The sequence below is a fragment of the Pseudarthrobacter sp. RHLT3-21 genome (genome assembly GCF_059383495.1).
Map to the genome: position 1 here is coordinate 1 of NZ_JBWZCI010000013.1, position 102,226 is coordinate 102,226.

General features: G+C 66.1%; 79 protein-coding genes and 1 tRNA gene. 51 read left to right on the plus strand and 29 right to left on the minus strand.

Annotated elements, in window-relative coordinates; all coding sequences use genetic code 11:
- The first annotated feature begins 242 nt into the window (after positions 1-242).
- The 7 genes from AC50YA_RS14385 to AC50YA_RS14415 all read left to right on the plus strand — a co-directional run bounded on the left by AC50YA_RS14385 (position 243) and on the right by AC50YA_RS14415 (position 3,120).
- Positions 243-854 (plus strand): recombinase family protein, encoded by a 612-nt coding sequence (locus AC50YA_RS14385; protein WP_494982944.1) that lies wholly within the window; start codon positions 243-245, stop codon positions 852-854.
- Between the two features lie 208 nt (positions 855-1,062).
- Positions 1,063-1,293, plus strand: coding sequence for a hypothetical protein (locus tag AC50YA_RS14390; protein ID WP_494982945.1), 231 nt, complete (start codon positions 1,063-1,065; stop codon positions 1,291-1,293).
- 4 nt (positions 1,294-1,297) lie between these two features.
- Positions 1,298-1,588, plus strand: a complete 291-nt coding sequence (locus tag AC50YA_RS14395; RefSeq protein WP_494982946.1) for a TnsB C-terminal domain-containing protein — start codon at positions 1,298-1,300, stop codon at positions 1,586-1,588.
- A complete protein-coding gene (locus AC50YA_RS14400) occupies positions 1,533-1,862 on the plus strand; it encodes a TnsB C-terminal domain-containing protein (RefSeq protein ID WP_494982947.1) in 330 nt (109 codons plus the stop codon). The genes AC50YA_RS14395 and AC50YA_RS14400 overlap by 56 nt, the downstream gene beginning before the upstream one ends.
- A 32-nt stretch (positions 1,863-1,894) precedes the next feature.
- Positions 1,895-2,122, plus strand: coding sequence for a Mu transposase C-terminal domain-containing protein (locus tag AC50YA_RS14405; protein ID WP_494982948.1), 228 nt, complete (start codon positions 1,895-1,897; stop codon positions 2,120-2,122).
- A gap of 187 nt (positions 2,123-2,309) precedes the next feature.
- On the plus strand, positions 2,310-2,693 hold the full coding sequence (locus tag AC50YA_RS14410) for an AAA family ATPase (RefSeq protein ID WP_494982949.1): 384 nt from the start codon (positions 2,310-2,312) through the stop codon (positions 2,691-2,693).
- Between the two features lie 43 nt (positions 2,694-2,736).
- Positions 2,737-3,120, plus strand: coding sequence for a TniB family NTP-binding protein (locus tag AC50YA_RS14415; RefSeq protein WP_494983017.1), 384 nt, complete (start codon positions 2,737-2,739; stop codon positions 3,118-3,120).
- 280 nt (positions 3,121-3,400) lie between these two features.
- On the opposite strand, the gene AC50YA_RS14420 is transcribed toward AC50YA_RS14415, so the two are convergent.
- On the minus strand, positions 3,401-4,027 hold the full coding sequence (locus AC50YA_RS14420) for a TetR/AcrR family transcriptional regulator (protein WP_494982950.1): 627 nt from the start codon (positions 4,025-4,027) through the stop codon (positions 3,401-3,403).
- Positions 4,028-4,176: 149 nt separating this feature from the next.
- Here AC50YA_RS14420 and AC50YA_RS14425 point away from each other — a divergent pair.
- The 9 genes from AC50YA_RS14425 (at position 4,177) to sufU (ending at position 16,262) form a co-directional block, all read left to right on the plus strand.
- Positions 4,177-4,248 (plus strand) — tRNA-Gln (locus AC50YA_RS14425).
- Between the two features lie 109 nt (positions 4,249-4,357).
- A complete protein-coding gene (glmU, locus tag AC50YA_RS14430) occupies positions 4,358-5,839 on the plus strand; it encodes a bifunctional UDP-N-acetylglucosamine diphosphorylase/glucosamine-1-phosphate N-acetyltransferase GlmU (protein WP_494982951.1) in 1,482 nt (493 codons plus the stop codon).
- Positions 5,839-6,819, plus strand: a complete 981-nt coding sequence (locus AC50YA_RS14435; RefSeq protein WP_056348072.1) for a ribose-phosphate diphosphokinase — start codon at positions 5,839-5,841, stop codon at positions 6,817-6,819. Before glmU ends, AC50YA_RS14435 begins: the two co-directional genes overlap by 1 nt.
- Before the next feature lie 295 nt (positions 6,820-7,114).
- On the plus strand, positions 7,115-7,699 hold the full coding sequence (locus AC50YA_RS14440; RefSeq protein WP_494982952.1) for a 50S ribosomal protein L25/general stress protein Ctc: 585 nt from the start codon (positions 7,115-7,117) through the stop codon (positions 7,697-7,699).
- Between the two features lie 80 nt (positions 7,700-7,779).
- Positions 7,780-8,370 (plus strand): aminoacyl-tRNA hydrolase, encoded by a 591-nt coding sequence (gene pth / locus AC50YA_RS14445; protein ID WP_494982953.1) that lies wholly within the window; start codon positions 7,780-7,782, stop codon positions 8,368-8,370.
- 118 nt (positions 8,371-8,488) lie between these two features.
- Positions 8,489-11,227: a LuxR C-terminal-related transcriptional regulator gene (locus tag AC50YA_RS14450; RefSeq protein WP_494982954.1), complete on the plus strand. Its 2,739-nt coding sequence runs from the start codon at positions 8,489-8,491 to the stop codon at positions 11,225-11,227.
- Positions 11,228-11,249: 22 nt separating this feature from the next.
- On the plus strand, positions 11,250-13,931 hold the full coding sequence (locus AC50YA_RS14455; protein ID WP_494982955.1) for a helix-turn-helix transcriptional regulator: 2,682 nt from the start codon (positions 11,250-11,252) through the stop codon (positions 13,929-13,931).
- A gap of 531 nt (positions 13,932-14,462) precedes the next feature.
- The gene (locus AC50YA_RS14460; protein WP_494982956.1) at positions 14,463-15,788 is read left to right on the plus strand and encodes a SufS family cysteine desulfurase; all 1,326 of its coding nucleotides are present in this window, start codon (positions 14,463-14,465) and stop codon (positions 15,786-15,788) included.
- Between the two features lie 24 nt (positions 15,789-15,812).
- Positions 15,813-16,262, plus strand: coding sequence for a Fe-S cluster assembly sulfur transfer protein SufU (sufU, locus tag AC50YA_RS14465; RefSeq protein ID WP_494982957.1), 450 nt, complete (start codon positions 15,813-15,815; stop codon positions 16,260-16,262).
- Positions 16,263-16,279: 17 nt separating this feature from the next.
- Here the strand turns inward: sufU and nhaA are convergent, their stop codons facing one another.
- From nhaA to AC50YA_RS14485, 4 genes are all read right to left on the minus strand, one after another.
- Positions 16,280-17,593 (minus strand): Na+/H+ antiporter NhaA, encoded by a 1,314-nt coding sequence (gene nhaA, locus AC50YA_RS14470; RefSeq protein WP_494982958.1) that lies wholly within the window; start codon positions 17,591-17,593, stop codon positions 16,280-16,282.
- A 71-nt stretch (positions 17,594-17,664) separates the two neighbouring features.
- Positions 17,665-17,886, minus strand: a complete 222-nt coding sequence (locus AC50YA_RS14475; RefSeq protein ID WP_494982959.1) for an SCO4848 family membrane protein — start codon at positions 17,884-17,886, stop codon at positions 17,665-17,667.
- Positions 17,887-17,889: 3 nt separating this feature from the next.
- Complete coding sequence (locus AC50YA_RS14480) at positions 17,890-18,387, minus strand: DUF2505 domain-containing protein (RefSeq protein ID WP_185262984.1); 498 nt, start codon at positions 18,385-18,387, stop codon at positions 17,890-17,892.
- A 48-nt stretch (positions 18,388-18,435) separates the two neighbouring features.
- Positions 18,436-19,989 carry an SDR family oxidoreductase gene (locus AC50YA_RS14485; RefSeq protein ID WP_494982960.1) on the minus strand — a complete coding sequence of 518 codons (1,554 nt, stop codon included), beginning with the start codon at positions 19,987-19,989 and terminating at the stop codon, positions 18,436-18,438.
- 180 nt (positions 19,990-20,169) lie between these two features.
- On the opposite strand from AC50YA_RS14485, the gene mfd reads away from it, so the two are divergent.
- Positions 20,170-23,865 carry a transcription-repair coupling factor gene (gene mfd / locus AC50YA_RS14490; protein WP_494982961.1) on the plus strand — a complete coding sequence of 1,232 codons (3,696 nt, stop codon included), beginning with the start codon at positions 20,170-20,172 and terminating at the stop codon, positions 23,863-23,865.
- A 6-nt stretch (positions 23,866-23,871) separates the two neighbouring features.
- A complete protein-coding gene (locus AC50YA_RS14495; protein WP_494982962.1) occupies positions 23,872-24,693 on the plus strand; it encodes a metal-dependent hydrolase in 822 nt (273 codons plus the stop codon).
- Positions 24,694-24,778: 85 nt separating this feature from the next.
- Here the strand turns inward: AC50YA_RS14495 and AC50YA_RS14500 are convergent, their stop codons facing one another.
- From AC50YA_RS14500 to nirB, 6 genes are all read right to left on the minus strand, one after another.
- Positions 24,779-25,024, minus strand: coding sequence for a hypothetical protein (locus AC50YA_RS14500; protein WP_494982963.1), 246 nt, complete (start codon positions 25,022-25,024; stop codon positions 24,779-24,781).
- Positions 25,025-25,076: 52 nt separating this feature from the next.
- Positions 25,077-25,802, minus strand: a complete 726-nt coding sequence (gene deoC / locus AC50YA_RS14505; RefSeq protein ID WP_494982964.1) for a deoxyribose-phosphate aldolase — start codon at positions 25,800-25,802, stop codon at positions 25,077-25,079.
- Between the two features lie 101 nt (positions 25,803-25,903).
- A complete protein-coding gene (locus AC50YA_RS14510; RefSeq protein WP_494982965.1) occupies positions 25,904-26,821 on the minus strand; it encodes an FAD-dependent oxidoreductase in 918 nt (305 codons plus the stop codon).
- Between the two features lie 146 nt (positions 26,822-26,967).
- Positions 26,968-28,122 (minus strand): uroporphyrinogen-III synthase, encoded by a 1,155-nt coding sequence (locus AC50YA_RS14515; RefSeq protein WP_494982966.1) that lies wholly within the window; start codon positions 28,120-28,122, stop codon positions 26,968-26,970.
- Positions 28,123-28,136: 14 nt separating this feature from the next.
- The gene (cobA, locus tag AC50YA_RS14520) at positions 28,137-29,171 is read right to left on the minus strand and encodes a uroporphyrinogen-III C-methyltransferase (protein ID WP_494982967.1); all 1,035 of its coding nucleotides are present in this window, start codon (positions 29,169-29,171) and stop codon (positions 28,137-28,139) included.
- A 2-nt stretch (positions 29,172-29,173) separates the two neighbouring features.
- On the minus strand, positions 29,174-31,819 hold the full coding sequence (nirB, locus tag AC50YA_RS14525; protein WP_494982968.1) for a nitrite reductase large subunit NirB: 2,646 nt from the start codon (positions 31,817-31,819) through the stop codon (positions 29,174-29,176).
- 263 nt (positions 31,820-32,082) lie between these two features.
- On the opposite strand from nirB, the gene nirD reads away from it, so the two are divergent.
- The gene (gene nirD / locus AC50YA_RS14530; RefSeq protein ID WP_494982969.1) at positions 32,083-32,445 is read left to right on the plus strand and encodes a nitrite reductase small subunit NirD; all 363 of its coding nucleotides are present in this window, start codon (positions 32,083-32,085) and stop codon (positions 32,443-32,445) included.
- A gap of 130 nt (positions 32,446-32,575) precedes the next feature.
- Here nirD and AC50YA_RS14535 read toward each other — a convergent pair whose 3' ends face one another.
- Positions 32,576-34,345: a phospho-sugar mutase gene (locus tag AC50YA_RS14535; protein ID WP_494982970.1), complete on the minus strand. Its 1,770-nt coding sequence runs from the start codon at positions 34,343-34,345 to the stop codon at positions 32,576-32,578.
- Positions 34,346-34,457: 112 nt separating this feature from the next.
- Here AC50YA_RS14535 and AC50YA_RS14540 point away from each other — a divergent pair, with 112 nt between their 5' ends.
- Complete coding sequence (locus AC50YA_RS14540; RefSeq protein ID WP_494982971.1) at positions 34,458-34,943, plus strand: RrF2 family transcriptional regulator; 486 nt, start codon at positions 34,458-34,460, stop codon at positions 34,941-34,943.
- Between the two features lie 77 nt (positions 34,944-35,020).
- Here AC50YA_RS14540 and AC50YA_RS14545 read toward each other — a convergent pair whose 3' ends face one another.
- Entirely contained in the window at positions 35,021-35,839 is an 819-nt protein-coding gene (locus AC50YA_RS14545; RefSeq protein WP_494982972.1) for a purine-nucleoside phosphorylase, read from the minus strand.
- 128 nt (positions 35,840-35,967) lie between these two features.
- Between AC50YA_RS14545 and AC50YA_RS14550 the strand changes: the two genes are divergently transcribed.
- Together AC50YA_RS14550 and AC50YA_RS14555 are read left to right on the plus strand one after the other, a co-directional pair.
- Positions 35,968-37,383: an NAD(P)H-quinone dehydrogenase gene (locus tag AC50YA_RS14550; RefSeq protein WP_494982973.1), complete on the plus strand. Its 1,416-nt coding sequence runs from the start codon at positions 35,968-35,970 to the stop codon at positions 37,381-37,383.
- A gap of 52 nt (positions 37,384-37,435) precedes the next feature.
- Positions 37,436-37,621 carry a PspC domain-containing protein gene (locus AC50YA_RS14555; protein WP_494982974.1) on the plus strand — a complete coding sequence of 62 codons (186 nt, stop codon included), beginning with the start codon at positions 37,436-37,438 and terminating at the stop codon, positions 37,619-37,621.
- A gap of 31 nt (positions 37,622-37,652) precedes the next feature.
- Here AC50YA_RS14555 and AC50YA_RS14560 read toward each other — a convergent pair whose 3' ends face one another.
- From AC50YA_RS14560 to AC50YA_RS14570, 3 genes are read right to left on the minus strand one after another with little or no spacing between them, the layout of a single operon-like run.
- On the minus strand, positions 37,653-39,215 hold the full coding sequence (locus AC50YA_RS14560) for an FAD-dependent oxidoreductase (RefSeq protein ID WP_494982975.1): 1,563 nt from the start codon (positions 39,213-39,215) through the stop codon (positions 37,653-37,655).
- A complete protein-coding gene (locus AC50YA_RS14565) occupies positions 39,212-41,452 on the minus strand; it encodes a molybdopterin oxidoreductase family protein (protein ID WP_494982976.1) in 2,241 nt (746 codons plus the stop codon). Before AC50YA_RS14565 ends, AC50YA_RS14560 begins: the two co-directional genes overlap by 4 nt.
- A 1-nt stretch (position 41,453) precedes the next feature.
- Complete coding sequence (locus tag AC50YA_RS14570; protein ID WP_494982977.1) at positions 41,454-42,926, minus strand: MFS transporter; 1,473 nt, start codon at positions 42,924-42,926, stop codon at positions 41,454-41,456.
- 270 nt (positions 42,927-43,196) lie between these two features.
- On the opposite strand from AC50YA_RS14570, the gene AC50YA_RS14575 reads away from it, so the two are divergent.
- Positions 43,197-44,609 carry an MFS transporter gene (locus tag AC50YA_RS14575; RefSeq protein WP_494982978.1) on the plus strand — a complete coding sequence of 471 codons (1,413 nt, stop codon included), beginning with the start codon at positions 43,197-43,199 and terminating at the stop codon, positions 44,607-44,609.
- Positions 44,610-44,761: 152 nt separating this feature from the next.
- Here AC50YA_RS14575 and AC50YA_RS14580 read toward each other — a convergent pair whose 3' ends face one another.
- From AC50YA_RS14580 to AC50YA_RS14605, 6 genes are all read right to left on the minus strand, one after another.
- Positions 44,762-45,493: a glutamine amidotransferase gene (locus AC50YA_RS14580; protein WP_494982979.1), complete on the minus strand. Its 732-nt coding sequence runs from the start codon at positions 45,491-45,493 to the stop codon at positions 44,762-44,764.
- A 132-nt stretch (positions 45,494-45,625) separates the two neighbouring features.
- Positions 45,626-46,066, minus strand: coding sequence for a YybH family protein (locus AC50YA_RS14585; protein WP_494982980.1), 441 nt, complete (start codon positions 46,064-46,066; stop codon positions 45,626-45,628).
- A 19-nt stretch (positions 46,067-46,085) separates the two neighbouring features.
- Positions 46,086-47,906, minus strand: a complete 1,821-nt coding sequence (locus AC50YA_RS14590; protein ID WP_494982981.1) for an acetyl/propionyl/methylcrotonyl-CoA carboxylase subunit alpha — start codon at positions 47,904-47,906, stop codon at positions 46,086-46,088.
- Positions 47,907-48,035: 129 nt separating this feature from the next.
- On the minus strand, positions 48,036-48,722 hold the full coding sequence (locus AC50YA_RS14595) for a Maf family protein (RefSeq protein ID WP_494982982.1): 687 nt from the start codon (positions 48,720-48,722) through the stop codon (positions 48,036-48,038).
- Between the two features lie 9 nt (positions 48,723-48,731).
- Positions 48,732-51,257: an MMPL family transporter gene (locus tag AC50YA_RS14600; protein WP_494982983.1), complete on the minus strand. Its 2,526-nt coding sequence runs from the start codon at positions 51,255-51,257 to the stop codon at positions 48,732-48,734.
- A gap of 1 nt (position 51,258) precedes the next feature.
- The gene (locus tag AC50YA_RS14605) at positions 51,259-51,948 is read right to left on the minus strand and encodes a TetR/AcrR family transcriptional regulator (RefSeq protein WP_494982984.1); all 690 of its coding nucleotides are present in this window, start codon (positions 51,946-51,948) and stop codon (positions 51,259-51,261) included.
- Positions 51,949-52,108: 160 nt separating this feature from the next.
- Here AC50YA_RS14605 and AC50YA_RS14610 point away from each other — a divergent pair, with 160 nt between their 5' ends.
- Positions 52,109-52,693 carry a hypothetical protein gene (locus AC50YA_RS14610; protein WP_494982985.1) on the plus strand — a complete coding sequence of 195 codons (585 nt, stop codon included), beginning with the start codon at positions 52,109-52,111 and terminating at the stop codon, positions 52,691-52,693.
- Positions 52,694-52,788: 95 nt separating this feature from the next.
- Here the strand turns inward: AC50YA_RS14610 and AC50YA_RS14615 are convergent, their stop codons facing one another.
- From AC50YA_RS14615 to AC50YA_RS14630, 4 genes are all read right to left on the minus strand, one after another.
- On the minus strand, positions 52,789-54,258 hold the full coding sequence (locus AC50YA_RS14615; protein ID WP_494982986.1) for a dicarboxylate/amino acid:cation symporter: 1,470 nt from the start codon (positions 54,256-54,258) through the stop codon (positions 52,789-52,791).
- Between the two features lie 412 nt (positions 54,259-54,670).
- Positions 54,671-56,356 (minus strand): DUF885 domain-containing protein, encoded by a 1,686-nt coding sequence (locus AC50YA_RS14620; RefSeq protein WP_494982987.1) that lies wholly within the window; start codon positions 56,354-56,356, stop codon positions 54,671-54,673.
- A gap of 9 nt (positions 56,357-56,365) precedes the next feature.
- Positions 56,366-56,575 (minus strand): acyl-CoA carboxylase subunit epsilon, encoded by a 210-nt coding sequence (locus tag AC50YA_RS14625; RefSeq protein ID WP_494982988.1) that lies wholly within the window; start codon positions 56,573-56,575, stop codon positions 56,366-56,368.
- A 122-nt stretch (positions 56,576-56,697) separates the two neighbouring features.
- Positions 56,698-58,281 carry an acyl-CoA carboxylase subunit beta gene (locus AC50YA_RS14630; RefSeq protein WP_494982989.1) on the minus strand — a complete coding sequence of 528 codons (1,584 nt, stop codon included), beginning with the start codon at positions 58,279-58,281 and terminating at the stop codon, positions 56,698-56,700.
- 235 nt (positions 58,282-58,516) lie between these two features.
- Between AC50YA_RS14630 and AC50YA_RS14635 the strand changes: the two genes are divergently transcribed.
- The 20 genes from AC50YA_RS14635 to AC50YA_RS14730 all read left to right on the plus strand — a co-directional run bounded on the left by AC50YA_RS14635 (position 58,517) and on the right by AC50YA_RS14730 (position 90,088).
- Positions 58,517-59,434, plus strand: coding sequence for an SDR family oxidoreductase (locus AC50YA_RS14635; protein ID WP_494982990.1), 918 nt, complete (start codon positions 58,517-58,519; stop codon positions 59,432-59,434).
- Between the two features lie 67 nt (positions 59,435-59,501).
- A complete protein-coding gene (locus tag AC50YA_RS14640; RefSeq protein WP_494982991.1) occupies positions 59,502-60,410 on the plus strand; it encodes a biotin--[acetyl-CoA-carboxylase] ligase in 909 nt (302 codons plus the stop codon).
- Positions 60,403-61,002 (plus strand): PH domain-containing protein, encoded by a 600-nt coding sequence (locus AC50YA_RS14645; RefSeq protein ID WP_494982992.1) that lies wholly within the window; start codon positions 60,403-60,405, stop codon positions 61,000-61,002. The genes AC50YA_RS14640 and AC50YA_RS14645 overlap by 8 nt, the downstream gene beginning before the upstream one ends.
- Positions 60,992-62,116 (plus strand): adenylate/guanylate cyclase domain-containing protein, encoded by a 1,125-nt coding sequence (locus tag AC50YA_RS14650; RefSeq protein ID WP_494982993.1) that lies wholly within the window; start codon positions 60,992-60,994, stop codon positions 62,114-62,116. Before AC50YA_RS14645 ends, AC50YA_RS14650 begins: the two co-directional genes overlap by 11 nt.
- Before the next feature lie 121 nt (positions 62,117-62,237).
- Positions 62,238-68,411 (plus strand): Ig-like domain-containing protein, encoded by a 6,174-nt coding sequence (locus AC50YA_RS14655; protein WP_494982994.1) that lies wholly within the window; start codon positions 62,238-62,240, stop codon positions 68,409-68,411.
- Between the two features lie 64 nt (positions 68,412-68,475).
- Positions 68,476-69,447, plus strand: coding sequence for an AAA family ATPase (locus AC50YA_RS14660; RefSeq protein ID WP_494982995.1), 972 nt, complete (start codon positions 68,476-68,478; stop codon positions 69,445-69,447).
- Between the two features lie 53 nt (positions 69,448-69,500).
- Positions 69,501-70,832, plus strand: a complete 1,332-nt coding sequence (locus tag AC50YA_RS14665) for a DUF58 domain-containing protein (RefSeq protein WP_494982996.1) — start codon at positions 69,501-69,503, stop codon at positions 70,830-70,832.
- Positions 70,829-73,435, plus strand: a complete 2,607-nt coding sequence (locus tag AC50YA_RS14670) for a transglutaminase TgpA family protein (protein ID WP_494982997.1) — start codon at positions 70,829-70,831, stop codon at positions 73,433-73,435. The genes AC50YA_RS14665 and AC50YA_RS14670 overlap by 4 nt, the downstream gene beginning before the upstream one ends.
- A gap of 218 nt (positions 73,436-73,653) precedes the next feature.
- Positions 73,654-74,976 (plus strand): RDD family protein, encoded by a 1,323-nt coding sequence (locus AC50YA_RS14675; RefSeq protein ID WP_494982998.1) that lies wholly within the window; start codon positions 73,654-73,656, stop codon positions 74,974-74,976.
- Entirely contained in the window at positions 74,973-75,875 is a 903-nt protein-coding gene (locus tag AC50YA_RS14680; RefSeq protein WP_494982999.1) for a PP2C family protein-serine/threonine phosphatase, read from the plus strand. The genes AC50YA_RS14675 and AC50YA_RS14680 overlap by 4 nt, the downstream gene beginning before the upstream one ends.
- Position 75,876: 1 nt before the next feature.
- Positions 75,877-77,634: an FHA domain-containing protein gene (locus AC50YA_RS14685; protein ID WP_494983000.1), complete on the plus strand. Its 1,758-nt coding sequence runs from the start codon at positions 75,877-75,879 to the stop codon at positions 77,632-77,634.
- On the plus strand, positions 77,631-79,445 hold the full coding sequence (locus AC50YA_RS14690; RefSeq protein ID WP_494983001.1) for a protein kinase domain-containing protein: 1,815 nt from the start codon (positions 77,631-77,633) through the stop codon (positions 79,443-79,445). Before AC50YA_RS14685 ends, AC50YA_RS14690 begins: the two co-directional genes overlap by 4 nt.
- Positions 79,446-79,506: 61 nt before the next feature.
- Complete coding sequence (locus AC50YA_RS14695) at positions 79,507-80,211, plus strand: hypothetical protein (protein ID WP_426987062.1); 705 nt, start codon at positions 79,507-79,509, stop codon at positions 80,209-80,211.
- Entirely contained in the window at positions 80,208-84,653 is a 4,446-nt protein-coding gene (locus AC50YA_RS14700; protein WP_494983002.1) for a type VII secretion EssC family protein, read from the plus strand. Before AC50YA_RS14695 ends, AC50YA_RS14700 begins: the two co-directional genes overlap by 4 nt.
- Before the next feature lie 123 nt (positions 84,654-84,776).
- Positions 84,777-85,343 carry a hypothetical protein gene (locus AC50YA_RS14705; RefSeq protein ID WP_494983003.1) on the plus strand — a complete coding sequence of 189 codons (567 nt, stop codon included), beginning with the start codon at positions 84,777-84,779 and terminating at the stop codon, positions 85,341-85,343.
- 258 nt (positions 85,344-85,601) lie between these two features.
- Positions 85,602-85,865: a WXG100 family type VII secretion target gene (locus AC50YA_RS14710; protein WP_111908407.1), complete on the plus strand. Its 264-nt coding sequence runs from the start codon at positions 85,602-85,604 to the stop codon at positions 85,863-85,865.
- Positions 85,866-85,993: 128 nt separating this feature from the next.
- Complete coding sequence (gene ligA, locus AC50YA_RS14715) at positions 85,994-88,312, plus strand: NAD-dependent DNA ligase LigA (RefSeq protein WP_494983004.1); 2,319 nt, start codon at positions 85,994-85,996, stop codon at positions 88,310-88,312.
- Positions 88,309-89,127, plus strand: a complete 819-nt coding sequence (locus AC50YA_RS14720) for an inositol monophosphatase family protein (protein WP_494983005.1) — start codon at positions 88,309-88,311, stop codon at positions 89,125-89,127. Before ligA ends, AC50YA_RS14720 begins: the two co-directional genes overlap by 4 nt.
- A gap of 26 nt (positions 89,128-89,153) precedes the next feature.
- Positions 89,154-89,666: a GNAT family N-acetyltransferase gene (locus AC50YA_RS14725; RefSeq protein WP_494983006.1), complete on the plus strand. Its 513-nt coding sequence runs from the start codon at positions 89,154-89,156 to the stop codon at positions 89,664-89,666.
- A gap of 38 nt (positions 89,667-89,704) precedes the next feature.
- The gene (locus tag AC50YA_RS14730) at positions 89,705-90,088 is read left to right on the plus strand and encodes a RidA family protein (protein WP_494983007.1); all 384 of its coding nucleotides are present in this window, start codon (positions 89,705-89,707) and stop codon (positions 90,086-90,088) included.
- Between the two features lie 183 nt (positions 90,089-90,271).
- On the opposite strand, the gene AC50YA_RS14735 is transcribed toward AC50YA_RS14730, so the two are convergent.
- A complete protein-coding gene (locus AC50YA_RS14735; RefSeq protein ID WP_494983008.1) occupies positions 90,272-90,934 on the minus strand; it encodes a response regulator in 663 nt (220 codons plus the stop codon).
- Positions 90,927-92,663 carry a sensor histidine kinase gene (locus tag AC50YA_RS14740; protein WP_494983009.1) on the minus strand — a complete coding sequence of 579 codons (1,737 nt, stop codon included), beginning with the start codon at positions 92,661-92,663 and terminating at the stop codon, positions 90,927-90,929. The genes AC50YA_RS14735 and AC50YA_RS14740 overlap by 8 nt, the downstream gene beginning before the upstream one ends.
- A gap of 224 nt (positions 92,664-92,887) precedes the next feature.
- Between AC50YA_RS14740 and AC50YA_RS14745 the strand changes: the two genes are divergently transcribed.
- The 5 genes from AC50YA_RS14745 to AC50YA_RS14765 all read left to right on the plus strand — a co-directional run bounded on the left by AC50YA_RS14745 (position 92,888) and on the right by AC50YA_RS14765 (position 98,750).
- Positions 92,888-94,375, plus strand: coding sequence for a CitMHS family transporter (locus AC50YA_RS14745; RefSeq protein ID WP_494983010.1), 1,488 nt, complete (start codon positions 92,888-92,890; stop codon positions 94,373-94,375).
- Between the two features lie 145 nt (positions 94,376-94,520).
- Positions 94,521-94,817 carry an Asp-tRNA(Asn)/Glu-tRNA(Gln) amidotransferase subunit GatC gene (gene gatC / locus AC50YA_RS14750; RefSeq protein WP_141940678.1) on the plus strand — a complete coding sequence of 99 codons (297 nt, stop codon included), beginning with the start codon at positions 94,521-94,523 and terminating at the stop codon, positions 94,815-94,817.
- Positions 94,818-94,820: 3 nt separating this feature from the next.
- Entirely contained in the window at positions 94,821-96,404 is a 1,584-nt protein-coding gene (gene gatA / locus AC50YA_RS14755) for an Asp-tRNA(Asn)/Glu-tRNA(Gln) amidotransferase subunit GatA (protein WP_494983011.1), read from the plus strand.
- Positions 96,404-97,912: an Asp-tRNA(Asn)/Glu-tRNA(Gln) amidotransferase subunit GatB gene (gene gatB / locus AC50YA_RS14760; protein ID WP_494983012.1), complete on the plus strand. Its 1,509-nt coding sequence runs from the start codon at positions 96,404-96,406 to the stop codon at positions 97,910-97,912. The genes gatA and gatB overlap by 1 nt, the downstream gene beginning before the upstream one ends.
- Positions 97,913-98,114: 202 nt before the next feature.
- Entirely contained in the window at positions 98,115-98,750 is a 636-nt protein-coding gene (locus AC50YA_RS14765) for a hypothetical protein (protein ID WP_494983013.1), read from the plus strand.
- A gap of 54 nt (positions 98,751-98,804) precedes the next feature.
- Here the strand turns inward: AC50YA_RS14765 and AC50YA_RS14770 are convergent, their stop codons facing one another.
- Positions 98,805-99,716, minus strand: a complete 912-nt coding sequence (locus tag AC50YA_RS14770; RefSeq protein ID WP_494983014.1) for a LysR family transcriptional regulator — start codon at positions 99,714-99,716, stop codon at positions 98,805-98,807.
- Between the two features lie 135 nt (positions 99,717-99,851).
- Between AC50YA_RS14770 and tdh the strand changes: the two genes are divergently transcribed.
- The gene (gene tdh, locus AC50YA_RS14775; RefSeq protein WP_494983015.1) at positions 99,852-100,898 is read left to right on the plus strand and encodes an L-threonine 3-dehydrogenase; all 1,047 of its coding nucleotides are present in this window, start codon (positions 99,852-99,854) and stop codon (positions 100,896-100,898) included.
- Between the two features lie 8 nt (positions 100,899-100,906).
- Entirely contained in the window at positions 100,907-102,103 is a 1,197-nt protein-coding gene (locus AC50YA_RS14780) for a glycine C-acetyltransferase (protein WP_494983016.1), read from the plus strand.
- The last annotated feature ends 123 nt before the right edge of the window (positions 102,104-102,226 follow it).

Below are 102,226 nucleotides of genomic sequence, written 5' to 3' on the forward strand. Positions count from 1 at the left end.
CTACGAATCCCGGCTCGCGACGTGGAACGAGTGGCAGCCGCTGTCCGTAGCCGCGCACGGCAGCCAGGGCTGATCCATGCACCACGACCATCAGGTTCCTCGGATCGTCGTTCGTTTCTGCTACAAACCAGCCAACTCTTTCCAAGGATTCCGTGCGGCCCCAATTTTTGTAGCGAAACCCAGTGCCGGTTTCTACGTACCGTTTCTTCCCCTGGTTGATGGGTATTGGTACATTTGCGCGAATGGGACATCTATTGGGCTACGCCCGGGTATCGACAGGGGACCAGGACGCGGCCCTGCAGCAGGACGCATTGAGGGCGGCCGGCTGCTACCGCATCTTCACCGACACGGCCTCCGGTTCCTTGCAGTCCCGCCCCGAACTGGCCAGGGTGCTGGATCAGTTGCGGCCCGGGGACACCCTGGTGGTGTGGCGGCTGGACCGCCTCGGCCGCTCCATCAGGCACCTGATCGACCAGATGGCTGTGCTGGAGGACCGCGGCATCGGGTTCCGGTCCCTGCAGGAAACCATTGACACCACCTCCTCCGGAGGTCGTTTGGTCTTCCATGTCTTCGCCGCCCTGGCGGAGTTCGAGCGGGATCTGATCCGTGAGCGGACCAACGCCGGGTTGGAGGCGGCCCGGGCCCGCGGCCGCACCGGCGGACGCCCCTCCCTGCTGACCAAGGAGAAACTCGACACCGCCCGGCGCCTGTACGCGCAAAAGGACATGACAGTGGCGAAGATTGGCGAAGTCCTCGGCGTCAGCCGCACCACCGTCTACCGGGCACTGCACCGCGAACCCACGGCCGCCCCACCGCCCCGGCGCAATCCGGCAGCCACCAAGACCACGGCGTAGCCATGGGTGCGGGCAGTGAATCGTCCACCGGCGATGCTGCCCTCACACCGGTGCACAAGGGCCCAGCGCGTTCGGCCGTTGTGCGCCAACACTTCGAGGACGGGATCCCCTTACAGAGGCTGGCCGCGAAGCACGCGCTGGGGGTGCGGACCCTGCAGCGCTGCTCGCGGCCTATAGGCGCGATGGCGCCGCCGGCCTTGATCCGGCGGTGCCGCCCCGCCGCGGCCGCCGTGCCCCGGCGGAACTCGTCGCGCTGATCGAAGGCCTGGCCCTGTTGGCGCCGCCGCCAACCGCGGCCTCCATCGCCTACAAGGCCAACAGGGTGGCGGCCGAGCACGGCTGGCCCGCCGTCTCCTACAGCACGGTCCGCTCGATCACGGCCGGCCTGGACCCTGGTACTGACGCGCCAGGGGTCCGCGGCCTATCGGGACAAGTATGAACTGGTGTGGCGGCGGGCCGAACGGCCCAAGGCGGTGTGGCAGGCAGACCACACCGAGCTGGACATCCTCATCCTGGACGCGAACCTGAAACCGGCCCGGCCCTGGTTGACCACCATCCTGGATGACCATTCCCGCGCCATCTGCGGGTACATGGTTTTTCTGGGCGCCCCGTCGGCCATGGATACGGCCCTGGCCCTGCGGCAGGGGATCTGGCCCAAGAAACGGGCCCAACTGGCCGATGTGCGGGATACCGGATGTCCTCTACGTCGACCTCGGATCGGACTTCACCAGTGACCACCTGGCCCAGACGGGCAAGGACCTGCACTTCGAGATCATCTCCTCGGCCGTCGCCCGGCCCCAGGGCCGGGGCAAGATCGAGCGGTTCTTCGGCACCGTCAATACCGAACTGCTTGCCGAACTGCCCGGGCACCTGGTCCGCGGACACCGGCCACCGGCGCCGGTGCTGATGATGCCGGAACTGGATGGGGCGTTCCGTCATTTCATCACCGATGTCTACCACCAGCGCGAACATCCGGAAACCAGGGCCACCCTCACCGGCCCTGGCTAGATGAGGGATGGCTGCCCCGGCTGCCGGCCTCGATGGATGAACTGAACCTGCTGCTGTTGACCGTGGCCAAACCCCGGGTCGTCCGCCGGGACGGCGTGCACTTCCAGGGGCTCCGATACGTCTCGCCCCTGCTGGCCGCCTACGTCGGTGAGCATGTCATCGTCCGCTCCGACCGCAGGACATTGCCGAGATCCGCGTCTTTTACAGAAACCAGTACATCTGCAAGGCCGTCTATCCCAACCACGAAACCTCCACCCTGAGCCTCAAGGACATCCAGGCCGCACGGGCGTCCCGCCGCCGGGAACTGCGCGGGCAGATCAACGAGCGCATCGCCGTCGTCGCCCGGCACCTGCCTGACCTGGCCTCCACCGCCCCGGCCACACCTGCAGCCCCGGCAGAACAAGTGAAGAAGGCCCAAAAACTGCGCACCTATCTGGAGGATGGCTTATGACACCACAAAGTTTCATAGCCACCAAGGAGCACCGGCGATTCGTCGAGTTCGCCGACGCCGTGCGCCGCCAGCACACCATCGGCATCTGCTTCGGCCAGGCCGGAATCGGCAAGACCCTCTCCGCCAGGCGCTACTCCGGCTGGGCTAAGGCCGAGAACCTCCTTGAACAATGGGGCCCGCGTGACGATTCCGATGCAAAGGTCCATGCCGCCCTGGCCAGGAAGCGCACCGTCTTCTACACCCCCAGCGTGCTCACGACCCCCAGACAGGTCAAGGAACTCGGGCTCCTCACCCAGCGCACGTCCATCTGCATCGACGAACACCTGATCACGACCGGCGCACGGAAGGGGCCCATCCAGGATAGAAAAAGAGAACGTTGAGCTGATCATCATCGACGAATCAGAACGGCTCAGCGCCACGGCACTGGAACTTCTCCGTGACAGGTACGACCGCACCAACATTGCCCTGGTCCTCATCGGCATTCCCGGCGTCGACAAGCCGTTCAGCCGCTACCCCCAGCTCTACAGCCGGGTCGGATTCGCTCACGAATACCGCCCACTCGGAAAGGAAGAGCTGGATTTCGCCCTGCAACGCCGATGGCACAAACTCGGGCACGACCTCAATCCGGACGACTTCACCGACGCCCCGGCGATCGCCGCCATCGCCCGGATCACCCGCGGCAACTTCCGTCTCATCGACAGGCTCTTCACCCAGGTCGAACGCATCATGAAGATCAACGAACTGGGCACTATCACCGACGACGTCATCGAAGCGGCCCGGTCCGCCCTCGTCATCGGCATCAGCTAAAACCGCCAAACGAACCTGCGAAAACGCCGCTAAACGAAGTTAACAGTCACAGCGGTGCGGGGGTCCTTCGCGTAGGAGCGCATCGCGACGCATCGTGGCGTGAAGGTCGCCCAGCGACCGCGGCGTCACCTATGCGTTGAAGCGGCGTCCCGAGGGACCCCGAAGCGAGCTTGCGAGCTTTGGGAAGGGACTTCCGCGCTAAGCGACGGCGGAGGGCCGCTGCGCTGCGGACGCAACCACGGAGCATCCAGCGTAGGTGACCACGGAGACCGCGACCGGACTAGGCCTCGGACTTCAGCTCGGGGTCTTTTTGGAGGCCGGTGAGGCCGTTCCAGGCGAGGTTGACCAGGTGCGCGGCCACGGTGTGTTTGTCGGGCTGCCGGCTGTCCTGCCACCACTGGCCGGTCATTGCCACCATGCCCACGAGCATCTGGGCGTACATGGCTCCGTCCTGGGCGCTGAAGCCGCGGCGGTGGAATTCGTCGGACAGGATGTGTTCCACACGGGCAGTGACCTGGGATAGCAGGGTGGAGAAGGCGCCTTCGGGCTGCGACGGCGGAGCGTCCCGCATCAGGATCCGGAAGCCCTCCGCCCGGTCCTCGATGTACGTGAGGAGGGCCAGTGCGGCGCGTTCCACCAGGACCCGTGGCTTGCCTTCTTCGGTCAGGGCCGCGGTGATCGCGTCCAGCAGGATGTGGAACTCGAAGTCCACCACCTGCGTGTACAGGCCTTCCTTGGAGCCGAAATGTTCGTAGATCACGGGCTTGGACACGCCGGCGCAGGCCGCGATTTCCTCAATGGTGGTCCCGTCGAGCCCGCGCGCGGCAAAAAGGCCACGGCCGACGTCGACCAGCTGGCTGCGCCGCTGCACGCCTGTCATCCGTGTCCGGGGTGGGTTGTTGCTCACATTTCCATCATGCCCTAGCGCCGCTGAAAGAGTTGGAACCGGTGACGGTGCAGGGGCCAGGATGCCGTGATTCCTGCCAATGTCGCGGGCTGCCCTGAAGCCATGGCAAAATAAATACTTGTGCCTTGGCCTTTGCGCCTGTGGCATGGTCCGCCCTGGTGTAATGGCAGCACCCCGGCCTTTGGAGCCGTGGAGTATAGGTTCGAATCCTATGGGCGGAACTGCTGTGCGATGACCGTCCAGTAGGATGAACTCGGTGCCCCGCCAGCGATTTGGCCGGGCAGGCACCGCGCCCAGCGCAACGCGCAACCAAGCAAGGAGAACCCGTACGTGATCCCCGAGACTACCGGCCCAGCCGCCGTCATTGTTCTGGCAGCAGGCGCCGGTACCCGGATGAAATCCCGTACCCCGAAGATCCTGCACGAAATCGGCGGCCGGTCCATGGTGGGCCACGCCCTCCTGGCAGCCCGCAGCATTAATCCCGCCCGGCTGGCCCTGGTGGTCCGCCACGAGCGGGATCTGGTGGCCCGCCACCTGAGCGAGTTGGACCCCGAAGCCCTGATCGTGGACCAGGACGATGTCCCCGGCACCGGCCGCGCCGTTGAGGTGGCCGTGCAAGCACTGGACGCACAGGAAAAACTCTCAGGCACCGTAGTGGTCACTTACGGCGATGTTCCGCTCCTGACCGGCAGCCTGTTGGCGGATCTGGTGGCCACGCACGAGCGGGAGGCCAATGCCGTCACCGTGCTCACCGCGCTGCTGGCTGACGCCACGGGCTACGGACGCATTCTCCGTGGTGATGACAGCTCTGTGACCGGCATCCGCGAGCACAAGGATGCAACGGAAGCCGAGCGCCTGATCCGCGAGGTCAATTCCGGGATCTACGCTTTCGACGCCGATGTCCTCCGTGACGCGCTGGTCCACATCACCACTGACAACTCGCAGGGCGAAAAGTACCTCACCGACGTACTGGGCCTCGCCCGGCAGTCGGGCGGCCGGGTTGCCGCCGTCGTCACCGAAGACCGCTGGCAGGTGGAGGGCGCCAACGACCGCGTGCAGCTCTCGGCCCTCGGCGCCGAACTGAACCGCCGCACCGTTGAAGCCTGGATGCGCGCCGGGGTCACCGTCGTTGACCCCGCCACGACCTGGATCGATTCCACCGTCACCCTGGACGAGGACGTCCGCATCCTGCCGAACACGCAGCTGCACGGAGCCACCATGGTGGCGAGGGACGCCGTCGTCGGCCCCGACTCCACCCTGACCGATGTCCATATCGGCGAGGGCGCCAAGGTGACCCGCACACACGGTTCCGGTGCCGTCATCGGTGCGGACGCCGCCGTCGGCCCCTTCACGTACCTTCGTCCCGGCACAGTGCTTGGCGACACCGGAAAGATCGGTGCGTTCTACGAAACCAAGAACGTCACGATTGGCCGCGGCTCCAAACTATCCCACCTCGGCTACGCCGGCGATGCCGAAATCGGCGAGGACACCAACATTGGCTGCGGCAACATCACGGCCAATTACGACGGCGAGAAGAAGCACCGCACGGTGATCGGCTCGGGCGTCCGGACAGGTTCCAATACGGTCTTTGTTGCACCGGTCACCGTGGGGGACGGTGCCTACAGCGGCGCCGGCGCGGTGATCCGCAAGGACGTCCCGGCCGGGGCGCTCGTCCTGTCCGTTGCAGCCCAGCGCAACGCCGAGGGCTGGGTTGTGGCCAACCGCCCCGGCTCACGCTCGGCCGAACTGGCGCAGGCGGCCGCCTCAGATTCCTCACATACCCCAGCATCGACAGAAGAGGACCAGCAATAATGAGCGAAATTACGGCACGCGGCGAGAAGAAGCTGGTGCTTGCCGCTGGGCGGGCGCACCCCGAACTGGCGCGGGAAATCGCCAAGGAGCTGGGTACCGAGCTGTTGCCCGTAGATGCCTACGACTTCGCCAACGGGGAGATTTACGTCCGCGCCGGCGAAAGCGTCCGGGGAACCGATGCGTTCGTCATCCAGGCCCACCCGGCCCCGCTGAACAACCACCTTATGGAACAGCTGATCATGATCGATTCGCTGAAGCGGGCCTCCGCCAAGCGCATCACCGTGGTGTCCCCGTTCTACCCGTACGCACGGCAGGACAAAAAGGGCCGCGGCCGCGAGCCGATTTCCGCCCGTCTGGTGGCGGACCTGTACAAGACCGCCGGTGCCGACCGCATCATGAGCGTTGACCTGCACACATCGCAGATCCAGGGCTTCTTCGACGGTCCCGTGGACCACCTCATGGCCATCCCCCTCCTGGCCGACTACATCCGCACACGCGTCGCCGCAGACAACGTCACCGTGGTGTCCCCGGACACTGGCCGGGTGCGCGTCGCGGAGCAGTGGGCCGAACGCCTGGGCGGGGCGCCGCTGGCGTTTGTGCACAAGAGCCGTGACCTCACCGTTCCCAACCAGGCCGTCTCCAAGACTGTTGTGGGCCAGATCGAGGGCCGGACCTGCGTCCTGATCGATGACATGATCGACACCGGCGGCACTATTTCCGGAGCGGTCCAGGTCCTGAAGAACGCCGGGGCGAAGGACGTCATCATCGCCGCGACGCACGCTGTCTTCTCCGAGCCCGCGGCACAGCGGCTGTCCGAGTCCGGCGCCCGCGAAGTGGTGGTCACCAATACATTGCCCCTCACTGCGAACCAGCAGTTCCCGCAGCTGACGGTGCTGTCCATCGCACCGCTGATCGCCCGCGCCATCCGCGAAGTGTTCGACGACGGTTCGGTCACCAGCCTGTTCGACGGCAACGCCTGATTCTTGAAGCCTTTGGTGGTTGAGTCTGATTCTGGTGGGGAGCGAAAACCCGCAGGCTCAACCACCGCAATCATGCTCAACCATCGCCGTTTTCAGTAATTGGGCCTGGCGCTGGTAAACTTTTGGACGATACCTTGGCGAGGGAGAGCATCCGGGCAACCGGACTGCAGGTCTCCGTTATCGACTCGGTCTGAATCTCCCTTCTGGAAGGGCCGCCTCACGGCCGCCCGGCGTTGAAGGTCGTAACAGACCTCCGCCCTTGCTGAACACCGTTTAGTCTTCCGAGGAGATACACATGTCTGAGCAGAAGCTCGCCGCAGAAGTACGCACCGAATTCGGCAAGGGCTTTGCCCGCCGCGCGCGCATGGTCAACCTGATCCCGGCCGTCATCTACGGACACGGCGCCGAGCCGATCCACATCACGCTTCCGGCCAAGGCCACCACGCTGGCAGTCCGCAAAGCCAACGCCCTGCTGTCCCTGGACGTCAACGGCGAAGAGCACCTGGCCCTGGTTAAGGACGTCCAGCGCGACCCCATCAAGCAGATCATCGAGCACATCGACCTGCTGACCGTCATCAAGGGCGAGAAGGTCACCGTGGACATCCCCGTTCACATCGTTGGCGAACTGGCTCCGGGCAGCGTCTTCAACCAGGAACTCACGGTTATCTCCCTTGAGGCCGAGGCAACCCACCTGCCGACCGCCATCGAGGTTGACATCGAAGGCCGCTCCGCCGGACAGCACATCCACGCTTCTGACCTGGTCCTGCCGAAGGGTTCGGTCCTGCTGGCCGACGCTGACGCGCTTGTTGTCCACATCTCCGAGGCCACTGAGGTCTCGGACGAAGAGGCGCAGGCTGACTCCGGAGCCGCAGCCGAGTAACAACGGCACAGTATTATTTTGTGGCCGGGCCCTGTCGGGGTCCGGCCACAGCCATGTCCGGACCACCTTAGGATTGAACAATGACTGACACCTGGCTGATCGTTGGCCTCGGAAACCCCGGGGCCGAATATAAGGGCAACCGGCACAACGTCGGCCAGATGGTCCTGGACGAACTCGCGGGCCGGATGGGCGGCAAGTTCAAAACCCACAAGGCCCGCGCCCAGGTGCTCGAAGGACGGCTGGGGATCGCCGGCCCCCGGGTGGTGTTGTCGAAGCCAATGAGCTACATGAACGTTTCCGGCGGCCCGGTGGCCGGCCTGGCAAACTTTTACCGCATTGATCCGGACCATGTTGTCGCCGTGCACGATGAGATTGATATCCCGTTCAACACCGTAAAGCTGAAATGCGGCGGCGGCGAAGGTGGCCACAACGGCCTCAGGGACATGTCCAAGGCGCTGGCAACCAAGGATTACCTGCGGGTACGGGTGGGTGTGGGACGCCCGCCAGGGCGGATGGACACCGCAGACTATGTCCTGCGCGATTTTGGCACTACAGAGCGCAAGGACCTTCCGTTTTTGCTCGATGAGGCGGCCGATGCCGTTGAGATGCTGGTCAGGGACGGACTGACTGCGGCCCAGCAGAAGTTCCATCCGGCCAGGTCAGACGTCTAGCAATAAAACTTAAAACCGCCTGTCCCTGTTTACCTGCGCGTGCCAAGGGGTAGTCTTCTTCGTAAGCGGGGGAGCGATGGGGCTAATCCCGCTTTAGTGGGATGTAGGGGACAAGTTCATGTCAATCGAGCCACTCAGCTGGGGACGTGGGTCACCGCTCAACGACGTTGAGTTGCGCACGGACACCGCAGGCGTTATAGAGCCACAGCGATGGTCCGTGCCTGCGCGGAGCGCCAACCTCGAAGCGGTCCGTACCGCTCTGACCAGCCTCGACTCCCTGGGAGTCGTCATCACCGGCGGCCGCGGCGTAGGCAAGTCATCCTTGGCCAGGACCGCCGTCTCTGAACTTGGCCCGGATATCTGGACGTTGCAGCTGCGCAGCGGCCCCTCGTCCGGCACAACGCCCTACGGTTGCCTGGCTTTCCTGCTGGCCCGGCTTCCCCAGGCATACATGGGTTCGCCCACAGCTATCCTTCGAGGCATTACCTCCCTCATCAAAAGCGATGCCGCGGGGCGCCAGTGTGTCATCACGCTGGACACCGCCGGCAGCATTGATGATATGAGCGCTGGTGTCCTGCTCAACATCCTCCTGACCGGGACAGCCCGAATGGTCGCCGTGGCACCCATGATCAGTGATCTTCCGGCCGACTTCCACTGGCTCCTCAACGACCGCCGGCTCACCGAGGTCCGGCTGGACAACCTCAATGAGCTGCAGACCCGCCAGGTGCTGCTTTCCCTGCTGGGCCACCGTGTTTCGGCCTCCCTGGTCAGCACCTTCCACACCATGGTGGGCGGCAACCCACTGCTCCTGAAAGCGCTTGTCACCGAGCAGCAGCATTCGGGGAACCTGGTTCTGTCCGACTCCGTCTGGACGCTTCGGGACAAGGTGGTTCTTGACGGCGCGGCCAGTCTTGACGACATCGTCCGGTCCCAGTGGACCCGGAAGTCTCCGCAGGAGCGGGATGTTATCGAAATGCTCTCCTGCGCCCGGAGCGTGGAACTGTCCAGGTTGACCGCCGTCTACGGTGCCGGCGTGGTGGCCGACATGGAGGATTCGGGCCTGCTGGAGATTGACGCATCGGATAACCGATGGGTTTCACTGCGTGAAAAGTACCTCGGCGACGTCGTCCGCACCTGGCTCAGCATCACTCGGCGAAGGGAGCTGCGGAGCCTGCTCCTGGGCGGCAAGGAACCTGACCCGGCCACCATGACGGTGGAAGAGCTGATGGCGTTCGGCGCCTGGACCCAGGAATGCGAGGCCGAGTTGAGTCCGGCCATGGCGCTGGCCGCCGCCGAAGCCGCAGTGCAGCTCTTTGACCCTCATTTTGCCCTCAAGTATGCCGAGACACTGAAACGGAATGATCCCCAGTGGGTGCCTGCCCAGCGGCAGAAGGCTGCGGCGCACCTGCTCATGGACCTCCCGGTGCAGGCCATGGCAGCACTGGACGATATTTCCCAGCCGCAGCTGGACAACCTGGACGTTGAGGAGTTCGCCCGGGTGGTTGCGGCCAAATCACGGGTCATGGTCTGGCTTCCCGAACACACCGCCCGGGTGCCGGAGCTGCTGCAGACGGCACGGGAGCGGCTTGGTGTGGGGCCAGGAATCGCGAAGGGCTGGCCGGAGCCGCTGGCTGCGGCGGCCAACCGGATCGGCCTGAGCGAATTCGAGTATCAGGCCTTTGTGGGCGACTACGCCTCCGCTTTGCCGGCAATGGAAGCCGCTGCGGACCCCGAGCAGAATCCGGACACCTGGTTCCGGATGAACTCGGCGGTGATCCTCATGAGCGCCCTGTCCATGACCGGGCGGGAAATGGACGCCCTGAGCCTGATGAGGCAGCTGGGCGGGCAGATCTCGGACGCCGCCGAGATCGTGGGGCTGCGTGAGAGGTTCGCCGGCCGGGCGTACAACGTGCTCCTGATGGCAGGGCAGTGGCGCCGGTGCATCGACCTCCTGGACCCGCCTTCCGCGCGCAACTCCCACCGGCTCCCTTACCGGAGCGCCGCCGCGGAGCTCTCGGCCGGCATCGCGTACGTGTACTCGGGCCGGGGTGCCGTGGCCCTTGACTCGCTGCTCTCGGCCGCTGCACAGCTGGAGTTGCGGCCCGTCCAGAGCATGCTCCGTGCCGCCTACGCTGCCATCGCTTTCGCATATGCGCAGATCGGCAATGCGGGGCAGTCCCGGAAGTATCTTGACAGGCTGCAGCGGACAGCGGGTGCCGCCGACCATGCGACCCGGAGCAGCACTGAGTTCTGTGCTGATATGGCCGCCCGTTGGCTGGGGGACAGTGACGCAGCAACCCGACTGAAGCAGTCTGCCCGCCGCGACATCGCGGCGGGCAGGTTCACCCTTGCCGGGATCAGCCTGCTCGGAGCCACGGTCAACGGCACGGAGGCTGACTTCCGGCTGATGGAACAAGTGGCCGCGCACAGACAGGGCCCCTTGGCGGAAATTTCGCGGCTGATCGCCGTGGGCAGCCGGACGCGCGACGCCAAAACGTTGCTTGCCGGCGCAGAGCTGGCAGCTACCCTGGAACTGGATGCCGTTGAGGCCCGTTGCATGGCGCTGGCCGTTGACTATGCCCGGCAGGCCGGTGACTCGGTCTCAGCCAGGACTGCACAGGCCCGGCTGGACATCCTGGCAGCAACCGTGGCAAGCCTGCCGATCATACCGAGCAGCGGCAGCCCGCTCCTGACCGCCAGGGAGAGGCAGATCGCGCGGCTGGCCGGCCGGGGCGCGTCCAACCGTGACATCGCCGTGGAGATGGGCGTGTCCGTGCGCACTGTGGAAGGCCACCTTTACCAGGTCTTTACCAAGCTCGGAGTTACGTCCAGGGGTGATCTGACTGGACTCGTCTAACGGCCACGCAGCCAAACCGGGAATGCCGTATCGATTGCTCACGGGCCGGCGTGAACCGCTGGAGCGGATCTGCAACATCATCCGCAGCCGCACTAGCCAGGCAGTGTTCCTCATGGCGGGTCCAGGCATCGGGAAGTCAACGCTGACCGAGGCCATCACCGAGCGGCTTGCACAAGAGATGATCATTGTTCAGATCCATGGAAGTTCGTCGCTATCCGGCGTTCCCTTTGGAGTCCTGGCGCCTTACACGGCGGAGCTGACGGCAGAGGACTCCGTGTCCCCGGTGGCTGTTCTGCGGTCCGTGTGGAGGTACTTTGAGAAGCTGAAAGCCGGCAAGGATACGCCGTTGCTTCTGATGATGGATGACGCCCATCACCTGGACGAGGCAACGGCCGGCATTGTGGCCGACATGATCTCCGCCGGCTGGGCCACTGTGCTTGCTGCCGGCAGGCCGCGGCCCGGGCTGCCGCAGCCACTCGCGCAGCTCTGGTATGACGGCCTCGCTGACCGTGTGGATCTGCGTCCCATGAACCGGGAGCAGATCGAGGAAGTCCTCTCCCATGCACTTGATGGAACAGTCCCGTCCGGAACCATTGACACTATCTGGAGCGCCTCTGGCGGAAATCCGCGGATTCTTGATGCCTTGCTGCACGATGCCGCAGAGCGGGGCGAACTCGCAAAGCGGAACGGGATCTGGATGTTGCTGGGCCCCTTGCCTGCCGACGGACCCAGGCTCACCGAGGTAGTGGTGAAGGACATGCTCCGCCGCAGCCCGGAGGAGCAAGAAGTCCTGAAACTTGTCGCCCTCGCCGGGCCCGTGAGCCGGAAGGTGATCGAGGATATCTTTGGCGCCGAAGTGGTGCGAACGCTGCTGGACCAGCAGATGATGGTCGAAGGTTCCGGCATTCCAGTCGATCTCCGGATCTGGAACTCCGTGTTCGGCGAGGCGCTCCGCACCAGTATCTCGGTTTCCCGGAGCCTGCAGCTGCATGAAAAGATCCAGGATCAGCTGGGAACCGCTCCCGAAGGGTCCGAAAGCAGAATGAGGGCCGTGGAATGGGCCCTCGAATGTGGATTGAAAGTATCCGATCCCGAGCTACTCGAGGCGGCCGGCACCGCGTTGGTCCACTCCCGGAACCGGAGCAGCCGGATAATGGCGGCGAAAGTCGCGGACCCGGGCCTCATGCCGCAGGCACAGGCTATCCAGGCAAGGGCCTTATTCAATGAAGGCGACTTCGTGGGTGCGGCCAAGCTCCTGGACGGATGTTGGCTGCAGCTGGGAAACGGCGCCTGGGCTGTTCCCGTCCTTATGCTCAGGGCCATGGCACACCAGGCTCTGGGGACACCGCTGGCAGCATTCGCAGCCGATTCCCGCGAAGCGCTCCAGAGTGCCGGCGCCATGGCTGGTTCGGATGCTGTGCCGTCGGATTCCCAAGAGACACGCGATACTCCTGCCAGGCTCTGGCAGGAGTGCTTGCTTCGCCTGTTGGAACTTGGCGAAGCCGGCAACCACCAGGCCTTGGAGGCCGAGGTCCAGGAACTTCGGAGCAGCCGCACCGGCGATGCCACGGAGGACGCCCTGTGTGCTGTGGGACTCGCGCTGCTGGCCCATTCGCTCGCCTCGGCCGGCCGTTCCGTCCAAGGGCTGGACACCGCATTGCTTGCCGCCTCGGAACTTTCCTCACTGCAGGGCGGCGTGTTCTTCTTCAATGAATTTGTCCTTGGCCGCCTCGTGGCAGATTACCTGGCCATGGGGGAGTGGGACTCGGCGGAACGGGAATTGGCGAACTACGCCGCCGGCCAGCCGCGGGGTGTCGCATATTTCGGCGGTAGCCTCGAGGTACTCCGTGGCTACTCGCTGCTGCGGCAGGGGCGGATGGAACGCGCGTACCAAACGCTATTGCCGGCTGTGGAGACTTTGAGGCTCAACGATCCGCTGCAGCTGTTCCGGTTTGGTTCCGGGCTGGCGTTTTATGTGGCGGCGAGGCTCGGTGACGCCGCGCAGGCCAGCCGGCTTGAGCTGGATTATAAGGATTCGCCGCTGGGCTCCACCGGCTACGGCATCCTTGCAACGGCGTACGCCGCAGCAGCATCAGAGTATGTGGCGCATGACGGAAAAGGCCTGGCGTCACTCCACACGCTGGCCACCACGCCCGAGGTGACCTCCCGGGCCGGGACACTTCTGGAACTTTTGGCTCTCTGCTGGGACCTGGGCGACCATTCGGTGATCCCTTTGGTCCACTCCCTGGCGGGGAGCGTTGAAGGCCGCTGGGCCGCGGCAATGCTCGCCCTTGCGGGGCATTGGGAGTCCGGGGACGCCGATTCCATCATGGATACAGCGGCCATGCTTGAAGGCGCGGGATTCGTAAACCTTGCCCGGGAAGCCTACGCGCGGTCGAGCACCGTCCTTGAGAGCTCCGGTGAGCGCCGGCGGGCCCGTCAGGCGGTAGCCCTACGGGAGAAGTGTGACCACGAACTGGGAGAGCGGTTCCGGGAAGGCCACTTCATCGCCGCAGCACCCAGCGTGCACCTCACGCGCCGGGAACAGGACATTGTAGAGCTCGCTGTGCAGGGTCTCACCGACAGGGAGATCGCACAAAAGCTCATGGTGTCGGTGCGTACCGTGGAGGGCCACCTTTACCGCACGTACGTCAAACTCGGCGTGCGGAGCCGCGACGAACTGGCGTCAGCCCTTCCGCACTAGGCCTGCGTGCCGAAGCGCCTGCGTGCCGAAGCGCCTGCGTGCGGAAGCGCCTGCGTGCGGAAGCGCCTGCGTGCGGAAGCGCCTGCGTGCGGAAGCGCCTGCGTGCGGAAGCGCCTGCGTGCGGACGCCGTGCGTCCGGGACCTGCGTACGGACGTTCAGATGCGCGTAGCCGCGGGGCGTAACCCGTAGCCCAGGCGCAAAAAAGTAGAGTACTGCCTACTCGTGTGCGGGGCTTCCGAGTGCGGTTGACTTAGTGCGGCAGGAAAACCCGGAGTCACAGGAACCGCGGACCGGCCAACAGACTTTTAGGCCTCTTTTTGACGCAAGCTTCCGGCCCTTGGGGCTGGATCGAAACGGGGTCGGCGACGTCGGAGTCTTCTGAGACCGAGACTCTCCCCCCAGCCGTCGCCGGCCCTCACTTCCGCGGGCTGAAGCCCGGAGCTGCTGTGGCGGTTGCCCATCGGGACGCCGCCACAGTGGTGTTGTGGGACAATTGAGTGTCAATCCATTGGCATCTCAAGGAGTTAGCTTTGGCCCTAGTATCAACGCCTGCCACGCTGGAACGCGCAGTGCCGGCCATGGATAACGCCGAAGTCCTCAGGATTCGAAACGACTTCCCCGTACTTGGCCAGCTGGTCAACGGCCAGCCCCTGGTGTACCTCGATTCGGGCGCCACCTCGCAAAACCCGCTAAGCGTCATCGAAGCTGAGCAGGAGTTTTACGAACAGCGCAACGCTGCCGTGCACCGCGGTGCCCACTACCTCGCCGTGGAAGCAACAGAAGTCTTCGAAGATGCCCGCCAGACCATCGCGGACTTCATCGGTGCCGACTACGCGGAAACGGTGTGGACCTCCAACGCCACCGAAGGCCTGAACCTGGTCAGCTACGCGCTGTCCAACGCCTCGCTGTGGGCGGCGCAGGGGCGCGGTGACGCCCGGCTGAAAGACCTCGCGGTGGGCCCGGGTGACCAGATCGTGGTGACCGAAATGGAGCACCACGCCAACCTGATCCCCTGGCAGGAACTGGCGTTCCGCACCGGCGCCACGTTGCGCTATATCCCCACCGACGACGCCGGTGCCCTGCGGATGGACATTGCGGCCGAGATCCTGGGACGAAAAACCAAGGTCCTCGCCTTCACCCACGCCTCCAACGTGCTGGGCACGATTAATCCCGTGCAGGAACTGGTCGCGCTGGGGCGGCAAGCCGGCGCCCTGGTGGTCCTGGACGCCTGCCAGTCCGCGCCGCACCTGCCGTTGAACGTCAAGGAGCTGGACGTCGACTTCGCCGTTTTCTCCGGCCACAAGATGCTGGCGCCTACCGGAATCGGTGTCCTCTACGGCAAGCAGGACATCCTGGACGTGCTGCCGCCGTTCCTCACCGGCGGCTCCATGATCACCACCGTGACCATGGAACGGGCCGAGTACCTGCCCGCGCCGCAGCGCTTCGAGGCCGGCACCCAGCGGATTTCGCAGGCCGTTGCCCTGGCTGCTGCAGCCAACTACCTCACGGAAACGGGCCTGGACCGCGTGCACCGCTGGGAATCCGAGCTCGGCCAGCGGATGGTGGCCGGGCTGGAGTCCATTCCCGGCATCCGCGTCCTGGGGCCCTCCGCAGGACAGGAGCGGATCGGCCTTGCCGCGTTCGCCGTTGACGGTGTCCACGCGCACGACGTCGGGCAGTTCCTGGATTCCCGGGGCATCGCCGTCCGTGTGGGTCACCATTGCGCCCAGCCGCTGCATCGCCGCCTAGGCCTGACCGCAACCACCAGGGCAAGCGCCTACCTGTACAACACCACCGACGACATCGACGCCTTCCTGGAAGCCGTCGCCGGAGTCCGGTCCTACTTCCGCGTGTAGCGGGATCATCGAAGGTAACCCACCATGAGCCTTGACCAGCTGTATCAGCAGATCATCCTTGACCATTCCAAGGCCCGCCACGGCAGTGGACTGGCGGGCGTCGCCGCGCCGGCGGGGGCGTCCACTGGCCTGTCCCACCAGCTCAACCCGGTCTGCGGCGACGAAGTCACGCTGCGGGTGGCGGTGGCAGACGGCAAGGTGGCCCAGATTTCCTGGGACGGCGAAGGTTGCTCCATCTCGATGGCATCGGCGTCGGTCCTCAGCGAGCTCGCGGAGGGAATGACCGTGGACGAACTCCACGCCGTCATTGGCAACTTCCGCGAAGTGCTCCGCTCGCGTGGGAAGATCCACGCCGATCCCGAGATCCTGGGCGACGCCGCGGCTTTCGAGGGTGTGGCCCGCTACGCCGCGCGCGTCAAATGCGCCATGATTTCCTGGGTGGCCGCCGAGGACGCCCTGAACCAGGCTGCCTGAGTCTTTCCGGGTTCAGGTCAGCCCCGGTGCTCGAAAACATCAGGGACGCCGTCGCCGTCAGCATCACGCCGTTCCGCCTCTTCCACGGTGCGGTAATGCCGGTTCCGCAGCCGGAGCACCACAGCGGCGAGCAGGGCGGCAACCAGTGATCCGGTGAGGATGGCTACCTTCGCGTGGTCATCGTGGGCGGAGCCCGCACCGAAGCTCAGCTCGGCGATCAGCAGCGACACCGTGAAGCCCACCCCGGCCAACAGCGCCAGGCCCGCAACATCGATCCAGGCGAGGCCGTCGTCGAGCTTTGCCCTGGTGGTCTTAGTAATCAGGTAGGTGGTGCCGAACACGCCAATCGTCTTGCCGGCCACCAAAGCAGCCACAATTCCCACAGCCACCGGATCCGCCAGTGCCGACCGGAAGCCGTCGAGGCCGCCCACGGCAACTCCGGCGGAAAAGAAGGCGAAGACCGGGACGGCGAAGCCTGCCGAAAGCGGGCGGAGCCGGTGTTCCAGGGCCTCAGCCATGCCGGTACCAGTCTCACCGCGTTTCCGCGATGCCAGGACCGGGACGGCGAACGCGAGCAGCACACCGGCCACCGTGGCGTGGATACCGGAAGCGTGCACGAGTCCCCAGGTGGCGGCGGCCAGCGGCAGTAACAGGTACCAGCTACGGACCCTCCGCTGGGCCAGCAGGGTAAACAGCCCCAGCGGGACCAACGCCGCCAAGAGGAACAGCGGCTGCAGTCCGGAAGAGTAGAAGAAAGCGATGATGCCGATGGCCAGCAGGTCATCCACTACGGCCAAGGTCAGCAGGAACGTCCGGAGGGCCGCAGGCAGGTGGGTGTTGATGACGGCCAAGACGGCCAAGGCAAAGGCAATATCGGTGGCCGTGGGAATTGCCCAGCCCCGCAGGCTCTCAGCGCTCTGGCCCAGGTTCAGCAGTGTGTAGATCAGGGCCGGAACCGCAACCCCTCCCACGGCCGCCGCCACCGGAACCACCGCCTTTGACACCTTGCGGAGCTCACCTGAGACAAACTCCCGCTTGAGTTCCAGACCGGCCAGGAAGAAGAAGATGGCCAGGAGGCCGTCCGACGCCCAATGCCCCAGGGAGAGCTGGAGGTGCCAGGGCTCGTAGCCGATTTTCAGGTCCCGCAGCGCGAAGTAGCCCTCAGCCGCCGACGAGTTGGCCCAGAGGAGTGCCGCGGCGGTGGCCAACAACAGGAGGGCGCCGCCGGCTGTTTCCAGCCTGAGGATCTCTGAGATCCGCAGGAATTCAGGGTAGCTTGAGCGGCTGAGGACCTTTGCAGCGAAGGTTGGGCGGGAAGGGCGCTTGGCCATGGGTGGCTCCTGGAATTAAGGGGTCGGCAAAACTATTGCCGACCAGACTTCCCGGCGCACCTGTAACCAGCCTACCCGAGCAGGCCCAAAACCCCGATCACGGCGGTGGCAGCTCCCAGCACCATGGAGATGCTGACCAGCACCACGTGGACGGTGAGGAACTTTGTGGCTTTACCGGCGGCGTCCCGCGCACGGGGGTCCTTCATCACCCGGCGCAGGAACTGCGGCCAGACCACCAGGGACCAGACGCCGGCAATGATCAGCAGGCAGCCCGCAAACAGGGGGAACTGCATGGCCTAGTGGCTTTCGAGCCAGGCCTGGGCCTGCTGGGACTGGATGTTCAGGGCCTTGGACACCATGGGCTCGGCCGCCTCGGCGATCTTGCCGCCCAGGAAAGGGACGGAGGACGTGACGTTGCCTTCGAGTTCAATGCGCGTGCTGCCGCCTTCCGCGACGAGCCGCTGGACCGCGGTCACATCAAGGGGGGCGCCGGCGATCTTCAGCGTGATATTGCTCTGGCGGGAACCGTCGGCCGCGGGGGCCTCCCAGTTTTCCACCTGCGTCACGGTGAGCTTTTCGCCCACGAACTTCCGGGCGATCTCCGGGAGCCGGGTGGTGGGCAGGGTGCGGACCGAGGTGGTGCTGAATGCTCCGTCAACGTCTCCGGCCACTTCGAAGGACTCCAGGGTGCCGCCAACGAACTGGCTGGTATGCCGCTGGAAGTCCTCGTTGATAAATACGGCCGCGACGCTGCCGACGGCATGCGGAAGGGTGGTGGTTGCACTCAGTGCCATGGGTCCTCCAGTGATGTGTAGGTCAGAACGCTTTTTGCTCCCCACATCCTACGGGGAGCCGTGCGTGTTGTTGGAACCGGCTTCCGCGCTGTCGGCGCTGGCGATCTTCTGCGCCGCCGTTGTGATGTTCCGTGCCATCGCCGGAAAAATGAGGCTGTGGAACGGCAGTACCGCCAGCCAGTAGAGCTTTCCGCTGAGGCCCTTGGGGAAAAAAATGGCTCGCTGCCGGTAGCGGCTGCCCGTACCGTCAGGTTCTACGGACAGCTCAAGCCAGGCACGTCCGGGGGCACGCATCTCCGCGCGGAGGCGCAACAGTTTTCCGCGCTCTATCCGCTCCACACGCCACCAGTCCACCACTTCGCCTGAGCCCAGGGTGCCGGGGTGCCGGCGTCCCCGCAGCAGGCCCGCGCCGCCGGTGAGCTTGTCCAGCCAGCCACGCACGCGCCATGCCAGCGGCAGCGAATACCAGCCGTTCCGGCCGCCGATCCCTTCGATGATGGTCCACACGTGGGCAGGATCAACATCCCCGTGGAAGGTCCGCTCATCCACGTAGACCGTGTGGCCTGCCCAGTCCGGATCGCTGGGCAGCGGATCGGCGTCTGCCCCGGCATTTGACCACGTGGTTTCCACCTGGCCGTCACGCTCCTTGCCCAGGGCGAGGGCAACGGCCCTCCGGTACGGAGTCAGGCCGCCCGCAGGCACAGGGATATGGGCGTCGATATCGTGCTCGCGGGACACAGCATCGTGCTGCAGCGACTCGACGAGCGGCAGGGACATGGACAGCGGGATGGGCGTGGTCAGGGCCACCCACACGCCGGCGAGTTTCGGGGCGGGAATGGGCAAAGCCAGAACCACCCGGTACGGCAGCCCGGCCTCGGCGGCGTATTCCTTCATCATGCCCGCGTAGCTCAGGACCTGCCGGCAGCCGATGTCGAAAGTGCGGTTGACCGGCCCGTCCATGGCTGCGGCGCCCACAAGGTAGTGCAGCACGTCCCGGACGGCGATCGCCTCGATCTTGTTGCGCACCCAGCTCGGGGCCGGCATCAGCGGAAGGGTTTCGGACAGGTGGCGGATCATTTCGAAGGACGCGGACCCGGAACCGATCACCACACCGGCCTGGAACACCACCGCGTCCACCCCGCTGTCCAGGAAGATCTTTCCCACGGCCTCCCGGGAGCGCATGTGCGTGGACAGCTCCACGTTGGCCGGGTGCAGGCCGCCAAGGTAGACGATCCTGCCTACGCCGGCGGCGGCAGCGGCTGTGGCGGCCGTTTCCGCCATGGCCTTTTCCTTGGACTCGAAGCCGGCGCCGGAAGCCATGGAGTGGACGAGGTAGTAGAGCACGTCGACGCCGGCCAGTGCCTGGTGCAGGGCGGCGCCGTCGTCGAGGCTGCTCTGGATCACCTCAACCCTGCCCAGCCACGGCACGCCGGCGATCTTTGCCGGCGTCCTGACCAGGACCTTTACGGTGTGCCCGGCCTCCAGCAGCCGGGGGACCAGACGGCCGCCGATGTAGCCGGTGGCGCCGGTCACCAGGACGGTTCGCTCCGTCCCCGCGGCCACCGTGTTGGGAGTGTCGCTCGGACTATTGCTATCGCTCACTGAAGGCTCCTCAGGAAGGGCGGGCGGATGCGCCCAACAGGCGCGCCTTTCTCAGCAAGCTTAGCAACGGGGTGCCCGGCGGGCCCCGGGGCAGGGGTAGGCTGGGATGACCCGGGATTCGAAGAGAATTTCGGGTTTTCGTGTTGCCTGCTTTTCCGTGAACCCACAGGAGTTTCCGCCATGAGCCCCACTGGCCCGTCCCATCCTGGCCCGTCCCATCCTGGCCCGTCGCACGCTGGTCCCTCGCTTGCCGGACTGCGCCCTGTGCTGGCCGAAGACCAGACGTTCGCGCGGGTCCAGGCGGAGGCAGCGAGGGGGTTTGACGTCCGGGGCCAGGATTACCAGATCAGTGCGCCGGCCGGACTCCGCGCCGTCCTGCTGGCGGAAATGGCAGACGGCCTGACCGCCGGTGCCAAAGAAGGAACGCCCGACGGCGGGCTCCCCCCTGTGGTGCTGGCAGTCACCGCGACAGGACGCGAAGCCGAGGATCTGACGGCGGCCCTGCGCGCTTACCTGCCAGCCGATTCAGTGGCCGAGTTCCCCAGCTGGGAAACCCTGCCGCACGAGCGGCTTTCACCCCGCTCGGACACCGTGGGCCGGCGGCTGTCCGTCCTGCGTCGCCTGGCGCACCCGGAAGGTTCGACGGCGGGCCCCCTGCGTGTGGTGGTGGCGCCGGTCCGCGCGGTGGTCCAGCCGATCGTCGCCGGGCTCGGTGACCTGGTTCCGGTCACGTTGAAGGTGGGACAGGACATGCCGTTCACCAACGTGGTGCGAAGCCTGGCCGACGCCGCCTATGCACGCGTGGACATGGTCACCCACCGTGGCGAATTTGCCGTCCGCGGCGGTATCATCGACGTCTTCCCGCCCACCGAGGACCATCCCATCCGCGTGGAGTTCTTCGGCGACGAGGTGGACCAGATGCGCTGGTTCGCGGTGGCCGACCAGCGCTCGCTGTCGGCGCCCGGCGTGCATCACCCCACCGAGCTCCACGCCCCGCCCTGCCGCGAAATCCTGATCACACCGTCGGTGATGTCCCGCGCGGCCACCCTGAAGGCGCAGCTCCCCGCGGCCGCGGACATGCTGGAGAAGATCGCCGGCGGCATCGCAGTGGAAGGCATGGAATCCCTGGCACCGGTGCTGGTGGATGCCATGGTCCCGTTCGTGGAGCAGCTGCCCGCCGGGTCCATCTCGGTGATCATTGAACCGGAAAAGGTCCGCAGGCGCGCGCACGATCTTGCTGCCACCAACGAGGAGTTCCTGGAAGCAGCCTGGTCCACGGCCTCGGATGGCGGCACGGCTCCGCTGGACCTCAGCTCGCAGGCTTCGGCAGCTTTGCACTCCGCCAGCTTCCGTTCCCTGGCTGAAACCCGGAGCTTCTCGCTGGAGCACGAGGTGTCCTGGTGGTCCATCACGTCGCTGGCCACGGACGAGGAGCTGCTGCCGGAGATCGACGTCCTGAACCTCCGAGCCCGCGAGCCACGCGGGTACCAGGGCGACGTGGCCGAGATGATGGACTTCATTGGCTCGCACGTCCGGGACCAGTGGCGGATCGTCGTGGCCACGGAGGGTCCCGGCCCTGCGCAGCGCCTTGCGGAACTCTTCCACGATGCCGACATCCCCTGTGCCCGGGTGGACACCCTTGAGAAGGAGCCGCAGGCGGGCATCATCGAGGTGACTACTGCCGCCGTCGGACGCGGTTTTGTCCTGGACAGCCTCAAGCTGGGGCTGCTGACCGAAGCGGACCTGCTGGGACGGACCTCCGCGGGCTCCACCAAGGACATGCGGCGCATGCCGTCCAAGCGGCGGAACGCCGTGGACCCGTTGCAGCTGGTCAACGGCGATTCCGTGGTGCACGAACAGCACGGCATTGGCCGCTTCATTGAACTCATCCAGCGCAAGGTGGCCGGCGGCGGCGACGGCGTCCGCGAATACCTGGTCCTGGAATACGCCCCGTCCAAGCGCGGCGCTCCCGGGGACCGGCTGTTTGTCCCCACCGACCAGCTGGACCAGGTGACCCGCTACGTCGGCGGCGACACTCCGGTGCTGAGCAAGATGGGCGGCTCGGACTGGGCCAGCACCAAGTCCAAGGCACGCAAGGCCGTCAAGGAAATCGCCGGCGAACTCATCCGGCTGTACTCCGCGAGGATGGCCTCAAAGGGGCATGCCTTCGGACCGGACACCCCGTGGCAGCGCGAGCTGGAGGAGGCCTTCCCGTATGTGGAGACGCCGGACCAGCTGACCACCATCAACGAGGTCAAGGCGGACATGGAGCGGGAGATCCCCATGGACCGCCTGGTGTCCGGCGACGTGGGCTACGGCAAGACCGAGATCGCGGTCCGGGCGGCGTTCAAGGCCGTCCAGGACGGGAAGCAGGTGGCGGTCCTGGTGCCCACCACCTTGCTGGCCCAGCAGCACTACGAGACGTTCACCGAACGCTTCTCCGGCTTCCCCCTGCGGGTCAAGGCCCTGTCACGGTTCCAGGGGACCAAGGAAACCAAAGAGACCGTGGAGGGCGTCAAGAGCGGCTCCGTTGACGTCGTTATTGGCACTCACCGCCTGCTCTCCAAGGACTTCGCGTTCAAGGACCTGGGCCTGGTAATCGTGGACGAAGAGCAGCGCTTCGGCGTGGAACACAAGGAAGCGCTGAAGAAGATGCGCACCAACGTGGACGTACTGGCCATGAGCGCCACACCCATTCCGCGGACCCTGGAGATGTCCCTGACCGGGATCCGGGAAACCTCCACGCTGGCCACGCCGCCGGAGGAACGCCACCCCGTGCTGACCTACGTGGGCCCGTACACGGATAAGCAGACCTCGGCAGCCATCCGGCGTGAGCTGATGCGCGAAGGCCAGGTTTTCTTTGTCCACAACCGCGTGTCCACCATCGAACGGACGGCCGCCAGGATCCGTGAACTGGTTCCGGAAGCGCGCGTTGAGGTGGCGCACGGGCAGATGTCCGAGAGCCGGCTGGAGCAGATCATCGTGGACTTCTGGGAAAAGCGCTTCGACGTCCTGGTCTGCACCACCATCATCGAAACCGGCCTGGACATCTCCAACGCCAACACCCTGATCGTGGACGGAGCCGACAAGTACGGCCTCTCCCAGCTGCACCAACTCCGCGGCCGGGTGGGCCGCGGCCGTGAACGCGCCTATGCCTACTTCCTGTACCCGTCCGAGAAGCCGCTGGGCGAGGTGGCCCTGGAACGGCTCAAGGCCGTCGCCACCCACAACGAGCTCGGCGCCGGCATGCAGCTGGCCATGAAGGACCTCGAAATCCGCGGCGCCGGCAACCTGCTGGGCGGCGAGCAGTCCGGCCACATCCAGGGCGTCGGCTTCGACCTCTACATCCGCCTGGTGGGTGAGGCGGTAGCCGACTTCCGCGGCGACGCCGAGGAGAAGGCTGCCGAAATGAAGATCGAGCTGCCGGTCAACGCCCACCTCCCGCACGATTATGTGCCGGGGGAGCGGCTCCGCCTGGAGGCCTACCGCAAGCTGGCCTCCGCGTTGACGTACGAGGCCATCGAGGAGGTCCTGGCCGAGCTTGTGGACCGCTACGGCGAGCCGCCGCTGCCGGTCCAGAACCTCATCGCCGTGGCCCGCTTCCGGGTGGGTGCCCGCGAAGCCGGCCTGTCCGACGTCGCGCTGCAGGGGAACTTCATCAAGTTCTCGCCGGCGCAGCTGCCGGAGTCGAAACTGATGCGGCTGACCCGGATGTACCCGGGTTCGCAGTCCAAGCCCACCCTGGACGCGGTGCTGATTCCGAAGCCCAAGACCGCCAGGATCGGCGGCCGCGACCTGCAGGACGCCGAAATCCTGGAATGGGCCAACGGGGTCATCCGCAACATTTTCTCTGACGCACCGCTGGCGGTGAGTTAGAGCTTGATGGGAGGACATCACGCCGCGTCGGGAGCCGCGGCGTGGGTAGCTATTGCCTCAACGGGACCGTACACACTGGGCTGGTATCCGCTGGACGCAACGGGAATCCTCATTGGCGGGATGGCGACGGCGGGAACGGCGCTCGTGTGCGACTGGGACCACCGCCACAGCACGGTAGCCAACTCGCTGCCGCCGCTGTCCAATGTGATTGCCGTGGGGATTGAAAACGTCAGCGGCGGGCACCGGCAGGGCACCCACTCCGTGCTCGGCGCGGCGTGCTTTGTGCTGCTGGCCATGATGGCCGGACAGTTCCAGCTGCAGACGGACTGGGGCCTGCTGTCGGTGGGTGCCGGCCTGCTGTGCATGTTCATGATCAACATTGCGGCCAAGGCGCTGAAGCTGTTTCCCAAGTCCGGCTTTATCAGCAACTGGATCTTTGCCCTGACCATGGCCGGACTGGTCACATGGTTCGCGCCTGAACAGTGGACCTGGCTCCCCGTATCGATGCTGACCGGGGTAGTGGTCCACATCGTGGGGGACATGATCACCACCGGGGGCGTGCCGCTGCTCTGGCCGATCGTCATCAAGCCACCGAAGTTCCTCCGGAAGCTGCCGGTGCTCAACGACGTCTGGAAAGCCAACGGCGCCTTTTCCCTGCCGCTGCTGGGCCGCGCAGGTTCCCGGCGCGAGTGGCTGGTGCTGATCCCGGTCAGTGCCTACGCGATGGTGGGCATGTGCGTAGCGGCCTGGTCGTTGGCGAAAGCACATTTCCCTGCGGCCATGGCGATCGGAAAGACCACGGTCAGCCGCCTGCTTGGCGCGGGCTGACGCGGGCGCTACTAGGCGTCCATGACTTAAAAGGCTGCGGCCCCGGAGTATCCGGGGCCGCATTCCTTTGAGCTACCGAGGGTTCTTATTTCCCGCCGGCTGAATCGGAGCGGCCCATAACGGTCTGCGGGATCCAGAACGCCAGGAAAAACAGGCCAAGGCAGACGGCCATCGGCCACGGGTTGCCGAGCGTGAGGAAGGACAGGGAATAGATGGAGCCCAGGAACAGCGCCATCATGGGTACAAACAGAAGGATGCTGCCCATAAGGCTGTTCTCGTTCTGGGGGGTCTGTACCGTGGCGTTGCCGGACTCGGTGGTCTTGCTGGACATTCTTTCCTCCTCGGCCCCGCGGGGCTCAAACTGTGGCGGCTCCGGACCGGCGTCAGTAGCCGGATGAACCCTGTTCACCCTTGACGATCGCAATGCCGGAGCTGGCACCAATACGTGTTGCACCTGCAGCAATCATAGCCTGCGCGTCGGCCAGGGAACGTACGCCGCCGGATGCCTTGACGCCAAGATCGGGGCCTACAGTGCGGCGCATCAGGGCGATGTCTTCGGCCGTGGCACCCCCGCCGTTGAACCCCGTGGACGTCTTGACGAAGTCCGCCCCTGCTGCAGCGGACGCCTGGCAGGCAAGGACCTTCTGGTCGTCGCTGAGCAACGCTGTTTCGATGATGACCTTCAGGATGGCTCCGCCCGCGTGGACCGCCTCTGCGACGGCGGAGATATCGTCCACCAGCGCACCCTTGTCACCGGCACGGGCCGCCGCGATGTTGATGACCATGTCGATTTCGTCCGCACCGTCCAGCACCGCGCCGCGGGCTTCAAAGGCCTTCACGTCGCTGGGCGTGGCACCCATGGGAAAGCCGATCACCGAGCAGGTCAGGACCCCGGACCCCTTGAGCGCGGTCTTGACCGTCTTGACCCAGAGTGGGTTCACGCAGACTGACTTGAAGTGGTATTCAGCGGCCTCGGCACAGACTTTGAGGATCTCCGCTTCGCTGGCCTCGGGCTTGAGCAGCGTGTGGTCGATGTAGGAAGCGATGTTGTCCGACGCTGAGTCAGTACCGGCTCCAGTCTGGCGGGCAGGAGTGGCTGCGTTGCTCATGATGGTCCTTTCCATGTGGCCTTATGGGCCGCCGGAGCCACGCAGTGCGTGGCTGTTCAGGTGACCATCTTGTCACAGCGGGTGTCACGGCGGGCGGACGCTCAGGCGGCCGCAGGCACACGATCCGCCGCACCCGCGGACGGGCCTTCCGCCGCTGATATCGCGGTCATCAGCTGTGCGGCGCAGGCGCCCGCGGCAGAAGCCGCCGCGACCATCAGTCCCAGCCGGACGCCGTTGAACGCTGCGGCATCACCGATGGCCCAGATGCCGGGAACGGAGGTCCGGAAGTCCTGGCTGATGGCGATCCCGCCGCCGGGTGCCGTGCGGACCCCGGCGCTTGCCGCGAGCCCGTCCCGGGACACTCTTTCCTCGGCCAGGACCACAAGATCGCCGAACATGGTGCTGCCGTCGACCAAAACGATTCCAGAGGCGTTGGGCCCCGAGCCGGGAACGGGCGCCTTCACCGCGGCGGGCCGGAGCGTGGTGCGGATGGGCCTGACCCCGCGGGCGCGCAGCACGGCCTCGGCCTGTCCTGCGGCGGTGCCGGTGCCCACCAGGATGCCGAGGGGGCGGCGGCCCAGTTCTGTGGTGAGGTCCCGAACGGCTGCGCCAATGGCGGAGGCGTCGTCGATCGTGGAATAGCTCAGGCAGTGGGCGGCACCCTCCACGGGGACCTCCTCCGGTGCCGAACCCGTGGCGATGACCAGGTGGTCATAACCGAATTCCATGCCGTCCGCGGTGGACACCGTGCGGGTTCCGGCGTCGACGAAACTGGCAGGCTGGCCGAAGCGGAGTGAGACCTGGGGCAGTGCGGCCAGGTCCAGGAGTTCCGCGGAGGCGTCGTCCCGGTTGCTCAGCACCGTGACGGTGCCGCCGAACCGGGCGCGGTTCAACTGGCTGACCAGGGCCTGCGCTGCCGGCCCTGCCCCGGCGATGACGATACGGGGGGAGCCGGCGGCGGGCCCGGAAGCCGGGGCCCTGGGGACGGAGGTGACAGTGGAGGGTGCGGATGCGGACATGTGCTGGCCCTTTCGCCGGCGGCCGTCAGTGTATTCCGGCCGGGAAGTTCGTGGTGAACCCCAGCCTAGGCCGCCTGTTTTTCCACCGTGTTTCCATATGGTCGCTGCCATTTACCGCCCGGTAACAATTGGAGGGAAGGGAGGTGCTAGACCCGGATCCGGTAACCCCTCTTGACCACTGTTTCCACCAGGCGGCCGTCCGGCAGCGAGGACCGCAGGCGGCTGACAGTCATGTCCAGGGCGTGGACGGAGCCCTTGAGCTCGAGCAGCTCCGACAGCGATTCCCGGGAAAGCACGGCTCCACCTGCCCCCAACAGGGCACGCAGCAGCAGCAGCGGCGCAGGCGCCAGCTCAACCTGCGCTCCGTCGATTCGCAGGCTGCGCCCGCGGAGCTCAAGGTTGCCGGATGCGGTGTCCAGCCGACGCACGTGGTTCAGGGCAAGGTGCTCGCACACCAGCCGGATGAGGGCGCCCATCCGGAACCGCTCCGGAATGAGCGGCGAGATACCTGCGTCGATCAGTGGCTGGGCCGTGACGGGCCCCACCACTGCCGTGGTGACATTGGTTTTCAGGCTTTCGATGAGCTGCTTGTACACGCCCATTTCGTGGGCGGTGCTCCACACGGCATCGACGGCGGGGGCGCTGGTGAAGGTGAGCACGTCCAAGTTGCCGCTGCACACAGCCTCGATGAGGCGCGGAAGCCGGTCTTCGCCGTCGGGCTTTACCCAGCGGTAGGGGGTGACGGTCAGGACTGTGGCGCCGGACATCCGCAGCCGTTCCAGCTGCCGGACGTCCGTGTAGCCGTGCAGCTGCACGGCCACGGTCTTGCCGCGCACGCCTTCGGCGAGCAGCATGTCCACCAGCGTTGCGGTGGTTTCGTCGCTGCTGATGCCGACGTCGGCGAGTCCGGCCGCGCGGACGGCGCCACGGGCTTTGGGGCCGCGGACGAACATCCGGCATGCCCCGAGGGTTTCCAGCAGCTGCTCACCGATTCCAAACGAATCGGCAGCTTCGCACCAGCGGCGCATGCCGTACGCCGTGGTGGCGATGCACAGGTCCGGGCGTGCGGCGATGATGGCCTTGGTGTCCTCGATCAGGCGGATGTCCTCCTGCACCGGAGCGATCTTGAGGGCGGGCGCGTGAAGTACTTCCGCGCCGCGGCGTTCCAGAGCCTCGATGAGGTCCCGGGAGCGGCGGTGCGAGGTGACTCCGATGCGGAAGCCCTCCAACGGGGAGTCCGCAGCCTCCGGCCCGGACGTCGCTTCAAGCTGGGCAGGTTCAGCTGGTGCCAGTGCGTTCATGGGGGTCAATCCTTTCATGAACCGAGCAGCGAGGCCGCCAGCCGGTCGAGGTCGGCGGCGGCCTCAGCATGCCCGCGGTTGGCTTCCGCCACGCGAACCACCTCGCCAATGACCAGCACAGCGGGATTGCTGCACCCGGCGGCGGCTGAGGTGATGGTGCCAAGGTCCGCGATGGTGGTGCGCTGGCCGGGGCGGTAACCGCGTTCGACGACGGCCATGGGCATGTCGGGGCGCATGCCGGCTTTACGGAGTCCGGCCGCGAGCTGGTGCAGGGTGCCGATGCCCATCAGGACCACAATGGTGCCGCCCAGCCCGGCCAGGTGGGTGTGTTCCTTTTCGGTCAGCGGCGCGTGGCCGGAGACCACGGTGAACATATGGCTGACTTCCCGGTGCGTGACGGGGATGCCGGCGGCCGCCGGGACGGAGATCGCGCTGGTGACGCCGGAGATGACACGGACGGGCACGCCCGCCGCCACGCAGGAGGCCACTTCCTCGCCGCCCCGGCCGAAGACGTAGGGGTCGCCGCCCTTGAGGCGGACCACGTTGTTTCCGGCGAGGGCGCTCTCCACCATCAGCTTTTCGATGTCTGCCTGGCCCACCTTGTGGTGGCCGGGCTTCTTGCCCACATCCACCAGCTCGGCGGAGGTCAGGTCCGGCAGGTCCTGGCACGGAGCCAGCCGGTCGAAGAACACCACGTCCGCATCGCGGAGGGCCTTGACGGCGGCGACGGTCAGCAGGTCGGTGGTGCCGGGTCCGCCACCCACCAGGGTGACGTGGCCGACGGGTCCGGCCGCCGGCTCGGCCGCCACCGGGATGCCGGTGGCGGCGCAGCGCTCGAGCAGAGACTCCCAGCCGGGCTGGCCGTCGTCGACCGCTGCGACCAGGAACGGACGCTCGGGGAGCGGGCCGTCATGCGCTGCACCCGCAGGGGTACTGAGGCGGTAGACGACGGCGCCCGCGGCCTCGTAGCGGCGCACCGCCTGGCGGGCGGCGTGGTCGGAGCCGGTGACCAGGACTTCGCGGCCGGTGAGATCAATGCTGAGCTGCATGGCTATACCTCGTTCTCGGCGCGGGGCCGCATGGGGATGGAGGCGCCGATCAGGACTGGTTGCTGGCTGGCAAGGGTCTTTTCTTCCGGAGTGGCAGGGCGCATCTGGCCACGCTCGTCGGAGACGAAGGTGATGGAGTCATCCTTCTGGTCGGGGGCGTTGACGAAGGAACGGAACCGGCGCAGGCGCTCGGGGTCCTTCAGGGTGTCCGCCCATTCGTCCACGTAGGTATCAACGTGCTTGGCCATGGCGGCCTCGAGCTCCTCGGCGATGCCCAGGGTGTCCTTGACCACCACGTCCTCGACGTGCTTGATGCCGCCGTCGAGCTCTTCCTGCCAGCGCGCGGTGCGCTGCAGGCGGTCGGCCGTGCGGATGTAGTACATAAAGTAGCGGTCGATGTACTTGATCAGGGTTTCGTCGTCGAGGTCCTTGGCCAGCAGCTGGGCGTGGGCCGGGGTGGCGCCGCCGTTGCCGCCGACGTACAGGTTCCAGCCGTCGGCCGTGGCGATCACGCCGACGTCCTTGCCGCGGGCCTCGGCGCATTCGCGGGCGCAGCCGGAGACGCCCATCTTGAGCTTGTGCGGGCTGCGGAGGCCGCGGTACCGGAGCTCGAGCTGGATGGCCATGGCCACCGAGTCCTGGACACCGAAGCGGCACCAGGTGGAACCAACACACGACTTCACCGTGCGCAGGCTCTTGCCGTACGCCTGGCCGGATTCGAAGCCGGCGTCCACCAGTTCCTTCCAGATTTCCGGAAGCTCTTCCAGCCGGGCACCGAACATGTCGATCCGCTGGCCGCCGGTGATCTTGGTGTACAGGTTGTACTTCTCGGCCACGGCGGCGATGACGCCGAGCTTCTTGGGGGTGATTTCACCGCCGGCAATGCGGGGGACCACCGAGTACGTGCCGTCCTTCTGCATGTTCGCGAGGGCGCGGTCGTTGGTGTCCTGCAGGGTACCGCGGCCGGCATCCAGGACGTAAGCACTGTTCTGGCTCGCCAGGATGTTGGCGATGGTCGGCTTGCAGATGTCGCAGCCGGCGCCGGTGCCGTACTTGGCCATGATCTCTTCGAAGGAGGTCAGTTCCAGGACGCGGATGGCGTCGAAGAGTTCCTGGCGGGACAGCTCGATGTGTTCGCAGAGTGCCTTGGAGACCTCGACGCCGGACTTGGTGAGTTCGGTTTCCAGCAGCTTCTTGAGCATCGGCACGCAGGATCCGCAGCTGGTTCCGGCGCGGGTGCAGCCCTTGAGCTCGCCAAGTTCCTGGACGGGGGCGTTGCCGTCGCAGGCGCCGCAGCCGTTGATGGTGTCGCGGATGGTGCCGGCGGCCACGTTGTTGCAGGAACACAGGATGGCGTCGTCCGGGAGTTCGGTTTCCGGGGCGTCGCCGCCGCCGGCCGCGCTCAAGTAGGCGCCGGGTTCAGCGGCAAGTTCGCGGCCCAGAAGCGGACGCAGGCTCATGTACGGAGTTGCGTCGCCTACGAAGATGCCGCCGAGCAGGGTCTTGGCATCATCGGTGGTGACGATCTTCTGGTAGACACCGCGGGCGGGGTCGGCGTAGACGATTTCAAGGGAGTGCTCGGTCTTGGCGAACCCGTCACCGAAGCTGGCAACGTCGACGCCGGAGAGCTTGAGCTTCGTGGCAGTGTCAAAGCCGGGGAAGGTGGCTTCGCCGCCGTGGAGGCGGTCCGCGACGATCTCGGCCATGGTGTTCGCGGGGGCAACCAGGCCCAGGCACATGCCTTCAAAGTTGGCCACTTCACCGATAGCCCAGATACCCGGAACTTCCGTGGCGCAGAAATCGTTGATGACAACGCCGCCGCGCTGGCCCAGGCTGAACAGCTGCTCTTCGCCTTCGGCTGCGCGGAAGAGTTCATCGCGCGGCCGGACGCCGATGGCGACGATCACGAGGTCAGCGTCGATAATGCGGCCGTCTGCCATGAGGACACCGGTGACCTCGCCGTCGTCGTCGGACAATACTTCCGAAGGGAATACGCCGCCGTGGACTGCGAAGCCTTTGGCCTTGATGAGCCGGCCCATTGCCTGGCCCGCGCCTTCATCCAGCTGTGTGGCCATCAGCCACTGCGATCCGTCGATGACGATCGGGTTGGCGCCCAGCTGCTCCGTGCCGGCGGCCGATTCGAGCCCGAGGAGGCCTCCACCGATAGTGACGGCGTTGACCTTGCGGCCGAGCTTCTCCGTGAGCCCGGTAATTGCCTCGTTGATGGCCCAGACGTCTTCGAGCGTGCGGTAGACGTGCGTGTGCTCGGCACCGGGGATGGGTAGGCGTGCGGCATTCGAGCCGGTGGCAACCACCAGGTCGTCGTATTCGAAGATGCTGCCGGCAGCGGTCTCAACCGTCTTTGCTTCGGCATTGATCTTGACCACGCGCTCGCCAGTCTTCAGAGACAGGGAGCCGTGGTCCCACATTGAAGCGGAGCCGAGGGTCAGGTCCACACTGCTGTCCGTCAGTGCCTTGGAGAGCGCCACGCGGTCGTAGGGGAGGTGGGCTTCTTCCGTGAGGACCGTGACGTCCCAGCCCTCAAGGCCCCGGGTGTGCATGGCATCGGCGAAGCGGTGGGCAGCAGGGCCGCCACCGGCGACGACGATCCGGCGCTTTGCCGTCTGGCGTGAAGTCTGTTCGGTCACTGTGGGCCTTTCGCATGTGCCGCAGACGATGTTCTGCGACTTTCTCTGACGAGGTGTCCATTCAGACTAGGTAGTCGCAGTTTCGCTTCAGTTTCCCAATTGTTTCGTAGGCTTAACTTCTGCATCACGAACGCGTTTCCGATTGGGTGAGGTCTCTTTTACGCGCCGGACACATTCACTGCACGCCTTTGAAACACCCGTTGCCTAAGTTGTTTGGTACGGCCATAGAGGTGGCCAATCAAGCACGGGGAGAGGAGCCGGACATGACGGCAACACTGGAACTTGGGGCGCTCGCCGCCGACACCGTTACCTGGCACCGGGTCTGCGCCGTGGACGAGCTTGAGCTCGCCTGGGGCGAAGCAGCACTCATTGCGGGCCGCCAGGTGGCACTCTTCCGGACCGGCCCCAGTGAGGTTTTTGCGGTGGCCCACGAAGATCCGGCCACCGGCGCCCACGTGATGGCACGCGGCATTCTGGGTTCACGCGGCACGCGCCCCACCATCGCTTCGCCGCTGCACAAAGAGGTCTACGACCTGGAAACCGGCGAATGCTTCGGAACCGCCGCGGTGCGCCTTGAAACGTTCAGCACGCGCATTTCCGACGGTTTCATCGAAGTCGAGGTCTAGGGCCGGGCGAACCGCCCTTGAGCTGCCCTACCCCGCATAAGCGGTTCGGGCCAGCAACGGTCATGCGGGGCGCGGCCGCCCCTATTCGAAGGCGGGCCGTCAACGTCAGATTCGCGGGCGGACCGAAACGTCAGAGCCCGAGGGCTTCGCGGACGTCGCCGAGCACATGGTCCAGGGCGGTCCGGGCTGCCTGGCGAGCTTCCGGCAGTTCGGCCGCCGACTCAACCGGGAGGATGACTTCCAGGTAGCACTTGAGCTTGGGCTCTGTGCCGCTGGGCCGGATGATGACCCGGGTCTCGTCCCGGGTTAGATACAGCAGGCCATCGGTGGGCGGCAAGTGCTCGCTCCCTTCGGCCAGGTCCACAAAAGTTTCAACAGCGGACGAACCGAACGAATCGGGCGGGCTGACCCGGAGCCGGTTCATCATGGCGTCCAGCAGGCCCAGGTCCGCCACCCGGATGCTCAGTTGGTCACTGGCGTGAAGCCCGTGCTGAAGGTAGAGCTCGTCCAGGGTGTCGAAGATGGTTTTTCCGTCCGCCTTGGCGGCGGCAGCCATTTCCGCGATGAGTACAGCGGCAGAGATCCCATCCTTGTCCCGGACCAGATCCGGTGCAACGCAATAGCCCAGGGCTTCCTCGTAGCCGTAGACCAGCCCGGGCACACGGGAAATCCATTTGAACCCGGTCAGCGTTTCCTCATGCGCGTATCCTGCCGCGGCGGCGATGCGGGAGAGCAGGCGCGAGGACACAATCGAATTGGCGAAGACGCCGGCCCCTTCACCACTGCCTGCTTCGTCCGCACTGCCGGATGCTTCGTCGGTGCCGGCCGCCAGCCGGGCCACAATGTGTGCCCCCAGCAGCGCCCCGACCTCATCGCCGCGAAGCATGCGCCACGCGCCGGTGTCAGGATCCTTGGCCGCCACTGCAGCTCGGTCCGCGTCCGGATCGTTGGCCAGGACAATGTCGGCGTCGACGCGGGCGGCAGTCTCAAAGGCCAGGTCCAGCGCGCCCGGTTCCTCCGGATTGGGAAAGTTCACCGTGGGAAAGTCGGGATCCGGTTCAGCCTGTTCGGCCACCAAGGTGACATCGGCAAAGCCGGCAGCATTCAGCACCGCCACGGCAGTTTCGCCGCCGACGCCGTGCATGGGCGTCAGGACAATCCGCAGGTCACGGGACGGAAAGCGGGCCGCATCGGCGAGTGCCGCCGTCGCGCGTTCATAATCCGCCGCAACCGACGGGTCCAGGACCGTCCAGCCGTCCGCGGCAAGGGTGATGGATTCCAGGGCGCCCACGGCCTCGATCCGCGCGGCGATCCTGGCGTCGTAGGGCGCAACGATCTGCGCTCCGCGGCCGCTGCCCTCCACGGCATGACGGCCCAGGTACACCTTGTAACCGTTGTCCTGCGGGGGATTGTGGCTGGCCGTCACCATCACGCCGCCGTCGCAATCGAGGGCCCGCACGGCGAAAGCGAGCAGCGGGGTGGGCAGCGCGGACGGCATCAGGAAGGTTTCAATCCCGGCGGCCGTGAAGATGGCCGCCGTTTCCTCGGCGAAGATGTCGGAGTTATAGCGGGCGTCATAGCCGACGACGGCGCGTGGCCGGGTCCCGGGCGCGGCTTCACCCACCGCATCAACCAGGAAGTCGGCGAGCCCGGCTGCGGCGCGGCGCACCACCACGCGGTTCATCCGGTTCGGCCCGGCGCCCAGGGCGGCGCGGAGGCCCGCGGTGCCGAACTGCAGCGTGCCGCTGAAGCTGTCTGCCAGCTCCTGTGACGCTGCGGGGGAGCCCTCCTCCGCGAGTTGCAGCAGCTCTGTGAGCTCTGCGGCTGTGGCGGGATCCGGATCTTTGGCCGCCCATTCGCGGGCTTGGCTGAACAAGGAAGCGGCATCGGAGGACGTCATGCGGTCAACGCTATCGTCATTGCTCCAGGAACTGTCCCTGAACACTCGCCTGTGACAGCGGAAACCAGCGAAATCCTTGCAGTAAATTTTCTGGACAAGTAACGTCGCGAATATGAAACTGGGGCAGGGTGTTGAGTGGGGGCTGCATAGCTGCGTCAATATGTCCTGGACCGCGCCGGGGGAGGCCGTCAGCAGCGCACGGCTGGCCGAGTTCTACAAGCTTCCCGCCGCGTACCTGAACAAGCAACTCCAGGCACTGGTGCGGGCCGGCATCCTGACCTCGGTGTCCGGCCCTCGGGGCGGCTTTTCGCTGGCCAGGCGTCCGGACCGGATTTCAGTCCTTGACGTGGTCCTCGCCATCGAAGGAAATGACCATGCCTTCCGGTGCGAAGGCATCGCCAAGGACGCGCCGGGCGGGAGTATGGACGCCGACTACGCCCGCACGTGCCTTATTTCGCAGACCATGCGCCATGCCGAAGTCACCTGGCGGACGGAGCTGTCCCGGCAGAGCATTGCCGGGATCGCCCAGTCCATCGAGCGCCGGTTTCCCGAGGCCCGGGAGTCCACCGTCCGGCAGCTCGTGGGCGCTAAGTCCTGACCAGCCCATAGGCAACGCGGGGTCACTTAGCGCCCGTTGGAAGGCCTCGGATGGGCGCTAAGTGACCCCGCGTTGTCCTACAGTTTTGCGATGATGCCCGCCAGCAGGTTGGAGATGCGCGGTCCGGCGGCCTGGCCGGACTCAATGACTTCCTGGTGGCTGAGTGGCATGGCGCTGATGCCGGCCGCAAGGTTGGTGACCAGTGAAATTCCGAACACCTCCATGCCTGCGTGGCGGCCGGCGATCGCTTCCAATGCGGTGGACATGCCCACCAGGTCCGCGCCGATCCGCTTGGCGTACTGGACCTCTGCCGGCGTTTCGTAATGCGGCCCGCTGAACTGGGCGTAGACACCTTCCTCCAGCGAGGCGTCCACTTCACGGGCGAGGGCGCGGATGCGCGAGCTGTACAGATCTGTCAGGTCAACGAACGTTGCGCCTTCCAGCGGAGACGTTGCGGTGAGGTTGATGTGATCTTTGATCAGCACCGGAGTGCCCGGCGTCCAGCTTTCGTTCAGCCCTCCGCAACCGTTGGTGAGGACCAGGGTTTTACAGCCGGCAGCGGCAGCTGTGCGGATGCCGTGGACCACGGCGCGGACGCCTTTGCCCTCGTAGTAGTGCGTCCGTGCGCCCAGGACCAGCGCGCGTTTGCCCTCTTTGGTCAGGACGGAGCGGATGGTGCCCACGTGTCCTTCGACCGCCGGGGCATGGAAGCCCGGGACGGTGTCAGCGGTCAGGGTGGCGGTGGTCTCGCCGATGAGGTCGGCGGCTTCGGCCCAGCCTGAGCCCAGGACGAGGGCGACGTCGTGGCTGTCCACTCCGGTCTCCTGGGCGATGTAGTCAGCGGCGGAGCGTGCCGCGGCGAAAGGGTCCGTGTTCTGGAAGTCTGTATTACTCACTGGTACAAGTTATCGTGCTGTTGCCGCTGTGCACAGTGGCAACAGAGTCGCTCCGGGCCGCGGCCGGCACCGTGACGGGCCACTCTTTTATTGGTGGTCCCTGCGCAGATGCGCGAGAATGGTTGATTGTGACTACGCATCCTGATTTCAGCTCACCCCGGATCGCAATCCTCGGAGGTGGCCCCGGCGGATACGAAGCCGCCATGGTCGCTGCCTCGCTGGGGGCGCAGGTCACCATCATTGAACGCGCGGGCATGGGCGGCTCCGCGGTGCTGACCGATGTTGTGCCTTCCAAAACCCTGATCGCGACGGCGGACCTGATGACCCGCGTCGGTGAGGCGGGCGAGCTGGGAGTGAAGTTCGACGTCGACGGCGGCGACTTTGTGCCCGTGATGCGCGCCGATCTCAAGCACATCAACGACCGCCTGCTGGGCCTGGCCCGCCAGCAGTCCCAGGACATCAGCACCGGTCTGGAACACCAGAACATCCGCATCCTGCTGGGTTCGGGCAAGCTCCTGGACAACCACACCATCGAAGTCCTGACCGCGGACGGCACGGAAATCATGGAAGCCGACACCATTCTGCTGGCCGTCGGCGCGCACCCCCGCGAGCTGCCTACAGCGCGGCCGGACGGGGAACGCATCCTGAACTGGGCGCAGATCTACAACCTCGACGAGCTACCCGAGGAACTGATTGTGGTGGGGTCCGGCGTGACCGGTGCCGAGTTCGCCTCCGGCTACAACGGCCTGGGATCCAAAGTCACCCTGATCTCCAGCCGTGACCGGGTGCTGCCCGGTTCGGACACCGACGCCGCGGAGGTGCTGGAGGAAGTCTTCGAGCGCCGCGGCGTGCGGGTCCTGTCCCGCGCACGCGCTGAAACCGTCGAGCGGACCGACGGCGGCGTGGTGGTCACCCTGGGTGACGGTTCGAAAGTCACCGGCAGCCACTGCCTGGTCTGCGTGGGCTCCATCCCCAACACCGCCGGCATCGGCCTTGAAGAAGCCGGCGTGGCCCTCACCGAGAGCGGCCATGTAAAGGTCGACGGCGTCTCCCGCACCACCGCGCCGAACATCTACGCCGCCGGCGACTGCACCGGCGTCCTGGCGTTGGCCTCGGTGGCCGCAATGCAGGGCCGGATCGCGATCGCCCACTTCCTGGGCGACAGCGTTATGCCACTCAAGCTTCACCAGGTCGCGTCCAACATCTTCACCTCACCGGAGATCGCGAACGTGGGTGTCTCCGAGGCCGAGATCCAGTCCGGCAAGTACCAGGGCGATATCGTCAAGCTGTCGCTCAAGAGCAACGCCCGCGCCAAAATGCGCAATCACAAGGACGGCTTCGTCAAGATCTTCGCGCGTAAGGGCTCCGGCACCGTGATTGGCGGTGTTGTGGTGGGGCCGAACGCGTCCGAGCTGATCTTCGCCATTTCCCTTGCGGTCACCCAGAAGCTGCACGTCGACGACGTAGCCAGCACCTTCACCGTGTACCCGTCACTGAGTGGGTCCATCTCAGAAGCGGCGCGGCGCCTGCACGTCCGCATGTAGGCCGCGTCCCCGGGCACTGGTCGCCCTTGGCGGATCGGGGTAGCGTGGCGGCATGACTTCAGCCCTTGAACGGCCGCGCAATGGAAAAATTATCGGTGGCGTGTGTGCAGCGCTGTCAGCCCGTTTCGGGATTCCGAAGTTCATCGTCAGGGTGGCGTTTGTCATCTTTGGCCTGGTGGGGATCGGCGAGCTCGTCTACATCGCGCTGTGGATCATGATCCCCAAGGCTTCGGCTTAACGGGTTCCGACGGGCTCAACCACCGGTTAGTTCAGGCGGCGGGAGCCGCCTGGAAGTGTTTTTCGATGAGCCCCTTGATGTCCTGGTGGCAGCCGCCGCAGCCGGTGCCGGCGCGGGTTGCCTTCGACACTTCGGCCACCGTGGAGCAGCCATCCGCCACGGCACCCTGGATCTTGGTGCCGCTGACACCAGCACAGCGGCACACGGTTCCTTCCGGATCGGCGGGGCCGGACGCGGCCAGCTGGTCCGGACCGTCCAGCCGCAGCAGCAGGGACCTGTCGGCCGGCAGTTCCGCGCCGCGTTCGAACAGTCCCACGAGCTCGGCTGCGGTCCGCGGCATACCCACGGCCACCAGGCCTTCCAGCACCCCGCCGCGGGTGGTCATCTTCACGTAGCGGCCGTGTTCCGGATCTGCCCACTGGGCGATCTGCAGCCGCGGCCGGCCGTTCACGGCGCCCGCGGTGAGCGCCTCCTCATCCCACGGCTCGGCACCGTTGTCGCCGGCCACGGCCATGTTCATGCCACGGGCCTTGAGCACAATCACGCCGGCCTGTTCCTGGGGCAGCTCCTGCAGCGCATCCGCCCCCTCCTGTGTGCCGGTGGCCAGCAGCGTCAGGTATTCGGCCAGCCACTCGGCCTGCCGCCACCCGGGACCCACCAGACCGAACGGGCCCTTCGCCTTGCGGCATTCACCGCAGGCGGAGTCCGGGCAGCGGACCTCGGCGCAGTCGCCGATCGCGAAGATGTGCGGCTCGTGGTGGGCACGCAGCCGGTGGTCCACCAGGATGCCAGCACCAACCGACAGACCGCAGCCCTCGGCGAGCTCGGTCCGGGGACGGACACCGCAGGAGAGGACCAGTAGGTCGCCGTCGATCGCCGAACCGTCATTGAGCAGCAGCGCCGAGAACCCGCCGTCGGGCGCGTTGTGCTCCACCCCGGTGGACCGGGCGTTGCCGGCCATGCGGACGCCGCACCGGCGCAGGCTGGCCGCGAGGACCGCTCCGCCGCCGCGGTCGATGTTGCGTCCCAGCGGGTGCGGCCCGTTGTGCACCACCGTGACCGTGGCGCCTTCCTCGGCAGCGGCGAGGGCTGTTTCGAGTCCAAGGACACCGCCGCCGAGCACCACTACGCGCTTGCCGCCGTCGACTGCCTGCTTGAGCACGGCAGCGTCGCGGAGGTCCCGGAGCGCGGTCACACCGACGGGAAGGACGGGGGAGGCGGGGTCCGGGTTGATGCCGGTCAGGTTGGGGATGACGGGCCGGGAACCGGTGGCGAAGACCAGCCGCTCATAGTGGGCGGTGGTGCCGTCGGTGAGGATCACCTGCTGGCGGGCGCGGTCCACGCGGCGGACCCGCACGCCAAGCCGGACGTCCACACCGTCCGCGGCCAGGGCGGCCGCATCGGAGAGGGCAAGGGCGTTGGCAGTGGTGCGTCCAACGCCCAGATCGGCCACAAGCACACGGTTGTACGCGGCCTCGGCCTCTTCGCCCACCACGGTCAGGCTGACATGGCCGTCGCGGACCGCGGGCAGCAGTTCATCGATCAGGCGGGCAGCCACCGGACCGAAACCAACAACGACAATCTGCTCACTCATGAGGCCTCCGATGTCTGAAGAACACTGTTCTGAAGTCCTTTTGCGACCGCCCGGACCCACACCTTGTTGAACTTGAATTCGGGCATCCCGGAAATGGGATCCGTTGCCGCCTCGGTGAGGCGGTTGGCGCTTTCAAGTTCCGGAAAATGGAACGGCAGGAAGACCGTCTCGGGACGGATAGCCGTGCTGAGTTCTGCCCTGCAGACCACCTCGCCGCGTTCATTGGCCACCGAGACAAAGGCACCGTCGGTGATACCCATGGCGGCCGCGGCCGCGGGGTGGATCTGCATTTTCGCCTCGGGCTGGGTGGCCAGCAGCTCGGACACCCGCCGGGTCTGCGCCCCGGACTGGTAGTGCTCCAGGAGGCGGCCCGTGATGAGGGTCATTGTTTTCGCGGCCGGGACTGTGGGGTCCCCAACGGGGGGCGCGGCCGGCGTACGACGACGGCGGGGCGTCACCGGGGTCATGACCGCCTTGCCGCCGGCGTGGGCAAACGTATCAAGGAAGAGCCGGGGCGTGCCGGTGCTCCCCGCAGGGTAGGGCCAGTAGGCGGCTTCGCCGCGGTCCAGCATGGCGTAATCAATGCCGGAGTAGTCGGCGTGCCCGCCGGCCGAGGCCAGGCGCAGTTCCTCAAAGACCGTTTCCGGATCTTCGCTGTATGTGGACGGGGCTTCGAGCGCTTCGGCGAGCCGGGCCATGATCCACAGTTCGCTCCGTGCGCCCGCGGGCGGCTGCAGGGCCCGGCGGCGGCGGAGGACGCGTCCCTCCAGGTTGGTGAGCGTGCCCTCCTCCTCGGCCCACTGCAGGACCGGGAGGATGAGGTCGGCTTCGGCGGCCGTCTCAGACATAAAGAAGTCGCAGACCACCAGGAAGTCCAGGCTGCGGAGCCCGGCGATGACGGCGTTTGCGTCGGGGGAGGCCACCGCGATGTTGGAGGCGTGCACAAAGAGGCACCGGACACCGTCGGGCTGTCCCAGGGACTTCAGCAACTGGACGGCGGGCAGTCCCGGCCCGGGAATGGTTTCCTCCGGGACGCCCCAGACGCCGGCCATGTGGGCTCGCGCGGCGGGGTCGGTGATCTTGCGGTAGCCGGGGAGTTGATCGGCCTTCTGGCCGTGCTCGCGGCCGCCCTGGCCGTTGCCCTGGCCGGTGAGGGTGCCGTAGCCGCTGCGGCGTGAGCCGGGCAGGCCCAGCAGGAGGCTGAGGTTGATCGCGGCGGTGGCCGTGTCCGTGCCGTCCACGTGCTGTTCCACGCCGCGGCCGGTGAGGATGTAACTGCCGCCCTTGCCCGCGCCGTCGGCGAGCCTGCGGGCGGTTTCCCGGATGAGCTCCGCCGGGACACCGGTGAGGGACTGGACGCGCTCGGGCCAAAACGAGTTGACACTGCGGACCACGGCCTCATAGCCGGTGGTGCGCGCCGCGATGAAGTCCTTGTCTGCCAGGCCCTCGTGGATGATCACGTGCGAGAGGCCCAGCAGGAGGGTGAGGTCCGTGCCCGGCAGGGGCTGGAGGTGAAGGCCGCCGCCGTCGGCCGTGAAGTTTGCCGTGGCTGAACGGCGGGGATCCACCACGATCAGCCCCCCGGCATCGCGGGCGCCCTGGAGGTGCTGCACAAACGGCGGCATGGTTTCGGCCACGTTGGAGCCGAGCATCATGATGGTGCTGGCGGAGTCCAGGTCTGTCAGCGGGAACGGGAGGCCGCGGTCCAGGCCGAAGGCACGCATCCCGGCGGCCGCGGCGGAGGACATGCAGAAACGGCCGTTGTAGTCGATGCGTGAGGTGCCCAGGGCCAGGCGGGCGAACTTGCCCAGCATGTAGGCCTTTTCGTTGGTCAGGCCACCGCCACCGAAAACCCCGACGGCGTCCTTACCGTCGCGGGCCTGCGTGTCCTTCACAGCGGTGGTGACCAGCGCCAGGGCCTGGTCCCAGCCGATGGGGCGATGGACGCCGTCGGCCCCCTTGAGCAGTGGTTCGGTGACCCGTCCGGGGTGGTTGAGGAGCGTGGCTGAGGTCCAGCCCTTGCGGCACAGGCCGCCGCGGTTGGTGGGGAAGTCGCGGCCGCTCACTTCGAGGAGGGGGGCTTTCAGGGTGGCTTCCGCAGCGGCCAGCGCCGCGGATCCAGCCGGCACGGGGACTGACCCCGGCTCGGAAGCCGGGGTCAGTTCCGCTGGTGACGTGAGCGTCATGGCGCACTGCAGGGCGCAGTAAGGGCAGTGCGTGTCGGCGCTTTTGGTCATGTTAGACGTGTCCCATCGCGTTTCGGTTGGCGTTGCGGATGTAGCAGAACCAGCAGACGGCCAGCATCACGACATAGGCTCCGACGAAACCGTAGAAGGCCGGGGTGTACGAGCCGCTGGCCGTGTTGGAGGCGTTCAGCACCTGCGGGATCACGAAGCCGCCATAGGCGCCGATGGCCGAGATGAGTCCGAGCGCCGAGGACGCGAGCCGCTGGGTCTGCACCGTGCTGGCACCGGACTTCGCTGCCCGGCTGGAGGTGGCGAAGATGATGGGGATCATCCGGTAAGTGGCGCCGTTGCCGAAGCCGCTGGCGGTGAAGAGCATCAGGAACAGGACCAGGAAGAGCCAGAAGTTCTTCAGCGGCAGCGTCCAGATCATGGTCAGGGTGATGACGGCCATGGCGGCAAACGCTGCGACAGTCATCCGGGCCCCGCCCATGCGGTCAGCCATGCGTCCGCCGTAGGGGCGGGCGAGTGAACCGACCAGCGGGCCGAGGAAGGCCAGCGAGAGTGCCACGGTGCCGACTCCGATGGAGGAGAACGCCGGGAAGTAGTCCTTGATGAGCTTGGGGAACACGCCGGCGAAGCCGATGAACGAACCGAAGGTGCCGATGTACAGCAGCGCCATGATCCACAGGTGCGGTTCCTTCAGTGCTGCGACCGAGCCGGCCACGTCACCCTTGGCGCTGGTGAGGTTGTCCATGTACTTCCAGGCACCGAAGGCGGCGATCAGGATGAAGGGGATCCACATCCAGCCTGCCATCGGCAGGTTGACGCTGCCGACGGCGAGCAGGGTGATCGCAATCGGGACGGCGAGCTGTGCGACGGCAGCACCCATGTTGCCGCCGGCGGCGTTCAGGCCGAGGGCCCAGCCCTTCTCCCGTGCCGGGTAGAAGAATGTGATGTTGGCCATGGAGCTGGCGAAGTTGCCGCCGCCGAAGCCTGCAAGCGCTGCCACGAACAGCATGACACCGAACGGGGTTTCCGGATTGGAGACGCAGAGTCCCAGGCCGACGGCGGGAATCAGGAGGAGGAGCGCGGACACGATGGTCCAGTTCCGGCCGCCGAAGCGGGGAACCATAAAGGTGTAAGGGATCCGGAGCGTGGCGCCTACCAGGCTGGGCATCGAGATCAGCCAGAAGATTTCCGAGGTGGTGAACGTGAAGCCGGCTGCCGGGAGCTGGACCACCACGATGGACCAGAGCTGCCAGACCACAAAGCCGAGGAACTCGGCGAAGATGGACCAGTTCAGGTTGCGGCGGGCGATGGCCCGGCCGGCGGACTCCCACTGCTCCTTGTTCTCGGCGTTCCAGTTGGCGATCCAGCGGCCGGGACGGAATTCAAGGGCAGGCGCGTCGGTTGTGCCTGTGGAGGGTTGCGCGCTGGCGGATGAGGTCACGCCTCCGTGCAGCGGGTCGGTGTCTATATCTACGGAATTGCCGGTGCCGGCATTTGCGCTGCGGTCAACAGTCACGGTGGACCTCCTCATGGGGGATGTTGTTCTTCCACGGTAGAGAAGGCGCGTTTCACGGACGGTCGCGGTTTGTTAACGCGCTGTGACATTTGCCTATCGGCAGCCGGCCGGCGGCGTGAGGAGAGTTAACGGACCGAAGAATGAGACATGTGCCACAGGTCCACATAGCGGACCTTTTGTCCATTGACTGGACGGCCGGAACTAATATTGAACTCTAACTACTGCACGCCGGACCTTACCGGGCCGGCCGGTTCTCAGGAAAGTGTTCATATGTCATCTACCCAAACCACCGCGGAGCCTGGATCCCCCAAGGCGGTGAACTCGCGCGGCCGCGTGATTGTGGCCAGCCTGATCGGCACCACCGTTGAGTTCTACGATTTCTACGTCTACGCGACCGCCGCCGTGCTGGTCTTCCCGTCGCTGTTCTTCCCCAACCAGAACGAGACCACCCAGCTGCTCAGCAGTTTCGCTGTGTTCGGTGTGGCCTTCGTTGCCCGCCCGCTGGGATCCATCGTCTTTGGCCACTTCGGCGACAAGTTCGGCCGCAAGGGCACCCTGGTGGCCTCGCTGCTGACCATGGGCATTGCCACCTTCCTCATCGGCTGCCTGCCCACGGCACTTGTCCCGGGCTGGCAATTCTGGGCCCCGGCACTGCTGGTGGTCATGCGCTTCTTCCAGGGCCTGGCCCTTGGCGGCGAATGGAGCGGCGCGGCCCTGCTGGCCACGGAGAACGCTCCGGCCAACAAGCGCGCCATCTACGGCACGTTCCCGCAGCTGGGTGCGCCCATCGGCTTCATCATCGCCAACGTGATCTTCCTGGTGGCCAGCTACGCGCTGACGCCTGCCGACTTCCTGGCCTGGGGCTGGCGCGTGCCGTTCCTGCTCAGCGCCGTGATGGTGATCATCGGCCTGTACGTCCGCCTCAAGCTGATCGAAACTCCGGCCTTCACCAAGGTGCTCGAATCCAATGAAGTGGCCAAGCTGCCCCTGGCCCGGGTCTTCAAGACCAGCTGGCGTCAGCTCATCCTGGGCACGTTCATCATGCTCGCCACGTACGTGCTCTTCTACCTGATGACCACGTTCACGCTGACCTACGGCACCCGCGCCTCCAACCTCGACGCCGCCAAGGCAGCCGCCGAGAAGGCCGGCAAGCCGATGTCCGAGGCCGCCGCTGCGGCGTTTGTTCCCGGCCTTGGCTTCACCCGCAACGACTTCCTCTGGATGCTGATTGCCGGCGTCGTCTTCTTCGGCATCTTCACCCTGGTTTCCGGACCGCTGGCGGAGAAATACGGCCGCCGCAAGATGCTGTTGACCGTCACCGGTGGCATCTTCGTCTTCGGCCTGCTGTTCGTTCCGCTGTTCAGTGGCGGCTTTGTGGGCACCATGGCCCTGCTGGTCATCGGTTTCTCGCTGATGGGGCTCACGTTCGGTCCTATGGGTGCGCTGCTGCCGGAACTGTTCCCCACCAACGTGCGTTACACCGGCTCCGCCATCAGCTACAACGTGTCCAGCATCCTGGGCGCTGCGGTGGCTCCGTTCATCGCCGTCTGGCTCTGGGAAATGGCGAAGGGCAGCCCGGTCTTGGTGGGTGTCTACCTCACTTTGATGTCGGTGCTGACGCTGTTCGCCCTGTTCGTGAGCAAGGAAACCCGCGACCTGGACTACGAGAACAACGTAGCCTGACGCTCCGTCGTCGTTCGTTCCAGCCCAGTTGCTGACAGAACTGCCCGGTGTGTTCCCCGCTATTCCGGGGAGCGCGCCGGGCATTGCTGTGTCCGGGCGGTACCACCTGGGGAGGAACGCACGACGGCGGCGCTCGCCACCCGTCCGCAGGCTCAGCTGGCGTAGCGGTCCACGAAGTTCTTCAGGATCTTCATAGGCTCGGTGGCCGTGTACCGCCGCGCATCCGCCATGAGTTCCTCGGCGGACTCGGGCGGGAAGTACCCGGCGTGGCGGTAGATGTCGATCCTGGTGACCAGGCCCTCCGCGTCAAGCTCCGGATGGAACTGCGTGGCGTACAGGTTCTGCTTGATCCGGAACATGTGGACGGGGCACGCCCGGGAGGATGCCAGCAGCACGGCGTGGGAAGGCAATTTAGTGCAGGCCTCCTTGTGTCCGGTGAAGGCGGTGAAGCGGCGCGGCATCCCGCGCAGGAGCGGATCTGCGAGCCCTGCCTGCGTTAGCTCGATTTCCACCCCGCCCAACTGTTCGCCGAAGGTCCTGTCAATCACGGCGCCCTGGTGCCTGCCGAGGGTACCCACGCCGTAGCAGGCGCCAAGGAAGGGAAAGTCCTGGGCCACGATCCGGTCCAGCAGCGCGGCTAGCTCACGCTCCACACGGTGCTGGACTTCGCTCTTCTCCTCTGCCGGGTCGCTGGAGGTGAAGGGACTGCCGCCCACAATCACGCCTGAGTATTCGGCCAGGTCCAATTGCGGCAGGGGAGCGGCCTCAATCCGGACGCGGCGGAGCTGGCCCGGCGCCAGCTCGCCATACCTTAGGTACGCGGCATACTCGTCCTCGGCGGCGGCGTCTTCGGCCCGGGAGGCCAGGAGCAGGAAAGGCTTCACACGCTAAGTGTGCCTTTGGCCCCAGCTCAGCGCCAGAGCACCGTCCGGCGCCAGAGCACCCCCAGCGCCAGAGCACTGTCCGGCGTCAGCGTGCAACTCATGCCGGAACAAAGCCCCGGCACCTGAGTGAAGTCAGTGGCCGGCAGGCTGCGCGAAGGATCGCCGGGACTGCGGCTGCGCGGCCGGGTCTGCGTGGCGGTGGACCAGCTTCCAGTAGCCTTCTTCGCGCCGGAAGATGCTGGTCACGCGGAGCGCGAATTCCTCCGGCTCTGCGGCGCTCTCCAGGCGGGCCCGGAAGTGTTCCGTTTCCACCAGGTAGGCCGTGTCGCGTGCCGTGTAGGACGTGATGGTGTCGAACCCGAGCATCTCGCCGTCCTGGAACTGCCGGGACGCCTGGTCCAGCCGGGCCTCCACCTGGGCCCAGCCACGTGCGATGCCGCCGAACGGGTTGGCCAGCGTGACGTCGTCGAGCCTGGAATACAGGTCCTTGACGGCACCGGGATTCCCGCGGGTGATTTCCGGAACCGCCAGGTGGTAGCGGTGTACTTCTTCTTCAAAACTGGGTGCGAGCATGGGGTGCCTCCGGCAGGGTCTAGTCTTCGATCGTGGCGATGACGGCGCCGGCCGAAACCGTCTCACCGGCAGCTGCGGTGAGTCCGGTGATGGTTCCGGAACGGTGCGCGGTCAGGGGCTGTTCCATCTTCATTGCTTCGAGAACCACCACCAGGTCACCCTCGGCCACAACGTCGCCGTTGGCCACGGCAACCTTGACGATGGTGCCCTGCATGGGGGAGGTCAGTGCGTCGCCGGCGGCGGCCGCAGCCGCACCGCCCGAACGGACGCGTTTTTTGGACTTGCCGGGCTTGGCCCCGGAACCGGCGGCGGAACCCGCCCCGATCGAACCCAGGGAGGCGGGCAGGACAACTTCGAGGCGCTTGCCTCCTACTTCAACCACCACCCGCTGGCGTTCACCGGCGTCGCCGCCGGCTTCAGCGGTTCCGTCCGGCGTCCAGGCGGGAATGTTGTTGACGAATTCGGTTTCAATCCAGCGGGTGTGGATGCTGAATGGACCTTCCACGGGCGCAAAAGCGGGGTCCGAAACAACGGCGAGGTCGAAGGGGATAACGGTGGGGATGCCTTCCACCACCATTTCCTCCAGGGCCCGCCGCGAACGCTGCAGGGCCTGGGCGCGGGTGGCTCCGGTGACGATCAGCTTGGAGAGCATCGAGTCGAAGTTGCCGCTGATGACATCGCCCTGCTCCACGCCGGAATCAATCCGGATGCCGGGGCCGGTGGGGTTCTTCAAGGTGGTGATGGTGCCGGGGGCAGGCATGAAGTTGCGGCCCGGATCTTCGCCGGTGATGCGGAATTCGAAGGAGTGGCCGCGGACCTCGGGGTCGCCGTAGCCAAGTTCCTCGCCGCGCGCCAGCCGGAACTGTTCGCGGACCAGGTCGATGCCCGTGACCTCTTCGGAGACGCAGTGCTCCACCTGCAGGCGGGTGTTGACCTCAAGGAAGGAGATTGTGCCGTCCTGGCCCACCAGGAACTCGCAGGTTCCGGCGCCCTGGTATCCGGCTTCCTTCAGGATCGCCTTGGAGGATTCGTACAGGCGGCGGTTCTGCTCGTCGGTGAGGAACGGGGCCGGTGCTTCTTCAACGAGCTTCTGGTTGCGGCGCTGCAGGGAGCAGTCACGCGTGGAGATGACAACGACGTTGCCGTGGGCGTCCGCGAGGCACTGCGTTTCGACGTGGCGCGGGGCGTCCAGGAAGCGTTCGATGAAGCACTCGCCGCGGCCGAAGGCCGCGACGGCCTCACGTACGGCAGACTCGAAGAGCTCCGGGATTTCTTCGCGGGTGCGGGCCACCTTGATGCCGCGGCCGCCGCCGCCGAAGGCTGCCTTGATGGCCACGGGCAGGCCGAACTTGTCCACGAACTCGAGGATTTCCTCGGCCGACTCCACAGGATCGGCGGTGCCGGGAACCTGGGGCGCGCCGACCTTTTCGGCGATGTGCCGGGCCTGCACCTTGTCGCCGAGGGCGGAGATGGCCTCGGGGGAGGGGCCGATCCAGGTGATGCCGGCGTCGATGACCTTGGCAGCGAACTCGGCGTTTTCGGCGAGGAAGCCGTAACCGGGATGGATGCCGTCGGCACCGGACTGGCGGGCAACGTCGATGATCTTGTCCATCACCAGGTAGGACTCCGCAGCGGTGTTGCCACCCAGGGAGTAAGCCTCGTCGGCAAGCCTGACATGGAGCGCGTCGCGGTCCGGATCGGCGTAGACAGCCACTGAGGCAATGCCTTCGTCGCGTACCGCGCGGATGATGCGCACTGCGATTTCGCCTCGGTTTGCGATCAGCACCTTGGTGAGGTTCGACTGCACGGGACTAGCGGACTGCTCCAAATTTGCTGACAAGGCGTCTCCTTCTTTCCTTCAGGGAGCCTAGCGCGATTTTGTGGGTTCCGCCGATATTGCTTGCGGTTTCCGCGTGTAAACGGGCGCAGCTTTGTAGGGAACCTACAACTGGCCGGAAAATCGCCGCAATTATTCGGCGGACCACAAGTCCGTGATGCGTACGTTGGCGTGCCCCAGGAGACTGCGCAGCGTGGAGACGGACAGCCCAACGACGGCGTGCGGGTCCCCGTCCACCTTCCGGATGAAGGCGCCGCCCAGGCCGTCGATGGTGAAGGAGCCGGCGCAGTGAAGCGGTTCGCCCGTGGCGATGTACGCGTCGATCTCTTCCGGATCCATATCCGTGAAATGGACCTCGGCGGAGGCGACCGCCCCGAGCGTGGCGCCGGATCCCGCCGCCGTGACGCCGTCGTCGGGCGCTGCGTCGGTGCCTACCTCAGCCGGCTCGTCATCGGCTGCCGTCGCGCGGCAGTCCACCAGCCAGTGCCCGGTGTGCAGGACCCCGCTGTTGCCGCTCATCCGCAGCATCCGTTCGCGGGCGACGGCGGCCGTGTACGGTTTGCCGTGCGCCTCGCCGTCGAACTCGAAGACGGAGTCGCAGCCGATGACCAGCGCGCCCTCTGCTTCCGGCAACGCGGCCACCGCCTCGGCCTTGGCGCGTGCCAGCAGCAGCGCGGTATCGTGCGGATCCGTGACGCCGTAGCGGGCCTGGACCGCGTCCTCGTCCACGTCGGAGACGAGAACGGAGTGCCGGATGCCGGCGTCGGCCAGGAGCTTGGTGCGGGCGGGGGACTGGGAGGCGAGGATCAGGCGGGTCACGGTTTCAGCCTAGTGGACTGGCTCGCTCAGCTTCTGCGGCTCGTTTTCGCGTCGTTCCAGCCGCGCGCCCTCCACGTCCACATCCGGGAGGATCCCGTCCAGCCATTTGGGCAGCCACCAGGTCTTTTCGCCGAGGAGGTACATCACGGCGGGCACGATGGTCATGCGGACCACAAACGCGTCCAGCAGCACACCGAACGCCATGGCAAAGCCCAGCGGCCGGACCATGGTCAGATGGCTGAAGATGAAGCCGGCGAACACACTGACCATGATGATCGCGGCGGCGGTCACCACGGCACCGGCATGGCTGAAGCCGATGCGTACGGCCTTCTTGGCCGGGGCGCCATGCATATAGGACTCGCGCATGCCCGACGCGATGAACACCTGGTAGTCCATCGCCAGGCCGAACAGCACACCGATCAGGATGATCGGCAGGAAGCTCAGCACCGCGCCGGGATTGGCGACGTCGAACACGCCGCCCAGCCAGCCCCACTGGTAGACGGCCACCACCAGGCCGAACGCGGCGGCCAGGGACAGCAGGAAACCGCCGGTTGCCAGGAGGGGAACCACAATGGAGCGGAACACCAGCAGCAGCAGGATGAGGGAAAGCCCGACGACGATCGCCAGGTACGGGGGCAGGGCGTCGCCGAGTTTGGTGGAGACGTCGATGTTGCCGGCGGTCTGCCCGGTTAGCCCGATGGTCACCCCGGTTTCGGCCTGGATCTGCGCGCCGCGTTCGCGGAGTTCGCTCACCACCTGCACCGTGCCGGCCTTGGCGGGCCCTTCTTCCGGGATGACCTGGAATACGGCGGTGCGGCGGTCTTCGCTCAGTGCCACCGGCACTGTTGCCACCACGTTGTCCACGCCCCGGATCAGGTCCGCGACGTCATACTGCAGTTTCTGGGCCTGGGTTTCGTCCAGGCCGGCCGGGAATTCGCCCACCACCACAATGGGGCCGGTCACGCCTTCGCCGAAGCTCCGTGCGGTGACGTCATAGGCCTGGTAGGCCTCGGAGTCCACCGGTTCGGAGCCGCCGTCGGGCAGTGCGAGCTGGAGCTGTGCGGCAGGCAGGGCCAGCGTCCCAAGCAGGAGTACGCCGGCGACGAGCGCCACGACGGGGTGGCGGGTGACCAGGCCGCCCCAGCCCCGGGTGCTCTTTTCCTCATCCCTGGCTTGGTCGGCAACCTCGTGGCCGGCCTCGGCGTTGTGGGCATCGGCCTTGGCCCAGGCCCGCCGGGAAATGATGCGGCGGCCGATCAGGGACAGCAAGGCGGGGGTCAGGGTGAGCGCCACCAGGACGGCCACCGCGACGGTGCCGGCCGCGGCCAGGCCCATCACGCTCAGGAACGGCAGCCCGGGCACCACCAGGGCGGCGAGGGCAATAATGACCGTCAGGCCGGCAAAAAGCACCGCGTTGCCCGAGGTTCCCGTGGCGCGCGCCACGGATTCCTCGGGGTCCATGCCCGCCAGCAGCTGGGTCCGGTGCCGGTTGACGATGAACAGGGAGTAGTCGATGCCCACGGCGAGACCCAGCATCAGTGCGAGAATGGGGGAGATGGAGCTCATCTCGAAGGCGCCGGACAGGGCGAACGCGATGCCCACCCCGACGCCAACGCCGATGACGGCCATCAGCAGCGGCAGGCCCGCGGCGATGAGCGTGCCGAGCATCAGGATCAGGACCAGGGCCGCCACCCCGATGCCGATGATTTCGGCGGTGCCGAAGAGTTCTGAAATGTCTTCGGTGATTTCCTTGCTGGCCAGTGCCGTCACACCCGCGGACGAGGTTTCATGTGCAATGTCCTGGACGTCCTGGCGCACCGCGGTGGTCAGGGCATTGATGGAGGTGTTGAACTGCACCTGTGCCACGGCTGCCTGGCCGTCCGCCGAGACGAAGCGGATCCCGGCGGAAGCTTCCGCCTGCCGCTTGCCCAGGTCCAGCTTGGCCTTGGCGGCCTGCAGTTCCTGGGTGCCGGCGTCGAACTGCGCCTGACCCTGTGCCAGGGCAGCCTTTTGTGCTCCGAGCTGGGCTTCGATCATGGCTGCGGTTGCGCCGCTGGCAGCGAGCTGCTGCTCCGCGGCCTTCAGCTGCGCGGCGCCGGCGTCGATCTCGGCGCGTGAGGCATCCAGGCGGGCCTGGCCCGCGGCAAGCTGCTGCTCGCCGTCGGCGATGGCCTGCCCTGCCTGGTCCAGCTGGGCCTGCGTGGCGAACGGATCCACCGTGGCCTTGACGTCCGGCAGGTCACCGAGCTTTGTCAGGGCAGCCGTGACGGCGGCGCGGCTCCCGTCCGTAAAGCCGCCTTCCGGGGCTTCAAAGACGATGGTCGCAGAGCCGCCCGACGCTGCCGGCAGTTCCTGCTTCAGCTTGTCCGCGATCCGCTGGGTCTCAGTGCCCGGAATCTGGAAATTGTTGGACAGCGTGCCATGGAAGGCGGCGGCGGAGCCGCCCACGGCCACCAGCGCCGCGAGCCAGAGCGAAATGACCAGCCAGCGGTGGCGGTAGGAGAACTTGCCGAGGCGGTAGAGCAGCAGGGCCATGTCAGAGCCGTTCTTTGAGGAGGTGGGTAGTGGCAGTTGTTGGAGTCGCGGAGTGGCTGGCTGCTGGAAGAGGGCTGCCGAAGCCGGAGCCGAGGTGGCCTATGGCGTCAATAAGCAGTTGCCGCAGGACAGCGAGCGATGCGGGGGAGAGATCGGCGCCGCATTGGGCGAACCACACGTCCATGGCCGCCTTCCCGCAGGAGATGACGGAACCGGCGAGGGAGCGCAGGTACAGTTCGTCGACGACGGCGCCCGGGGTTCCGGCGAACCGTTCCCGGGCGGCGCTGATGATCTCTTCGGTGCAGTGGTCCCACGCCTCGAGTTCGGACCGGGACAGGACGGCGTTGTCCTGGGTGAGGGTGAAGAGTTCGGCCAGGGGTGCCACCGTCATGGGGTCGGCCAGCTGCATCAGGGCCGCGCGCGCGGATTCGAGGATGGGTTCGTCGGCGGGCCGCTGCCGGAACTGCTGAAGGGCGTTGTCCAGAAACCCGTGCGTCATGGAGGCCAGCGCAGCCTCGGTGCTTCTGAAGTAGTTGAAGAAGGTGCGGCGCGAGATCCCGGCTGATTCGGCAATGTCCTCCACCGTGAAATTCCCGGGTCCCTGGGCGCGCAGCAGGGTCAAAGCGGCATCGGTGATGGCCTGGCGCGTGGCGGCTTTGTTCAGCTCACGGCGCGAGAGAAGTTCGGGCATGAAATTACACTACGTGCAAGTTTGCACACCGCGCAAGTTGATTCACAGGAAGATGAAAGGTTCCCGACAGCTGAGCCTGAGGCTGCCGCCGGAGACTGAAAGAGTCCCGTCTGGGGCATCTTGACCAGCCGTCACCGGACGGCAGATCCAGGAGACAAGAATGGTACGCACAAAGAGAATTGCCCTTGGCCTCACGGCCACCGCGCTGGCCCTTGGCGCCGGGATCGGCGTCGCCGGCATGGCGTCCGCAACCACGACGCCCACGCCCACCCCCAGCGCCAGCTCAAGCCCCTCCGCCGACGGCAGCACCAGCACCGCCCCCGGCGACGGCAAGGGCATGCGAGGCGGTCACGGCCACGGCGGCTTCCGCGGCGTTGACGCAGCGGAACTGGCCACCAAGCTGGGCGTGGATGAGGCCAAAGTGACGGAGGCCCTGAAGGCCTACCGTGACGCCAACAAGCCCACTACTCCGCCGGCCGACGGAACAGCGGCTGAAGGAACCCGGCCGGACCCTGCCGCGAAGCAGGCTGAACTCGCGAAGTCCCTCGCGGCGACGCTCGGCATCGACGAGGCCAAGGTCACGGCGGCGTTTGAAGAGCTGCGCACTGCCGAACAGGCAGAGCGCGCTGCGGCTCTGAAGACCCGCCTGGACCAGGCCGTCACGGACGGCAAGCTGACCCAGGCCGAGGCGGACGCCGTGACCAAGGCTGTCCAGAACGGAGTTATTGGAGGTGGCGGGCGCTAGCGAAAGGCTGGGCTGAGCGAAACACAGCACAGAACAGGAGAAGTCCCCGGAATCACTTCCCGGGGACTTCTCCTATTTGCTGTTCGAGCTGTGCGTCAGGCCTTCGCGTCGGCCAGTTCGCGTCCGGCTTCCGGCGAGTCAGTACCTCCCGCGATGGCGGAGGGATCCGCAGCGGAGGAGTCGGCGTCGGCGTCGTCGTCCACAAACGGAGTGCCGTTGCGGGGTGCGTTGTAGAGCGTCTCGTCGAGCATGCCCTGGCGCTTGGCCACGATGGTGGGCACAAGGGCCTGGCCGGCGACGTTAACCGCGGTGCGGCCCATGTCCAGGATGGGGTCCACGGCGAGCAGGAGCCCGACGCCGGCCAGGGGCAGTCCCAGCGTGGAGAGCGTCAGGGTGAGCATCACCACGGCGCCGGTAGTACCGGCCGTTGCGGCGGAACCAAGGACCGAGACGAGGGCGATGAGCAGGTAGTGGCTGGCGTCCAGCTGGACGCCGAAGAACTGGGCCACAAAGATGGCTGAGATCGCGGGGTAGATCGCGGCGCAGCCGTCCATCTTGGTGGTGGCGCCCAGGGGCACGGCGAAGGAAGCGTAGGCGCGGGGAACACCCAGGCTGCGCTCCGTGACGCGCTGGGTCAGTGGCAGGGTTCCGATCGAGGAGCGGGACACAAACGCTAGCTGCACGGCAGGCCAGACGCCGGAGAAGTACTGCTTCACGGACAGGCCGTGCGAACGGATCAATGTCGGGTAAACAACAAACAGCACCAGGGCCAGGCCCACGTATATGGCGAAGGTGAACTTGCCGAGCGCGCCGATGGTGTCCCAGCCGTAGACGGCAGCGGCGTTGCCGATCAGGCCAACTGTGCCCAGCGGGGCGATACGGATGATCCACCATAGGACCTTCTGGATGACGGCCAGCGCCGAAGCGTTGAGGTTCAGGAACGGCTCGGCAGCCTTGCCCACCTTGAGGGCGGCGACGCCGACGGCGATGGCAACCACCAGGATCTGGAGCACATTGAAGCTGAGGGATGTGCTGACCGTGGTGGCCGCGGTGGCGCTTTCAGTCACAGTGGAGCTGGCGCCCAGGCCCAGGAAGTTCTTGGGGAACAGCCCGATCAGGAAGGACCACCAGTCACCGGACTTGCCGACGTACTTGGCCTCCTGGGTGATGCCGGTGTTGGCGCCGGGCTGCAGGAGCACGCCGAGGCCGATGCCGATCATCACGGCGATCAGGGAAGTGATGGCGAACCAGAGCAGGGTGTTCCAGGCCAGCTTGGCGGCGTTGGAGACCTGGCGCAGGTTCGAGATCGAGCTCACCACGGCGGTGAAGATCAGCGGAACTACCGCGGTCTGCAACAGCGAAACGTAGCTGGAGCCGATGGTCTGCAGCGTGGCGCCGAGGCCGTTGGGGGCCTCCTTGGTGCTGCCCGTGTACTTGGCCAGCAGGCCGAGTCCCAGGCCCACGATGAGGGCGGCGATGATCTGGAAACCGAACGAGCCAGCCCACTTGGGCAGCTGGAAGCCGGTCTTTCCTGCGGATTCGGGGGTGCGGGTTTGAGTGCTCACCAGAACACGCTAGGCCCGGGTTCCTTATCACGGCGAACAGATGTTGAGAAATGTTACGCCGCTGCCCGGGTACTCAAGGCGCATAATCCCCGCAAATCCGGCGGCACACCAGGAAATTGTGAAGTTATTCCCAGCGCTGATGTGGCAAACGTCTCGCGTTCGATGAGGTCGTGATGACGCGAGATGGCAGTTCGCGGCAATGTCTTGCGAAAACACTGCCGCGAATTGCACACTCGCCAAGAGAAACGGGAGGGCAAGCACTCAGGGGGCCGGAGGGGACGCATCCGGCAGCGTGCGTCAGAGCGACGAAGTGGGCCCACGCCGGCAGGGTTCCCTGGCCGAGCTTGCGAGGCTAGGGAACCGGTGGGGCGCAGCACGCCGAGGATGTGGGCCCTCCGGGCCCCGGACCTGGCTAATCCAGCAGTGCCCGCCGGAGGGTATCGAGGCCCACCGATCCGATGTTCAGCGCTCGCGTATGGAAGGCCTTGAGGTCAAAACCCGGCCGGGTTTCGAGGTCGGCCCGGATCTGTTCCCAGAGGCGCTGTCCCACTTTGTAGGACGGGGCCTGGCCGGGCCAGCCGAGGTAGCGGGTGAACTCGAATTTGAGCTGGCCTTCGCTGATGGGCAGGTTCTCCTTAAGGAAGTCGTAGCCCGCCTCCGGGGTCCATGTTCCGGTGCCCCAGCGTTCGGGGATTTCAAGTTCCAGGTGGACGCCGATGTCGAACACCACGCGGGCCGCCCGCATCCGCTGCATATCCAGCATTCCCATGTGGTCGCCGGGATCCGCCAGGTAGCCGAGTTCCTGCATAAGCTTTTCCGCGTACAGTGCCCAGCCCTCGCCGTGGCCCGACGTCCAGCAGATGTTGCGCCGCCACTTGTTGAGCAGCTCCCGCCGGTACGTGGCGGTGGCCACCTGCAGGTGGTGGCCGGGGACGCCTTCGTGGAAGACGGTGGTGGTTTCGGCCCACGTGGTGAAGGTGTCTTCGCCGGCGGGAACTGACCACCACATCCTGCCCGGGCGAGTGAAATCATCAGAGGGGCCTGTGTAGTAAATGCCACCCTCGTCGGTCGGTGCGATCAGGCATTCGAGCTTCTTCATCACGTCCGGGATCTCGAAGTGCACCCCGGCAAGCTCGGCAACTGCCTTGTCCGAGAGTTCCTGCATCCACGCTTTGAGGGCCGCCGTGCCCTTGAGTTGGCGGACCGGGTCATTGTTGAGGATGTCCTTGGCTTCCGCGATGCTGGCCCCTGCCTTGATGCCGGACGCGACTTTTTCCTGCTCGGCGATGAGCGTGTCCAGTTCCTGGACTGCCCACGCGTAGGTCTCTTCGAGGTCGACGGCGGCGCCCAGGAAGGAGCGTGAGGCCAGTGCGTAGCGTTCCCGGCCGACGGCGTCCTGCTGCGGGGCGGCAGGCAGCAGGTCCGTGCGGAGGAACTCCGCGAACTCCCGGTAGGCACCGCGCGCTGCGGCAGCACCGGCGTCGAGCCTTTCCTGCGTTTCGCCCGGCAGGGGACCGTTGGCAGTCCGGGCCCCAGCGGCGAGCTTGGCGAAGAAACCGTCATCGGCGGCATATTTGGTGCTCTGCTCGATGACGATGGATACCTGGCGTTCGGCCGCGACTTTGCCCGCGTCCCGGGCCTGGCGCAGGGATTGGATGTAGCCGCGGAGAGCGCCGGGGACGTTCAAGGCGCGGCCGGAGATGTGCTCCCAGTGCTCAGCGGTTTCGGTGGGCATCAGGTCGAAAATGGCCCGGATGTCCTGTGCGGGGGAGGCGATGTTGTTCAGCTCCGCCTCGTCCCAGCCCAATTCGTGGATTTCCAGCTGGAGGCCCAGCCGTTCCCGCATGGCGTCCAGGGTGACGGCATCAACGTCGTCCCGGGGCGTCAGGCCCTCCAGCGCAGCAAGGGCTTTCCGGGCTTCCGTTGCAAAGCCGGCGATGCCGGCGGGGGAGTAATCCGGGTACTCGGATTCGTGCCCCGGCAGGCCCAGCGTGGTGGCGAGCGACGGGTTCAGGCGGATGAGTGTGTCGGTATAGTCATCCGCCACGGCATCGATGGCGGAGTGCGGACGGGCGGCAGGGGCAGCTTCGATAGTCACCCCACGAGCCTAACCCCGGCTCCGCCTCCAGGCGCCGGGTCCCGGCGTCGGGGCGAGCCGCAGCTGCTGGCGGCGCACCCAGTCACGGGCGGTGGGCTTCCCTGCGGCCGTGGCGTCCGCGCTGCCCAGGGAAAGCACGACGGCGGTCAGTGCCGCGAGCTCCTCGGCCGACGGTTGCCCTTTGACCACAGAGAGTACGGGTTGCGTGTTGTCAACCACTGGCTTGTCTGGGGCCACGACCGCAGGCCCTGGCTGTGGGGCCACGCCGGCGAGGGGCCCGCCCTGAGCTTGCGAAGGTTGGGAGCCGGTGGGGACTTGCGAGGTTAGGGGGCGGTTGGGGATCACAGGGGGATGTTCCCGTGCTTCTTGGTGGGCAGGCTCGCCCGCTTGTCGCGGAGGGCGCGGAGGCCCTTGATGATCTGGCCCCGGGTATCGGACGGTGCGATGACCGCGTCCACGTAGCCCAGCTGGGCAGCCTGGTAGGGGTTCAGCAGCTCTTCTTCATACTGCTGGATGACCTCGGCCCGCCGGGCCTCAACGTCCCCGCCGGCCTCGGCAACTGCGGCCAGGTCGCGGCGGTAGAGGATATTGACGGCGCCCTGGGCGCCCATCACGCCGATCTGCGCTGTGGGCCACGCCAGGTTCAGGTCCGCGCCGAGCTTCTTGGAGCCCATCACGATGTACGCTCCGCCGTAGGCCTTGCGGGTGATCACCGTCAGCTTGGGGACGGTGGCTTCGGCGTAGGCGTACAGCAGCTTGGCGCCGCGGCGGATGATGCCCTGGAACTCCTGGTCCTTGCCGGGCAGGAAGCCAGGAACATCCACCAGGGTGATGATGGGGACGTTGAAGGCGTCGCAGTTCCGGACGAAGCGGGCGGCCTTTTCCGAGGCTGCAATGTCCAGCGTGCCGGCGAACTGCAGCGGCTGGTTGGCCACGATCCCCACGGTGTGTCCCTCAACCCGGCCGTAGCCGATCATGACGTTGGGGGCATAGAGGGACTGCATCTCCAGGAAATGTGCGTCGTCAACGATCTGCTCGATGACGGTGCGCATGTCGTACGGCTGGTTGGCAGAGTCCGGGACGAGCGTGTCCAGGGCGAGGTCGTCGTCGTTGATCTCCAGCTCCTGCTGGTGCTCCAGCACCGGAGCCTCGGCGAGGTTGTTGGACGGCAGGAAGTCCAGCAGTTCGCGGACAAACTCGATGGCATCTGCTTCGTCGGAGGCCAGATAGGTGGACGTGCCCGTGTTGGCATTGTGCTGGCGGGCGCCGCCGAGGGTTTCCATGTCCACGTCTTCGCCCGTGACGGTCTTGATGACGTCCGGTCCCGTGATGAACATGTGCGAGGTTTTGTCCACCATCACCACGTAGTCCGTGAGGGCGGGGGAGTACGCCGCGCCGCCGGCGGACGGTCCCATGATGAGCGAAATCTGCGGGACAACGCCGGACGCGTGGACGTTATTGCGGAAGATGTCGGCAAACATGGCCAGTGAGGCCACACCTTCCTGGATGCGGGCACCACCGCCGTCGAGGATGCCCACCACCGGGCAGCCGTTGCGCAAAGCGAATTCCTGGACCTTGACGATCTTCTCGCCGTTGACCTGGCTCAACGATCCGCCGTAGACGGAAAAGTCCTGGCTGTAGACGGCAACGGGACGCCCGTCCACGGTTCCGTAGCCAGAGACCAGCCCGTCGCCGAGCGGCTTCTTCTGCTCCATGCCGAAGGCGGTGGAGCGGTGCACAGCAAGCGCGTCAAGCTCCACAAACGAGCCCTCGTCCAGCAGGAGGTCCACGCGCTCGCGGGCGGTGTTCTTGCCGCGGGCGTGCTGCTTTTCAATGGCTTCGGGGCCGGAGGGTTCCTCTGCACGGGCCTGGCGGTCGCGGAAATCGGCGATCTTTCCCGCTGTCGTTGTCAGATCGTGGCTCATCAAGTGTCTCCGGCTCTGTAGCAGATTGGTGCTGTAACAATGTGGTGCTGCGTGCTGTGGTGGCTGGTCGGTCAGGTGCGGGATTTAAGTAGATTCCACACAAAAGACGAACCCTGCTGGCTAGTCTAATGACGCATCTGCGTGGGACGACTGTAGAAAACCTACAATTTTCCGCACTTTCCAGCGGCCAGCGGTATGTTACTCGCAAGTAACATACCTCGGCTACAGTGGAGCCATGACTTCCAGCAACGATGCAAGGTCCACTGCCGCAACGCCGTACCGGGCCACCGGGTCCCTTCGGGGCCGCACCATTCTGATGTCCGGCGGCAGCCGCGGGATCGGGTTGGCCATTGCCACCCGGGCCGCGCAGGACGGTGCCAATATTGTCCTGATGGCCAAGACCGGCCAGCCCCATGCCAAGCTGGCAGGCACTGTCTTCAGCGCCGCCGAGCAGGTAGAGGCTGCCGGGGGCCAGGCCCTGGCCATCGTGGGTGATGTGCGCAGTGACGACGACGTCGCAGGAGCCGTGGCGGCCGCCGTCGAACGTTTCGGCGGGATCGACATTGTGCTCAACAACGCGTCCGCGATCGATCTCTCCACCACCGACGACGTGGACATGAAACGTTACGACCTGATGCAGGACATCAACGTCCGCGGGACGTTCCTGCTGTCCAAGCTGTCGCTGCCGGCCCTGCGCAAATCTGCCCACGCACACATCCTGACGCTGTCACCGCCCCTGAATCTGGACCCCTACTGGGCAGGCAAGCACCTGGCATACACCATGGCCAAATACGGGATGAGCCTCACAACGCTGGGCCTTGCCGAAGAACTCAAGGCCGACGGCGTCAACGTCAACTCTCTCTGGCCGTGCACCCTCATCGATACCGCGGCCATCCGGAACATGCCCGGCGGCAAGGAAATCGTCCAGGCTGCCCGCGGACCGCAGATCATGGCAGACGCAGCCCACGCCGTCCTGACCGGCAGCAACCTGACCGGCGGCAACCTGACCGGCGCGCACGGGGGCAGCGCGGGTGCGCCCAGTGGCAACTTTTACACGGACGAACAGGTGCTCCGCGCGGCGGGTGTCACCGACTTCCGTCCGTACAGCCTCGGGGCAGCGGAGGATCGGCTGGTTCCGGACATATTCCTCTGAGCCGCGGTTCCAGTCATGAGGCTGCGGGAACGGCCAGCGGCGGCGCCTGAGTCGATAGGATTCAACCATGGATGACTCACACACCCCAGGAAATCCGTTGAATCGCGGAGCCTTGGCGGACCAGGATTTTCTTGCGGCCACGGGCATCGCCAAGGTGGTGGTGGTGGACTCCACCGGCTCCACCAACGCAGACCTCCTGCGATCGGTGACTGTTGAACCCAAAGAGTGGCCGGACCTGTCAGTGCTGACGGCCGAGTACCAGACCGCTGCCCGGGGACGCCTGGACCGGCGGTGGGAAGCGCCTCCGATGAGCTCGGTGTCGGTGTCCCTGGTCCTGCGGCCCGCCAACGCGGAGGGCAGGCCGCTGCCCACCCATACGTATTCGTGGCTGTCACTGCTGGGCGCGCTGGCGCTGCGGGAGACGCTGCGTGAGACCGCGGGTATCCCGGCCGAGCTCAAGTGGCCCAATGACGTCCTGGTCCGTGGCCGAAAGATCGCCGGGATCCTGGCCCAGCTGGGGCCCATGGGGGACGGTTCTGTTCCTCCGGTCATTTTGGGGACCGGCCTGAACGTGACTTTGACCGCGTCAGAACTTCCGGTGCCCACAGCGACGTCGGTTGCCCTGGAAGAACCGCTGACTGTTGATCGGACCTTGCTGCTCAAGAGCTACCTTGCCCATTTCACGGTGCTCTACCGGAGTTTTTGCAATGCCGACGGCGACCCCACCGCCGGGATTGCCGGCGGCCCTTCACTCCACAAGCGGGTGGAGTCCGTGATGGTGACGCTCGGCAAGCAAGTCCGCGCGCAACTGCCCGGTGACCACGAGATCATCGGGCACGCTTCGAGGCTGGACGAGTACGGCTCACTCCTGGTGGTGGACAAGGACCGCCGGGAGCATGTGGTCACCGCCGGCGATGTGGTCCACTTGCGCCCGTGGACCCCGCCGGGCGAGGGCACCGAAAGCGGCTATGCGTAAAGGCCTCGTGCCGGGCGAGCAGGTCATCACGATCACCCGCCCGCAGCCGAGGAAACTGGCCGGCCCGGCCGCAGCCTTCATTGCGGCGCCGGCCGCAGCAGCCTTTGCCAGTGCCTGGACCGTCCGGGGCGAGGCAACCCGGTTGGTGCCTGTGGCTTCCGCTGACTGGACACCGTGGATCGTCCTTGCATGCGTCGTGGCCGCTGCGTGGATATGGTTGGCATATTGCCTGCCTCGGCTGCTGCGGTGGCAGACAACCCGGTACATCCTCACGAGCCGGCGGATTGTTGCCCGCTACGGCATGGTGCGGCGCCGGGACGAGCAGGTCAATCTCGCGTCGATCCGCCACGTATCGGTCCACCAGTCGGTGCTGCAGCGCATATTGCGCTCCGGGAATATATCCTTGGAAACCGGGTACCAGGGTGTGGTGAGCATCCAGGACGTCCCGGAAGCAGTACGGTTCCGGGACTTCGTGCTGGATGCGATTGACGAACTGCCTGCGGGCGGGGACCCGGGGACTGGTGAGATATCGGATTACACAGACGAAGCGTTGCCGTGGGAGTTGAGAGAAGGTGGAGACGATGAACGATGAGGACCAGCGGGAAGACGCGGACCTGCCGGCTCCCGCCGTGCCCGAAACTGCCCACCCGGCAACAGGCACACTGTCTCCTGAACGCGTGGCTGCCAAAGCCTTGGAGACACGGCTGCTGGGCGGCGAACGGAAGCTGCGGCGCCGTGAGGTGGCCGCCGGGGCAGGACTGTCCCTCCTTTCGGCCCGGAAGCTGTGGCGTGCCCTTGGCTTCCCGAACTTTGGCGACGAAGATGTGGCCTTCACCGAACGTGATCAGGCTGCACTGTCCACCGTGGTTGACCTGGTCCGCACCGGGGTGCTGACCGAAGAGGCCGCCATCTCCGTGACCCGGTCCATCGGACAGATGACTGACCGCATGGTGGTCTGGCAGATCGAGGCCATGGTGGAGGATATGGTCCACGAGCAGGGCGTTACGGACGCTGTGGCCCGTAAGCGTCTGGTGAGGGAACTGCCCTCCTTGCTGGACGCCCTTGAGGAGATGTTGGTCTATTCGTGGCGCCGGCAACTCAATGCCGGCGTTCAACGCCTGGCCGTGCGCGCCGAGGCTGGTCTGCAGGCCAGCGAAGAAGGCCGCGACGGCGATGAAGACGATGCCCCCCTGCCGCTGGCCCGCGCCGTCGGGTTTGCTGACCTGGTTTCCTATACGAGCCTCTCCCGCCGGATGAACGAAAAGACCCTCGCCCGGCTAGTCCAGCGCTTTGAAAACAAATGCGCCGAGATCATTTCCGTTGGCGGCGGGCGGCTGGTCAAGACAGTAGGCGACGAAGTCCTGTACATTGCCGAAACGCCGGCTGCCGGAGCCGAGATCTCGCTGGCGTTGGCACAGGCGTTTACCGAAGACGAGATCCTGCCGGAGGCACGGGTGGCCATGGTTTGGGGCAGGATCCTGTCCCGGCTGGGGGACATCTACGGCCCCACGGTCAACCTCGCCGCCCGGCTCACCACCTTGGCGGATCCGGGAACGGTCCTGATCGACTCCATGACCGCGTCCGCGCTGGACCAGGACAAGCGCTTCGTTCTCGTTCCGCAGCCCGCGGAAAATGTCCGTGGGTTCGGCGAAATCCATCCCGTGCTCCTGGCGCGCGGACAAGGAAAAGGCCTGGTCCTCGACTAGCGGCTGACCGCCTCCACGTATTTATCCACTTGATGGTGGATACCGCTATAGTCGGTTGTGCCCGGCTGCAGCGGACCGTATATCGGCCCGGCCGGAGTCTTACCTGGGGGAGAAACCGGCCATGAAACTTCGCCGAACGGCGCGCGCCACAAGTCCGCGTGCCTCAAATCCGCGTGCAGCAAGGGGAGCCGCCTGGACCCGACGGGGAATCCTGCGTTCGCGTGGCGTTGGGGGCGCGGCTCTTGCCGCTGCCGTGGGTGTCCTGGTGGCTGGTGCCATCATCTATCCGGGGTTCAAGACCACTGAGGTGGAGTTGAACGACGGCGGTGTGTGGGTAGTCAGCAAGTCCAAGAATGCGGTGGGGCGGTTGAATTATCCGTCGCGGGTTTTGGATGGGGCGGTGACGCCGGCGAGTACTACCTTCGATATTCTCCAAAGCGCCGGGGACGTGTTTGTGGATGATGAGACGGGTTCGACGTTGAACCAGGTTTCTCCTGCGAACATGCGCCTGGGCGGGGACAAGCAGCTGCCGGGTTCGGCGGAAGTGAGCTTCGGTGCCAGCGTCATCTCAGTGACCGACGCCGCGTCGGGCAAGGTCTGGGCGGTGTCGCCGTCCACCGTTAATGGTTTTGACCAGGAAGCGTCCGAGCCTGTGATGGTTGGTTCCGAAGGCCTGGTCTCCGCAGTCGGTACCGATGACCGGATCTACAGTGCCGATCCGAAGTCGGGCGCGGTGACTGTCACGGCGGTGGACGCGGACGGCGAAGTGGTGTCCAGCGATTCGAGTACGTGGGGTGAGTTGAAGGGTGCCGGTGATCTGCAGATCACGGTGGTGGGGGATAAGCCGGTGGTGTTGGATGCTGCTGCGGGGAAGTTGTTCCTGCCGGGAGGTAAGCGGCTGCAGTTGGATAATGCGCGGGATGCGAAGCTGCAGCAGGGCGGTCCGGCGAGTGATTTTGTGGCGGTTTCGACGCAGAAGGCGTTGTTGAAGCAGCCGCTGGACGGTTCCACGGCGAAGACGGTCACCTTTGATGGTGAGGGTGTGCCGGCGGCTCCGGTGCAGCTGGCCGGGTGTGTGCATGCGGCGTGGTCCGGGGCGAACAAGTATGTCCGGGACTGTGTCAATGATGCTGATGATAAAAACGTGGATGTGCCTAAGGCGAGTGCGTCGCCGTCGTACGTTTTCCGCGTGAACCGGGACCTGGTGGTCCTGAACGATGTGAATTCGGGGAACGTGTGGCTGGTGAACCAGAACATGCAGCTGGTGAACAACTGGGACGACGTTGTTCCTCCCAAGAACGAATCCGATGAGCAGGACCAGGAATCGGCGGACAACAACACCATCAACGTCCTGCCGGACCGCACCAAACCCAACCGGCCGCCGGAAACAAAACCGGACACTCTGGGCGTTCGTCCGGGGCGGACCACCATCCTCAGCGTCCTGGACAACGATTCGGATCCCGACGGCGACGTCCTGACCGCCGCCGTCGGCGATTCCGGTCCGAAAGCCGGAACGCTGGAAAACATCTACGGCGGCACCGCGTTCCAGATCTCCGTTCCCGTGGACGCCAGGCCCGGCGCCGAGACGTTCAGTTACAACGCCGCCGACGGCCGGGGACTTTCAGCCGGGGGACAGGTCAGCCTCAACGTGGTGGGACCGGATGAAAATAAGGCGCCTGTCTTCAAGCGCGGCGGAGACTCCACCACCATGCTGGTGGAACAGGGCAAAACTGTTAGCCAGAACATCCTCACCGACTGGTTGGATCCCGACGGCGACGACCTGGTCCTGCTTGAAGCCAAGGCAGACAACGACCAGGACCAGGTCAAAGTCCGCCGAGACGGACTGCTGACGTTCCAGGACTCCGGAGCCACTGCCGGCAAGAAAAACGTGGAAGTCACCATCTGGGACGGCCGGGCAACAGTCACCGGGAAAGTTGTGGTGAACGTCCAGCCGCCGGGTGCGCTGGCGCCGGTGGTCAACGCCGATCACGTCACGGCCGTGGTGGGCCTGGACCTGGTCATCGCGCCTCTTAAGAACGACGTCGATCCCAACGGCGGTGCCCTCCGCCTGGCGCAGGTGGAGGCCAATGGTCCTGCCGAACTGGGCCCCGTCACCGACGGCGGTACCTTCACCTTTCGCAGCACCACTCCCGGTCCCGTCTACCTGACCTACATCGCGAGCAACGGCCCGCAGAGCAGCCAGGGCCTGATCCGTGTTGACGTGGAGTCCGGCAAGGACGCCGGTGACCCTGTGGCCGTGCATGACGTTGCGCTTATGCCCACCGGAGGCAGCGTGCTGCTGGACCCGCTGGCCAATGATTCGGATCCTTCCGGCGGCGTGCTGGTGCTGCAGTCCGTGAAACTCCCGGACAACACCACGGCTTCGGTCAGCGTAATTGACCACAGTGTCCTGCGCATCACCGATGTCCTGGGCACGAAGGACCCGTTCCTTTTTGAATACACCATGTCCAACGGCAAGAAGTCAGCCACCGGCAGCGTCTCCGTGGTCCCCGTCCCGGCTCCCGCCGTCGTCGAAGCACCCCAGCCTAAACCGGACGAAGTGAACGTCCGGGTCAACGACGTCGTCACCATCCCTGTGCTGGACAACGACACCCACCCACAAGGCCAGCAACTGACCGTTGATCCGGTCCTGCCGCAGGGGGTGGACGAACTGGACGGCAAGAGCTTCGTCTCGGAAAACACGCTGCGGTTCATTGCAGGATCTCAGCCCAAGACGGTACGGGCCATCTACAACGCGGTGGACCCGCAGGGGCAGAAGAGCGCCGCCGCCGTCACCATCCACATCCTTCCGCTGGAGGGGGCCGAGAACTCCCGGCCGCAGCCGCGAAACCTGACTGCCCGTGTGGTGGCTGCCGGGTCGGTTCGTATCCCGGTTCCGCTGGACGGCATCGATCCGGACGGCGACTCCGTGCAGCTGACCGGGATCGACAGCACCCCGGCCATGGGTACCGCCACCGTGGGCAGCAACTTCATCGACTTCACCGCGGCCGGCGACGGCGCCGGGACCGATACGTTCCGCTACAAGGTGGTGGACCGCCAGGGCGCCGTCAACACCGGAACCGTGACGGTGGGCATCGCCCCGCGGGGTGAGACCAACCAGAACCCCACCCCCGTCGATGATGAGGTCAAGGTCCGGCCGGGACGGCAGATCGCCGTCGACGCCACCGGCAACGACACTGATCCCGACGGCGACATCATCCGCATCCTCACAGACGGCATCGAGGCAGATGACGCCCTCCAAGCCACCGTCAGCAGGACCAGCGGCCGCATCATCCTGACCGCTCCCGGCGCTGCCGGGACGGTCAACGTCCGGTACGCGATCGCCGACGACCGCGACGCCACCGCCCAAGCCACGATCCGCGTGGTGGTGGACAACGAGGTTCCGCTGAAGGCACCCATTGCCCGCGACGACCGGGTCACCTCGGCCCAGGCGATGGGCAAGACTGCCGTGGACGTGCCGGTCCTCAAGAACGATGAAGACCCCGACGGCGTCGGCGAGAACCTTAAGCTGGGCACCGAGTCCCTCACTGCACGCCCGGGGGCTGACGGCACCATGCTCGTAGACCTGACCGAACAACCGCAGCTGATCCCGTACACCGTCGAAGACGTTGACGGCCAGAAGTCCACAGCCATCATCTGGGCGCCGGGTCTGGGACAGCAGGTTCCCACCCTCGCTAAAGACGAGGTTATTGAGGTCATTGCCGGGCAATCCGTGAACGTTGACCTCAAGGAATGGGTGAAAGTCCGGGAAGGCCGCTCGCCGCGGTTGACGCAGACTGACCGGATCAAGCTCATCGGTTCGGATGGCAGCAACCCGGTTTCCGGTGACGGAACGGCGCTGAAGTACACTGCAAGCGCTGACTACGTGGGCCCGGGCTCGCTGAGCTTTGAGGTTACCGACGGCACCGCCGTTGACGATCCCGCCGGGCTGAAATCCACCCTGAGCATCCGCACGAAGGTGCTGCCGGACCCGAACCGCAACAACCCGCCCACCTTGCTGGGCGCGAATGTTGAGGTGCCCAAGGGGGATAGCGCCACCCTGGACCTCGGCAAACTGACCGCCGATCCGGACCGTGACGACCTCGAGAACATGAAGTACGAAGTGGTGGGCGGCATGCCGTCCGGCTTCAATGCAAGCATCGACGGCAAGACCCTGAAGGTCTCGGCCGCTGATTCCAGCGGCACGGGCACGGCAGGCACGGTCCAGATCAAGGCCAAGGACTCGCGCGGACTAGAGGCAACGGCTACTTACCAGTTGGCCGTCACGGCCTCCAACCGGCCCAAACCAGTTGCGAACGACGACTTGGAGCCGAACGCAGCCGCCGGGAAGCCGGTCACCGTGAAGGTCCTGGCCAACGACGCGAACCCCTTCCCCGAAACCGCCTTGAAGATTATTTCTGCATCGACCGAGACGGGCCAGGGAGGCGCAACGGTATCCGGGGACTCGGTAACGGTGACGCCGTCGTCCGGTTTCACGGGGACCATGGTGGTTGCCTACACCGTGGCAGACAAGACAGGAGACGATTCCCGGAACGCCACGGCGCGAATCCGGCTTACCGTCAAGGACAAGCCTCTGGCACCGACTACTCCGCAGGCGCAGAGCGTTGGCGACAAGACTGCTCTTCTCAACTGGTCTGCCCCGGCAGACCGCGGTGCGCCCATTACCAACTACACGGTCTACGGCGAATCGGGCTTCAGGCAGGACTGTCCGGCGAACACCTGCACGTTGACCGGGCTGGTCAACAACACGAAGTACCACTTCGAGGTCACCGCTACCAACGAGTTCGGCGAATCTGAACGTTCCCCGGCCTCCGCCGAGGTCCGCCCGGACGTCAAGTCGGATACGCCGCTGGCGCCGACCCTGAAGTTCGGTGACAAGCAGCTTTCCGTGAACTGGGTGGCACCGGCCAGCAAGGGATCACCCGTCAAGTCCTACGATCTGGAAATCTCCCCGGCCCCGCCGGGACAGAACGCCCAGATCCAGAACCTGGCAGCGGTGAGCTACGTCTGGAAGGGCCTCCAGAACGGCGTCTCCTACAAGGTCCGCGTCCTGGCCCGCAATGATGCCAAGGATCCGTCCGAGTGGAGCCCGTATTCGGCAGCCGAAGTCCCGGCGGGCGTACCTGCCACCCCGGCTCCGCCTACTGCAGCCGATGCCGGTTCCGTGGGAACCCAAAGCCAGTTGCGGGTCAGCTGGACTGCGCCGAACAACAACGGTGACGCGGTCTCCTCCTATACCCTGACTACCCTGAGGGGCGGGGCAGTGGTGGCCACGCAGCCGGTGCCGGCCGGTACCACCCAGAACGTCACGGTGGACAACTCAGAGTCGAACTACACCTTCACCGTCTCGGCCACCAACAAAGCCGGCACCAGCGGCACCAGCAACCCGTCCGCCCAGATCCGGGCCGCCGGCAAACCCGGCCAGGTCAGCAGCGGCACAGTGGCGGATACCGGTAACAGCGGACAGCTCAAGGTCACGTTTACACCGCTCACCCAGGCTCAGCGCAACGGCTCAACAGACACGGAAATCCGGTACACCTACAACGCAGACGGCAAATCCGGAAGCATCCCGGTTGGCGGCGGAACCATCGGTGGCCTCACCAACGGCCGGGACATCACGGTCACCATCATCGCGACGTCCACCAAGAACAACGTGTCTGGGGACGCCAAAGCCATCGGTACCGGCAACCCCTACGGTCCGCCGAACGCACCCAACGTGAACGGCATGACTTCGCCCAAGGGTGATGGCCAGGTGCATTGGTCCTGGAACAACCCCAACACCAACGGCCGTCCGCTCAACCATTATGAGGTCAGCATCGACGGTGGCGGCTGGCAGAACGTGGGCAAGGCCACCAGCTTTGACGCCCCCGGCGGTGGTTGGGGCAACAACCGCACGCTGCGTGTCAAGGCAGTGACTGTTGTGGACGGTCCTATTGGCGGACCTGTCACGTCCACGTCCGGCGCCGACCCCACTCCGCCGGTCACCAAGGTTCGCGTCAAGCCGGGCGACAACAACAGCTGCCCGGGCATGCCTGGCGTTCGGGACCGGTTCAGTTCCCCGCCGCCTGATTGCGGCGGCAACGATGCGAACTGGGTGTCCACGTCGGACGGCTGGATCAACAGCGCCTGCTGGATGAACATTTACGGCTCCAGCGAATCGTCCAACCCGGCGTCGTACTACAAGTGGTACCGCATGGACGGCGGCCCCCACTCGGGCTGGTACGTCAAGCTCGCCACCATCGATATCAGCGGCGCGGACGTCGGCAGATGCTGACAGTCCACACAGCCCGCCTACTCCAGCTTCAACAGACCAGCACCACAAGAAAAGGACTTACTTCATGACCATGACCACCGAGCAGGCCGAATGGTTTGCAGGCACTTTCGACAAGCTCGTTGCCAACGTGGGGCAGGCGGTCCTCGGTAAGGACCACGTCATCCGGCTCACCTTCACCGCGATGCTGGCGGAGGGCCATGTGCTGTTCGAGGACGCCCCCGGCACCGGTAAGACCATGCTGGCCCGGGCAATGGCCGCAACCGTCCAGGGGTCCAACAACCGCATCCAGTTCACCCCCGACCTCCTGCCCTCGGACGTCACAGGCGTGACCATCTACGACCAGAAAACGCAGAAGTTCGAGTTCCACAAGGGACCCATCTTCAACAACATCGTCCTGGCCGATGAGATCAACCGTGCTTCGCCGAAGACGCAGTCGGCACTGCTGGAGGTCATGGAGGAATCCCGGGTCACCGTCGATGGCGTCACCTACGAGGCCGGCCGGCCGTTTATGGTGATGGCCACACAGAACCCGATCGAGCAGGCCGGTACGTACCGCCTGCCTGAGGCGCAGCTGGACCGCTTCCTGATCAAGACCTCCATCGGCTATCCGGACCACGCCTCCACGGTCAAGCTGCTCGGTGGCTCCAACCTGAAGGACCGCTCGAAAGAGATCTCCGCAGTTATTACCACCCAGGCCGTGGCGGACATGGCCGATCTCGCTGCCACGGTGCACGTGGACACGGCTGTCCTCGAATACATTTCCCGGCTCTGTGAGGAGACCCGCAGCGCGCCTGAGACCCGGCTGGGCGTTTCCGTGCGTGGCGCCATCGCCATGGTCCGCGCCGCCAAGGTCTGGGCCGCGGGGCAGGGACGCAACTTCGTCCTGCCGGACGACATCAAGGAACTGGCCGCCGTTGTGTGGACGCACCGGTTTGTGATGGACCCGGAGGCCGAGTTCTCCGGCGCCACCCCCGAGGCCGTCCTGGCCCGGGTGCTGTCCGACATCGCGGCACCGCAGCAGCGCGCCGCCGTCTGACGCTCCGACGGAGCTCCAGACCACCACTGACCAGCGCGAACAAAGGCACATTTATGTCCAGCAGCACTCCGTTGACCCGGCTTGCTGAACGTCTCCGGCAACCCTTCCACCGGGACGGCAGACCCACCAGGCTGCATCCCTCGTCCGTCTGGGCCGAGGCCACCAGCACCGCCGCCCTCGCGCTCACACCCTCGTGGAAGAAGGTCCGCGGCCTGTGGCTGCGCTACGTATGGCCTGTCCTTTCGGTGGTCAGTGTCCTGGGCTGGTCGGTTCTGGCCGCCTCCATCCTGCTGTGGACTGCCGGCCAGGCCTTCGGCTGGCAAGAGGCCAAAGCCGCGGCCATCGCCGCATTTGTGCTTTTCCTGATCGCCATCGGGTTCATCCTGGGCCGGTCCTCCTACGGCGTGATCCTGGACCTTGCCCGGACCCGGGTGGCGGTGGGGGACAGTGCGGTGGGAAGCATCGCCGTCTCCAACACCTCGGCCCGGCCCCTGCTGCCGGCCGCCCTGGAACTGCCGGTGGGTAACGCCACCGCCGTCTTCCACCTGCCCAGGATGAAGCCCGCGCAGGTGCACGAGGACCTGTTCACCATTCCAACGGCGCGCCGCGCCGTGATCGTGGTGGGCCCGGTCCGCTCGGTCCGCGCCGACCCGTTGCACCTGCTGCGCCGCCAGGTGCTGTGGACCGAACCCGAGGACCTGTTTGTGCACCCGAAGACGGTGGCCCTGGCCGGTTCCGCGGCGGGATTCATCCGCGACCTCGAGGGAATGCCCACCACGGACCTGTCCAGCGCGGACGTGTCCTTCCATGCCCTGCGTGACTACGTCCCGGGCGATGACCGGCGGCACATCCACTGGAAGACCACCGCACGGACCAACAAGCTGATGGTGCGCCAGTTCGAGGAGACCCGGCGCGCCCACCTGGCCATCTCGCTGTCCATCAACACAGACGAGTACGCGTCAGAGCAGGAATTCGAAATGGCCATCTCCGCGGCTGCCTCGATCGGCCGGCAGGCCATCCGCGAGCAGCGCGAGCTGGACGTCCTGACGCAGAAGGGGCCGCTGCGCTGCGAAACCGGACGGAACCTGCTGGACGACATGACACGGATCGCCGGGGCACCCATGCGCCGGACCGCCGTCGACCTCGCCCGCACACTGGCCGACACCGTTCCCAACGCGTCGGTGGTCTTTTTTGTGGTGGGCAGCAACTTGACACCCTCCCAGCTCCGTTCGGCCGCGGCCTCCGTGCCGCTCGGTGTCAGGAGCCTGGCCGTGCGCCTCCAAATCGGTGCTGCACCCGGCCGCGCCAACATCGCGGACCTGACAGTGCTGACGCTCGGCGACCTCGCTGACCTCGCCATCGTCCTTAGAAAGGCGGCCGCATGAGCTCCGCACCGGGCCTCCGGCCACGCCCGCAGCAGCGGCAGTACGAATCATCGTTCGCCGACGGCCAGCCGGTCTGGCACTTTGTGCTCGACGCCGGCGCCCTCACCGTCCTGCTGGGGTTGGGCCTGCTGGGCTTCAGCCTCAGCTTCGGCGGCGACCCCTACTACCTGGTCTCGGGCTTCGGTGGCGTCCTCCTGGGCCTCGGCATCGCCGCCGCCAACGCGCACCTGCGCCTGGGCTTGCTGATCACCACAGCCCTCGCGCTGGGCGCGTACCTGGTGTTCGGCACGCTCCTCGCAGTCCCGGATGCAGCGATTGCCGGTTTTGTCCCCAGCCTTGACTCGTTGCGGACCCTGCTCCTGGGCGTTGTGTTCGCCTGGAAGGACATGCTCACGGTGGGCGTTCCGGTAGGCTCTGCCGGCGGTGTCCTGATCGTCCCGTTCCTGAGTTCGCTGCTCACCGCATTGGTTGCCGGCATCCTCACCTGGCGGCTGAAAAGCCCGTACTGGCCGCTGCTTCCCGTGCTGGTGCTTTTCGTCACGGGCATAGCCTTCAGCACCAACGCTGCCTTCCTCACAGTGGAACGCGGCATCGGGCTTACCGTCATAGCGATCGCCTGGGCCACCTTCAGCCGCGACGCGCTACGGCGCAGCGACACCCGCAAAGTGTCCGTCAACCGTCCGCAGACCGATGCCGCCACAGCCCAGCGGGCCAAGCTTCGCCGGCTGGGCACCGCAGCTGCCGTGATCGCCGCAAGCGTCGCCATTACCGCGGTGGCGGCGCCCCTGGTCACGGCCAGCGGTGACCGCAAGGTCCTGCGCAACGTGGTGGTCCCACCGTTCGATCCCAAGGACTACGTCACGCCGCTGGCAAGCTTCCGGACGTTCGTCAAGGACAAGAAGGACGACACCCTGTTCGTGGTCAAAGGACTGCCCCGGGACGGCCGCGTCCGGCTGGGGGCTCTGGATGCCTTCAACGGCACCAACTACAACATGGACCCCAACGGCTCCGGCAGCTTCAGCAAGGTGGGGGACACCGAATCCATCAACACCCTGGCCGATACCTCGGGCATCGTCCCCTCGAACGACTACTCCATCGACATCACCATCGAGGACTACCAGGGCTACTTTGTCCCGGGCGGCCGGAAGACCACCGGCCTGAGCTTTGACCAGAGCGCCTCCGCCGCGGCGTCGGGCCTGTACTTCAATGCCGGCACCGACACTGCTGTGACCACGCAGGGCCTGTCCAAAGGCGATTCCTACAGCGTCCAGGTGTCCGATCCCGTGAAGCTCGAACACGGCCAGCTGACGCAGTACGACTTCGCGAAGATTACGCTGCCCGACGCCGTCGAGGTCCCGCCGGTGGTGGGGTCACAGGCCAACGACCTCTCAGCCGATGCGCCGACCCCCATTGACCGGGTCCGCCAGATTGAGGCGCATTTCCAAAAGACGGGCGCCTTCAGCAACGGCCTGGTGGCTGACGGCCAGCTGCCCAGCGTGTCCGGCCACAGCTCGTCGCGGATCAGGAACCTCCTGACCGCCAAGCAGATGCTCGGCGATGACGAGCAGTACGCCGTGTCCATGTCGCTGATGCTCCGCCACCTGGGCATCCCGTCACGCGTGGTCATGGGCTTCTATCCCGATCCGACCAGCCCGGAGAACGGTGCCGGCGAGGTAAAGATGACGGGCAAGGACGTCCACGCCTGGGTTGAAGTGGCGTTCGACCGGGTGGGCTGGGTCAGCTTCGACCCCACGCCGCCCAAGGACAATGTCCCTATCCCGCCGGACCCCGAAAACAAGTCCAAACCCAAGCCGCAGGTGCTGCAGCCGCCGCCCCCGCCGCAGGAACCGGCTGACCTGCCGCCGGACTCCTCGCCGGACGCCCTGGACGCCGATGAGAAGAAAAACAATCCGTGGCTCTTCTGGGGTGCCCTGCTCGGGGCCCTCGGCATTGCCCTGATCCCGCTGTCCATCCTGGCGCTGCCGCTGCTGCTGATCGCGCTCCTGAAATCACGACGCCGGAAGGCCCGCCTAACGGAGGGGCACCCGGCCCAGCGTGTGGGAGGCGGTTGGAACGAGGTGGTGAGCCTCGCTACGGACATGGGCGCCGGCATGGACACACGTGCAACCCGGCGCGAAAGCGCAGTGGTGCTCGCTGATTCGTTCCCGGCAACGGGGCAGACCACCACCATGCTGGCGCACCGTGCGGATGCATCCATCTTCGGCGCCGGCCAGCCCAGCGAGGAGGAGGTCCGGGAATACTGGACCATCGTGGACGGCTCGCTGAAGGAGATGACCGGGACTGTAGGGTTCTGGCGCCGCCAGCAGGCCCGCTTCTCGCCCCGGTCGCTGCTGGCTGATGGCCGCAACGCCCTCAAGCTGCGTGGCGCCAAGCTGGGGTTGGGTCCGCTGGTGCGTCCGTCCGGCCAGGGTTCCACAGGATGGCGGTCCGCCACCGGTAGGGTGGAGACCGGCCCGGACGCTGCCGAAACCCCGAATCCGGCAGTTCAGGAAAGCGGACCCGGGACGGCGGCGGCGGCTTCCGAGCCTGATGAGTCCACCGTTCTGCGGAACCCTGGCAGGAAGAACCCCACTGAATCATGATGAACGAGGCCGAGCGCTGCCAGCGGTGCCAGCAACTGATCCGGGGCGGCGCCACGTTCTGTACGGCATGCGGTGCGCCGCTGCCCAACAGGGCGGCGCGCAGCGGACGCAACGTGGACCATGCGCAGCGGGCCGTGATGGAGCGTGCGGCGGCGCACGCCAGCCAGAATCCCGGTACTATCCCGGTAGTACAAACGGCTCCAGGGGGAGGAACGGGAATGGCAGCCAATCTTGAGCTTGTTCCGGCCACGGCGGGGAAACGGCTCGGCGCAGCAGTGCTCGACTGGCTGGCCCCCGTCGCGGTCCTGGTGGTGACTTTCGCCATCGGGTTCGCGGGAATCACCCGCACGCTAAGCGGCGGCTTCATCATCTATGACACCGGTTCGCTGGTGCTGTTCGGCGGCATCGGCCTGGGGCTGACACTGGTCTATCTGGTGGTCCTGCTGGGCATGGAAGGCCGCTCCGGGAAGACCCTCGGCAACCATGTCATGGGCATCCGCAGCGCCGACAAGGATGGTTATGCTGCCGGCGCCGGAGGAGTGTTCCTGCGCGGCCTCATCACCGGCGCGGGCATCATCCTGACGCTCCTGGCCGCCGTGGCCATCGTCATTTTCAAATGGTTCGATGTGGCCGTCTTCATCCTTGGCCCGCTGCTTTTGATCGGCGCGGTGTGGGCCGTGCTGGTGGTGGTTTCCAACACCTGGGACCGCAATGGCAGGCTCCGCGGCTGGCATGACTCCGCGGCCAAAACACTGGTGTTCGACGTCAAGGACGGCCGCAACCCCATCACGTCCGGCGGCATCCAGGGCCCATACAGTTTCGCGCCCCTGGACCTCCCGCCTGTCCAGCAGGTCGCCTCGCCAGTGGCGGGGGCCGCGAAGGCACCGGTAGTGAACGCCCAGGCGCCTGTGACCCAGCCACCGGTACAGCCGTGGCAGCCCGCAGCCCAGCAGCCCGCGGTCCAGCAGCTGCCCGCCCAACCGCCAGCGTCCGTGCAGCCTTACGCTCCGCAGCCATACGCGGCTCAGCCGACATCCGGGCCGCCGTCGTTCGCACCCCAGCCGTACGCGCCGCCGTCGTCCGCTCCTTTTCAGGCGCCGCACGCGCAGGCCGCAGCCCCGGCGGTTCCCGCGCCGCACGCCCAGTCCCACCCCGACGACGACCTCGACCGCACCCAGATGCGCGGCGGCGCAACGTATGCGGCGCCCGTCGCCGTGCTGCGGATAAAGCTCGACGATGGCCGGGACTTCCAGCTCGACCGCAACGTTCTGCTGGGCAGGAACCCCCTGGGCCAGGCAGGGGAGCAGCAGGCCCAGCTGCTGGCGGTCAATGATCCCGGCCGCTCGATCTCCAAGACGCACCTCCACCTGCTGACCGACGGCGCCGGCATTTGGGTGACGGACCGGTATTCCACCAACGGCAGCGCCGTCACCACGCCGGACGGCAGGCGCACGCCGCTGCAGCCGGGTGTGCCCGCTTTTGTCAGCCCGGGATCCACAGTCCACTTTGGTGACCGTTCCTTCCACCTAGGACAGGCATGAACTCCCAGCCCGCCAGTGACTCAGCCGACGCAGACCACGGAACCGGCCTCAGCCTGAGTTACGGCTACGGCACGGACCGCGGGCTGCGCCGGGAATTGAACGAGGATTCGTTCATTGCCTCCGATCCGGTCTTCGCCGTGGCGGACGGCATGGGCGGACATGAAGCCGGCGAGATTGCCAGCGGCATGTGTGTCCGCGCCCTCGCTGCCATGCCACAGCTGGCTACCGGGGAGCGCAGCGTCACGGCAGCGGTGCTCCAGCAATACCTGCTCCGCGCCGACAGTTCCATCCGGGAGGTGACCGGTGCCCGCGCCGGGACCACGCTCACCGGAGCCGTTGTGGTGGAACAGATGGGCATGCCGTACTGGCTGGTTATGAACATCGGGGATTCCCGCACGTACCGGCTGAGCCAGGGGCACTTCGAGCAGGTCAGTGTGGACCATTCGGAGGTCCAGGAACTCGTGGATGCCGGTGAAATCACGCCTGAGCAGGCCACCGTTCATCCCCGCCGCCACGTGGTTACGAGGGCGCTGGGCACCGGGGACGAGACCGAAGCCGATTACTGGCTCCTGCCTGTTGAAGAAGGCGACCGGATCATGGTCTGTTCGGACGGGCTCAATGGCGAGCTGACGGATGAGCACATGTTCCGGATCCTGAGCACCGTGGGCCACCCGCAGGACGCCGTGGATGCCCTGATCCAGGCCGCGCTCCGCAATGGCGGAAGGGACAACGTCACCGTCATTGTGGTGGACGCCAGGAACGTGATGAACGACGGCGGCCTGGCCACCACAGCCCCCCGCCGCGCCGCTGATGCGGCAGAGGAGGACACCCTGCCCCGGGCGCGGATTGTTGACGCCAGCCGGCCGGCCGGCCAGGACGACGAAAGAGGGGAACGCTGACATGCCCACCGCAACGTACACCGCGGGCACCTGGCTCGGCGTTGTCCGGGCCAACACTGTGGTCCTCCTGGGGCCCGGGACCCCGCCCGCCCTGGTCCAGTCCCTGTGGGATCTGCTGGCGGATGCTCCGGAAGTCCACGAGGTGCTCCACGCCGTCACGAGCAGCTTCGGCGTTTCCTTGGCGCAGATACCGTCGTTCGGGATTGTGGATTCCGGTGACGCGCTCCGGATCTTCCTCCGCGGCGACCTGGACCTGATCGTGCAGCTGCCCGGCGGCCCCGTGGACCTGAACGGACGGGACGTCACCACCTGGACGGAACGCCGCCTGGACACACCCGAGTGGTACCGCCTGACGGTCGCCGGAGACAGCCAGCCCGGACCCATGTTGCCGCTCAGCGAAGGCGTTGTCCTGCTGGAGTCGCTGACAGTGTCGCTCACCGGGACGCCGGTGGACGAGGTGGCGTCCCCTTCTGCCACGCCCGCTGAGGTCGAGGCACCCACCCTTATCGGCGCCGTCTTCCCGGTAGTGGACGCTGAACCCGTCCCTGAAACTGAACCGGAGCCGGAAGTTGAACCGGCGTCTGAACGCGAACCGGAGCCGGAACATGCCCGGGAGGTCTCCGCCGAAACGGTGGTGGGGGTTATGGACGATGACTCCAACTTTGCGGCTGAAGCGCCGGAGCCCCATGCAGAGCCGGGACACAAGCCGGACCCGGAGCCCACCGCTCATCCTGATCAGGTCCCGGCCCACGAAATGACCGGCAGCTACGACCACCTCTGGGAAAGGACGGTGGTCCGCCGCATCGAGGACGCAGCCGTCCGCGACGAACCCGAAGAAGATCACAGTGCCCCTGCGGCACCTGTCGACGCTGCTCCGGCACCGGTCGATGCGGCAGAGGCGGACGCTTCAGGGCAGCCGGACGCGGCGGCCAGCATGGCTCCCACACCGCCTTCAGCCGCAACGTCAGCCCGGATGATCGTCGGACTCATCGACTCGGTCCCGTGGCGGACAGGCGGGAACGCACCCGCTCCCCAAGCCGCGCCGTCGTCGAATCTGACTTCGTTGAATCTGCCGCCGTTGGATCAACCCCCGTCGAACCTGTCCCCGGCGAGTCTGCCCTTGCTGAATCAGCCCGCGGCGGACGTGCCGGCAGAAGTCCACGCAGGAGAACCGGCACCAGACCCGGACTCCCTCGATGGTGACCACGACGGCCACACGATCATGAAGAGCGACCTCGCCGGCATGGCCGCGCATCCCGCCCCGATTCCCGAACCGGATTCCGAACCGGATTCCGTGTCCGGCCCCCTGGTGCTGGCCCGGGTCTGCGACCGGGGACACGCCAACCCGCCCACCCATGCGCAGTGCGCTGCCTGCGGCTCGCCGCTGCCCTCCGACGCCGTCCAGGTGGCCCGGCCACGGCTGGGCCGGATGCGGGTCTCGACGGGTGCACTGGTTGACCTTGACCAGTCGCTGGTCATTGGGCGTCAGCCGTCCGTTTCCCGGGTCCAGGGTGGGGTTATGCCGCGGCTCGTCCAGGTGGCCAGCCCCAGCGGCGACATCTCGCGCTCGCACGTCGAAGTGAGGCTGGAAGGCTGGCACGTGATGCTCTGCGATCTCAAGGCCACGAACGGTACCGTGCTGGTCCGCGAGGGCCAGCCGCCCCGCCGCCTGGCCCAGAACGAGATGGCCATCCTGCTCGACGGCGACATCGCCGAACTGGGTGACGACATCTCATTGCGTTTTGAGGAGATTCTTTGAGTTCCAAACGGCCGGTTGCACCGCCGCCGCCTATTCCGGGGTTTACATATATCAGCCTGCTCGGCTCCGGCGGGTTTTCAGACGTCTACCTCTACGAACAGGACCGGCCGCGCCGGAAGGTGGCGGTCAAGGTCCTTTTGTCGGACCTGAAGACCGAGGGCGCCCGGCGCAGGTTCGAGTCCGAGGCCAACCTGATGGCACAGCTGTCCTCCCACCCGTACATTGTCACCATCTTCGAGGCCGAGGTGACCGAGGCAGGTCACTCCTACCTGGCCATGGAGTACTGCTCCAGGCCCAGCCTGGACGTCCGGTACCGCCGCCAGCGCTTCAGCGTTGATGAGGTACTGGCTGTCGGCATCCAGGTGGCGTCCGCCGTCGAAACCGCCCACCGGGCCGGCATCGCACACCGGGACATCAAGCCCGCAAACATCCTCGTGACCGACTACAACCGGCCGGCCCTGACGGACTTCGGGATCTCGGGCACCCTCGGCGGCGACGCCGACGAGGACGCCGGGATGTCCATTCCGTGGTCGCCGCCGGAACAGTTCGCGGACGGCCCTGTGGACGGCGTGATGGTGGATGTCTGGGCGCTCGGCGCCACGCTGTACACGCTGCTGGCCGGCAGGTCGCCTTTTGTGATGCCCGGCACTGATAATTCCCAGCGCGAACTGATCTCGCGGATCACCAGTGCGGCACTGCCGCGCCTGGGCCGGGCCGACGTTCCGGAGTCGCTGGAGCGGGCGCTGTCCACGGCAATGGCCAAGTCCGCGGCGTCCCGCTACTCCTCAGCCCACGCGTTTGCCCTCGCGCTGCAGCGGATCCAGGCCGAACTGAACCTTTCGGTCACGCCCTTCGAGGTCCTCGAAGAGCAGCAACTGGAAGAAAACCACCCGGATGACGGCTTCGAGGAAACCCGCGTCCGCAGTATCGCGGCCATCGATCCGGAGCGGACCGGCAGCGCCCCTACTTTCCCGGCACGCACCCGGCCGCAACGCCCCGGAACCGGTGCGCCGCCGTCGGGCTTTCCAGCTGGCGGATTCGCCCCGGCCGCTGCAGCCTCGGCAGGATCCCGGCCGCAGGTTCCGGGCAACCTGTTTGCCGGCCAGGACGGCCAGCGGGACGGCGGCAACCAGGCCGGCAGCAACCCCGCAGGCGAGTGGGCCCATGCCGCGATGCTCCGCGGCAGTGCACCCGCCGCCGAGTACGGCTCGGCGCCGGACGCAACTGTCCAGCGCCCCGGGCTCCTTCCTGCACAGGCCGGCCAGCAGGCCGGCCGGACCGGGGCGCCCGGCCACCGGGCAACGGGGGCCGATCCGGAGATCGACGCGACAGTCAGCCGTCCGGCCGCGGTCACGGAAAACACCCCCGAGGCGGCGCCTGACCACGGCAAGCGCAACGTGTGGCTCGCCGCGGCGGGCGGTACGCTGCTGGTTCTCGCCATCATCGTCGGAATCGTGCTGGCGTCCTCCGCTCCGGCACCGAAGGTCCAAGAGACCGGCCAGGTCGGCAAACCCCCGGCGGATGCCCTGGACAACGGGACAGTTCCCGACGTCTCGGACCTGGCGGGGACTGTGGACGCCACCGGCAAGGCAACCTTCACGTGGACCAATCCGGAGCCGAAGTCGGGTGACGCCTATAAGTGGCGGGTCTACGCGTTGGGCAGCAACGGCGAGTACCAGTCCACTGCCGAGCCAACCGCCCAGGTTGCGTTGAATCCTACGGAACCCACCTGTGTCCAGGTGATGATCGTCAGGAGCGACGGCGCGTTCTCACCTTTGGAAGAAGACTCGATCGCCTGCATCCGCAAGTGACGGCAGAGCAGACCGGAATCGTTCGTGAACGCGGGCACCGCCCGACGAGGAGGCGCGGAAAATGGGGGATCTAGCAATAGATTTCTGTGGTGAATGGTACGAACCGTCCGATGAGGAAATCTTCAACATCGGCCGCGAAGGCGACCTTGAGGTGGACGACAACCCGTACCTTCACCGCCAGTTCCTGCAGGTGGCCCGCTACGACGGGATCTGGTGGCTGAGCAACGTGGGCGGAATGCTGTCCGCCACGGTCGCCGACGGTTCCGGCGGGATGCAGGCCTGGCTCTCGCCGGGGGCGCGCATCCCACTGGTGTTCAGCCACACGAACGTCATTTTCACCGCCGGGCCCACCACGTATGAGTTCGCCGTCCACCTCAAGACCCCGTCCTTCCGTCAGGAATCACGTGAGGATGACAGCAACGGCGATACAACCATCGGCCCGGTGGTTTTTACGGACTCGCAGAGGGCCCTCATCGTGGCCTTGGCCGAACCCATGCTGCGGCGGGAAGGGACCGGGTTCAGCGCCATCCCGTCCTCTGCTGCCGCGGCCAAGACCCTGGGCTGGGCACTCACCCGGTTCAACCGGAAGCTCGATAACGTCTGCGACAAACTTGACCGCGTGGGCGTGGTGGGTCTGCGGGGCGGCGGTGGGAAACTGGCCACCAACCGGCGCGCGAGGCTCGTCGAACACGCCGTCACGTCCCACCTGGTCACCCCCGATGATTTGCACTTACTGGAAAAGATGAGGGGCGTGGACGAAGGGTGAGGATCCGGCTGACACTCCGCCGGGACCCGGCGGAAACCAAGGACCTGGCCGTCACCGTTGACGGCCAGGCCACAGTGGCGGACATCGCCACCCAGCTTTGGGCCGCCGACCCCGACCGGAAAGGCTCGCCGGCACCGGACAACCTTTCGCTCCGCATCGACGAGGCCTTTGTGGGCGGCGGCATGCGCGGCATTGTCCTGACCCGCACGGACAACCTCCTGGAATCGGGCCTGCGCCCGGGCTCCGTGGTGTCCCTGACCGAGGTCAGCGAGCTATTCAACGCACCCGGCGCCAACCGCGGACCCGCCGCAGCCACGCTGCGGATCCTTTCCGGGCCCGACGTCGGCCAGGAATTTTCGCTGCCCTCCGGCACCAGCTACATCGGCCGGGACCGGGACGTGGACATCCGGCTCACGGACCCGCTGACCTCCAAGCGACACGCCCGCATCACCGTGGGCGAAAGCGTGGAGATCGTGGATACCAACTCCGCCAACGGCCTCCTGATGGACGGCATGCCGGTCACCCGGGCCACCCTGAACTCTTCGGACACGGTGACACTGGGGGAGACCACCGTCACCGTGGTGCCGCTGGGCCGCAACCAGGCGGCAGCGCCGACGTCGCCCCTTGTCGATTTCAACCGCTCCCCGCGGGTGGTTCCCCGCTTTGAGGCGCCCAAGCGCGTGCCCCCTGCCGGACCCAAACGTCCGGACCACCAGCCGTTCCCGTACATTATCCTGATGGCGCCGCTGCTGATGGGCGGCATCATGTTTGCGGTAACCCGGAACATCCTGTCGGTGGTGTTCATGATGATGATGCCGCTGTTCATTGTGGGTCACTACGTGGACCACAAGATGCAGACCCGGCGCCAGCAGAAGGAACAGCTCAAGCAGTTCCGGGAGTCCATGGCGGCGTTCCGGCAGGACATCACCGAACTGCAGCACGTGGAACGCGCGGTCCGCCTGCAGGAAGCGCCGTCGGTCAGCGACACCGTGGATTCCATCTACAAACTCGGTCCGCTGCTGTGGACCCACCGCCCCGAACACACCGGTTTCCTGGGCCTGCGGTTCGGGCTCGGCACCGGTACATCACGCATCCTGTTCGAGGAACCGAACAGCAACGACACCGAAGCTGAATTCATGCGCGAGATCCAGGACTGCCTGAAGCAGTTCAGGGACATCGAGGGTGTCCCGGTGGTCTCCCAGCTGCGCGCCGCAGGGTCCTTCGGCGTGGCGGGCGCCCGGGGACTGGTTGACGACGTTGCCCGCGGCATGGTCCTGCAGTTTGTGGGGCTGCACTCGCCCGCGGAGGCCGTGGTGACAGCCATTACCTCGGCGCAGTCCCGGCAGCGCTGGGACTGGCTGCAGTGGCTGCCCCACGTGGGCTCCGGCCACAGCCCCCTCAACGGTGACCACCTGGCCGCCGGTTCAGCGAGCGGCTCTTCCCTCGTGGCGAGGCTCGAGGACCTGCTCGACGCACGGGAAGCCCTGGCCAGGCGCTCCGCCCCGGAACACCGGGGATCCGTGGACGCCGCCAAGGACGAGATCCCGGCTCCGGTGCTTCCGGCGTTCCTGGTCATCGTCGAGGACGACGCGCCGGTGGACCGGGGCAGGCTGACCCGCCTCGCCGAGCGCGGGCCGGATTCCGGCGTCCACGTGATGTGGGTGGCCACCGACATCCAGGCGCTTCCGGCTGCCTGCCGGGACTTTATGGTGGTGGATGGCGAAAACGGCACCACCACAGGGCAGGTGCGGCTGGGACGGCACACCTACCCCGTGAGCTGCGAAAGCCTCGACGCCGAACTGGCTGCCCAGCTGGCCCGGATGCTGGCGCCCGTGGTGGACGTTGGCAAGCCGGTCAGCGACGACTCCGACCTGCCGCGTGCGGTGTCCTACGCCACCCTGATCGGCAAGGACTTCCTGGATAACCCGCAGGCCGTGGCGGAGCGCTGGGTGGAGAACAATTCCGTCCACGCCTCCGCGGTCCCCAACCGTAAGGACAACGGAACCCTCCGGGCGCTGGTGGGTTCCAAGGGCATTGAGCCGCTTTACCTGGACCTGAAGAACGAGGGCCCGCACGCGCTGGTCGGCGGCACCACGGGCGCCGGTAAATCCGAATTCCTGCAGTCCTGGGTCATGGGCATGGCTGCCGCTTACAGCCCCGACCGCGTGAGCTTCCTGTTTGTGGATTACAAAGGCGGGGCGGCGTTTGCCGATTGCCTCAGCCTGCCCCACACCGTGGGCCTGGTCACGGATCTCTCCCAGCACCTGGTCCGCCGTGCCCTGACATCCCTCCGTGCCGAGCTGCACTACCGCGAGCACCTGCTGAACCGCAAGAAGGCTAAGGACCTGCTGGGGCTCCAGCGCGAAGCCGACCCGGAGGCGCCGCCATACCTCGTCATCGTGGTGGACGAATTCGCTGCGCTGGCCACCGAGGTCCCCGAATTTGTGGACGGCGTGGTGGATGTTGCCGCCCGTGGCCGGTCCCTGGGCCTGCACCTGATCCTGGCCACGCAGCGTCCCGCCGGCGTCATCAAGGACAGCCTGCGCGCCAACACCAACCTCCGGGTTGCCCTGCGCATGGCGGACGAAGATGATGCCACCGACATCCTTGGCGTGCCGGATGCGGCATACTTCGACCCATCCATCCCGGGCCGCGGCGCCGCCAAGACCGGGCCCGGGCGTGTCCAGGGCTTCCAGACCGGATATGCCGGCGGCTGGACTACAGAGAAGCCCCAGCGTCCGCAGATCGACATCGTGGAAATGGCCTTCGGGTCAGGACCCAGCTGGGAGGCGCCCGCTCCCGAAAAGCCCGTCAAGGAAGCTCCGGCCGGGCCCAACGACATCGCCAGGATGACCACCAACATCGTCAGGGCCGCGGAATCGCTGGCCATCCGGCCGCCGCGCAAACCATGGCTGGACGAGCTGGCCAAGACGTATGACTTCTCCAAGCTCCCGAACCCCCGGACGGACGAACGGCTGCTGCTGGGCGTGGCGGACGATCCTGCCCGCCAGGAACAGCCCACCGTGTTCTACGAGCCGGACCAGGACGGCAACATGGCCATCTACGGCACGGGCGGCTCCGGAAAGTCCGCCGCCCTGCGCGGCATCGCGATTGCCGCCGCCGTCACGCCCCGCGGCGGGCCCGTGCACATCTACGGGATAGATTGCGGCTCGTCCGGACTGAAGATGCTCGAAGAGCTGCCGCACGTCGGCGAGATCATCAACGGTGACGACGTCGAACGCGTGGGCCGGTTGCTCCGCCTGCTCCGGGATATCGCGGACGAGAGGTCCGCCAGGTTCGCCGAGGTCAGGGCGTCCACCATCGTCGAATACCGGACCCTGGCCAACCGCCCGGACGAGAAGAGGATCTTCGTGCTGCTGGACGGCATGTCGGCGTTCCGCGAGACGTACGAATTCAGCCGCCTGTCCGCGCTCTGGGATATCTTCCTGCAGCTGGCCACGGACGGCCGTCCCCTGGGGATCCACCTCGTGGTCACCGGTGACCGGCCCAACTCCGTACCGGCGTCGTTGCTGGCTTCCATCCAGCGCAGGCTGGTGCTGAGACTCACTTCCGAGGACGACTACATGTCCATGGACGTGGCCAAGGATGTCCTCACCAGCTCCTCACCGCCGGGCCGCGGCATGCTGGGCGGCTACGAGGTCCAGCTGGCCGTCCTGGGCGGCAACTCCAACCTGGCGCTGCAGGCCCGCGAAGTTCACAGGCTCAGCCAGGCGATGCTGCGCCAGGGGCTGGAATCGGCACCGAAAATCCAGCGGCTTCCCGAACAGGTGGATCTGGATGTACTGCCTGCCGGCAGCCCGGACCTTCCCGTTATCGGCGTCGACGACGAAACTCTGCAGCCGGCCGAGATCATGGCCCAGGGACCGCTGCTGCTGGCGGGTCCGCCAGGGGCGGGCAGGACGGTGGCGCTGGTGACCCTGGCGTACGCGCTGCGCCGGTCCAATCCGGACACGGAGCTGGTGTACATCGGCTCGCGCCGGTCCGCAGTAGCGTCGCTGCCACTCTGGAACCGTTCGGTGGTGGGTGCCGATGACCTGTCTGACATCATCGAGGACCTCACGGAGCACTCCTCCGGGAACCCGGGGAAGCTGGCCATCTTCATCGAAGGCCTGACCGAGTTCACGGATACCGTTGCGGAATCGGGCGTTTCGCAGCTCGTGACGGCCTCCATCAAAGCCGACCAGTGGGTCATCGGGGAATCGGAAACGTCAACATGGTCCTCCGCCTGGTCCCTGGCCCAGCCCTTCAAATCCGGACGCCGGGGCCTGCTCATCAACCCGGGCGACATCGAAGGGGACAGCCTGCTCAACACGTCGCTGGGCCGGGTCAGCCCGGAGTTCATACCCGGCCGCGGCTACATCGTGGGACGCGGCAAGGCACGCAAACTGCAGATTGCCCTGCCGCCGGAAAACAGGGACTGAGCCGTTGCCTTCCACGGGCCCCGTAAATCCACTGGATTTGCGGGCCCGTGGCGCGGTGTAGGAGACTACCGGAAACACTGTTTCGCTGCGGAAGGGGTGCCGCGCGCTGTCGAAAAGGTAACCATGATCCGATCCTCATCCGTGCTCCGCAACGTTTCAGCTGCTGCGGTGGCAGCGGTGCTGGCGCTCCTGGTTGGCCTTTCTGCGGCGGCCCCCGTGCAGGCAGAAGACGGCGAACCGGCACCGGGGTTGTGCATCATTAATTGTGAGCCGGGCAATCAGAAGCCTGGGCCGACGGACACTCCGACGCCATCGCCGGCTCCGCCGTCGTCGTCGGCCCCGGTGATCGCGCCCCCGGCACCGCCGCCCGCGCCCGTAGCGCCGGCCCCGCTTCCCACCCTCGCCCCGGAACCGAGCGTTTCGCCGGCTGAGGAGACGCCGTCGGCCGCGCCCAGCACTACCATCCCCAGCCCGTCGTCGTCGTCCGCAACTCCATCCACGGAATCGAGCTGGACCAAACCCATCACCAAATCGGCCAAGCCCACGCAGGCCGCCGCTGTTTCCCGGAACGACGGCTCCGGCCTCTTCGGCGGCCCCGGGCTGCTGGCCATCATGGGGGGCGTGCTGCTGGTGGGAGTCGCTGGCCTGGCCTTCGCCTGGTGGAGCCGGAACCGCCTCGCCTCGCACTGACCCCTGACCCAATCTGCACCGTATTCTCCAGCCCCGACCTTCCCAACTAGGTAGCAGTAACTGTCGTTATGGGCCCGCATAACGACAGTTGCTGCTACCTACATGGGGGTTCGTGCCCATGGGGAGTGGTGCTTGGGTAGCGGTGCCCATCGACAGTGTTTTGGGGCCGGGATAGGTTCTAGGTAATGGATCTTCCGGATGAACCGGGGGCCACTGGGGATGCCGATCTGGATGATCCAAGACAACGAGGAGAAACTGATGGCTATTTGGGGCGCAGATGTAGAACAGCTCAGGACTCTTGGCAGCAAGCTGCAGGCCGGTGCCGGCGAGATCGAGCAGCAGCGGTCCAACCTGTCCCGCGTGCTGGACAGCACGAACTGGGAAGGCCCTGACGCCACCCACTTCCGCGGCGAATGGTCGGGCACGCACACCGCGGCGCTGAACCAGGTCATCCAGGCGCTGAAGGATGCCGGCCAGAAGGCCACCAAGAACGCCAACGAGCAGGACCAGGCTTCACGCTAACGGCAGAAGCTTTAACCCGGGGCCCGGACACAGAACAGTGTCCGGGCCCCCGCGGCATTTAACCGCGGGGCACAGCGGCGCAATGGGCGTTTGGGCGCAATGTCGGGGCGGTAAGGCAAGATAGGTCTGTGAGCATAGCACCGGGCCCCGCAGAGGAAACAGCAAACAGCACTGAGGAACTAACCGAGCCGGACGCCGTCCCCGCCGGATCAGTGCGCGAAGAATACGAAAACCTGACGGACCTGGTCAGGAAGTACCGGTTTGCGTATTACCAGGAGGACGAGCCCCTTGTCTCCGACGCCGAATTCGACGAATTGTTCCGGCGCCTTGAGGAGATCGAGGCACTGCATCCCGAGCTGGTAGCCAATGACTCGCCCACGCAGGAGGTTGGCGGGGAAGTCTCGGCCGCGTTCGCTGCCGTCGAACACCTGCAGCGGATGTACAGCCTCGAGGACGTCTTTTCCCTGGAGGAGCTGGAGGCCTGGATCACCAAAGCCGAGGCCGGAATCAGCAAGCTGGGGGACACCGCCCGGCTCGCGTGGCTCACGGAACTCAAGATTGACGGTCTCGCCGTCAACCTGTTGTACCGCGACGGGAAACTGGTCCGGGCGGCCACCAGGGGTGACGGAACCACGGGTGAAGACATTACCCATAACGTCCTGACGATCAAGGAAATCCCGACGGAACTGACGGGCACCGGCTTTCCCGCAGAGGTTGAAATCCGAGGTGAGGTCTTTATCCCGTCCAAGGCATTTGCGGAATTTAATGAGGCACTGATCGAAGCCGGCAAGGCGCCGCTGGCCAACCCCAGGAATGCCGCCGCCGGTTCGATCAGGCAGAAGGATCCTGCGGAAACTGCCAAGCGTCCATTGCGGATGTTTGTCCACGGTATTGGTGCGCGCGAAGGGCTGGAAACCCTGAGCCAGTCCCAGACCTACGCCGTGCTGGAACAGTGGGGACTTCCTGTAAGCCCGTACTTTGAGGTCCTGGGGGGCCTGCCCGAGATCCTTGCCTTCATCAAGCGCTATGGCGAGCAACGGCACAACCTCATGCACGAAATCGACGGCATTGTGGTCAAAGTGGACGATCTCGCCACCCAGCGTGCCCTGGGCTACACTACTCGGGTGCCGCGGTGGGCCGTGGCGTACAAGTACCCGCCGGAGGAAGTCCACACAAAACTGCTGGACATTGCAGTCAACGTCGGACGCACCGGACGTGTCACCCCGTTCGGCATCATGACGCCCGTCAAAGTGGCCGGGTCCACCGTGGAGATGGCCACGCTGCACAACCAGGACGTCGTCAAGGCCAAGGGTGTGAAGATCGGCGACATCGTGGTCCTGCGGAAAGCCGGGGATGTCATTCCGGAAATTGTGGGGCCGGTGCTCGCCCTGCGCGACCAGCAGAAACCGCCGGTGCGGGACTTCGTGATGCCCACCGAATGCCCTGCCTGCGGCACACCGCTGGCTCCGGCCAAGGAAGGGGACGTGGACATCCGCTGTCCCAACGCCCGCTCCTGCCCGGCGCAGCTTCGGGAGCGCGTCTTCCATCTGGCCGGTCGCGGCGGATTCGATATCGAGGCCCTGGGCTGGGAGGCAGCCATCGCGCTGACCTCCGGACCGGGTGCGGATCCAGCCACCAACGGTGGAAGCGTGGAACCGGCCGGCGACGGCATCCTGACCAGTGAGTCCGCACTGTTTGAACTGGCTGCGGATTCCGGACTGGAGGAGCTGCGGAACAAACTGGCAGATGTGAAGGTCTGGCGGGAGAAGCGCGTCAAGGGCGCGGGCACGGGTGCGTGGGACCTGGTCCCGTACTTCTGGACTCGAGCCACCGCCAAGACGCCGTCCAAGCCCACGGCAACCACGAACAAGCTCTTCGACGAACTGACCAAAGCCAGGACCCAGCCGCTGTGGAGGGTGCTCGTTGCCTTGTCCATCCGGCACGTTGGTCCCCGCGCCTCACGCGCCCTGGCCACGGCGTTCGGCACCATGGACGGCATCCGGAACGCCTCCGAAGAAGAGCTCGCCCATGTTGACGGGGTGGGCCCAACCATCGCGGCTGCGCTGAAGGAATGGTTCGCCGAGGACTGGCACGTGGAAATCATTGACCGCTGGGCCGCGGCCGGGGTCCGCATGGAGGACGAGCGCGACCACTCCATGCCGCGGACCTTGGAAGGGCTGACCATTGTGGTTACCGGCTCCCTGCCGAACTTCAGCCGGGACGAGGCAAAGGAAGCAATCCTTCTGCGGGGCGGCAAAGCGGCCGGTTCAGTCTCGAAAAACACCAGCTACGTCATCGCCGGCGAAAACGCAGGCACCAAACTCGACAAAGCCGAGCAGCTCGGAATCTCCGTCCTGGACGAGGACGGCTTCCGTGAGCTCCTTGCGAACGGCCCGGTTCCAGCTTCCGAAGTTGCGTCCACAGAACCAGAAAAGGCCGCCGAATGAGCCATCCGGACCTCACCACCGAACTCCTTGCGGTCGCCAGGCAAGCGGCCGCCGCCGGCGCCGCCGTGCTGGCGTCCCGCAATGGCGAGGCCCTGGACATCAGCAACAAAGGCGACGCAGGCGACTGGGTCACGGCCTTTGATGTCGCCGCGGAGAACGCGGTTCGGGATGCCATCACGGCTGCCCGGCCGCAGGACACCATCACGGGGGAGGAACACGGCACCACCCGGCCCGCTGCCCCCAGCGGCTACCGCTGGTCCATCGACCCGCTGGACGGCACCACCAACTTCATCCGGAACATCGTCTACTACGCCACCTCGGTGGCAGTGGCGGATTCCGACGGCGTCTGGCTGGCCGGCGTCGTCAACGCCCCCGCGCTGGGCCGTGTCTACTACGCGGCCCGCGGCCAGGGTGCGTGGCTGGAGGAAGGCGGCCGGGTGACCCGGCTTCAGGGCCCGGCACCTGACCGCGCCGGGCAGATCCTCGCCACCGGCTTCAGTTACGACCCCGCCATCCGCACCGAACAAGCTGAACTCCTGGGCAGCCTGATGGACGGCTTCGCCGACGTCCGGCGGCTGGGCTCCGCAGCGCTGGACCTCTGCATGGTGGCTGACGGGACCCACGACGCCTACGGCGAACGCGGGCTCAACGAACACGACTTCTCTGCCGGTGCGCTGATTGCCGAGGAAGCCGGTTGCTGGGTCCGGCGTCCCCGGCTGGCCAGTCCGCTGGACGGCGGACCCGCCGATGCAGACAGGCTCGCCGCCTGGACCTGCGCCGGGACGTTGGAGCTGTCCGGCAAGTTTCCACTGTGACGCCGCTGCGCCACTAGCATTGTCAGGTGCACTCGCAAATAACCATCCGACCGGCCGTTGAGGCAGACTTCAAGGCCATCGCCAGAATCACCGTGGACTCGTACCTGGCAGCAGGCTACTTCGACAGCGCGGACCATCCCTACATGCAGCAGATCCAGGATGTTGCCGCCCGCGCAGCGAAGGCCACCATCTGGGTTGCCGAACGTGACCGCCAGGTGTTGGGTTCCGTGACCCTGGCGCTGGCAGGTGAACCGTTCGCCGATATCGCCCTCCCGGATGAGCTGGAGTTCCGGATGCTGGTGGTGGATCCGGCGGTGCAGCGCAGCGGCGCGGGCAAGGCCATGGTGGAAGCCATCATTGACCATGCGAAATCGCTGGAGGGCATTACCGGCGTGGCCCTCACCACCGGGGGGACCTGGGAGAGCGCCCATGGCCTCTACCGGAAGACCGGCTTCAAGCGTGCCCCAGAACGTGACTGGGTGATTCCGGGCACCGACATAAAACTGCTGGTTTACCGGCTGGACGTCCAGCCAACCTAAAGTGGTGCCGACTCATTTTCGGCACTGAAAGGCCCACCATGCGCAAAACATTCGGCACCGGCTCCGTCTGGGAGCAGACCCTTGGCTACTCCCGCGCTGTCCGGGTGGACAACACGCTCTACATTTCCGCCACGGCCGCCAGCGGCGAGGAGGGCATTGTGGGCGAGGACTTCTACACGCAGACCCAGTACATCCTGCAGAAGCTCGGCGTGGTCCTGGCCGATGCCGGATTCAGCTTCGAAGACGTGGTCCAGTCCAAGCTGTACCTGACGGACATCAGCAAATGGGAAGAGGCCGGCCGCGCCCACGGCGAAGTCTTCGGCGAGATCCGCCCCACGCTGGCCCTGGTGCACGTCCTGCCGTTCCTTGACCCGAAAATGCTTGTCGAAATCGAGCTCGTGGCCCAGAAGAGCGCCAGCTAGCCCATCCGCCCGCTGTGCGGGACAGACATCCTCCGCGTGCTCGCTCGTTCCTCCCCACCGCCACCCTCTCCTCGCGAGCTCGGACAGGGAACCCTGGCGGCGTGGGCCCCCTTAGACGCACGCTTCCGGATGCCTGTCCCGCGTTCGGACGCTTTGCAATGGCGCGCTCCTGTCGAGTGTGTGTTAGCTGACCGGGAGGCTGTAGCGGTGTTCCGGCCGTCCGGTGGTCCCGTAGCGCAGTTGGATGTCGACGGCGCCGTCGTCGGCCAGCGAGGACAGGTACCTTTGCGCCGTGGCCCGGGAAACCCCCACCCGGGTGGCCACTTCCACCGCCGAATACTGCTCGCCGGCAACCAGCGATTCCAGCACCGCGGCCTCGGTGGCCGAGCGGGGCTTGGCCGACGGCGCCACGTCACCGGGGATCAGTGCCCGCTTGGCCCGCTCCACGGAGCCCTGGTCCAGGGCCCCGGGCTGGCCCAGCAGCCTGCGGTACCGAGCGTACGAACGCAGCTGCTGCGACAGCGACTCGGCAGTAAAGGGCTTCAACAGGTACCCGAGGGCGCCGCGGCGGAATGCTTTCCGCAGCGACTCGGCGTCCGATGCTGCACTGAGGATCATGGTGTCCACGTCGAGTTGCTGCAGCAGGTCGAGCCCGGATGCGTCCGGCAGATAGACATCCAGCAGCACCAGGTCCGGGCGGAGGCTGTGGATCGCCTGCAGGGCCAGGGACGCCGACCCCACCGGCGCCAGCGCCAGGAATCCTGCCACCGAATCCACATAGGCGGCGTGCAGCTTGGCCACGTGGAAATCGTCATCCACAATCAGCACCCTGAAATCCTCAGGCATCATTGTCCTTTCCAGCTAAATCCGTGGTCCCCGCAGTTGTCCCCGCCGTTGTGTGTGGCAGGGAAGCCATAAACACGGCCCCGGGTCCGCCCGGTGTCCCCGGCTCCAGCAAACGGACGTCCCCGCCGCGGCGCCGGGCCAGCTTCCGGGCCAGGGCAAGGCCCAGCCCCTGCCCCCCACTGGTCCGTCCGCCGGCTGCGGCCGGAGCCACCAATTCGGGGTCAGCGGCGGTCGTAAATCCCTCGGCGAAGACCGCTTCCGCATCAGTCCCGGCGGCGAGCCCGTCGCCGGAATCTGCGACGACGATGTGCAGCGTCCCGCCGTCGTCGTGCGGTTCATCCAGCACCTCCAGCTCCACCCAGCGGTCCGGGGAGGAGCCGGCGACGGCGGCGTTGACCGCATTGTCGATCAGGTTGCCCAGGACGGTGGTCACGTCCTGCGGCTCGATGACCTGGCCGCGGACCAGGGTTTCGGGCCCGATCCGCAGCGTGACGCCGCGCTCATCAGCCTCCACGCCCTTGGCACCCACAAAGGCCTGCAGGTACGGGTCCTGCAACAGTTCCGCCTGGTCCACCGGGAACTTCAGCGGCCCCGTGGCGGCCAGGCCGGCCAGGTAATCGCGGGCCTGCTGGTGCTGCCCGATGCTCATCAGGCCGGCGATGGTGTGCAGCTGGTTGGCGAATTCGTGGCGCTGGGCGCGCAGGGCCGTGGACATGGTGCCCACGGCGTCGAGCTGCCGGGTGACGTGCTGGAGTTCGGTGCGGTCCCGGAGCATCACCACCCAGCCCAGGTCCTCGCTTCGATGCAGGGCCTTGCGCGCGCTGGCCACCAGGACACTGCCGCCGGCCACCAGCTCGATGGCGTCCGCCTCCGCGGCGTCCGGCCGGGTCAGCGCCCTGAGCTGCCTGGGCACCGGAGCGTCGGCCCACGGCGTCCCGGAAAGGTCCGGCTGCTCCAGAAGGCGCTGCGCCGCTGCATTGAACACGCTGATCCTGCCGTCGGCCGAAACGCCGATGACGCCGTCGTCCACGCCCTGCAAAACGGCCACCTGGTCGTGCACCAGCGTGCTGATTTCCTCAGGCTCCAGGCCCAGTGTCAGGCGCTGGAGCCGGCGCCGCAGCAGGAACGAAGCCAGCACGCCCGTGAGCAGCGCTCCGCCTGCGGTGAGGGCGATCGGGAAGATGTCGCGGGCCAGGCTTTGGCCCAGCGATTCCATTGAGTAGCCAACGCTGACAATTCCCACCACGGTTGTGGAGGACCCGGGTGCATAGATGGGCACCTTGGCACCTGCTGACGGGCCGAGGGTCCCGGTGTTCCGCGTGGTCTCTTCCTGACCGGAAAGCGCCACCGAGGGATCAGTGCTCACGTGCTCGCCGAGGCGGGCAGGGTCCGGATGGGCCAGGCGGAGGCCGGTTTCGTCGGTGATCGCCACAAAGAAGGCGCCCGTGCCGAGGCGGGCGGCCTCTGCGGCGGCCTGCACGGGCCCGGCGGCCAGTACGGGAGCCGGCGGCGTGCCCTCTTCCTTGCTGATGGCCTGGACGGCGGAGCGTATGTCCGGATCCGAGGCCACGGTCCGGGCGAGGGTCAGGGCCTGGTTCTCGGCCTCGTTGCCGATCCGCACGGACACCAGCCAGGCGTGGACGGCGCCGCTGAGGAGCACCACGAGCAGCACGACGCCCAGCTGCAGGAGCAGGGTCTGGGTGGAGAAGCGCATGGCGAGCCGTGGCATCCGGGCTCCTTCCGCCGTCGTACGCGCAGGTATGTGCGGGGCAGCCCGGGCGCTGGAAATCAAAGTGCTTCTGCCATCCTAGGCGCTGATCACAATGAGCAAAACGCTCGGAACGAGCAGTATGCCAATCAATTGAGGCAAAGGCACGGCCGTGACCTCCGCCACCCTAATGTCTGTAGCACGCGTCACACTGCGGTGGCGTTGTCCACAAGAAGGAGCCGGCCGTGCTGGTATTACTTGGATTCGCAATGATCGCGGTATTCATGGTGCTGATCATGACGAAGAAGTTGACGCCAGTACTGGCGCTGATCATCGTCCCCACCGTTTTTGGCCTGTTCGCGGGTGCCGGACTGGGTATCGGGGACATGGTCCTGGAGTCAATGAAGTCCATGACGTCCACGGCGGCCCTCCTGATGTTCGCCATCATCTACTTCGGACTGATGATCGACGTCGGGCTGTTCGACCCGCTGGTGAAGTTCATCCTGCGCAAGCTCGGCAATGACCCCGCCAAGGTAGTGCTCGGCACCGCGATTCTGGCGGCCGCGGTCTCCCTGGACGGCGACGGCTCCACCACATTCATCCTCACCACCGCCGCCATGCTGCCGGTCTACCTTCGCCTGAAGATGAGCCCCATAGTGCTCACCTGCGTGGCCGGCCTGGCCAACGGCACCATGAACATCCTGCCGTGGGGCGGCCCCACCGCCCGCGCCGCCACCGCGCTGCACCTGGACGTCAACGACGTTTTTGTCCCGATGATCCCGTCCCTCATCGGCGGCCTTGTCGTGGTCTTCGGCTTCGCCTGGCTGCTGGGCCTGCAGGAACGCAACCGCCTCCGCGCCACCGCACCGGAAATCTGGGGCGTCCCCGGTACCGCTGAAAAGTTCGACGCTGGCACTTCCGACGGCGGCACGGCCGCTTCCTCCGCCGGTACCGGCCGCAAGGGGTCACTTACCCCCGGAACCGGAAGTCCCGCCGTCGGCGGCTACTCTCCGGAAGGCTCGTCAGTAGCTGTCCTGGAACGCACGGAAATGCTGGTGGATGAAAGGGATTCCGCCATGGCGGATACCGCACTGGACCCGAACCGCAAGACGTTGCGCCCCAAGCTGTTCTGGTTCAACCTCGGACTGACGGTCGCCGTCATGGTGGTTCTCGTGGCCAACATCGTGCCACTGCCGTTTGTCTTCATGGTGGGCTCCGCCATTGCACTGCTGGTGAACTTCCCCAAGGTCAAGGAACAAGGGGAGCAGCTGATCGCCCACGCACCGTCCATCGTGGCCGTGGTCAGCATGGTCATGGCCGCGGCCGTCCTCACCGGCGTCCTGAAGGGCACCGGCATGGTCGAGGCCATGTCCGCGTGGCTGGTCCAGATCATCCCCACCAGCATGGGCCCGTTCATGGCCGTCATCACCGGCGTCCTCAGTATCCCCATGACCTTCTTTATGAGCAACGACGCTTTCTACTTCGGGGTCCTGCCCGTGCTCAGCGAGACTGCGGCCCACTACGGAGTCAGCGCCGCAGAAATGGCACGTGCGTCCATCACCGGCCAGCCATTCCACCTGCAGAGCCCGCTGGTTCCGGCCATCCTGCTGCTGGTTTCGCTGGCCAAGGTGGACCTCGGCGACCACCACAAAAAGGTCCTGTGGCGCACCGCGGTGGTTTCCCTCGTCATGCTGGGTGTGGGAATGCTGACGGGAGCCATCGGTATCGGTTAGTCTGTATCTGCCTGTGGCTGGTCCTCGTGACCGGGACCACGGGACCGACGTGCCCGTCTGACGCCCGCTGGGGGTCGTCAGACGGGCACCGACGTTTCCCCACTAGACTGGTTCGGAAAACAATCCGAACCTGCAGGGGAGATCCATGGCTGCGATCAACCGTGACGACGTCGCGCACCTCGCGCGGCTCGCTCACATCGAGATGAGTGCTGAAGAGCTGGACAGGATGGCCGGCGAACTCGCCGTCATCGTTGATTCAGTGAAGTCCGTGAGTGAAGCCGCCGGTGACGACGTCCCGGCAACCTCCCACCCGATCCCGCTGACCAACGTGTTCCGCGAGGACGTTGTGGGCCACACCTTCACCGCGGAGCAGGCACTCTCGGGAGCTCCGGATTCCGATGAGAACCGTTTCAAGGTCCCGGCAATCCTGGATGAGGCATAAACCATGACTGACACCAACGTACTCATCCGCCTGTCCGCCGCACAGCTGGCCGGCATGCTCGCCGCCGGCGAGGTCACCTCCGTCGAGGTCACGCAGGCTTACCTGGACCGGATCGCAGCTGTCGACGGCGGTGAACGCGGCGTGAACGCGTTCCTGCACGTCAACACCGAGGAAGCGCTCGCCGTCGCCGCGGAGGTAGACGCCATCCGTGCCGCCGGCGGTGCCGCGGCCGAGGAACTGCACGTACTCGCCGGCGTGCCGATCGCGGTCAAGGACCTCATCGTCACCATCGGCCAGCCCACCACGGCAGGCTCCAAGATCCTCGAGGGCTGGCACAGCCCCTACGACGCCACGGTAGTCAAGCGCCTCCGCGCCGCCAAAATGCCTATCCTGGGCAAAACCAACCTGGACGAATTCGCCATGGGTTCCTCCACCGAGCACTCCGCGTACGGCCCCACCCGCAACCCGTGGGACCTGGACCGGATCCCGGGCGGTTCCGGCGGCGGTTCGGCTGCGGCCGTTGCTGCTTTCGAGGCGCCGCTGGCCCTTGGCACGGACACCGGCGGATCCATCCGCCAGCCGGGCGCCGTCACCGGCACCGTGGGAGTCAAGCCCACCTACGGCGGTGTTTCCCGTTACGGTGCCATCGCCATGGCTTCCTCGCTGGACCAGATCGGCCCGGTTTCCCGCACCGTCCTGGACTCGGCGCTGCTGCACCAGGTCATCGGCGGGCATGATCCCTTTGACTCCACGTCCCTGCCCGACCCCCTGGAAGACCTCGTCGCCGCTGCCCGAGTGGGCAACGTCGAAGGCATGCGGATCGGCATCATCAAGGAACTCCACGGCGAGGGCTACCAGGCCGGCGTCGAGAACCGCTTCAACGAAGCCCTGGAGCTGCTCAAGCAGGCCGGTGCGGAAATCGTTGAGGTGTCCTGCCCCAACTTCCAGTACGCGCTCGGTGCCTATTACCTGATCATGCCGTCGGAGGCTTCCTCCAACCTGGCAAAGTTCGACGGCGTCCGCTACGGCCTGCGCGTCCTGCCCGAGGACGGACCCATGACGATCGAACGCGTTATGGCTGCCACCCGCGCCGCCGGTTTCGGGGACGAGGTCAAGCGCCGCATCATCCTTGGCACCTATGCCCTGAGCGCCGGCTACTACGACGCCTACTACGGCTCGGCCCAAAAGGTGCGCACCCTGGTCCAGCGTGACTTCGAGGCCGCGTTCGCGCAGGCCGACGTCCTGATCTCGCCCACGGCGCCCACCACGGCGTTCAAGCTCGGCGAGAAACTGAATGACCCGCTGGCGATGTACCTCAACGACGTCGCCACCATCCCCGCCAACCTGGCAGGCGTGCCCGGGCTGACCCTGCCCGGCGGCCTGGCTGACGAGGACGGCCTTCCCGTGGGCATCCAGCTGCTGGCTCCGGCACGCGAGGATGCCCGGCTCTACCGCGTGGGTGCTGTCCTGGAATCCCTGCTTGAGGCACAGTGGGGCGGCCCGCTCCTGGACCGTGCGCCTGCCCTCGCAGAAACCTCGGTGGTCGAGCCTCTCGAGACCCTTGTCGAAGCCAAGGAGGCAAAATAATGAGCACTGACGCAACCCTGAGCTTCGAAGAGGCCATGGAGAAGTACGATCCCGTCCTGGGGTTCGAGGTCCACGTGGAACTCAACACCAAGACCAAGATGTTCTCCTCCGCGCCCAACGTCTTCGGCGACGAGCCGAACACCAACGTCAACGAGGTGGACCTGGGCATGCCCGGCGTGCTGCCGGTGGTGAACAGGATCGCGATCGAGTCCTCGATCAAGATCGGCCTTGCCCTGAACTGCAAAATCGCCGAATCCTGCACGTTCGCCCGGAAGCAGTACTTCTACCCGGACACTCCCAAAAACTTCCAGACGTCACAGTACGAGGACCCGATCGCTTACGACGGGTACCTGGACATCGAACTCTCGGACGGGACCATCTTTCGTGTGGAGATCGAGCGCGCCCACATGGAAGAGGACGCCGGCAAGCTGACCCACATGGGCGGGTCCGCGGGCCGCATCCAGGGTGCAGACTTCTCGCTGGTGGACTACAACCGCTCCGGCGTTCCGCTGGTGGAGATTGTCACCAAGCCCATCGAGGGCGCAGGATCCCGCGCCCCGGAACTGGCTAAGGCCTACGTGGCGGCCGTCCGGGAGATTGTCAAGAACCTTGGTGTCTCGGACGCCAAAATGGAACGCGGCAACGTGCGCTGCGACGCGAACGTGTCGCTGCGCCCGCACGGCCGCGAACGCTTCGGCATCCGCTCCGAAACGAAGAACGTCAACTCGCTGCGCGCCGTCGAACATGCCGTCCGCTACGAGATCCAGCGGCACGCAGCCGTCCTGGACGCCGGCAACCCGGTCATCCAGGAAACGCGCCACTGGCACGAGGACACGCGCACCACCACCTCGGGCCGTCCCAAGTCGGACGCCGATGACTACCGCTACTTCCCGGAGCCGGACCTGGTTCCGATCGTTGCGTCCCGCGAATGGGTGGAGGAGCTCCGCGCCACCCTGCCCGAGCCGCCGGCGGCCCGCCGCAAGCGCCTGCAGGCCGACTGGGGCTACTCGGACCTGGAATTCCGCGACGTCGTCAACGCCGGCGTTATGGATGAGATCGAGGAAACCATCGCCGCCGGCGCGTCGGCCTCCGTGGCCCGTAAGTGGTGGATGGGCGAGATCGTCGGCCGTGCCAAGAACGCCGACGTCGATCCCGGCCAGCTCGGCGTCGCACCCGCCACCATCGTGGAGCTGAACCAGCTGGTGGAGGACGGCAAGATCAACAACAAGATGGCCACCGAGGTCCTGGACGGCGTGCTCGCCGGCGAAGGCACCCCGGCGGAGATCGTGGCGAAGCGCGGCCTCGCCGTCGTTTCCGACGACGGCCCCCTGCTGGAAGCCATCGACGCCGCACTCGCCGCGCAGCCCGACGTCGCGGATAAGATCCGCGCCGGCAAACTCCAGGCGATCGGCGCGATCGTGGGCGGCGTTATGAAGGCCACCCGCGGCCAGGCCGACGCCGGCCGCGTCAAGGAGCTGATCCTGGCGAAGCTCGGCGTTGAAGGCTAGACGCGGGCTAAGCCGCCTGATTTAACCCAACTGGGTCGCAGTTAATGCTGTTATGAGCTCTCATAACGACATCTACTGCGACCCGGTTGGGCTTTAAGTACTCACTTTCCGCCGCAAAGTACGCGTGGTCAGCGGGTCTTGCCGGATCTAGACTGAAGATCCAGGGCACCGGAGCCCTGCCGGTGCTGTGGGAGGAATGGCCATGTCGGTCCAAGAACCGTTGAGATTCCGCAAAGTCCTGCTGGCCGGCGTAGTAGCGCTGGCGCTGACCGGCACCGGCGTCGCCATCGCCTGGTCCGCCACGGACACGCCGTCGCCGTCACCGACTCCGTCGGCCACCGCACCCGGGAAGTCGGACAAGGCGCCGGGCCAGGAGAAACCAGCCAAGGCCCAGCGCCCGCAGCACCTGCACAGTGAAAGTGTGGTGAAGAAGGCGGACGGGACGTTCGAAACTGTGCTGACCCAGCAGGGCACCGTGGACGCCGTCAGCGCAACCTCGGTCACCGTCAAGAGCGAGGACGGCTTCACCCAGACCTACGCAGTCAACGCGGAGACCAGGATCATCAAGTTCCCCGCCCCGGCCGCGGACGGTTCGCCGGCAACGGGCGACGACGGCAAACGGCTGAAGCGCTCAGAGGTCACCATCGCGGAAATCGCCACGGGCGAGGCCGTCAGGGTCTCCGGCGTAAAGAGCGGCAACAACGCCACCGCCCGGCAGATCGTGGAAGGCGCCGGCACCGGCCCGGGCAAGGGCCTAGGGAAAGGCCTTGGCAAGGGACACGGCCACGGGCTGGGCAAGGGCCTCGGCCACGCCAAGCGGCTTGCCCCAAGTAAGTAGCGCCAACTGTCGTTCTGAGCCCTGAAAACGACACCTGCTGCTACCCAGTTGGGCTTAGCCCTGTTCCACCAGCCCGGTCATGATCGCCTGCAGCGCCTCGCACACAATCATCACCGAGCGGCGCTTCAGGTTCTCCGGGCGGGCCAGGATGTCGATCCGCCGGCGGGTGCTGATGCCCTCCAGCGGCCGCAGCACTATGCCCGGGTTGAGGACGGGCCGCGCCGTATGCCGTGGCAGCAGGCCCACCACGCCCCCTGCCGCGACCAGCGCAGCCACGGTGGAGTAGTCGTTGATCCGATGGACGATATTCAATTCCCGGCTGGAGACGGCCGCAACGGCGGAGAGCACGTCCGCGGGGGAGTAACCGGTGTGGCTGGTCACCCACGGTTCGCCCACGACGTCGGCCGCCGTGACGGTGTCCCGGTCCGCCAAGGGATGCCCGGCCGGCAAGGCAACGTCCAGCGGTTCGTGCGCCAGCGGGATCACCGCCACACGCTCCTCGGGCCAGCGCGGGCTGTGGTCCATCCGGTGCGCCAGCACCAGGTCGTACCGCGCCGTCAGCGCCGGGAAATCCTGCTGCGCCACGTCCTCGTCGGAAAGCTGGATCCTGGGCTGGCCGGGCGCGTCCAGCATGCGTGCAAGCGGCGCGAACAGCGCCTGGCCCGCACTGTGAAAACCGCTGATGGTCACGGGGCCAACGGGCGAGCCGTGATAGGCGCCGATCGCCGTCCGGGCATCCGCCATGGCACTGACCACAGCGGCACCTGCGTCGGCGAGCACCTGGCCAGCCTCGGTCAGCACCAGGTTGCGGCCCTCTTTCCGGGTCAGCGGAACGTCAACGTTGCGTTGCAGCAGGGCCAGTTGCTGGGACACTGCGGACGGCGTGACCATCAGCGTCTCCGCCACCGCCTTCACGCTGCCCAGGGCCCCCAGCTCGCGAAGGATTTCCAGCTGATGAATTTCCATCCGTCCAGTCTATGCATTAGCGAATGCTTCATCGTCGATTGAGAGAATTCTGCTTGTGCTAATGCTTCGAAATGGCTCTAATAAAGGGAGACCACACCCGCAGGCCGCGGGTCGCCGCCAACAGTCAGGAAGCCAATGAAGGCACTCTACAAGTCCGGTGCACACGCCGGGTTCGAGCTGGTTGACCGCCCCGAGCCCGAAGCCGGCCCCAACGACGTCAAGATCCGGGTCATGACCACCGGGATCTGCGGCACGGACCTGCACATCCAGTCCTGGGACGCCTGGGCGCAGGGCATGATCGAGGCGCCACTCATCGCCGGCCATGAGTTCTACGGTGAAGTTGTGGAAATCGGCGACGGCGTCCGCGACGTCAAGGTGGGGGACCGGGTGTCCGGCGAGGGCCACGTGGTCTGCGGGATCTGCCGGAACTGCCGCGCAGGCCGCCGCCAGATGTGTATCCATACCGTCAGTGTCGGCGTGCAGCGGGACGGTGCCTTTGCCGAGTACGTGGTCATCCCTGAGACCAACGTCTGGGTCCACAACGATCCCTCCATCACCCCGGAACTCGGCGCGATTTTCGATCCGTTCGGCAACGCCGTGCACACGGCCCTCAGTTTTCCCCTGGTGGGCGAGGACGTGCTGATCACCGGCGCAGGCCCCATCGGACTGATGGCCATTGCCGTGGCCCGCCACGCCGGTGCGCGCAAGATCGCCATCACCGATGTCTCCAAGCCGCGGCTCGAGCTGGCCCGCCAGCTGGGCGTGGACCTGGCCATCGACGTCTCCACCACGCGCGTCAAGGATGCCCAGCGTGAACTCGGCATGCGGGAGGGCTTCGACATCGGGATGGAAATGTCCGGCCACCCCACGGCCTTGCCTGAGATGATCGAGAACATGAACCACGGCGGCCGCATTGCCATGCTCGGCCTTCCCAGCCAGGACATCACCATCGACTGGGGCAAAGTGGTGACGCACATGCTGACCCTGAAGGGCATCTACGGCCGGGAAATGTATGAGACCTGGTACGCGATGAGCGCCATGCTCTCCTCCAACCCCGTGCTGCACGCAGGGATCTCTGCGGTGGTGACGGACAAGCTTCCCGCCGCAGAGTGGGAAAAAGGTTTCGATACCGCCCGCGCCGGCGTCGGCGGAAAAGTTGTCCTCGACTGGACTGAACTCTAAGGAGCACCATGTACACCTCCATCAAGGACCAGCTGCAGACTGAACTGGACGACATCCGCACCGCCGGACTGTTCAAAACCGAACGCAGCATCAACTCCCCGCAGTCCAGCCACGTCACGGCAGGACAGATCGGGGAGCCCGGCGCCACCGTCCTGAACTTCTGCGCCAACAACTACCTGGGCCTCGCGGACCACCCGGACATCATCGCCGCCGCGAAGTCAGCCATGGACTCGCGGGGCTTCGGCATGGCCAGCGTCCGCTTTATCTGCGGCACCCAGGACCTGCACCTGGAGCTGGAAGCCAGGGTCTCCAGGTTCCTCGGGACCGAGGACACCATCCTCTTCTCCAGCTGCTTTGATGCCAACGGCGGCGTCTTCGAATCACTCTTTGGCCCCGAGGACGCCATCATCTCCGACGCGCTTAACCACGCCTCCATCATCGACGGCATCCGGCTCTGCAAAGCCCAGCGGTTCCGCTACGCCAACCAGGACATGGCGGACCTTGAGGCCAAGCTTGTTGAGGCGAAGGATGCCCGGCGCAAGATCATCGTCACCGACGGCGTGTTCTCCATGGACGGCTACCTGGCACCGCTGGAAGCCATCTGCGACCTCGCCGAGAAGCACGATGCCCTGGTGATGGTGGACGATTCCCACGCCGTCGGCTTTATGGGTGCCACCGGTGCCGGAACCCCCGAGCACGCCGGCGTGTCCCGGCGCGTGGACATCTACACCGGAACGTTCGGCAAGGCCCTGGGCGGAGCGTCCGGCGGCTACGTGTCCGGCCGCAGTGAAGTGGTGGCCATGCTCCGCCAGAAAGCTCGCCCGTACCTGTTCTCCAACTCCCTGGCCCCCGCGATCGTCGCCGCCACCATCAAGGCGCTTGACCTGGTGGAGAACTCCGGTGACCTGCGGACCCGGCTGTTCGAGAATGCCCGGCTGTTCCGCCGCCGGATGACGGAGGAGGGATTCGAACTCCTGGATGGCGAACACGCGATTGTTCCCGTGATGTTCGGGGATGCCGTGATGGCCGCCAAGGTGGCGGACCAGATGCTCCGGCACGGCGTCTTCGTCACCGCGTTCAGTTTCCCGGTAGTCCCGCGTGGCGCCGCCCGGATCCGCGTGCAGCTTTCGGCGTCGCACTCAGCGGACGACGTCGAAGCGTGCGTGGCTGCGTTCGTCGCCAGCCGTGCCGCAGTAGCGGGTTAACCCGGCCGGGCTAAACCCAATGCCGTTTACTTAGGTTTCTTTGGTATTCGTTTGAGTGGCCAGTTGGACATCTTGCGTTTGACGGCGCGGGTGACAATGCGTTGTCGTCGGAGGGGCAGGAGC

Bases quoted from the DNA above. Each gene is read 5' to 3' on its own strand.
- AC50YA_RS14385 (WP_494982944.1), top strand. From the start codon at position 243: ATGGGACATCTATTGGGCTACGCCCGGGTATCGACAGGGGACCAGGAC.
- AC50YA_RS14400 (WP_494982947.1), top strand. From the start codon at position 1,533: ATGTGCGGGATACCGGATGTCCTCTACGTCGACCTCGGATCGGACTTC.
- AC50YA_RS14405 (WP_494982948.1), top strand. From the start codon at position 1,895: ATGGATGAACTGAACCTGCTGCTGTTGACCGTGGCCAAACCCCGGGTC.
- AC50YA_RS14410 (WP_494982949.1), top strand. From the start codon at position 2,310: ATGACACCACAAAGTTTCATAGCCACCAAGGAGCACCGGCGATTCGTC.
- AC50YA_RS14435 (WP_056348072.1), top strand. From the start codon at position 5,839: ATGAGCGAAATTACGGCACGCGGCGAGAAGAAGCTGGTGCTTGCCGCT.
- AC50YA_RS14440 (WP_494982952.1), top strand. From the start codon at position 7,115: ATGTCTGAGCAGAAGCTCGCCGCAGAAGTACGCACCGAATTCGGCAAG.
- pth (WP_494982953.1), top strand. From the start codon at position 7,780: ATGACTGACACCTGGCTGATCGTTGGCCTCGGAAACCCCGGGGCCGAA.
- AC50YA_RS14450 (WP_494982954.1), top strand. From the start codon at position 8,489: ATGTCAATCGAGCCACTCAGCTGGGGACGTGGGTCACCGCTCAACGAC.
- AC50YA_RS14455 (WP_494982955.1), top strand. From the start codon at position 11,250: ATGCCGTATCGATTGCTCACGGGCCGGCGTGAACCGCTGGAGCGGATC.
- sufU (WP_494982957.1), top strand. From the start codon at position 15,813: ATGAGCCTTGACCAGCTGTATCAGCAGATCATCCTTGACCATTCCAAG.
- nhaA (WP_494982958.1), bottom strand. From the start codon at position 17,593: ATGGCCAAGCGCCCTTCCCGCCCAACCTTCGCTGCAAAGGTCCTCAGC.
- AC50YA_RS14475 (WP_494982959.1), bottom strand. From the start codon at position 17,886: ATGCAGTTCCCCCTGTTTGCGGGCTGCCTGCTGATCATTGCCGGCGTC.
- AC50YA_RS14480 (WP_185262984.1), bottom strand. From the start codon at position 18,387: ATGGCACTGAGTGCAACCACCACCCTTCCGCATGCCGTCGGCAGCGTC.
- mfd (WP_494982961.1), top strand. From the start codon at position 20,170: ATGAGCCCCACTGGCCCGTCCCATCCTGGCCCGTCCCATCCTGGCCCG.
- AC50YA_RS14495 (WP_494982962.1), top strand. From the start codon at position 23,872: ATGGGAGGACATCACGCCGCGTCGGGAGCCGCGGCGTGGGTAGCTATT.
- AC50YA_RS14500 (WP_494982963.1), bottom strand. From the start codon at position 25,024: ATGTCCAGCAAGACCACCGAGTCCGGCAACGCCACGGTACAGACCCCC.
- deoC (WP_494982964.1), bottom strand. From the start codon at position 25,802: ATGAGCAACGCAGCCACTCCTGCCCGCCAGACTGGAGCCGGTACTGAC.
- AC50YA_RS14510 (WP_494982965.1), bottom strand. From the start codon at position 26,821: ATGTCCGCATCCGCACCCTCCACTGTCACCTCCGTCCCCAGGGCCCCG.
- AC50YA_RS14515 (WP_494982966.1), bottom strand. From the start codon at position 28,122: ATGAACGCACTGGCACCAGCTGAACCTGCCCAGCTTGAAGCGACGTCC.
- cobA (WP_494982967.1), bottom strand. From the start codon at position 29,171: ATGCAGCTCAGCATTGATCTCACCGGCCGCGAAGTCCTGGTCACCGGC.
- nirD (WP_494982969.1), top strand. From the start codon at position 32,083: ATGACGGCAACACTGGAACTTGGGGCGCTCGCCGCCGACACCGTTACC.
- AC50YA_RS14535 (WP_494982970.1), bottom strand. From the start codon at position 34,345: ATGACGTCCTCCGATGCCGCTTCCTTGTTCAGCCAAGCCCGCGAATGG.
- AC50YA_RS14540 (WP_494982971.1), top strand. From the start codon at position 34,458: ATGAAACTGGGGCAGGGTGTTGAGTGGGGGCTGCATAGCTGCGTCAAT.
- AC50YA_RS14555 (WP_494982974.1), top strand. From the start codon at position 37,436: ATGACTTCAGCCCTTGAACGGCCGCGCAATGGAAAAATTATCGGTGGC.
- AC50YA_RS14560 (WP_494982975.1), bottom strand. From the start codon at position 39,215: ATGAGTGAGCAGATTGTCGTTGTTGGTTTCGGTCCGGTGGCTGCCCGC.
- AC50YA_RS14565 (WP_494982976.1), bottom strand. From the start codon at position 41,452: ATGACCAAAAGCGCCGACACGCACTGCCCTTACTGCGCCCTGCAGTGC.
- AC50YA_RS14575 (WP_494982978.1), top strand. From the start codon at position 43,197: ATGTCATCTACCCAAACCACCGCGGAGCCTGGATCCCCCAAGGCGGTG.
- AC50YA_RS14585 (WP_494982980.1), bottom strand. From the start codon at position 46,066: ATGCTCGCACCCAGTTTTGAAGAAGAAGTACACCGCTACCACCTGGCG.
- AC50YA_RS14600 (WP_494982983.1), bottom strand. From the start codon at position 51,257: ATGGCCCTGCTGCTCTACCGCCTCGGCAAGTTCTCCTACCGCCACCGC.
- AC50YA_RS14605 (WP_494982984.1), bottom strand. From the start codon at position 51,948: ATGCCCGAACTTCTCTCGCGCCGTGAGCTGAACAAAGCCGCCACGCGC.
- AC50YA_RS14610 (WP_494982985.1), top strand. From the start codon at position 52,109: ATGGTACGCACAAAGAGAATTGCCCTTGGCCTCACGGCCACCGCGCTG.
- AC50YA_RS14630 (WP_494982989.1), bottom strand. From the start codon at position 58,281: ATGAGCCACGATCTGACAACGACAGCGGGAAAGATCGCCGATTTCCGC.
- AC50YA_RS14635 (WP_494982990.1), top strand. From the start codon at position 58,517: ATGACTTCCAGCAACGATGCAAGGTCCACTGCCGCAACGCCGTACCGG.
- AC50YA_RS14640 (WP_494982991.1), top strand. From the start codon at position 59,502: ATGGATGACTCACACACCCCAGGAAATCCGTTGAATCGCGGAGCCTTG.
- AC50YA_RS14645 (WP_494982992.1), top strand. From the start codon at position 60,403: ATGCGTAAAGGCCTCGTGCCGGGCGAGCAGGTCATCACGATCACCCGC.
- AC50YA_RS14650 (WP_494982993.1), top strand. From the start codon at position 60,992: ATGAACGATGAGGACCAGCGGGAAGACGCGGACCTGCCGGCTCCCGCC.
- AC50YA_RS14655 (WP_494982994.1), top strand. From the start codon at position 62,238: ATGAAACTTCGCCGAACGGCGCGCGCCACAAGTCCGCGTGCCTCAAAT.
- AC50YA_RS14660 (WP_494982995.1), top strand. From the start codon at position 68,476: ATGACCATGACCACCGAGCAGGCCGAATGGTTTGCAGGCACTTTCGAC.
- AC50YA_RS14665 (WP_494982996.1), top strand. From the start codon at position 69,501: ATGTCCAGCAGCACTCCGTTGACCCGGCTTGCTGAACGTCTCCGGCAA.
- AC50YA_RS14670 (WP_494982997.1), top strand. From the start codon at position 70,829: ATGAGCTCCGCACCGGGCCTCCGGCCACGCCCGCAGCAGCGGCAGTAC.
- AC50YA_RS14675 (WP_494982998.1), top strand. From the start codon at position 73,654: ATGGCAGCCAATCTTGAGCTTGTTCCGGCCACGGCGGGGAAACGGCTC.
- AC50YA_RS14680 (WP_494982999.1), top strand. From the start codon at position 74,973: ATGAACTCCCAGCCCGCCAGTGACTCAGCCGACGCAGACCACGGAACC.
- AC50YA_RS14685 (WP_494983000.1), top strand. From the start codon at position 75,877: ATGCCCACCGCAACGTACACCGCGGGCACCTGGCTCGGCGTTGTCCGG.
- AC50YA_RS14695 (WP_426987062.1), top strand. From the start codon at position 79,507: ATGGGGGATCTAGCAATAGATTTCTGTGGTGAATGGTACGAACCGTCC.
- AC50YA_RS14705 (WP_494983003.1), top strand. From the start codon at position 84,777: ATGATCCGATCCTCATCCGTGCTCCGCAACGTTTCAGCTGCTGCGGTG.
- AC50YA_RS14710 (WP_111908407.1), top strand. From the start codon at position 85,602: ATGGCTATTTGGGGCGCAGATGTAGAACAGCTCAGGACTCTTGGCAGC.
- AC50YA_RS14720 (WP_494983005.1), top strand. From the start codon at position 88,309: ATGAGCCATCCGGACCTCACCACCGAACTCCTTGCGGTCGCCAGGCAA.
- AC50YA_RS14730 (WP_494983007.1), top strand. From the start codon at position 89,705: ATGCGCAAAACATTCGGCACCGGCTCCGTCTGGGAGCAGACCCTTGGC.
- AC50YA_RS14735 (WP_494983008.1), bottom strand. From the start codon at position 90,934: ATGCCTGAGGATTTCAGGGTGCTGATTGTGGATGACGATTTCCACGTG.
- AC50YA_RS14740 (WP_494983009.1), bottom strand. From the start codon at position 92,663: ATGCCACGGCTCGCCATGCGCTTCTCCACCCAGACCCTGCTCCTGCAG.
- gatC (WP_141940678.1), top strand. From the start codon at position 94,521: ATGGCTGCGATCAACCGTGACGACGTCGCGCACCTCGCGCGGCTCGCT.
- gatA (WP_494983011.1), top strand. From the start codon at position 94,821: ATGACTGACACCAACGTACTCATCCGCCTGTCCGCCGCACAGCTGGCC.
- gatB (WP_494983012.1), top strand. From the start codon at position 96,404: ATGAGCACTGACGCAACCCTGAGCTTCGAAGAGGCCATGGAGAAGTAC.
- AC50YA_RS14765 (WP_494983013.1), top strand. From the start codon at position 98,115: ATGTCGGTCCAAGAACCGTTGAGATTCCGCAAAGTCCTGCTGGCCGGC.
- AC50YA_RS14770 (WP_494983014.1), bottom strand. From the start codon at position 99,716: ATGGAAATTCATCAGCTGGAAATCCTTCGCGAGCTGGGGGCCCTGGGC.
- tdh (WP_494983015.1), top strand. From the start codon at position 99,852: ATGAAGGCACTCTACAAGTCCGGTGCACACGCCGGGTTCGAGCTGGTT.
- AC50YA_RS14780 (WP_494983016.1), top strand. From the start codon at position 100,907: ATGTACACCTCCATCAAGGACCAGCTGCAGACTGAACTGGACGACATC.